Source organism: Paenibacillus sp. FSL H8-0537 (assembly GCF_038051995.1).
Classification (GTDB): Bacteria; Bacillota; Bacilli; order Paenibacillales; family Paenibacillaceae; genus Pristimantibacillus.
In genome coordinates this window covers 125,001-240,343 of sequence record NZ_CP150290.1, presented here as the reverse complement: position 1 = coordinate 240,343, position 115,343 = coordinate 125,001, and the positions used below count along the sequence as shown (strand labels likewise).

Below are 115,343 nucleotides of genomic sequence, written 5' to 3'. Positions count from 1 at the left end.
GACGGTTGGTGCGGACAAAGTAATTGAGACGGCGCGCAAGCTGGGCATTACGAGCCCTATGAGCCCGCTGCCTTCACTCGCTCTGGGCACTTTCCCGGTCAGCCCTTACCAGATGGCTTCCGCTTTCGCCGTGCTGGCGAACGGAGGCAAGCGGGTAGAGCCGATCGCCATCATGCGAATCGAGGATCGAAGCGGACATGTTTTATATGAAGCGAAGCAGCAGGCCCAGCAGATTGTTGATCCTGCAAATGCGTTCGTATTGACCAGCCTGATGGAAAGCGTCTTCGAGAGCGGAGGCACCGGAAATCGCGTGGCAGCCATGATCAAACGGCCCGTTGCCGGCAAAACGGGCACGACTGCTAATGATGCTTGGCTGGTTGGCTATACGCCAGAGCTTGCTACAGCGGTGTGGACAGGCTTTGATAAAGGCCGCAAGCTGACCGTGGCCGAAGCTCACCACGCAGCGCCGATTTTCGCAGCCTATACGGAGCAGGCGCTATCAGCGGTTCCGCCAAAAATTTTCCCAATACCCGCAGATGTCGTCAGCGTCTACGTCGATCCAGCTAGCGGCAAAGTCGCAGAAGCCACCTGTTCGGGGAAACAGCTCGAATATTTCGTCAAAGGCACTGAGCCTGTTGAAGTATGTGGTGAAGCTTCAGAAGATCCCAGCAACTCCTCCGTCCAAGGAACAGATGAGAGCAAAACAGCCAAAGAACGAAAACCATGGTGGAATGATTTGAAGCGCTGGTGGCAGCACGACTAAGACAAAAACCTAAAAGTAAAGCTACTTCACCTAATTTTGTCGAAAATTTGATCAAATCGTGAATTTTCTTTGAACAAATTGCATAAAGTGTGTTATAATGAGTGCAAGAAAGCACTTACAAGTAAACGGGGTGTTTATAATGACAACGAAAACAGCAACAATCAGCGACGTTAAATCAGCAACTACAGCTAGTGTGAAACGTTTGGTAACCGCAATGACCATCATCGCTTGGACCGTTCTCTCTATAGGCGTAGTCCTTTGCTTAATAAATCTCAGCCACTTCAGCGACAAGAACGTATGGCTTATGGTCGGGCTCGGATTTATGGTCGGCAGTGTATTTATTTACACAATCGGCACTGCAATTGGCCTTGTTCATGCAAGACGGGCGCAGGCTGAAGAGCACAAGTAACCGTATTGAAGCAGCACCACAATGGAGAAGACACAATTTAAAGTCTCACCGTCGAATTGACAGTGGGGCTTTTTATTTTTTTCAACCTATTTAATGTAGCTACAATTATGACGATAGGATTCATGTGAAAGGACAAGCCTTAGCCCGCACAAACCACCAAAGGACGGTGACAGCCGCTTCATCTTAGATAAAGTCACGTTTTTTTGAGAGCCAGTGAATGACAATTGTCGAACTAGTGAACTTTCTATTACGAAAAAAAGACGAATTGTTGACGTAATTGTTAAGTCAGCAGTTATTCTCCGTAACTTCTGCTAATGTTAAGGCTAAGAGTATATCCAAGGAGTTGAACCATTTGAGACGTTATATTCGTGTATTGACACCCCTGCTCATCATGCTGATGGCCGTTCTTCTCTCTGGCTGCGGCGAGCAGTATCTGGTGCTCGATCCAAAAGGACCGATCGGCGAAAGCCAGAAGGATTTGATTTATTTTTCGACGATCCTCTGTCTAGTTATTGTCGTGCCTGTTCTGATTTTGACCGGCTTCATCGTATGGCGCTATCGCGACAAAAAGGGCAACAACGCTCCTTACCAGCCTAACTGGAATCACAGCACGAAGCTGGAGATTATTTGGTGGAGCATTCCAATCGTAATTATTGCTATTCTGGCGATCGTGACGGTGAAGTATACGTACGAGCTGGAGCCATCCAAACCAATTGTTTCTGCTAAAGCACCGGTAACGATTGAAGTAACCTCATTGGATTGGAAATGGCTGTTCACTTACCCCGAAGAGGGCATATCTACAGTCAACTATCTTCAAATACCAGAGGGCACTCCGATTCAATTCAGACTGACTTCTGATACGGCGATGAATTCGTTCTGGATTCCACAGCTGGGCGGCCAAATTTATACGATGTCCGGCATGGCCATGACCCTTTATCTGCAGGCAGATGAAATCGGCAATTATTATGGCTCGGGCGCCAACTTCACTGGGGAGCATTTTGCGCAAATGACCTTTAATGTGAAGGCAACTTCCGAGGATGATTATAAGGCATGGGTTCAAGAGGTGAAAACAACTGCTCCCGCTCTGACGCAAGAAGGCTTCGAGAAGCTTACTGAGCCAAGCGTCGAGACTGTACAATCGTTCTCCTCCTTCCCTGAGGGACTGTTCCAGAAAGTCGTGATGCAATATATTGGCGAAGGCGGCTCTGCCCATCATCATGGCGGCTCCGCAGCTACAGAAGAAGACTCAAGCAAGGGTCACGAGGATATGGATATGAGTGATATGGACATGAAAGATATGGACGGTATGGATATGAATCATGACCAAGAATCTTCAACGAACGAGCATTCACATTAAACACAAGACGAAAGGAGACGCCGCATGTTTCAGAATCTAATCGATTTCTTGCTCAATGATTTTTTCATCACTGGCGACCCGCTCATTCTTGGAGCACAGGTATCCATCGGCTTGTCCATGGTTGCTGTCGTATTCGCCTTGTCGTATTTCAAAAAATGGCGCTGGCTATGGACGGAATGGCTGACCACCGTCGATCATAAACGGATCGGGATTATGTATATTATCGCGTCGATTCTCATGCTTTTCCGTGGTGGTGTCGATGCCCTGCTGATGCGGGTGCAGCTCGCAGTACCGCAGGTAGAGTTCCTCCACGCCGATCACTATAATGCGATCTTTACAACGCACGGCGTCATTATGATTTTATTTATGGCGATGCCGCTTATGTTCGGCTTATTCAATATCGTTGTGCCGCTGCAAATCGGCGCGCGCGACGTCGCCTATCCATTCCTGAACTCGCTCAGCTTTTGGATGTTTTTCTTTGGCGCCATGCTGTTTAACGTTTCCTTCGTTATCGGCGGTTCGCCGGATGCAGGCTGGCTGGCCTATCCACCGCTCTCTGAGCTGTCAGGAAGCCCAGGTCTAGGACAGGATTTCTATATTTGGGGCATTCAGATTTCCGGTATCGGCTCCTTGGCCACCGGCATTAACTTTGTCGTAACGATTTTGAAAATGCGCGCACCAGGCATGAAGCTGATGAAAATGCCGATGTTTGTCTGGTCCGTCCTTTCATCATGTATTACGATTATGTTCGCTTTCCCAATCTTGACCGTTACACTGTTCCTGCTGTTCATTGACCGTTACTTCGGCGCTCACTTCTTTACGCTCGATGGCGGCGGTAATCCGATGATGTACATCAACCTCATCTGGATGTGGGGACATCCCGAAGTTTATATCGTTATTTTGCCAGCATTCGGTATTTTCTCTGAAATCGTTTCGGCTTTCTCGAAGAAAAAGCTGTTTGGCTACAAATCCATGGTATTCGCCCTCATGTCGATCAGCTTCTTCTCGTTCTTTACATGGGCGCATCACTTCTTCACCATGGGCTCCGGCGCGAACGTCAATGCCTTTTTTGCCATAACGACGATGCTTATTGCGATTCCTACAGGCGTTAAAGTATTTAACTGGCTGTTTACGATGTTCCGAGGCAAGCTGACGTTCCCAACGCCAATGCTTTGGACGATCGCGTTTATTCCTTGCTTTGTCGTCGGCGGTATGACTGGGGTTATGCTTTCCGTCGCCCCTGCTGACTTCCAGTTCCACAACAGTTACTTCCTGATTGCCCACTTCCACCAAGTGCTGATCGGGGGCGTCGTATTCGGTTACTTCGCCGGACTTTACTACTGGTGGCCGAAGATGTTCGGATTCAAGCTGCATGAAGGCCTTGGAAAATGGGCATTCTGGCTGTGGAACATCGGTTTCTACGTTTGTTTCATGCCGCAGTACGCGCTTGGCCTGATGGGCATGACCCGTCGTTTCAACGAATACAACTTTGATATGGGCTGGCAGCCGCTTAACGTCGTTTCCACTGTCGGCGCGTTTATTATGGGTCTGGCGTTCCTGTTCCAAGTATGGCAAATCGCGCACAGCATCAAGTTTTACAAAAAAGAGCCAAACGGCGATTCATGGGATGGCCGTACGCTGGAATGGTCGATTCCATCTCCTGCACCGCTTTATAACTTTGCAAGAGTTCCGGTTGTAGAGAGCGAGGATGCTTGGTGGGAAGAGAAGCAGCGTCTGGCAAATGGCGGAAAGCCTAAGCCGCTTGCTCCACTTGAACCGATTCATATGCCGAAAAACTCTGCCATTCCATTTTTGATATCCGTTTCCTTCTTCGTTATGGGCTTCGGGTTCGTCTGGGATTGGAAATGGATGATTATACCTGGCGCAATCGGCATTGCCATTTGCATGCTGGCACGTTCCTTCAGCTACGATACCGACTACTACATTCCTGTAGATGAGATCGAGCGGACGGAAGCCGCATTAGGAGGGACAAAATAATGGCACAAGCAGTAACCGGTCATGACAAGCACGGCCATGGCGGCCACGGTCATCATGACGAGCACCATGAGCATGAACATGAATCACTCAAAACATTCGGCTTCTGGATGTTTCTGATTACCGACGTTATTTTATTCGGTACGCTATTTGCAACATTTGTCGTTCTTCGATTCAGCACGGATGGCGGTCCTACGGCCGCCGAGATGTTCAAGATGCCTGGCGTTATCGCCGAGACATTCATCTTGCTCACAAGTAGCTTCACAAGCGGTATCGCTGTGCTTCAAATGCACAAAGGCAATAAGAAGGGCCTCATTGGTTGGCTCGCTGTTACTGCGGTTCTCGGTCTTGCCTTCATCTATTTGGAGGTTAGCGAGTTTATCGAGCTGGTACACGAAGGCGTAACAATTGGCACTAGCGCTTACTGGTCAGCCTTCTTCACACTCGTCGGTACACACGGACTTCACGTATCGGTCGGTATTGTATGGATGACGGCGCTGATGATTCAGCTGTACCGTCGCGGCATTACGCCAGTTACACAGCGCAAGGTTAATATTATTAGCTTGTACTGGCACTTTTTGGACGTCGTATGGATTTTCGTCCTTACGGTCGTCTATCTGATGGGGGTGATGTAGCATGGATAACCACAACTCGCATTCCCCGTCTCATGAAACACATGGTTCCATGAAATCCTATGTCATCGGGTTTGTATTGTCGATTATTTTGACCATTATCCCGATTGTCATTGTCATGAACGGTATGCTAAGCAAGCAGCTGACGGTAATCGTCATTCTGATTATGGCCGCTTTGCAGTTCGTCGTTCAATTGTTATTCTTCATGCATTTAAGAGACGAGGAAAAGCCGCGTTACAATACGATGGCACTCATATTCGGGCTCGTCATCCTGCTCACCATCGTTGCAGGCTCCATCTGGATCATGGCCTACAACGTAGTAGGTTAACTTACGCATAACAGCAAGAACCTCCGCTGGCGCTCCTTGGACGCTGGCGGAGGTTCTTGCTGTTATGCTTTATTTTCCAATTCAGCTATAGTACACTTGGAATAGCTTTTAACCCGATCAGACTGCAGCTAATGCTGCGTCTCCACATTATTTTTAGGAGGAACCATTTACATGTTGAAAAAGAAAAGCACTAAAAAAGCTTTTTCGCTGCTACTGCTTATGGCAGCTATGATGCTTGTTATATCCGCTTGTGGTGCAGGAAGCAATGCAGGCAGCAATTCCAGCTCAGGAGCCGCTGGAACGGCAGCAAGCGCGTCCAGCGCGTCTTCCACGCCCGCTGCATCGGCCGAGCCATCACCAGACCAGGCGGCCAATCTTCTTGATTCGGACAAGCATCCGCTCGTAACGATTCAAATGAGCAATGACACCACTATTAAAGTTGAGCTGTACCCGGAGATTGCACCGAATACAGTTAACAATTTTATATCACTTGTCCAAAAGGGCTATTATGACGGGTTGATTTTTCACCGTGTCATGCAAGGGTTCATGATTCAAGGCGGCGACCCGGACGGAACAGGAGCTGGCGGTCCTGGCTACTCCATTCCTGGGGAATTCACATCAAACGGCTTTCAAAATGATTTAAAGCACACGCGCGGCGTAATCTCCATGGCGAGAACGGGTGAACCAAATTCCGCCGGCTCACAGTTTTTCATTATGGTAGCAGATGCGCCAACGCTTGATAACCAATACGCTTCCTTCGGAGCCGTCATTGAAGGCATGGATGCCGTTGATGAAATCGTCAACCAACCAACGAACAGCCAAGATCGCCCGAATGAGCCGCTTTCGATGACGAAAGTGACCGTCGACTTGAAGGGCATGACGTTCGAGGAGCCGGAGCAAACAAAGTAGGATATGATAGTTGCATTTGATCTGCATGGCAACAAGGAAAGAGGCTAGCGCCCAGCGCTAGCCTCTTTATTTATCCCAACAGAGTCGCCTTCAACCAGCGTCACATAAATTCGCTCGTTCTCGACCGGCTCTCCAGCTATGATTTTCAGCAGCTGCTCAGATGCAAGCGCTCCCCATTTATGTTTGGAATAATCAATCGTAGCCAGCTTTGGCTGCATATACGACGCCAGCTCCACATTGTCAAAACCGATAATATGAATATGCTCCCCCACGACATAGTCTGTCTGGGATACATAGTTGTGTACGCCAATCGCCATCTCATCGTTCATACAAAAAACAGCAGCTGGCTCCGTATACTCAGCTAATATTTTTTTTGCCGCTTCCTCGCCGGATTCCTTGCGGAAGCTGCCTTCAATCGCTTTAAACGTTAAGTCATCGCAGCGCTCCACCGCCTGCTTGACCGCCTGCAGCCGCTGACCTGCATCATAGGACTCATCCGGACCCATAATGGCATAGATTTTGCGAAAGCCCCGATCCAGCAAATGCTCCATCGCAAGAGTAGCTCCTGCCTTGTTATCAAGCAGCACCTGATTGATGTTCGGGTGGTTCAGCTCGCGGTCGAGCACGACTACTTTATGTCCCAGCGCCGCATAGCGCAGCAGCTCATCGCTATCGAACGTGGCATCGAGCACAATTGCCCCATCAATCATCCGCTCAGGAAGCATGCGATGCGAACGTTTGCCGCTGCATACGATCGTATCATAGCCTTTGCGGTGCAGCATTTCATTCACCCCTTGCAGCAAATCCCCGTAAAAGGCCCCACTGAAGTCGGTCAAATATACGCCAATAATTTTAGTCTCACGCGTCTTAAGCGTTCGGGCAGCTGCGTTCGGCACGTAGTTCAACTCTTTGGCTATAGCTAAAATTTTGGCGCATGTCTCCGATGTCACCTTTGGGCTGCCATTCAGCGCGTAGGAAACCGTCGATATCGAGACACCAGCCCTCTTAGCGATATCTTTAATACTGACCACTGCACTCTCTCCAATCTGTTACTTCAAGCGTAAACGGCTGTAGCTACCTATAGTAGCAAAGCTCGTTTCGCGTAGAAATGTAAGCCTGATAATAAGAGTTACCCCTTATTATTCTTAGATTTCAAGCGTAAACGGCTGTAGCTACCTATGGTAGCAAAGCTCGTTTCGCGTAGAAATGTAAGCCTGATAATAAGAGTTACACCTTATTATTCTTAGATTTCAAGCGTAAACGGCTGTAGCTACCTATGGTAGCAAAGCTCGTTTCGCGTAGAAATGTAAGCCTGATAATAAGAGTTATCCCTTATTATTCTTAGATTTCAAGCGTAAACGGATGCAGCTACCTATGGTAGCAAAGCTCGTTTCGCGGAGAAATGTAAGCCTAAAACATATAAAAGCCTATTAAAGGCATATAAACTTATAAACACTTATATTTTAAATTATTCCTGATTAATTAACTATATCATAACAGACTAAAGTTGGATCGCCTTATGTGCATACGGCGATCCAAAACGAATCGCCGTACACCATTCCTTACATGAAAATGTCGATAATCGTTTTTTCGCCAGACTGATCCTGCTTCAACAGCTGCGGAGAAATTTCGATTCCGCCTGTACGATAACGATTGGAGCCGAATTCAGCTTCCATTTCATTTCCATTTATTTTCACGCTTTTCACGGTCGCATTGCCATCGCCCTGCAAATGGTAGACGAAGGTAACTGGAATGCCCTGATATTCGAAATCGAATCGCAGGCCATTGAGCGACTGCGGCAGCACCGGATCAACAATCAGCTTGCCTTGCACTTGGCGAATACCAAGCACATTGGCTACGAGCTGGTTCATATAAATTCCCGGCCCGCTGGAATAAATTCTCCAGCCGCCTTTAACCGGAGCAGAGCCGTCACGCAGCTGGGCAAAACGCTCCTGCGCCTCGTAACGCGTATTAAACTTGCCGTCCGAGCTGCTGAAATAGGAATTGCTTTGGCGAAGCTCCGCATTAGGGACAGCGTCCTTCAAGCCGACCGGGTTAATGATCGCAAGTCCATTCCATGCTTCATCTACCTTACCGAGCTTAGCCATCGCTTCTACATAGCGGATATGGGCATGTACATATTGCAGCCCTACCTCGCGCCCAAAGTTCGCCGCCTGCTCAGCACGCTTGAAATGCGTGCTTACACCGCCGGTATATTTCGCTGGACGGTTCATCAGCCGCACGCCATCCGGACAATATAACTCTCGCTTAATGAGGTCATAATGCGCCTCGGCCTGCTCAGCCGTAAGCAGCTCGGCAATCATGCTGCGGGTCATTGGAAGCAGGCGGTATTGTATGCCTGTCACCGCATCCGATGGATGCAGCATCAGCTCCGCTTGCTCTGGCTGCTCCATATACAAGAAGCCAGGAATGACATCGGTTTGCAGCATGTAACGATTGAAGTCTGCTTTAATGCCCTCGCTCAGTGTGCCAAGCTCTGCCGCCCAATCGCTATTGTGCGCTTGCATCGCCGCTGACAAATGCGTAAACACCTGGTACGTAAGCGCTACTGTCCAGCTGCTCACCATATACTGCTTAAGCTGGGCGTTGGCAGGCTGAAGTGTGTCATCCCAATCGCCATCGCCATAGGAGGACAAATGGGTGTCATGCAGGAAATGCCCCTTAATATAGGCGATTTCCTTCTGCGCATGCTCAAGCAGCGATGCCGTATGCGACGTGAAAGCAAAGCCTTTTTTCGTCGTATAAGGAATCTGCTCCTCCAGCACAGAATAATCCTGCGTCGCTGTCAAATAGTCGCTGAGCACCTTGAGCGGCCATACGATAATATCGCCATGGCTTTCTTCCTGCTGCACGTTCACGTAGTTGTCGAACATAAACCATTGCGGCCAATTGCCGTCTTCCTCATACTGATGGGAAAAGACCGTCAGCAATATTTCACGAACCGCACCGTAATTTTGCATCGCCATAAAATATTCAGTCGGCCCTTGGCAAACATCCCGCGTTCCCCAAGCAGCGCCGCCATATTGCTCCAAGCCGTGCGGTACCGAATAATGGACGAGCATATTGTGCGTGTACCACCATGCCAGCGTATTAAACTTGTCCACTTCAGCGGTATTGCCGCCTTTTTGCGTTAGCTGGAACCCATTCATAACCTGCTTGTAAAAAGCACGATAGGCCCGCGCCTGCGCTTCCGCATCCTCTACGCTAGCGGATTTCGCTGGAAGCTCTTCACCTTGCAGCAATCCTTGCACGGTTAATGACCACTCGCTGCTAGCCCCGAGCTCCAGAACGACCAGCGATGCGCCGCCTGACTCCATTCCCGTTACGAGCTTTTGCTCATCCGCAACGGTCATTTCCGCTCCATCCACACGCAGCCGATAGCGAAGCTTCGAATATACAGCTGAGCTTAGTGCCGCCGAATCGGCCGTAAATTCTAGACCATCCTGATGCTCGCTCATATGATACGGCAAAATATATTCATTATCATTCATGGACACTTGGTTCGTGACCAGATAACGGTGCTTCCTTCCGCTTGTCGAACGGACATGCATCCGAACTTCTGGCGTATCTACAGTTGTATAATTCGTAATGATGATGAGATCATCTGACGTTTTGTAATACCATTTTGCAAAGTTAAAGCCCATTTCAAACATCGACGGCATCGTAAGCAGACGATATACGCCATCCAGCTCTACATAAATGCGTTGTCCCGACGTTTTCGGCACATTCAGCGCATTGCGGGCATTCGTCACCCATTTGTGGAACGTTGTGTTGCCTACAACCAGCTGCGAGTTGAACAGACCGTACATATAAGAGGTTGTTGTCAGAACATGCGTGTTCAAGCGGTCATTGCCGCCCGTCATCAGAATATGGCCATGCGGACGCTCGACCAGCAGCTCTTTTTCCTTTAATACAACATGCTCATGGGCCGCAGTGAAAAAAGAAAGCAGAGACTCTCCCGCATACTCCTCCTGCGAGCGCTCAGGGAACAAGCCGTTAATCTCTTCCGCCGTCATCGATACGGTTTGCAAAGGAGAGCCAATAGCCGCCGCTTTGCGCACCGGATTCGCCTCTTGCGATTGTAAAGCAGGCGCAGCAGATACCTGCTCCCACGCTCGCTGTACTTCAGCCGTAAAGGCTAGCGAGGTTACCGCCTCCGCATGATTTTCCTTAAATAAGCCGTAAAAAACAACATTCAGCTCGCCGTCCAGCTTGGCAAGTGGCGCTTGCAGAGCCGTGTAGGCAAATTCATATTGGTAAACCTCATTGGCCAGCGATGGCTTCATTAATGCTTCAGCTATATCCGTTTCCTTATAGCTTAGGCCATAGAATTGGAAGCCGTCTGTCGAATAGCCAGCTGCGCCTGTCCATGCTCCTTGCTGCAAATAAGGGAAGCTTCCGCGCTGCGGCATATTTTGGCGGGAACAAACGACATAACCGCGCCGCTCATCCTCAAATACGGAATGGTCAATATATTGCGATTGATAAGCTTCATTGCTGCGAACGGCGGCTTGGTCAGCAAGACCGATGTCTTGACCATAGATGACATCGACCATCTCGCCATTGCCGGCTACCAACACATCCCAAAACCATACGCCTGCTTCCGATAGTAGAAAACGCACCTGGTAACGAACACCTTCTGCTTCTCCCGCCCACACAACTTGACTTGCACTATAGGAGACACGGCTATTCGAGCGCACGCCAAGCAAAGGAACGGCTACAATGCCAGATTCACGGTGCAAACGCAAATATATATTATTTAGTGAACCGTCTACCGCATTGGATAGAAGTTGATTAATCATGGTGTCGTTATGGGTAATTTGATAAAGATCGCCGCTGCTGAGAAAGGTGAACGATAGTTGTCCGGCCTCTACTTGAAAGCTGCTTCTGCTTGCTGCTGTCATGGTCATCACTCACTTTCCTGACTTTTTTAAAATATAAGAATTTATAAGTTTCACCCTTATAATCAGCTTATATTTCACCGCGAAACGGTAGCATTGCCGCCAGAGGACGGCTTCAGTCGTTTACGCTTGCTTATTTGTATACATAGGCTTTCATCAATAAACGCATAATAAACAGCTAATACCCGCGAAGTTGATGCAGATTGGCGGCATTTGCCGAAATCAATCGAAACGTTTCTATTTTACAACTAAAAGGATTATAGAACGTTTTCATCTTTCCGTCAATTGCCTCCATTACCCGAATTCCAAGTAGGTGAAACGTTTCTATTATCATTTTAACGCTTCAGAAGCAAATTTCAATAGCTGAAAAAAATGTGTTGAATACGATTACATTCTGTTTTATAATGACATCGAAACGTTTCTACGGTTACTAGCATCTCCTGATGCATTCGCGTATAATCTAAAATCGAAACGTTTCTATGTTTCATCAGGCTTATATACTAAGGGGAGCTTTTCAGGAATATGGGAGAGGAGGCATGTCGCTTAAGGCATATGTTCAGAGGGAAGCCAGCTGCTTAACTGCCAGCGCCATTGCATAAATCGGCAACAATAGAGTCATCATTTACTTAAGCTAATGCACCTTAAAATCACAGCTTCTTAAAGAGAGGAAGATTGACATGTTTAATAAATCCGTTAAAACTGCACTTATTAGTACAATGCTGCTTTCAGGTATTTTGACAGCGTGCTCTACATCCAATAATACAAATACAACAGGCGAGGCTGCTACTGGCGATCAGCCCGTTACCATTAAAGTTTGGGGCATGGGTGACCAAGAACAGACGCTCAAAACTATTTCCGAGCAATTCGAATCAGACAATCCGAACATTAAAGTCGATGTACAGGTTATCCCTTGGGGCTCGGCGCATGACAAGCTGCTGACAGCTGTTGCTTCCAAATCCGGTCCTGACGTGCTGCAAATGGGTACTTCCTGGATGCCGGAATTCGCAAATGCTGGCGCTTTGCTTGATTTGACGCCTTACATCGACCAATATCCTGAATTTAAACCTGAGAACTTTTTCGAGGGTATCGTAAAAACAACGCAATTTGACGGCAAAACGTACGGTATTCCTTGGTATGCTGAAACTCGCGTCCTGTTCTATCGCACCGACCTGCTGAAAGAAGTAGGCTATGACAAAGCGCCTGCTACTTGGGATGAGCTGAAGGATGCGGCAACGAAATTGACTGCGCGCGGCGAAGGCAAATACGGCATTGACCTCGTTCCAGGAGAGCCGACTCTGGGCATTATGTTTGCCCGCCAGAACGGTTCCAAGATTTTTGATGAGCAAAATAAACCTTTGTTCAATCAGCCGGAATTTGTTGACGCTGTAAAATATGTAGGCAGCTTCTATCAAGAGAAGCTTTCTCCTGTAGATCTCGGCATTGATGCTGTTCAAGGCTTTGCTGGCGACGGTGTTATCCCGATGTTCATCAGCGGACCTTGGATGATCAAGCCGATTAAAGAGCAAGCGCCGGATATCGAGGGTAAATGGGCAACCGCTGTTCTTCCATCCGGTTCGGTGAACAACAACTCGATTCTCGGCGGCTCAGATCTGACTGTATTCAAATACAGCAAAAATCAAGAAGCGGCAGTGAAGTTTATTGCCTACATGAGCAAGCCAGAAGTTCAGTTGAAATGGAAAGAGCTGTCCGATGCGCTTCCAGCTGTACAAAGCGTATGGCAAGATGCTTCTATGACTGCTGATCCTAACCTTCAAGTCATTGGGGAGCAGCTTAAGCATGCTGAAGCAACACCAGCTCTTACTGCTTATGATCAAATTTCACAAAAATATGTAGCCAGCTTTGAGCAAATTTATCGCGCTAACGCTGACGTGCAGACGCAAATGGATGCTTTGAACGTTGAAGCTGAGAAATTAATTAAATAATCTTTTAGCCGGCAGCTGCTTTTGTATAGGGCTGTCGGTTATCCCTATTATTGTCCATTTGCGCAAAAGCGTAAATTTAAAGGATGTGACTTAGCCGATGAAAGGCATATTGAATAATAAAACACCTTATTTCTTTATAGCGCCAACGTTGATTTTGCTCGCTATGTTCTCCCTGCTGCCTATCGTTATTGCACTCGTCATCAGCTTCACCGATATGGATCTCGCCGGCCTTGCCGATTTTTCCAACATTTCATTTGTAGGCATGCAAAACTACTTGGACGTATTGACTGATCCGTTATTTGTACAAGCGATTACCAATACGCTTTATTATGTCATTATTGGCGTTCCTTCGGTTATCGCCTTGTCGCTTGCGATTGCACTGCTGATTAACTTCGGCAGATCAAAAATATTTACGACTTTCCGCGTCATTTATTATTTGCCGTCCGTGACCAACGTCGTTGCCGTTGCGGTCGTATGGACTTATTTGTACAACCCATCGCTTGGCTTGTTCAACTATTTGCTGAACCTTGTGCATCTTCCCGATGTCCAGTGGCTCCAGCACCCGATTATAGCTAAAATCTCGCTGATCATTCTTGCCTTATGGCGGGCGATCGGACTGAATATGCTTATTTTTATTGCCGCTATCAAGGGCATACCACGCTCTTATTACGAGGCTGCACAAATTGACGGAGCCAGCAGCTGGCAGCAAATGCGGACGATTACGCTTCCGCTGTTGCGTTATGCTATTTTCTTCGTATCCATTACCACGATGATTGGCTGGATTCAATTTTTCGAAGAGCCGCTCATTATGACTAAAGGCGGACCGCTTAACGGCACGATGTCCGTAGCCTTGTTCATTTACAACAACGGCTTCCAATACAGCAAATTCGGATATGCTGCGGCAGGATCCTTTATACTATTTATTTCGATCATTATCATTACGCTTATTCAATTCAAGTTCCAGAACAAGGAAACAGACGTTTAAAGAAAGGAGAGGGGAATACAGATGGCACTGAAAACAAAAAAAGGCACAGCCCTTCAATGGCTGCTCGGCATTTTGCTGACTGGCGGCGGGATAGTAATGATGCTTCCGTTCGCATGGATGATTATGTCGGCATTCAAGACAGAGAGCGAGGTCAAGCAGCTGCCTCCAACCCTATGGCCGAAAAATATTACGTTCGAAAACTTCAGCAATTTGTTCGTCAATATGCATTTTGGCACGTATTTGAGCAACACGCTGCTGATTGTCTTTTTCTCCTTTATCGGCTTGTTCCTAAATGCGATGGCTGGTTATGCTTTCGCCAAGTTCAAGTTCAAAGGCAAAGATAAGCTGTTCTATCTCGTACTCGCAACGATGATGATTCCCGGCCAGGTAACGATGATTCCTGTCTACCTGCTGCTTAATGAAATGCATCTAACGAATACGATGGTAGGTATCGTGCTTCCAGGCTTTGTTGGCGCATTCGGCATTTTTCTATTCCGCCAATTTATGTCCACGATTCCCGACGAGCTGCTGGAAGCAACTCGCTTGGACGGAGCAAGCGAAATTCGCACCTTCTTCCAAATCGTGCTTCCGATCTCTAAAGCTATTCTGGCCATTCAAGGCATTCTGACGTTTATCGGCGGCTGGAACAGCTTCCTGTGGCCGCTTATTATTGCCAATGACGAGAAGCTGTACACGCTGTCCGTCGGACTCGCTTTGCTCAAGGGCGAGCATGGCAGCAACTATGCTTTGCAAATGGCAGGCTCCACGTTCATGGTGCTGCCGGTTGTCATCGTCTTTATTTTCTTCCAGAAGCAAATTATTGAGAATTATTCGATTTCCGGCATTAAATAAACGCTGGGTCAAGGAGGTTCCATCGCAATGGCCTTGTTTCAATGTGATTTTTTCTCGGAAAAGCTTGGCTTCTCGACCGGCATGTCGGTTATTTTGCCACAGCCGTCCTTAGCTGACCTTTCTACCCGCCAGGCAGAAACGGATTACAAATATCCGGTGCTGTATTTGCTGCATGGGCTATCCGATGACCATACCGCTTGGACGCGCTATACCTGTATTGAACGTTATGCTTCCAGCAAAGGAATCGCTGTCGTCATGCCTGGCGTGCATCGCAGCTTCTATGCCGATATGGAGCAGGGCGGACGCTACTGGAGCTTTGTAAGCGAGGAGCTGCCGCTGGTGGCCCGCTCCTTCTTCCCGCTGTCAGCCCGCAGGGAAGACAACTTTGTCGCCGGCCTCTCGATGGGCGGCTACGGCGCGTTCAAGCTGGGACTGCATCATCCTGAGCGCTTTGCCGCTGCGGCAAGCCTTTCTGGCGCGCTTGATGTTGCGAGCCGTCTCCAGCACCCGGACTTCTCTTATACGGATGAAGGCGAGTTTGGACGATTGTACGGCAGTATGGAGAAGCTCGAAGCCGGGCCTAGCAATCTATTTAACCTTTTAGCCTCTGCAGCTGCGCTTGCCCCTGAACAACAGCCGAAGTTTTATCAATGCTGCGGGACAGAAGATTTTCTGTATGAGGATAATCTTCGCTTCAAGGCAGCGATGGAGGACTACGGGCTGACTCTCACCTATGACGAGGAGCCGGGCATGCATGAGTGGGGCTACTGGGATCGCAATATCCAGCGCGTCCTTGACTGGCTGCCGCTTTCCCGCTAGAACCTTAAAAGCGCCTGCTCCCGACAACAATCGGGGCAGGCGCTTTTAAGGTTCTTTTATATAGTCAGATGAGTTCTTAAAACCCGCGTTGCTCTATTTTAATCGACTTTGGCAATACCAGCGTCATTTGAGCGTTATACATATTCGACTGAAGCGGACCATTATGCCGCTCAAATTCGCCGACCATGACATACATGACCGTTCCTATTACGCTTGTGCTAACCAGCTGCTCCGAAGTGTCAATCGGCTCAGCAGCCCAGTACTGCACCTGCCCCAGCAATTGCACCTTTCCTCCATCCACCTGATCCACACTTACTGGACGGAGCGCTTGTACGACGATTTTATCGATCTTCTCCGGCACCGAGATCGGCGCCGACTCAATAAGTGCCGTCCGCTCCATTTGGCGCATCGTCCCTCTAAGCTCGTCCAATATCCCCGTAGAGATCAGCCCCGCCATCGCAAGGCTGAAGCTCCCGATCATTCCAACGATAAATAGGCTGATCCAATCGTAACGCAGCGTCGTCCGCTCGCTTCCCGCAAACCAAATGTACAATAAAACTTCCGCACCGAGCAAAATAAAAACAAGCGGCGCCACCCATAGCAGCATATTGTATGCCCCTGTCCCGCTCCAGATGGAGACCGCTACAGCGACCCCCATCAATAATAAGGTAACGCCCATCGAAAGCGTGCCTACACGCCACTGCTTCATTCGCTCTTCCCCTTCCGCAGCGATTCCGCCTGTTTCCAATCCTTAGGGGGAAGCCCTTTGTTTCGTTGAAACCCTCTGCCAAATGCCATGCGCAGGCCAGCAGCAATCATGACAAAGGCTACCAGCGCGGTCGGCAAATTATATTTTATATTTTGATACTGGGCATACCATCTTGGAATATAATTCGCAGCGTATTCGGCCAGAACACGATCACCCATAAAATACAGCCCGATCAGCAGCAGAGCGATGCCGATCCAGCGCTGATAAGGAGCAAACTGCGTAATAATCGCTTGATCCTTTAAGCCTTCCTGTGGTTCACTCGACAGCTGCCGCATGACATCGAAGAAAGCGAAAAACCAGAATAACGGCATCAAGAATAGAAACATCGACAGCCGCAGCGCATCCATTAAGTAGACGGAGGCGAGAAAGCCAGCCATAATTTGCAGGCCGCGTGTTTGAAGCCCGAGATATAGATGCCCTGCGCCAGGAAAGAGCGACAGCGTTGCAGCGAGCGCTTTATTTTTGCGCCCCTTGTTCATGTACTCCTCCAGCTCTTCGAAAAACGGTCGATCTTCCAAGGGCTCGCCCCGTTTTTTGCGCTGCAGCTGCTGTGAAGCATCAAAAATACTGTAAATCCAGATGACTGGCACGCCTAGCAGGAAAATAAGAAACTCTTCCGTCCCCGTCACCATCGATATAAAAATAACAACTGCGAACAAGCCGATAGATGCAATGAGGAACGCAATGCCCCGCTGCATCAGCCCTAGCGCCATATGGCCCAAGCCAGGAATGATGGACAGGAGCAGCGTATTCGTGCGCTCTTTCTGCTCGCTGTAGGTTAAGAGGTCTGCTTGTGCGTGCATCGCTCCCGGCGGCATGCTGTTGTACATCTGATCTGGACTTGGAGGCGCTCCTGCACCATAAGCAGCTTCATTCGGATACGGCTGCCGCCTGCCAATGAGCGTTACAATCATATCAAGCATATTGATGCCCCAGAATAGAAACGAAATCAAGCACAGAATAAAGCCCGTGTCATCTTCAATATAGTTTACGATTGAAATCATAATCAAAATCGCGAGCGGACCAAACCCTCCTGCTGCATAAAGTACAAATCTTATCGGACGCCCCATATAAGCATGGCCGAAGCCCGGCAGCATGGACAGCAGCAGCGCAACGATGGGCTTTTTCTCCCTATTCATTCCTTAATCTCTCCTTCATCATTCGTTATTTAAACCGTTTGGAGGCGATGCCGTCCAGCCAGTGGGAAGTGCGATTCATCATTTGCTGCGACCAGGAGGGCTCGCGCTGCTCCTTGTCTCGGATGAGCTGCTCCTCTTTATGCTGCAGTCTGCTATGGTCTATTTTTTCAAGCTCCTGTGAAATGTTGTTCAGTACGCCTGTACCGAGCAGCAGCAGGGTAATGACCGCCGCAGCGGTATAATGGGTTGCCGGATGCTGGAGCCAGGATTTGCGGCGGTATGATTTCTCCTGAAGGAACGGACCCGGCATGGACAGCTGCTGTTTTTCTGATTCAGATGGTCCGAACAGTTGCCTGCTGAGCCTACTGCCCATCTGTTCAAAATCCGGGAGCTCAATCGCCTGCTTTAACGGACTGGCTCCAGCTATATGTGGCTCAGACATACGGGCGCTCCCCGCCATGTCCGCCTCCAATACGAGCATAAATCGCTCTAAGCATTCGTCACAGCCAGCAAGCTGCCGCTCGATCTGCTCGCGTTCCGGCTCGGATAGCAAATTCGCCACATATTGCTCCAGAAGGGAGGCCTCCACATGATTCACATGCTTGCCCTGCTGTTTCGTCCTCGAACTCTCGCCATGCTTGTGCTCCTCATGTTGACTCATTCAAAGTCCTCCCTTCTCCAGTGCCGCTTGATCCAGTTTCTTGCCCGGTACAGGCGCGATTCTACGCTTTTGCGCTCCAGTCCGGTTGAGGACGAAATTTCCTCATATGATTTCTGTTCTATATAATAGGCGTTTACGACTTCGCGATAATTGTCCGGGAGCTGCTCGACCTGTTCTCGTATGTAGCGTTTTTCCTCGCGCTCGATCGCAGCGCGCTCCGCGGGCATCGCAGTTCCTTGCCCATCGGTGTCCGGTCCCAGATTGTCCACATATTCGCTCAGTTCTTCCGGCTTGCGTGCCTTGCTCCGCTTCCAATCAATCGCACGGTTTACAGCAATGCGGGTCACCCAGGTTTTAAAGCCTTCCAGCCTGCACTCGGGGAGAGAGCGGTGAATTTGCAGCAGCACTTCCTGGGTAACATCCTCCGCATCATGCGGCGAATGAAGCACAGCATAAACCGTTTTATATATATGAGCGCCATATTCCTGCACGAATGACTGGAATTCCGCAGGCCCGCCGTCGCGGAGCGCTATTAACCATGCTTCATCTTGAATCTTGCTCTCCCCCTTCCCGTTATAATAGACGCCGGAACCTCGGCTATCCCCTGCACCTTATTAAAAAAAGATTGTTGTGCTACTAGTGTAATTAACAATGTAATTTTCATTAGAAGAAACCGCTAGAAGAGTCTTCACAAAGTGCTATTATATGTGAGAAAATGTAGATATATGTCTAATATCAGGAAGTTGAGGGATTTGCTAGTGGCCTTATCTTTGGAAGAATTACGACGTTTTAGAACTTTGACTATTATCGCTCTTTTCTCAGATGATGATCTCCTTGATACTCTAGTCTTAAAGGGTGGAAATGCCTTAGATATTGGATATGGCATGAACTCCCGCGCTTCAATTGATTTAGATTTTTCTATGTCTCAGGATTTTGAAAGCATTGGCCTTACCAACCTAGAAGAAGTACGCCAACGCCTTGAATTTGTACTTTCCAGAACCTTTTTTGATAATGGTTATAAAGTATTCGACGTTAAAATGATATCCAAGCCTAAAACGAGAACTCCAAAAACCCCCTATTTCTGGGCAGGATATGAAGCCAATTTCAAGGTCATTGAAAATGATAAATTTGAAGCGCATAAGAATGAGCCTATTTGGTTGACAAATAAATCAATTTCAGTGAGTGATACAAAGAAAAATATAACAATAGATTTTGGAATGCATGAATATCTAGGGGATATTACAATGGCAGAGCTTGACGGATATATCGTCCCTATTTATACGCCAACCCTTATTGTTTTAGAAAAATAAGAGCAGTGTGCCAACAGATGGCCGAATATAATGTTAGTATTGGAAAAGAAGAGAATTTCGGAAAAGCACGACCTAGAGATTTTTTTGATATCTACACGGTATTAGAAAGTTCATTAGTACATATCGATTTTAACCATCCAGATACTATACGCCATTTAAAAGCATGCTTCCAAGCTAAAAACGTCCCCATTGCACTAATAGCCAAAATTCCAGATACACTTGAGTTTCATAAGCAAGATGAAAACAAACTAAGAGATAGTGTTGTAGGCTCAGAATTCAAAGGGTTTGATTTTTACTTCAACTATGTAGTAGATCTGTTGTATAAAAACAAATTGCATATACTTGCTGCATAAATTAAGAACCGCTTGAACAATTCAAGCGGTTCTTAAAAATGATCAAGATAAATTTCGAGGGTAGTATAGCTTCCAACGATTAGAATATGCTTTTTCAATAATATTGTAGGTTAAATAAAAATCATGTTCCACTGGTATATTTGACATTAATTTAAGCGCAGTATCATTGTATCCTGCTAACTCTAGATAAAATCCAATTGCCTGATGATATGGGTAAATATATTTTAATTTCTGAATGTACATCCGCATTTTGTTTACAGAAATTAAGCCCTTAGCACTCCTATAAATGTTCAATACTTCATTAACGCCACCGGAATAATCCGGTCGTACTGCAATGTCAATCAAAGTTCTCTCTAAATCTGTCACTCGCAGCCCATTTTTCTCTATAATTCCTAACTGATTTGTATAGCGTCCATTCAAGACATATATACGGCGACTCTCAAAATCAAAAAAATTATTTGTTTGTCGCATAGGCTTTAAAAATGCCTGATCTATATTCTGCTGTAGCAACACCGCGGAAGGTGCCCCTTTTTTTTCCGACTGTTCTCGGTTTACATAAATAGATTTTACAATTTCATTAGTCAAATCATGTAAAGTAACTGCGGAATAATGGCTTAAATACAGATTGGAAAATAAAGAAACAGCAAACTCGGTGTGATCCAGTTGGCTGTTAGTAAATACATATCTAATTATTTCTCTACCACCTAAAATAATTACGACTTGGCGCAAGATTTTTCTTCGCTCAACAAGAAACTCTAAAAATTCTTCAGTTGTTGTTGATGCAGGTAATTTCCATTTATATTGATTGGAAAAAAGAACAGAATTCATATCAGAAACGCTAAGAATATTTTTTTTCAATTCTTGAAGTACAAATTCAATTTCTGACTTGTAGAGATCCATAATCTGATACCGATTAGGGCGTGCCATTTTAGACCTCATTCCATTACATATTAAATATCATCTAGTGTATACACTAGATGATACCACAAGTATAGGGATAAGTCAACATCCGCAAGCTAATTAAATGTGCATGGCATTTATATAATCAGGTGTATACACCTGATTATAGACATAAAAATCAGATTAGTCAAGATAATTTCCTTAGTTATATCTCCTTGATAACTTGGTACACAGCTCCAATAACAATCAGAAAGAAGCTTTTTAGAACACTCCCTTAACTTGCGCAATAATTGGTTAAAAGACGTGCTATAAGAACCTTGATAAGCATCTATAATAAGAACACACAAGTCAGCGTCCTTATTAGAATATACGATAATAATATTTTGTATTTACTCACAACCATGACAAAGAAGGCGTTCAAGTTAAGAACGCCTCTGCCCTAATGACTTATAACATTACTTCAGTAACTGTTCAGCTAATTAAGCAGACGCAAGCCTACGCCTCCAAAGCCTGCTTCAGCTCATCGGAAGAATTGGTCCACCATTCTTCATTATGCTCAATTAACAGCTTGCGGAACGCAGCCTTTTCTTCCGCGCCCAGCTCGCCCAAGTTGTAGCGGCGCTTAATCGCATGATCGAGCTTGTTGACATGGTCGGCGAGAATTTTCCAGCCGCGGCGCGCTTCCGTGTCGATCCACATTTCGCAAGCCGTTGCGCCAGCGTAGTTCGTGCCATTCTCTCCACGTTCTACCGCAACCCATACAATCCAGCATTGGCGGCCATTCGGTGTATCCTCTTTATTAGGCGAAAACTTGATGCCGCGCTCCACTTTGCTTTTCGCATGCATTGCGCCGTCGTCGATATAAGCGACGCCCGCATCAATAATAACGCAGGATACTTGGCTCAGATCAATGGTGCCTGCACCAAAGCCTTTATGCTGTTTATTGCTCACGACGTTAAGCGCGAGTGATTTCTTTTCTTTTTTCTCCGGTTGTCCTTGCTGTTCCATCCGTTCGTACACGTCCTCTCTTCACATTTCATCTATTGTAATGCCGCAGCAGCTTGCAGCCAATCTCTCCTTTCCATTTTGACCGTTTTTCCGCAATAACACAAGCGCACACGGCACAATTTCCTGCTGTATCCGCAAGCGGCTTCCGCTTTACACGCCTTCAGCAGCGCCGCTGCAAAAATCCACAAGACTATTCCTGTACAAGCCGACATATACATGCTGTAGATGCTTGTCAACGGGAGGGAAACGTTCAATGACTCCAGGACCTTTCAAACGAATCGCGCTCATTATGCTCTCGGCTGTCCTGCTCGGACTGTCGCTGCATCATGGCTTCGGCAACGCTTGGCTATCCCAGTATACGTACGCCTCCGGCACCTCAGATCCGTCACTTGCTGGTTCGGCAAATAGCGCTGCAGCCCACACCACCACTGCTCCACCAAGCCGTGCGGCCGGTATACCAGCTGACACACAGGCTGAACCGCAAACGGCCAAGCCGCCTGCCCCGGCAGCACCGGTGCAGCCCGACTCTGTCCAGCCTGATGCCGTGCAGACGCTCAGCAAAAGAGTCGTCCAATACAACATGCACGTTGCGCTTCGAGAGGACATCCGATATTTGGACGGCTCCCAGACCGTGACTTGGACGAACCCAGGCAAAAAAACGGTGTCCGAGCTGTATTTTCATCTGTATCCCAATGCCTTTCAATCCGAAAAATCGACGTTCATGCGCGAGTCTGGCGGCCAACTGCGCGGCGACAAGGCTACGGTCGACAGCCAAGGTTATTTGAAGCTGCTCACCTTGCAAACGCTGGAGGGCGAGAGCCTGCTTCCCCGCCTGCATTATGTCCAGCCCGATGACGGAAATACAGACGATTATACGCTGACCAAGCTTAACCTTCCCGTTCCAGTCGCACCGGGCAAATCAATAACGCTTGCCATGACCTACGAGGTTAAACTGCCCGAGGTATTCGCACGCATGGGCTATTCCGGCAGCTTCGTCATGGCGGGCCAGTGGTTTCCGAAGCTTGCCGTTTATGAAACAGATGGCACACGCGGCCGTACTAATGAAGGCTGGAACGTCCATCAGTATCATGGCGATTCAGAATTTTACAGCGACTTCGGCTTGTACAGCGCCCAGATTACTGTGCCAGAAAATTTTACGGTAGCCGCAACCGGCATTCAGACGAAGGAAGCTGTGACGCAAAATGGCACAAGCGTCTATCATTTTTATGCCGAGGATGTGCATGACTTTGCTTGGTCCGCCTCGCCAGACTTCATATACGCGGAGGACACCTTGTCAGGAACGGGCATTCCGGGCGTGCGCATTAAGCTTTATTTGGACCCTACCCACGAGGGGCTGAAGGACCGGTATATGCATGCAGCGAAATCGTCGCTGTCCAAATACGCGGAGTGGTACGGTGAATATCCGTATTCAACGCTGTCCATCATCGTTCCGCCAAAGGGGGCGAATGGCGCAGGCGGCATGGAATATCCAACTCTCGTAACCGCTTTAGCTGCTGAATCCGATAACCCTGGCTACAGCTTGGAGCGAACCGTTGTACATGAGATCGGTCATCAGTATTGGTACGGGATGGTCGCATCGAACGAGTTCGAAGAAGCTTGGCTCGACGAAGGCTTTACATCGTATGCCGAGGATAAAGTGATGGAGAACGCCTATGGCGTCGAACCCAATTTAGCTATGGAAGCCAGCTATATTACAGCTCCTGCCCCGCTTAAGCAGCCTTCATGGGCCTATCACAATAGCGATGAGTATGCGGAAAATGTTTACATGCGCGCCAAGCTTGTGCTGGTCGGCATTGAGAAACAGGTCGGAGCAAAGACGATGCAAAAAATTATGCGCACCTATTTTCAAAAATACAAATTCAAGCATCCAACTACTTCCGATTTCCAGCGTGTCGTCGAGCAGGTTACGAAGGAAAAATGGCAGGATTATTTTCACCAGTATGTATATGGCAGCCTGATGGCGGATTTTTCAGTAGAGGATATTCGAGTGAATAAAGTGGAGCAGGATGGCCAGACCCAATATGAGTCTACCGTGCTGATCAAGCGTAATGGCGGGCATAACGGGTCCATACCGCTCGTCTTCTCCTTTACCGACGGCGAAACAACTACTAAACTATGGGATGCCTCCGAGTTGCATATAGAGTACAAGGTAATGCACGCTGCTCCGCTCGCATGGGTAGCGGTTGATCCGAAAAACAGCAATGTTCTGGACAATAGGCATATTAACAATTTTATGCGCGCAGAAGTGCCAGAGCAGTCTCGCATTCGATGGAGCCTCGGTCTGACGAAGCTTATTGAAGGCTTGCTCGCATCCGTAGGCTGGTAGAGAGGAGGTAAAAAATGAAGCAGCATATGAAGCAAGGCTGGCGGCTCGCCATCCGCCATTTCTACATCGTCATTCTTTTGTTCCTGTATCAGCTATTATGGGGACTTTTCCTTTACCGCTTTATTGATATGACTGTACTGCCGCTGCTGCGGCGCTTTCCCCTCCAGCATCCGTCGGACTCGGCCGTTTCGCTGTTCCTCAGCGAAGCCCAGTTTCAATTGACAAAAACAGATCTGATTAGCCCCTATCTATGGCTGCTGGGCGGCTTGTTCGCCGCCCGCATGCTGCTGAGCCCGCTGTTCCATGCAGGGCTGCTCTACTCGCTGCATCATATGGACGAAAAAGGTGGAACGCAGTTCCTTCAAGGCATTCGCAAAGCTTGGAAGCCTGTGACGCTGCTCTATTGGCTGCGCACTCTGCTTATTTTCGCGCCTGGCTGGTTCCTTCTTCCTCGCGCCTTCAAGCTGCTAATGGAGGGCCATTCGCTGAGCGAGCTGCTGCAAAGCACGCTGCCAGGCTTTGGCGGTTGGCTGCTGTGGAGCTTCCTCGTTCACCTGCTGCTGCTCGCCATGCAGTTTGGCGCCGCCTCCAGCACGGGCTCGATGCGCTCGCTCAGCATTGCGCTCCGAAATCTTTTTCCTTATGCCGGCCTCTCTCTACTGATGTGGCTGCTGGCTGTCGCCGCTTCGCTCTTGGTATCCGGCCTTTCCTATGCTTGGGCGGGAATACTGGCGCTCATCATGCATCAAGCCTATCATCTGCTCCGTACCTTGTTAAAGGTATGGACGCTCGCTGCACAATACGATTGCCTGCAATCGAAGCAAAGCTGAGACCGTTTTAAGACCGTTTCAGGCTCCTTTTAGGACCCTTTTATACGACTTTTGACTTCCATAAATAGGAAATTAGGTTTAGAAAAATGAGGGCGTCCCTCCCTAATTCTCATTTAGTATTCTCATTTTTCTAAAGTCCTTCTCATAAAAACCCCGATTGCGGACAAGAGGCCGCAATCGGGGTTTTTATGTTATAAAGCTTCTGCAGGCAACGCTTCTATTCATTTACCAACCCTTAGACTGATGCTGACTAAACTCTCTAATTCTTCATTTTACGCTATAATTCTAGCCTATATGTACGATTCTTAGCATATTGGCTGCCTATTTCTCATATAAACTGACAAAATGTTTTTTTGCTTGCGAACGGTGATGGAACGAACATTTATTAGGCAAGAAACTTGTTTTAACGCAAAATTGAGCCAAAAGGTTACATGAGAATTATTAGAAATTCTTTCATATAGGAGGAAATCACATGAAAAAACCGAATTATTAGCGCAGAGCAAAATTAAACCAGCCTAATTTTTTATACCGCAAAGGTATAGAAATACGGGGGAACCACTTTGGGTGAATTGATTTCGATGCTTGGACGGCTTGATTCAAGTGTCTTGGAAATCATAGGGAACCTTCACAACCGAACCCCACAGCTAACCTCGTCGGCACCGGAAGGAGTTTCAAATTTTGAAGAAGGTAACTGCACTACTCGTTGGTCTTGTATTAATGCTTGCTTTCCAAGCAGGCAGCGTGTTCGCAGGTTCGAAGATGGACGGTGTTATCGCTGATCTGATCGGCACACCATACCAAAGCGGCGGAACAACTACGAAAGGCTTCGACTGCTCCGGTTTTACGAAATATGTTTTCGATAAAATGGGCATCGATCTTTCCCGTACTTCCCAAGCGCAATCGAACGATGGCAGTGAAGTGAAGAAGAGTGACCTGATCGCTGGCGATCTTGTATTCTTCAACACGAGCGGCAAAGGCATCTCCCACGTTGGTATTTATGTTGGAGATGGAAAGTTTGCACATGCTTCCTCGAGCAGAGGCGTTATTATTAGCAAACTTAGCGAGTCTTATTATGCTGATCGTTACGTGTCAGCTACACGCATTATGAGTCAAGACGCTTACGACAAGTACGCAAGCGAGCAATAGAGCCAGGCCATGCTTTTTTCGCTTACATAACGAAAAGCTGCTGTCTCAATCAGCAAAGCCGCAGTTGTTTGTCTTCGGACAAATAGCTTGCGGCTTTGCTGTTTTCTAGCACGGACACAAGGGGGCTCGTTTCCATGTATGTATATATTCACCGCAAAGACCTGCGTTCAAACGATTTGCGCAGTTTTGATTATGTGCGCCGCTCTGGGCAGCGCGGCTTTCATCTGCTTATAATAGACCCGTCACTGGCGGACGGTGACCGGCTCTCTTGCCACAGCGGCAGAACCTTCCTGTCCCAGGCCACCTCCCTATTGGAACAGTACAAGGCGGCGGGCGAGCAGCTGCATGTGCTTTACGGCGATCCCGCTGCCATTACCGAAGCGCTGCTGCTGGCCCATCCCATTGAAGAGGTGCTCGTCCACATGGACTATACGCCTTATGCCCGTATTCGCGACAAAGCGACTGCGCAGGTTGTGCGCGCAACGGGACGTCGCTGGCTGCCGCTCGACGATGCGCCACTCGCCGATTTGGAGGAGCTTCATACGTTTTCCAGGCGCAGTGAGCCTTACAAGGTATTTACGCCCTTTTACCGCATGTGGCAGTCCTTTATGCAAAGCCATTATTCCCCTGCGGGCGAAACAACGCTGAAACAGCTGGATACGCTGAAAAATATAGATGCCAGCATAGCAGAGCGCTTCAGTCTTCCTCGGGAGCATCCCGCTGCGGCAGCCTTTATGCGGGTAGCGGGAGCATCTGGCACGGCGGACGCGGGAACGCTGAGTGCAGCCGATGCGCTGGAGCAATTTCTAAACCGCCGCCTAGCTGGCTATGAAGGCAGCCGCGACCAGTTTGCGGAAAACCAGACAAGCCATTTGGCGCGTTATTTGAATACAGGAGCGCTGTCAGCAAGGCAAGCCTATGAAGCAGCGCAGCAGCAGTATGGAGCCGAATCTTGGATTAGGCAGCTGGCATGGCGGGATTTTTTTCTGTACCAAGGGAAATACAATGAGGACTTCTATCGCTATGAGCAGAAGTTTGATTTATCTGGGCTGAACGATCAGCATTTCGAGGCATGGAGCCAAGGAAAAACGGGCATTCCTGTTATTGATGCCGCTATGAAGCAGCTTAATGAAACCGGCGAAATGCCGAATCGGCTGCGGATGGTTACCGCCATGTTTTTGACGAAAAACCTGCTGTGCCCGTTTACGCTGGGCGAGCAGCATTTCCGCCGCCAGCTGGCCGATTATGATAATACGCTGAACCGGGGCGGCTGGCTGTGGAGCTCGTCGCTCGGCTACGACGCCGCGCCGTATTTTCGCATTATGAATCCGGCTACGCAGTCCGCAACTCATGATCCGAGCGGTACTTACATTAGACGCTGGCTGCCTGAGCTTGCCCATCTGTCCGATAAGCAAATCCACCTGCCGCAGCCGCATGCCATTGTAGATTTGAAGGCTTCACGTGCCCGCGCGATTGAGGTCTATAAGGAGATTGTGTAATCATGACAAATGCGAGTGCTGCTCCTGACGGCGCCCAGCCGCCATTCGGGTGGAAGATTGCCGCAATGGACGCCTCCCATGCCCGCCAGCTGTGCGATTGGCGGTACGAACCGCCTTACGGCATCTACCAATGGCCCGCATGGGAGGCTATGGAGAAAGCAGAAATGGAGTTCGGTGATCCCGAGCTTCGCCAGAAGCAATACGCCGCTATTTTAGATGACCATGGGGAGCTCGTTGGTTTTGCACAGTTTTTCCCGCTGGGGGATGAAGTGCTGCGGCTTGGCCTCGGCCTGCATCCACAGCTTTGCAGCAGGGGCTCGGGCACCGACTTTGTTGAACTGCTGATAGAGGAAGCTCGCCGACGTGCTCCACACAGCGAGCTGGATTTAGAGGTGCTGACCTGGAATGCACGCGCTATTCGCGTGTACAAGAAGGCAGGCTTCCGCATTACCGATACGTATATCCGCCCAACACCGCAAGGCGCGGCGGAATTCCATTGCATGGTCTACGGAGGAGGGGAAGAAGCTTAGCGCCTCTTTTACCCCTCTTCTTTCTTTCCTAACCCCTTCCTCACCGCTCCCTTCAACCGCCAATCCGCTCCAACTGCTGCATCTGCTGCAAGGATTCATCCTGCCCCACCTGGCTCATATAACAGCCTATTCGCTCCAAAGCTTCAGACAGCTTCGCTGGCGATACCGAATAGGAGCAGCGAATGCGTCCTTCACCGCCCGGGCCAAATACATGCCCTGGCACGACAGCAACGCCTGCTTCCTGCATGAGCCGAAAGGCAAACTGCTCCGAGCTCAATCCCGTATGGGCAATGGATGGAAAAGCATAAAATGCCCCTTGCGGCATATGGCAGGAAAGCCCCAGCTTCTGCAAGCCGCCCACGAACATCGCCCTGCGCTGCTTATAGGCCTCCTTCATTAGGTCCTTGTCGGCCAATCCGCTGCGCAGCGATTCCAGAGCAGCAATCTGTCCCATTATAGGTGCGCACATTGCCGTATATTGATGGATTTTCAGCATTTGCGAAATAATTTCTACAGGGCCGCAGGCATAGCCAATGCGCCAGCCTGTCATGGCAAAAGCTTTAGAGAAGCCGCTGATGACGATCGTCCGCTCCTGCATGCCAGGCAGCGATGCGATGCTTACATGCTGGCTCTCATAAGTCAGCTCCGCATAAACCTCATCGGAAACGACGATCAGATTATACGCCTTCACAAGCTCAGCAATGGGGAGCCAATCCTCGTAGGACATGACCGCCCCCGTCGGGTTGTTCGGATAGTTAATCAGCAGCACTTTGGAGCGCGGGGTAATTTTTGCCCGCAGCGATTGTGCCGTTAGCTTAAATTGCTCATGCTCATGCGTCTCAACGTTTACGATACTGCCACCTTGCAGCGCTACAATGGGCGAATAAGCAATATAGCTGGGAACCGGAATCAGCACCTCGTCGCCCGGACAAATCAGTGTGCGCATGGCCAGATCAAGCGCCTCGCTGCTGCCCACCGTCACCAAAATCTCGTCCTTCGGCTCGTAATTCAATCGAAAGCTGCTCTCCAAATATGCGGTGATTTCCTCGCGCAGCTCCATTAGACCGGCATTTGGCGTGTACATCGTCTGACCGCTTTCCAGCGCTCGTATGCACGCGGCGCGCACACGCTCCGGTGTTGCAAAATCCGGTTCGCCTACGCCCAGCGAAATCATATTTTCATCCTGCCCGGCCATATCGAAAAACTTGCGAATGCCCGAAGCGGGCAAGCTCTTTACAAGCGGTGAAACGTTATACTGCACCATAATGCCTGCATCCCCTTTTCAAAATAATAAAATGTATCAGCTTCGCTCTAACTCTTCCTTCTTATGCAAGGCCCCACAGCTGCTTTGCCGTATCGCCAATAATCCGAATACCGCGCACAATATCCTCATCCGCCACGCGGGAAAACCCTAGTCGCAGCGTATTGCTGCCCCGTCCATCCGTAAAGAAAGGATGGCCTAAGGTAAAAATAACGCCTTGCTGCGCGCACGCCTCCAGAAGCTCACGCACGCTGCAGGCTTCCGGAAATGTCACAAACAAATGCAGCCCGCCATCCCCCGACAGCGTCTGATAGGGAACAAAAGCTTTGCAAGTTTGCAGCGTCAGCTCGTATTTCCGCTTGTATTCCGACCGCGCACGCTTCAAATATTTATGCAGATTGCCATTATGCAAATATTGATAGAGCAGCGATTGGTCAAGTGTCGACGTATGAATGCTGCGGGCCCGCTTCATGCTCTCCAAATAATCAATCAGCTCGCGGTCCGCAAGCACCCACCCGACCCGCAGGCCGGGAAACAGCACCTTCGAGAAGCTTCCAATATAAATAACGCTGTTGCCGCTGCCCGCCGAAGCGATGAGCGGCGGCACATGCGCTCCGGAGTAGCGCAGCTCCTCATTAAATCCGTCTTCAATGACGGGAATTTTATAACGGCTCATGAGCTGCATCAGCGCCAGCCGTTTCTCCATCGACATCACAATGCCTGTCGGATTATGGTAGGAGGGTACGAAATAAGCACAGTCGAACGCCCGCTCCTCCAAAGCCCGTTCAAGCTCTCCCAAATGAATGCCATCTGGCTCCATCGTAACGCCTTTAATGTCAAAGCCGTGCAGCTTGAGATTTTTAATCGCGGTATGATGGGTCGGATTTTCGCAGATAACTGCGCCGTGCTTGGGCCGGAGCGCTGCCAGCACAAGGTCAAATCCTTCCGTAAAGCCGGCCGTAATGAGCATATCCTTGCCTTGCACATCCACGCCCTTGTTCTCCATATATGTCATCAGATACTCTATCAGCGGCTTATAGCCTTTGGCATAGCCGTAGTTCAGCAGCACATGGCCCTCCACTGACATACGGCCCAGAAACGCCTGCTTCACATGATCCAGATCAAACAGCTTCTGATCCGGGGCAATGCTCGTAAAAGAAATCGTACTCTTGCCTGCGCGAATGCCGCGCTTCATGAGATCCAGCTCCTCTGCAAGCAAAGCCTGCTTGCTTAGCCGCTCCTTCCACGGCAATTTCCAGGACAAGGATGGCGGGGCGACGCTTCCCGCCGAATCCTCTGACACATAATTACCTTTGCCTTGCAGGGCATATACACGGCCCTCATCGGCCAGCTCCGCATAAGCGGCGATGACCGTATTGCGGCTTACACCGAGCAATATGCCCAGCTCACGTGTCGACGGCAGCTTCTGATGCGGCTGCAGCGCGCCTTTTATCATTAAACGCTTCATATAATCTTTCACTTGAATCGATACTGGACGTCCTTCTATGAGCTTGAAATCATGATACATTTCTCATCGCCCCACCTTTATCATGGCATATGCTCCCAGTCAAGCGTAAACGGCTGAAGCCGTCCTTTGGCGGCAAAGCTATCGTTTCGCGAAGAAATATAGAGAAGGGATGAAGCCATCATATCCTTTCCTATATATTAACAAAAGAACCACGACTCCGGATTTTTCATCCTGTCGTGGTTCTGCAAGCAGCGTCCTCTCGTTGCCGGTCCGTCTGCTGTTCATAATCCTTCATATCTGCAAATAAAATAAGTCCGGGACCAGCAAGAATGGATACAGTCCGAATCCATTCGCATGTATCCAGATCGACGTAGGCACGCGACACAAGGGTACGCTGAGTCTCGCTCAGCTGCGCAATGGTAGGAATGAAGTAAGGACGCCAGCTCCAGTTCGCCCCGTAATATTCATCCTGCCGCTCCCACTCGCCAGCCCCCACCCTGCAATAGTTCGCAGATAGCTGAATGCCATCCTCCCGGCACAAATAAATACGAACGCAGCCCGGCGGCAGCTGCTCCAGCAAACCGGTGATCCATCCATTGACTTCCCCTGGTTTGCCTAAATCGCTCTCTTGCCCGAAAATACAATCCTTATCGATGAGGGCCGCAAGCTGTGCCGCTTCCTTCTGCCAAGTCGTCTCGGAGCGCAAGCGCTGCTGGACATATTCCGCAAGCTCGGCTTCAAGCGCTCCGGCGAAACGATCCGCCCGCTGAAATTCCGGCTCCGCCTTGGAGAAGAAGAAGCCCTGCACATAGCGGGCTCCCGCTTCAATCGCACGCACCAAATCCTGACGCGTCTCTACACCTTCAGCCAGCAGTGACGCTCCGATCTGCTCGGCTAGCGCGGAGAAGGAGCGAAGGGCGCCTAGATAACCATTGTGCGTCGCGCTCTTTTTGATCATATGAATGTCGATCTTCAGTATATTAGGCTGGATATGGGCAATACGATCTGTACTGCTGAATCCGCTCCCCACATCATCAATCGCAATGAGGCAGCCTCTCGAACGGTACAGATCTACAATGGAGCGCAGCTCATCCATCGGGCCATTAAAGCTTTCCTCGGTAATCTCGATGACGATGCGGCGTGGATCAATCCCGTATTTATCAATCAACTGCAGCGTAAACAGCTCGCCAGATTGCCGATAGCGATGAATCCAGTTCGGCTTTAAATTAATAAACAGCAGCGACTCTTTATTTTCTGCACCCAGCTTGCGCATCGCCTGCTCTCGCAAAATCCGATCGACCACAATATGATCCTCTACCGAAATGGCGGCGTCTCCAAAAAACGGACCCAAGCTGCGTACGCGCTCGCCTGCACAAGCCCTGCCCAGCACCTCATATCCCATTATGGTTCTGGTGTCCATCGCCAAGATAGGCTGATAGAAGGCAGCCAGCCGCTCACCCTTAAGGCCCAGCGATTCCGGTATCTTTCGCATCGGTTGTCGGTCCTTCATCGCGTGCTCCTCTACATAAAAACGATGTCATATATTCTTCCATTGTTAAAGTTAGACCCTATTGTAGCGGAATCGACATTCGTTGTAAAGAAGCGACAGCGTTCGCAAAGTCCGATTTTTCCCCATAAGACCTGGCCCCAAATGTCTTGCTGGCCTTATGCTCTAAATCAACCGTACCATATGCGTGACATTATCGCCCTGCGCGACCTCAATGACATGATGCTTCGCGTGGTAGGAAACTTTGCCTGCGCCCACCTCGATCATCTCTTGCTCGCCCAGCCCGAAAAACACATCGTCGGCCAACGCCTCCATCACCTCGTGCTTTTCGTCTTCCCCTAGCACCTCCCACTCCTCCTTCTCCATTTCAAAAAAGGAGTAGCTGTCCTCAATCGCGCTGACTGCCGTTGTAAGTTCCTTCAATATATCCGCATATTCCCTTGCATGCTTTACGCCCATAATAAGGTTCCACCTTTTCACTGATTTATATGATTCATTTTACCTCATTTTCACAATTTTTAATGCCTTTCTGTTTAAATCCTTTTCAGGTCTAATCTCCTTGCCCCCTTCTGTCGATAATAAAGATAGAGAACTTTCGAAATTGTATTGGACGGGGTGCATAATGAAAAATTCAACTATTATCGGTATTATTCTAGCTATTATAGGTATCTTTGGCGGGATGGTGGTTAAGGGAGCTCCGATTTCCAGTCTCTTGAATCCTGCTGCCTACATGATTATCATCTTGGGTACTGTCGCAGCCGTCATGATCGCTTTCCCCATGTCAGAGCTGCAAAAAACCGGCAAGCTGTTTAAAATGGTATTTGGCACACAGAACTTGACCTCACGTGAAAAACTTATTACTCAATTTATGGAATGGGCCGGCATTACACGCCGCGAAGGCCTGCTCGCTCTTGAAGCTAAAGTAGATGAAATCGAAGATAACTTCCTGCGTAACGGCATGCGGATGATTATTGACGGCAACGATCAGGAATTCGTTCGCGACGTTCTGCTTGAGGATATTGCCGCTACGGAAGACCGCCATAAAGTCGGCGCTCTTATTTTCACCCAAGCGGGTACATATGCGCCTACACTCGGCGTACTCGGTGCCGTTGTTGGTCTGATTGCCGCCTTGTCAGATATGAGTGACATTGAGAAGCTGTCCCACGCCATCGCTGGTGCTTTTATCGCAACGCTGCTTGGTATTTTCACAGGTTATGTATTATGGCATCCATTTGCCAACAAGCTGAAACGACTGTCGAAGGCTGAAGTTCAAATCCGTCTGATGATGGTAGAAGGCTTGCTCTCTATCCAATCCGGCGTATCCACCATTGCAATCAACCAAAAGCTGTCGGTATTCCTAACTCCGACCGAGCGTGAGAAGATGAGGGAGAAGGAGGAAGGGGCCGTTGAGCAAAAAGCATAGGCACGAAGAACATGAGGAGCATGTTGACGAATCCTGGCTCATTCCTTATGCCGACTTGCTCACTCTGCTGCTGGCACTGTTTATCGTATTGTATTCAATGAACTCGGTCGACGTAAAAAAATTCCAGGAAATGAGCAATGCCTTCAATATCGCCTTTACTGGCGGTACCGGCTTGCTTACTGATCCGGCAGCGATCACTACGGGAGATCAAAGAGAGACGCAGAAACCGTCGCCTAGCGATTCAACGCAAAAGCCGGCTGCCGGTGATGAAGAGAAGGACGATGCGCAAAAACGCCGTGAAGAGCTGATCAAGCAGGAGCAAGAGGATCTGGAGAAGCTTAAGAAGCAAATTGATGACTATATTAAGAAAAATGGTCTCACCTCCGACCTGGAGACGAAGCTCAATCAGTCTCAGCTCATGATTACCATTAGCGATGAGGCGCTGTTCGCATCCGGCAGCTCCGAAGTGAAGGAAGACTCACGCGAGCTGGCCACATCCATCGCCACGATGCTCCAGCAGTATCCGGACTACGAAATTATCGTATCGGGACACACGGACAACAAACCGATTAACACCTATCTCTTCAGATCGAACTGGGATTTAAGCACCTCCCGTGCTGTACGTTTTATGGACATTTTGCTTGAAAATAAACAGCTCTCACCGACCAGATTTACCGCAAGCGGCTACGGAGAAAATCGCCCGCTTGCCAGCAACGACACCGAGGAAGGCCGAGCGAAAAATCGCCGCGTTGAAGTATCCATTATCCGCAACTATGTAGATTTGGAGAAAGCGCAGGAGCTCAAGGTCAAACCGAAAGAATAACCGAGTTGGCAAGGTGAAACGGCTGTCGCTGTCCTTTGGCGGCGCAGCGCGTTTCATTCAGAGAAATATAGAGAAAGGATGGAAAAATCATATCCTTTCCTATATTTCAAGCGTAAACGGCGATAGCCGTCCTCTGGCAGCAAAGCTGCCGTTTCGCGATGAAATATAGGCTGATTATGAGGGTAAAACTTATAATCAGCCTATATTTTAACAGAAAAGCCGTCACTTCCATGCGAATGCATCGGAAGTGACGGCTTTTCTTGCTGCTATACGATTAGAAGCCTGTTGTATATTGCGTTGGTACGGTTGTTTCTTTTTTCAGCATAGCTGCAGCTTCCAGAGCCCAATAAGGATTTCTGAGCATTCCCCTGCCTACAGCTACTAGATCTGCATCTTCATTCCCGATCACAGCATTAGCTAGAACAGGATCCTCCAGTCTGCCTACTGCAATAACTGGAACATCCAGCGCCTGTCTGATTTCTCTTGCCAATGGCACTTGATAAGCAGCATGAGTACCCGGTCTGCCCCAAGCAGTAATAGGTCCTTCTCCACCCGAGGAGATGTCAAACATATCTACTCCCGCCGCTTGATATTCCTTGGCAAATGCAATGCTTTCAGCCATTCCGTATCCGCCTTCTACATACTCTTTAGCAGATATGCGCATAATTAACGGCATGTCCTCCGGCATCTCGGCCTTAGCAGCCTGAATAATTTCTCGGCCAAACTGGGTTAGGTCCTTCCCATATTCATCTTCTCTTCTATTTGTAAGCGGCGAATGAAACTGGTGGATTAAATAGCCGTGGGCCCCATGAAGCTCAATGGCATCCATGCCAGCTTTTACAGCACGTTGTACTGCACCTCGAAATTTTTCTACCATTTCTTTGACTTCCTGTGTTGAAAGAGCTCTCGGTTTTTTTGAATTCTCATCAAATGGAATAGCGGATGGAGCAACTGGCACTTCAGCATCTTCCGCTTTCCGTCCGGCATGAGCGATCTGAATACCCACTTTTGCACCATAGCTATGGCAGGCATCTACAATTCTTTTCAAAGCCGGTATTTGCTCATCCGACCACAAGCCCAAATCAAAGTCTGAAATGCGTCCGTCCGGTTCTACATCGGTCATTTCAATCATAATAAAGCCTGCTCCGCCAACAGCTCGACTTACATAGTGCAGATAATGCCAATCGGTAGCTGCCCCATCCTTTTTATCAACCGAATACTGACACATTGGAGGCATCACAATACGATTTTTCAAGGACATTCCTTTAAACTCATACGTGCTAAATAGATCCTTCATCAAAAAGACTCCTTTTGGATATTTAATCAGTTAGACTGTGTTTTTCTAATAACAAATTAATGCATGCGCGTGCATTTATATTAGCATGATTATTTTTTCTTTGTCAACTCAGAGGGCTATATGAAAATACCCAGAATAACCTTTCTGGGCAAGGCGATCACCATTTTTTGTTTAAAGACTGCAGTTCTTGCTGGAGGGCATCCCTTAGAGAAGTAGATTGAGCAAAAAATTCATTAAAAGTAGCCAGCGCTCTTTTAAATTTGTCTTCACCAAGCTCAGTTAAACAGGTGTAAACCCCTCTGCGATCATCTTCGCAAACATGTCGTTGCAGGGCACCACAATTTTTGGCTTCCATTCGACCAACCAGCCTTGATATCGCACTTTGACTTAAGCCGACCATTTCTTGCAATTGCAGTAATCTTAATTTTTTCTCGCTGGTTTGAGATAAGAAATAGAGAACATAAAACTCCTTTAAGGTTAAGCTGTATTTCTCCTGTAAAACATTTTCTAATTCATTATTTATGTTCGCCTGTAAGCTGGTAAGAGCGAGCCAATTATCTAGAAGTTCGTTATTGGTGTTGTCATTCATACAAGTTTCACCTGTTCTATTCCATAGAATATAGTCATTCGCATATTCATAATCTATTAAGCATGAGAGATGCGAGCTTAAGCTTTCAATCTGATATATCAAGTATTATAACGTTTTTTCTATAGCTAAACCAGTAGCAGTGAAATCCTTGCCAATCTGCATTTGGCTTAGGATATCTATTTCAAATTAGAAACTCGAGCAAATTCCATTCAAAATATTCTGCCCGTTTCTTCAAATAAAAGGGGCAGTCGCTTTATCGACTGCCCCTCCCCTTATTTCAGCTCCTGCTTAGCTTGTCGGTGCTGATGGCGTATAATCCAGCAGATCAAACAGCTGCGCTTTCTCCAGCTCCGTCAAGTCTCTCCACTTGCCAATAGGCAGCTCGCCTAATTGAATGTTCATAATGCGGACACGCTGAAGCTTCCGCACATGGTAGCCAAAGGCTTCGCACATTCTGCGAATTTGGCGATTGCGCCCCTCAGTTAATACGATGCGGAACACGCGCTCCGAACTGCGCGTCACTTTACAGGGCAGCGTCATGCTGCCCAAAATTTTGACGCCCTCGGACATGCCAATGACAAACGATTCGCTGATCGGACGATCTACCGTCACAATATATTCCTTCTCATGCTTGCCCTCCGAACGCAAAATCGGATTCACAACATCTCCGTCATTCGTCATGAGAATAAGCCCTTCAGAATCTTTATCGAGTCTGCCAATCGGAAAAATCCGCTCCTGATGGCGCACATAATCAACAATGTTGCCCTCAATATGCAGCTCGGTCGTACAAGTGATGCCTGCGGGCTTGTTTAGAGCAATATACACATGGCCCTTATGCTCTCCAATTCGGTTGCCATCAATACGCACATCATCGCCGTGCTCTGCTTGACTGCCCAGAAGCGCTGGGCTGCCATTAATCGTTACCCGTCCGCCTTCTACCAGCTTGTCTGCTTCCCGACGCGAGCAATAACCAGTTTCACTAATAAATTTATTAATCCTCAACTGCACTCACCTCATCCAAGTATGCCGCTCAATCTGCTATCCATATAAACCTGCAGCGCCTGCTTTTTCTACTAGTATACCTCCGTCGCCCCCTTCTTTCAAAGTGGGAAGCGTAATGGTCACCGTTGTTCCGGCATTCACTTGGCTTTGAATATCAATCATGCCTTGATGGCTCTGGATAATGCGTTGGCTGACCATCATGCCAAGTCCAGTGCCGCTCTCTTTGCCCGTGAGGAATGGACTTCCGATTTGTGGGATCATTTCCTCCGGAATGCCGATACCTTCATCAGCTATTTCTATGGTAATGTGGCTTACATTGCGTTTCAAGCGTATGTATATCGGACCGCCGCTCGGCATCGCTTCGATTGCATTTTTCAACACATTAATGAATACTTGCTTGAGCTGATTTTCCTCACAGGAAATCTCGCAGGACTCTTCGGTGAAAACGGTTAGAAACTCCGCATTATGCAGATGTGCCTCGCTGTCCAGAAACAGCAGCACATCGCGCAGCACCTGCTTAACATCCTTTACGGTAAACTGTGTTGCCTGAGGCTTTGCCAAAATCAAAAATTCGCTGACGATCAGGTTAATACGATCCAGCTCCGACAGCATCAAGCTTGTATGCTGAGCATTGCCCGTTTGATTTTTCAGTTGAAGCTGGAGAAATCCCCGCAGCGTCGTCAGCGGATTGCGAATTTCATGGGCAACGCCAGCCGCAAGCTGCCCTACCGTCGTCAGCTTCTCGGAGCGGCGCAGCAGCTCCTCCATCTTGTTGCGGCTCCTCATGTCGCGGGTAATGCTCGCGAAGGCCTTCACCTCGCCTGCACTGTCTCGAATCGGGGATATCGTAACGCTGACAGGGATGACTTCACCCAGTTTCGTTAAACGCTTCGTCTCCTGCGCAGGAAGCACCTTGCCCGCAAGGAGCGAGGCAATGATCAGCTTCATTTCTCCCCGGTGGCTTTCCGGCGTGAGCACGAGCGAACAACCAAGCGCCTCTTCCGCTGTATACCCATACAGCTGCTCGAAGGCTTGATTTACTTGAATAATGATTCCCTGCAAATCGACCACATGGATCGCATCACTCGTATGATTAATGAAGGATTGCAAATAATTTTTCATCCGGCGGTTTTCTTCAAAAGCCTTGCGCAGCTTGTCCATATAAATGCTGAGATTTTGCGACATCGCGTTTATTTTCACTGCAAGCAGACCAAATTCATCCCTGCTTCTCACTTTAATGAATGAATCAAAACGGCCGTGAGATACTTCATTGACCTTCCACAAAATCGATTTAAGCGGACGAAGCAGCATGCCCGACAGCAAATAACTGCCCAAAAGGATAAATAACATAAAAATGCCGGCATACTTCAGCCAATCCCTCACCTTGTATGCAGCCCGATCATGAAAGTATTCGTAGCTATAGACGATACGAATAACGGCAGGCTGCATATTTTCATTGGTGTAGTAGCTCTTTAAATAAGCTACCCCGTCCATTTCAAATTCATTGACCCGAAAAAGGTGATCCCTGGCTGTCTGATTAATCAGCTCTTGTTCAAGCTCGGCCTCATAATGGCCCTGCTCGCCATAAATAAGATCATAGCTAGCTACGCTCGTAACCTGCTCCTCATGATCCCGCGGCCTTAATATCGTGATATCCAAAATGCAGGCGTCCCACCGCTTCCAGTTTTCAATCATACTGTGAAATTGCTCCTCCGTCCCTGCGTCAAGAGGTGTGCCCTCGGCCACCTGGCTATTTGATAAAAATAGCGTTTCGGAGAGCTGTATAGATGCTTTGCTCAGCATGCTGCCAAGATTTTTGTGCATATTGCGAAACATTGAATATTGGTCCACAATGAGTAGGGTGACAAACATGGAGAAGAATGCTATCGCAATAAGTAAGCAGAGCTTGAGTTTGAATGGCACTACGAAGACCACCTTTATCGTCGTAAATTCGAACGACTTATCCACATTCTATAAACAATAAGCCCTACTTATGCACATATAGGTCGAATATTTTGTGCATAAAAAGGTGTATAACTAAAAAGTTATCCCCAAAGTTATCCACCACATGTTAACAACAGAATATTTGTTCGCTGAATAAATGCTATTGATTTTACAGATATAGGAGGGATTTCATCATGCTGAGAGAAAAGGAAGATGAATTTTGGATGCAACAGGCTATTGAGGAAGCCAGAAAAGCCGAGCGAATTGGTGAGGTTCCCATAGGAGCTATTGTTGTTAAGGATCGTGAAATTATTGGAAGAGGCTACAATTTGCGGGAAACGCAGCACGACCCTACTGCCCACGCTGAAATGGTCGCCATTCGCGATGCCTGCAAGGAGCTCGACGCTTGGCGGCTGCTCGACTGTACCTTGTATGTAACATTGGAGCCTTGTCCAATGTGTGCTGGGGCTATCGTGCAATCAAGAGTAAAGCGTGTCGTATATGGAACCGGCGATCCCAAAGCAGGATGCGCAGGCACGCTAATGAATTTGCTGCAGGAGCCGCGTTTCAACCACGAAACGGAACTGACTAGCGGCGTATTGCAACAAGAATGCGCCACAATGCTTACCCAGTTCTTCAGGAAGCTGCGACGTAAAAATATATAATTGACTAGTCGTTTTTACGGCGCATGGAAGAACCAATCATCTCATCACGCTGCATCTGTTGAAGGGCAACGATTAATTGATCTGCCTCCTCGCTAATCGCAAGAACGTCAGGGTCTGTCAGACTACCTCGTGCTTCGGCTATCTCATGGAGCTTTAGCCTTAGCGATTGCAATTGATCGAGTAGAATTATTTTGTCCATAGCTCGCTTCGTGGCCCACTCCTTAAATATAGCGCTCGTGTGGCAATTTTATTTTATTATACGCTTATTCCGGTGGGCTGTTTGTAAAAACGTGTCGACAATCACCTATAATTTTCAGGCAACTTTCGACAAAATCAGGATTAGCTTCCAATATAGTAGTCCATATTACCCATTTTTTGATTTTTGATGATTAACCAAAACAGCAACATATTGGCAAAGTTGACATTCATGAATGGTTGCTGCTGTTCATTTCTTCATTTGGGAAAGTCCTTTTTATTTCCCCGACAAGCAATGTCGATTTATCAACCGCGATTTTGTCGTATTACATCTTTTTTTGTAAATGAAAGCTGACATTAGTAGGAGGACCGCGGCTATCGGTACGGCTTCCTTATGCGATTCGCATAGCATAAAGGCAACCTATAGGTAACACCTATATACAGCGCCTATATTCTTTTAAAAAAAGCCTTACCGCCTGACGATTATCGTCATGGGGCAAGGCTTCTCACGCTTTTAAGATGCTGCACGCATTTATCTCAAACCTAATGTCTGGTGTTGAACTCAGGATTCCGTCAGATTGTAGGAAATCATCTGATCCGCAATGTCTTTCATCGATTGGCTTGAGCTCTGCAGGCGCTCGATTACACTCGTAAAAGCGCTAACCATGGAAGCCTGCTCCTCGGATGAAGCCACAATTTGCGAAATTTCGCGCTCCATGCCTTTAATCGACGTTTGGATGTCGCCAAGCGCCTTTTCAATTTCAACTGTCGCTTTTTTGGAGTCAACAGACAGCTTCCGCACCTCGGTGGCCACGACACCAAAGCCTGCTCCCGCTTCGCCTGCGCGCGCTGCTTCAATTGCCGCATTAAGCCCTAGCATATTTGTCTGCTCGGATACCTCTTTAATAAAGCCTGCTACCTTGGTGATTTGCTTCGAGTTTTCCGCTGTTGTTTTTGAATTTTTCGAAATCTGCTCGCTCGCCGTATGCAACTCCTCGGAATGGGCTGCCATTTGCTGCACCATCTGCACCAGATGCTCCGTAATGGAGTGGCTTTCCCGTACAAGATGCTCCAGTTCATTCTGACTCGTTAAATTATAAGCTACGCAAAATACAGCTTCTACCTCGCCATTTTCATTTTTAATTGGTATGTTTACAACATCCATCGCAATTCCAAACGCTTCCTCGGGTATATGGGTGATGCTTTCCTCCCTGCCGTTCTTAAGCGCGGCAAAGTTCATAAAGCCCGCATTAAGCGTATCGCCTGTCTTGAAGCCCATATCGACTCCCGGCATAGGCAAATAATAAAGCATATGAGTGCGGTCATATAGAGTCAGACTTGCACTCTCCCTCATCATTTTCTGAATGTAAGGCATCACGTGGAGCATAGCTTGAACTGTATTCATTTTATTATCCCTCACTGTCTATTCAAGTTGTTTAATTATATTTCGGTAAAAAACAGGCAAATTTGTAGGTCTTTCGAATTATTTTTTTATTCATTTTTTAGTGAACTTCTTTATAGAAGTTCGACAATATGTTCCACATGGAACATTATCCTCCTCGAATGCTGTTGAATCCACGATCCGAAGGAAAACCAAAAGCCGCTTGTTTCGGAAAATTGCTGCTTACAGCAAGCTCCCGAAACAAGCGGCTTTAATCGACTTCATACAGCTTTAAGCCGGAATATAATGTTCTTTTGGCAAGCGAATGAACAGCCTTATAAATGCTTATATTTTAAAATAAAATAATGCCAGCCGCTCCTGCTCCAGCAATGATGATAAACGGATGCAGCTTGTAGCGCATCAGTAAATACAAGCTGCCTGCAACGATGAGCAGCATTCCCGCGAACGGCCAGCTCAGCATCGCACCATCATTCGGATATCCGAAATGAATGGCCGCATAGACCATTAGGCCGGTAATCATCGGCTTTAATCCGTAAAAAGAGGCTGACAGCCATTTATTATTTTGGAGGCGAAGGATGAACGCTGACACCACAATCATGAGCACCAGCGACGGCAGTACCATGCCAGCAGTCGATATGATCGCGCCCGTGATGCCGGCGGACTGATAACCGAGCAGCGTCGCGGCATTTGTTGCAATCGACCCCGGCGCCATCCCGGCAAGGGAGACGGCCTGCTGAAATTCCCCTTGCGTCATCCAGCCTCGGGATAGAGCCTCGTATTGAATAATCGGAATAACCGCGTAGCCCCCCCCAAACGAGACACAACCTATTTTCAAAAAAACAATGAACAGCTCTCCGAGCATGCTCCGTCCCCCCTCTCCATTTCCCATCTAAATGTAATATTCAATTTCGCTGCTGCTTCTGCGGACGGTGGCTTTCTCGGTCAGCACCTTCATCCCCAGCAGCTCCTTACCTTTCGTGAATACGATGCCTCCAAGCAGCCCCGCCATGACAACGTATATCGGATTAATCGCAGTAAACAGCAGAACGGTCAGCGTCACAACCGCTACGAATGTCGTAGCAATATCAAACAGCGCCGCACGCGCCATGCGGTAAGCTGCCATCACCATTAAGGCAATGACCGCTCCATTTATCCCCTTAAGCGCCGCAACCAGCTTCGGATGATCGCCAAAGACGCGCATAAACAAACCAAGCAGCAAAACGAGCAGCAGCGTAGGAAGCGTGATGCCGACAATGGCAATAACCGCCCCTGCTGCGCCCGCCTGCCGATAGCCGACCATCGCTGCCGCATTGACGCCTACTCCGCCGGGTGCGGACCCTGCGAGCGAAATGAGCTGCGTCCATTCCCTTTCATCCATCCACTGCCGCTTCTGTACCGTCTCCCGCTCGATCATCGGCATCATTGCGTAGCCGCCGCCAAACGTTGTAGGCCCAATTCGAAAAAATATCCAAAACAGCTGCAGCAGCATGCCCAGCCTTTTATTTTGTCCATTTGCCATGAGGTTCCCTCCATTGATGGGGTGATGCTTTCTCACTATTATATCATCTTTATTCCATTTTGGTATTAACTTATTAAAAAATGACTCATTATTTCATCTTATCGATACTATTCGCTTAATTTATGAGTGATTTCAATTGAATTAATTTCTTTTTGGAATAATGTTTGAGACACCCTTGAACATAGCGACTGTCCATGAATTACGATATAATGAGGAGTGGTACTATCATTTTTTCATCCTATCTACAGTAAGCAGGGATTAGTTATGTACAAAGCGGATCGGGACGTTCCCTCTCATAAAGAGCTTATTTATACACAAATCGCCGAGCAGGGCACCGTGTCGAAAGCGGAGCTGCTGGACAGGCACAAGCTGACGAGCAGTACGCTCACGCGTGTACTGGAGGAGCTGGTGGCGGAGGGGTTGATTGAGGAGACGGGTCTTGGTCCCTCCAGCGGCGGCCGACGGCCGATTTTATACCAGATTCATGCGGGTTACCGGTACATTTTCGGACTGGAAATTTCTCGTTTCTCCTCGACGCTAGGCTTATTCGATATGCAGCTGAATCAGAAATCACTTGTGCGCTGGCGGATGGATGAGGCAATGACGCCGCAGGCGCTGGTCGACTACGCGTCGCAGCTGATGCGCACGCTGCTTCGGGATCACCGGATCGAACGGGAGCAAATTCTGGGCATTGGCATTGGGGCGGTTGGACCGCTTGACCGGAGCAGCGGGATGATTTTGGACCCGCTGTATTTTGCCGCTAGGGGCTGGACGCAGGTGCCGATTTGCCAAATGTTTGAGGAAGCAACCGGATTTACAGCTTTTCTTGAAAATGGCGCCAACACCGCGCTGCTCGGCGAGCGCTGGGCGCTGCGCCATGAAGACATCGAGCATGCGCTGTACGTGCATGCCGGCGTCAGCCTGCGCTCCGCGATAATGTCCTACGGCCGTATCGTCCATGGCACGATGGATATGGAAGGCTCGATCGGACAGATGATTATTCACACTGATGGGCCACGTCTGTCTCCGGCAGGGAATTACGGCGCGCTGGAGGCGTACGCTTCGATTCAGGCACTGGAGCATCAGGCACGCTCCCATGCGAAGATGGGGCAGGACTCGCTGCTCAAAGCCTATTCCGTCACACCCGAGCAGCTGAATTATGAAGTGCTGCTGCAAGCCCTGTCGGCGGATGATCCGTATGTGCAGGAGCTATTTCAGCAGTCCGCCGTCTATTTCGGCGTCGGCCTGGCGAATTTGATTAATATTTTTCACCCGGAGCTTGTTATCTTGGGCGGCGCTTTAATTAATTCTAAGCCGATGTATTTTCAGACCGCTACAGAGACTGCGAAGAAAAACACCTACTATTCTCCCGCCTATGAGCCGAGGTTTTCCAAAGGCCAGCTCAAAGAGGATGCCGTCGTGACCGGGGCAGCGCTGACTGTACGCAATAAGATGCGGATTTAATAAACGTGATGCTATTGGCGCAGCTGTATGTTGAATCCTGAGCTGGATAGGCTGAGCAAGGGGGTCGGCAGATAGGAAATGTTGCTTGATCACGCCTTCCATGGTAAAATAATCAATGCTGCGCGCCCGTAGCTCAGCAGGATAGAGCGACAGTTTCCTAAACTGCAGGTCGTACGTTCGAATCGTATCGGGCGCGCCATAAAAAAGCCTTTAAACCCTTATTCCATAAGGGTTTTTCTTTTTCCTATTTTTATACAATTGCGCCGAAAAGGAAACTTGGGAACAAGTTGGGAACATTTTTTTGTTTCTTTTTTTGGCCTTTATTTGCTTCGAAAAGCATCCCCGTCAACCTGATGATTGACGGGGATTTATATTCCAAATCGTTTGGGATTTTAAATTACACCCTTACGTTTGAGCAAAGTGACGAAACGATAAAAGTCAGAACTGCTGCTGCGATCTGCGCCTCGTTCGGATCGTAAGCTTAGATCAGGAAAGCCAGCAGGACAGATTGAAGGATCGACGGAACCATGGTAAAATTGCTCCAAGAATCGACACCATCCGAGTTTACTGGGGAGTCTGTTTATGAGATCGGAATCTACTACATTTTCAATGAAAATCATGACCATTTTTTTAGCGATATCGCTTTGTACCGCATTCGTTTTCGTCATTTACTTTCAGGATGCGAACAAATCCAAAGATGATATCAGTATGGAGATTCTACAAGACAGTTCAGGAAACATGACCTTGTCCGATGTTAAAGTCAGCGATCAATTCGTAGCTTTGCCTGGAAATTATTCCAAGGTCGGCTATTCTCCGGTCCGATTATGGTTCAAAATAAAATTAAACCGGTATAACGCAGATGAAATCAATTACCTTACAATAAACAACCCTCTTTTTGAAGATGTAACGATTTACCTCCCGACAAATAACGATTACATAATAAAGCATTTCGGGTACGCGTATAAGTGCAATTCCGATGAGACCGGCTATGTCTACCCCGCATTTAAAATCCCGCCTCCTTTTGATCATAATCAGTACATATACATGACAAGCAAATCGTTATACGGACAGAACTTTATTGTCGGGCTCGTAAATGACGATCTCTTTAGGAAGACAAGCATGATAAATGTCTGGGCAGGAGGTATATTATTCGGCGTTTTGGTGGCTTTGTTTTTTTATAATTTGGTCACGGGCTTAGCCATAAAAAACAAAACTTTTATAAAATACTGCTTTTTTGTTTTTACCACCTTATTATGGAATGCAGCAACGACGGGCCTTTTAAACATCACGGGCTTCAAGTACGCCTATTGGCTTGCGGAATATTCCACAGGCATCGGCATTCTCATGTCGCTTGCTATCGCCATTTTTATGAGAGCGATTTTTCAGACCCAAACCAGGTTCCCCAAGATCGATTTTTGTTTAAAGCTGCTCATCGGTTACTTCCCGATCACTTTATTGCTGTTTTTTTTCATCAATAAAGAGCTGGGAGCATTTGGTGCGGGCGCATCTTCTATTGTGTTTGTATTGTATTTTATAATTATGTTTAAAGGAATAAGGAACAAAATCATCCGTTCACCGCAGCTCATAACGGCATGGCTCTTGTGTTTTGTGTCGGTAATCCTGTTTTATTTGATGGTTTTCGGAGTGCTGCCTCAAAGTTACATTATTATTTATTACTTATTTTTTCTTTCTTGTGTGTCCGCTACCGCCTTTGCCTTGTCTCTCGCAGAAATTATTAATGATTTAAATAAAGAGAAGCAACGCAATCAGATTCTTTTTGAAAATTCCGAAATTCAATCCAAGCAGTTTGAGCTTGCTTTTATAAGGGCACAAATGGATCCGCACTTTATTCACAACACCTTGAACGTGATAGAAGGGGTCATTGCTGAAAATAAAGAACAAGCAGGAAGCTTGGTCAACGATTTATCCCATTATCTCAGAAATATATTCGATTACAGCAATTCGGAAAGATATATTTCTATCCATGAGGAGCTGGGTGCAGTCATGTTTTATGTTCGCATTGAGCAAGCTCGGTTCCCAGGGAAAATATTTATCAACTATGAAATTGATCCAGGCATTCAGTTAAAGGTGCCGCGCCTCGTTATTCAACCCTTGGTAGAAAATGCGATTAAACACGGGATACGTAAAAGGAAAATTGCAGGAACAGTCACAATCAGGGTTAAAGAGCTTGAACAGGGCTACTTCATAGCAGTAGAAGACGACGGCGTCGGCATTGATGACGCGGACAAATATAAACTGCTTGAATACTCGCCGGGCAAGGGCATTGGACTTGCCAACATAAACGCGCGGCTTACGGCCGAGTATGGAACGCAGCTTCAAATCGTCAGTGAGAAGGGTAAAGGAACTGAGGTTCGTTTTGACTTACCCAAAAAGGAGCAGCCATGAAAGTTATTATTGTAGACGATGAATATTATGCGCTGCGGAACTTGAAGAGCAAGTTGGAGAAAATTGCGGATGTCGAAGTCGTTGCGGTGTATGAAGATCCTGCAACAGCCTTGGAAGAAATAAGCAGCATACAGCCCGACCTTGCTTTTCTGGATATCGAAATGCCGGAAATCGATGGCATAACCTTACTCGGGATGATGTTCAAAAAAAAACCGGAAATGGATTTTGTTTTCACAAGTGCTTACCATGCCTATGTGACAGACACGCTTGAAACAAAAGCGTTGGATTTTCTCGTTAAGCCGGTGAAGTTCGAACAGCTTTATGTCACCTTGGAAAAAATTAAAAAGATTAGAAGCAAAAGCAGCGTGGGACACAAAATTGAGATACAGTGCTTTGGCGATTTTGCCGTATTCATAGACGGGAATTTGATCGACGACAATTGGCGAACCAAAAAAACGGAAGAGCTTCTCGCCTATTTGCTATGCATGAACGGCAAGTACGTGTCCAGAGAACGGATCATTAATGAGTTGTGGCCCGATTTGGAGATGAATAAAGGTTATGCAAACTTATATACGACGCAATATAACTTAAAGAAGCGATTCAACGCTTTTGGAATCCATCATTTGATCAAGAGTAAACTCGGTAACATCTGGCTCAACATCGAAGACATTAAAGTGGATTTGTTGGAGTTCGATTACTTCAGTAAAAATTATAATGAAGATAAGAGTAATATGGAAATCCTCGAGCAAATGGTGGAGCTGTACAAAGGCATGTTATTTGAAAATAAGCTTTATTCATGGACGTTAAGTATACAGCAATCTTACGATGTAAGTTTCGACCATGCATTGAATATTCTGATCCAGTTTCATAGGGAACGCGGCGATGAGACAAAAGCCCAGTACTATGAGATGAAAAAAATGCTCTGAACAAATAGCATTCTGACAAGCAAAAACGGCTTTCGCCGTCCTTTGGCGGCTATGCTCACGTTTCGCGTAGACGTATAGAGAAAGTATGAGCAAACTTATATACTTTCCTATACGTAAAATAAAATCGCCTGCATGCTGTCACCAGATGCGGGCGATTTTATTGTTAAGTGCAATGATTTTCTATGAACTTACTGTATGACAAAGGTATACGTCTTTTCCGTACCGTCCTCTGCGGTTACGACTAACCGATCGGTGCTTTGCAGATTTCTTCCGTGCCCAAGCTCCGCATCGTTCTGATCATAAACTTTGTAGCTTCCATTTAGAGGCCCGATGATATCATTAGTAAAGGTCATATAGTAAGTATACAGAGGCACAGTAATCGTCCCTGCTACCGGATCAATTTGAAAGCTGGGCGACAGCGATGTCAAGGTTACGTCGTTGTACAAAATAAGATAATCCGCACTGGACGAGTCTTGAGCGGTAACGCGTACGATCATACCAGAAGTGATATCGAACGTCTGATCGTTTACAGGTGTCAAGTCTTGATCCAAAACGTTGGCAGTAGCGTGCGGCGATACCGTTAACCCGCTCAACAACTGACCTACGGTCAGGGTGCTCGGAACCGAAAGGCTGCCCCCTCTCACATTCCCGTTCACATTGGACAGAACCGACTTGGCGCCGCTAAGCACTGGCGACGGTGTCGATGTTGGCGTTGGCGTCGGTGTTGGCGTCGCCGTCGGTGTTGGCGTCGCCGCCGGTGTTGGTGTCGGCGTCAGTGTCGGTGCTGGTGCCGATGTCGAACAACTCCACAGTGCTGAATAAGCTACGTCTTGGGCAGGCATTGTGCTTGCCAGCGCAGGCGACCAAGCTGTAAAAGTACAGCCTGATTTCGTTACGGTTGGTGCCTGTATGGCAGCGCCGTACTGAACTTTAGATGTGGAACCGCCTGTGCCCCCGTTTGCATTAAACGTCAAATTGTAGCTGTTGCGCTGATAGTAACGCATGATTGTGAGGCTTCCATCGGCTGCAATCGTACTCGATGTCAATGCTTTACCGCTGCTGTCATAGGCTATGCTATGGTCGTAGGTAAAACCGGTAAACTGCTGGATCGCTGGCGCCGCAAGCGCGCCGGTTGTTCCTTGAAAGCTTCCCGTACCGGCTTCAACATAAAGCGAAGTGCTTCCGAGACCTTGCAGCCTGTCCGAAACACGGTAAGGCGTATCGGTACGTACCTTCCAGGTCGCTGTGTAAGTGGTGTCGCTTGATGGCATTGTGCCTGGAATTGCCTGTGACCAGCCAGCAAAGGTATAGCCGGGTTTTGTGAAATTCGGCACCGCACTGCCCGGTACCTTCGAAAAGCTTCTGGCCGAATACACGACCGAGGTTCCGCCCGGATCGGCATAGAAAGTCATTTTGCGCGTGGCAGGCAGGTAATCGTAGCTCAGTTTCGATAAACCGGTTCCGGCTATTGTAATGGTTCGTGTTGGCGGTGTATCATAGCCTTCGATTTTTATCGGTACTGGCGAGACAGAAGCGCCTGCCGTACCGGAGAAGGTATCCACTTTCCAGGTGTTGCGGTCACCAGTGTTGGGATCAACCGTAATGTAATCGACCAAGTAAGGTATATTGGTATGTGGTGTCCATTGCGCATAAAGCGTTATATTTCCTGTTGGCATAGTGTCAGGAATAATGTAAGGCTTCGTTCCTGCAGAATCCAAAGCCCAACCCTTGAATGTAAACCCAGTCACTTTGGGAACGTTTGTTAATCTGTTTTCTTTTTTGACTGACGCGTTGACCGGCAGTACAACCCGCCCGAAATTGTACAATTGAATTTCGTCTGATACTAGAACATTAGGATTCAAATGGATAGAGCCGTAACCGCTCTTGTACCAGGTCAAATTAATATTGCGCGAGTAGGGAAGGGAATTTAAACCCGTCGTTGAGCCCTTCCACGTTACGGTCATCCTGCTGGTGAGAATTTCATCCGCAGCATTTGGCGATACGGTTACACGTAATGTATTAGGATTGTACTTAAATTTATCGTTATTAAAAGTAATTGTGTAATTCTGTGGACGATCCTTACCTGTAATGATTTCGCCCGTTACCAAATTCAAATCTCTCAGCTTAAAGGCGTCATCAATTGACGGGAAAGTAGTTTGCTCCATGGCGACGAAGGAAGGTGCATCTTCTTGTTCATAGGTGAAATCGATGAAATGACCATTCGGCGTGCCAGCTCTATAAAGCGGCCAGGACTCGCTATAAAAGAGGTCGGAATACGAGTATGACCCGCCGAAGATCTGCGCCCCCCACTCTGCCTCCGCATACATACCGATCTCCAGCAACAGTGCTCCTAATGTTTTTGTCTGTGCGGAAGATGACTTTTCGTAATAGAAATACCCGTAGAGCTGGAGGTAGGCGCCTCCCTCTGCTGTTATTCCGACACTGTCCAATTCGACATGGAACAAGCCTGCCGCCAGTTCGAGACGAATTCCTGCCTTCAGCCCCAGTGTTCCCATCACATAGAAATAGAAATTATAGGTGCCGTCGCCCGGCAAATCCACCGTGCTGAAAGAAGGCGAGCCTTCGCTGAGTTTAAAGCTGGCTGTATATCTCTTCGCGGATTCATAGCTGAAGCCGATGCCCAAGGCAATATTCGGATTCATGCTGATGACAAAGCTTCCTTTAAAGTTGATATGAAGGAGACCCATTAATAGGTGTTTATCGTATTCGAAAATTTCTTCTTCTACCAGGTCAACCCAATCCGTCTCGTTCTCCAGCATGGCTTGGTAGCTTTCCACCAACGTATCAGCGTTTACCTTGGCTGGAGCGGAAGGAGACTGCTTCAGAACCGCTTCCAGTTGCGCCTTGATGTCTACTTTATTTTTGGCAGTAGCCCAAATATTCGCGTAAGCGTCAAGCGGAGTATTCGCTGGCACGGTGCCGATCTGCGCAGACGCGTCAATGCTCGTGAACGTGAAGGCGTCCAGATTAGCGCTTGCTTGATAGTCTTTGGGATACGGAAGATCAAAAAGTCCCAAATCAATATATCCCCAAACCGTATTGCCGTTTACACCCACGCTCAAAGAGATTTCTTCCGTAAATGCAGAGCTCATATGGATAAGGATATCGTTGTCCGCACCTGTCGAAACTTGAATATCGCTTGAAACGATAAGATTCAGACGCAAGCCGCTCTTTCCCTGGAAATGGGATAATTTCGATCCGATGTCTGCTGAAACCTGCAAGTTATGCAGGGTAACGTCCGCGTTCTCTTCTCCCGGTGCCCCGGATAGTGTACGGACTTGCGGCTTTTTGTTTTTTGGCAAGGTCGATGAGGCGCTGGCTGCGAGCAATGTTTTGACGCTCTCGGTTTGCAAAGCCGCGGTTGACAAATAGTTTGCAGCTTGATCAACAAATCCGCTTGTCAGCGCTTGCTGCTTGATTTGACCCTCCAAAGAAGCGATATCGGCTTGCGACAGCAGGTCGGCTACGTCAATCGTTTCCTCCTTATAAAAATCCAGAGCGTGAGTGATGTCATCTTGCGAAGCATCGGTATAAGCAATGACATAATGATTCCCTGAGCTCGAGACGGACGTCACTTTTCCGTAGCCTGAAGAGGCTCCCGTACGCATATTGACGAGCGCGAGGAAGTCCCCGACTCTGGCAACGGTAGCGCCGTTAAGACCCATAGGCGCATATTTGGCGTCGGAATAATCCATCGACGCCGGAGCGACTGTGATCGAGCGGTTCGTACTGTCTCCGTCGGTGTCCGACGCAGGGTCGACCGGCAGCACGTTCGGTTTAAGCAGAACGTTCATTGGGTTTGCGCTAGTGTAGGAATAGATATTCCCCTTGATTGCAGTGATCGCTACATAGGCGATATCGCCATCATCGGAAGTATCCAAAGTGCGCAGATCGGTACGAGTCCCTTCATAAACGGAGACGGTATCGCCCACTTTCAAGCTCGTATTTCCGTCATATTGAAAGGTACCGCTCGCAATAGGGGACGAATTCGAACCCGATCCACCTCCAACGTTCGCGCTCATTACAGCGATCGAAGGGGAAGCAACGGGTACGCCATTCAGGCTCATCTGCGAGATATCGGAAAACTTCAAATAAATCATGTAAGGATTTAGAGGCAGCTGCATAACCTCTTGTTTGGCAATACTAAAAATATAATTTTTAGTCGTTGCGTCTTTGCCTGTAAATGCGAGTCTTGTATCCTTCAAAGTGATTTGATAGGTGCTGCCCTCTTCAAATGCACCGCTTTTTGCAGCTACAGTATAGTTGCCATTCGAGCCGGTTACCGCAATTCCTGCAAAATCAGGATTGGACGGAGATTTGAATGTCATGCCGGCTTGAACAGCCGCCGCCGTCATTTTACCTGTAGAATCTTTCACGGCTACCCTAAAGTTTGGTGCCTGATCCATTGCGTATGCATTCGGAGTAATTATTACAGCATCATCGGACGATGCAATATAATTGGCATACAAGGTCATGTCGCTCTTAACGGTATCGTCATTCATGACCGGTTGCGTAAAAGCACGATCCTTATACCAGCCATTGAAAATGGAGCCTTGCTTGAATGCGAGCGGAAGCTGATTCAGCGATTCGCCCCGCTTCAGACTCAGGCTGTCGATCGGCGAGCCGCCGTTCGGATTAAAAGCAACCGTATAGGTTATGCCGTCGCTGGCACTCGCAACTTTGTCCGTACGCATAAAAAGCGCGGCCGCTTCAGCGCGAGTCGCCTTTGAATGCGGCTCAAAATTGCCGTTTGCATCCCCGGTAAACAAACCGGCCTGCCAAAGCTTTACCGCTGCATCAACCGCCCATGGAGAAATGTCGGATATGTCGTTAGGCGTAGATGTGCTGTCGTTTGTTTGATAAGGGACACCATCGCTTTCAAAATACTTCAATGTCAGCTTTGCCATCTGCTCTCTTGAAATAGCGGCGTCCGGCGAAAATCTATTGCTGCTGGTTCCGCTTGTAATGCCGCGTTCAATTGCCCATTGCACATAAGGCGCATACCAATCGCCCGGCTGCACATCTGTAAATGCGGAAGTTTTGTATTTACTTGCATCCACTTTGGCGATTCGCCCAAGTACAGTAACAAACATGGCACGGCTCATGGTTGCGTCAGGTGAAAAGCGATCTTTGCTTGTGCCGCTGAATAGGCCATTGTGCTTGACATACATGACCGCATCGTAGAACCAGGCCGAGGGTGTCACGTCTTCAAACAAGCTTTGAGGCGCGGGCTGTGCAGCCGTTTGGTTTGCTGCCGCATATTTGATAGTAATCGGTGAAGCGGCAGAAATCCCCGGAGGCACTAAGGTTACGAGTATACAAAACAATAGCAAAATACTTATTAGGCGTTTATACAAGTTCAATTCCCCTCCTCATAATCTTTCAACTTGCAGTCAATTACTGATCTTACCAGAAGGATCTAAATGGGATCTGAACACAGTTCCGGCGATTGCGACGAAATGCAATCGACCGCCCAGACTGCGAAGCGGAAAAACGAGGGGAGGAGGACAATGTGAAACTACAAAGGATAAAAAAAGAAGCCCTCCTCACCTAATCGTTGAGGGGGCTTCCAAAAATCTATGCCTATCGGATCAGCAGCGGACTAGCCCCGCATTTCACCTTACTTCCTATCTAACAGCTCATTCAGGCATACCGCCCCATGCTCACGCACATTTACGACCAGCACCGGCGTCTCCAGCATTCCACCAATCCATGACATGTAGGCTTCTGCGTGCTCGTTAGGAATAATGGTCAAAAACACTCCTGCGAATCCTCCGCCATGAATGCGGCATGCGCCAGCGCCGATTTTTTTTAAATAGTTTTCGGTAAGGGACAGCGCGATTGCAATCTCCTGGTTTTGAATAGCTCCGCTTTGATACACGTTCTGAAGCCATTTCCAAGATGAATTCCCCGAGGCCGTAATGAGCGTCAAGAAATCATTGAACCGATTCTCTTCAAGAGCCAGCACCTGCTCATCGACGCGCCCATTTTCCTCAAAGAAATGCAAGGCGCGCAGCACAGCCCGATCTCCAGCCGCTGCTCTAACCGCCTTCAAATTAGCGTAAATATCCTCTGGCGACAAATCGCGGCATACCGATGCTCCTAGCGATTTGGCTACCGCATACATCTCATTAGGTACAGCCGCGTAGTCTTCCGTTAAATCAGCATGATTCCCGCCTGTATTTACAATGACCAGCGAGTAGCCATTTTTCTGAAAATCCCATCGAACGGGCTTGATTACAGGCTCCTTAGGCGTCTCAAAATCAATCGCGATTAAACCGCCATAGGCGCAGGCCATTTGGTCCAGCAGACCGGACGGCTTATTCCAATAACGATTTTCAGCAAATTGGCCAATTTTAGACATAGAGACAGCATCAAGTGTCCCATCATTATAAAAATGGTTTAAAATCGTACCGATCAGCATTTCGAAAGACGCAGATGAGCTTAACCCCGATGCAGAAAACACATTGCTCGATATGTAAGCATGGAAGCCGCCTACCTGAAAGCCTGCCTCAATAAATCCGGCCGCAATGCCGCGAACCAACGATGTCGTGCCATCATCTCCAGATCGAGGCTGTATATCCTGAAGATCAATCACATATTTCGTTGCATAGCCTTCCGAGAAAAAGGTAATAACAGGCTCATCTACCTTCACCGCCGCTCCAATCGTATCCAGCGTAATGCTTCCCGCTAGAACCTTGCCGTGATTATGATCCGTGTGGTTGCCTCCAACCTCACATCTTCCAGGGGAGCTAAACAATCCTACCTCCTGCTCTCCAAAATACGCCTGAAATTGTTCAACAAGCGACTGATACCGGCCAGTTTGCTCTACGAGCTGCTGCTTGCCATACATTTGGACAAGCAGCTCCTGTCCCTCGGACGTTTGCAGCCTGTTTAGCATTTGATTACTCATCTTAATTCCTCCTATATGTCACCTTTAATTGACTTAATATACTTAATAGACTTGATTAACTAGCTAAACTTGAGCCATAAATCGCTTAACTCTTATCTACAGCGGCTTCATTACAATTATCTCAAATAATACCCCTATAGAGTAGGGCAAGAATGCAAGATATATACGATCTTCTTAAACGCCTAGTCCATCCTCCCTAATTCACGTCCTATATAGGAATATTTCACTATTTTTTACAAATTCATATCACTATAGCAGATGTTCACATGCTAGAATATGGACGAACGCTAAGATTAATGATTCATGGGAGGAATGGAATGGATGAAGCTTACACAACGGAAGTCATCATTGTCACACAAATGGATCAAGTCGCTTATCGCTCTATCTGTCGCTATTCCGCTGCAAGCTGGATTATGGGGCGCCGCGACAGCGGTTCACGCTGAAGGCCCTACTGATCCGGCACCTTTTATCCAGCCTAAAGTCGTGAACGAAAACGCTGGCAAAAAGATTTTGTTCGACAATACCCACGCCCAGACAGCTGGAGCGGCGGATTGGGTCATTGACGGCGGCTTCTCTGACTTCGGCGATGCACTCGCTAATGATGGCTATTATGTTCAAGAGCTTCGCAAAACAACCCCGTTTACCTACAATGATTTAAAAGATTACAGCGTGTTCGTCATCGCAGAACCCAACATCCCATTTAAAGCAACGGAACAAGCTGCTATGACGCAGTATGTAGAGGGCGGCGGCAGCATTTTCTTCGTTGGCGACCACTATAATGCGGATCGCAACAAAAACCGCTGGGATGGCTCCGAAGCGATAAACGGCTACCGCCGGGGAGCCTGGACAGATCCTACCCAAGGCATGAGTGCAGACGAGCGCAGCTCAGAGGCTATGCAGGGCGTAACCAGCTCAGACTGGCTGTCCGACCATTTCGGCGTTCGCTTCCGCTACAATGCGCTTGGCGATATAACCGCTAATCAAATTGTACCGCAGGAGCAAGCCTTTGGCATCACCGCTGGCGTATCGGCTGTTGCGATGCATGCGGGCTCCACGCTTGCAATTACCGATCCGACCAAAGCTAAAGGCATCGTATACTTGCCGCAAACGAATCAGGCTTGGGGCAGCGCCGTAGATCAGGGCGTATATAACGGAGGCGGCGTCGCCGAAGGGCCTTATGTCGCCGTTTCCAAGCTGGGAGCAGGAAAGGCTGCTTTTATCGGGGACTCTTCTCCGGTGGAGGATGCTTCTCCCAAATATTTGCGCGAGGAAACCGGAGCGCGCAAAACGACCTACGACGGCTTTAAAGAGCAGGATGATGGCGTATTGCTCGTGAATTTGGTCAATTGGCTCGCTGAGCAAGAAAGCTACACGAGTCTAGCCGAGGTTAACGGACTGCAATTGGACAGCGTTACGGCATTGCTGCCTTTTGAAAATCCCGCTGCTTCCACAGAACCGCAGCCAGAACCGTGGTCCGCGCCAAGCGCGGGCTACAAATGGTATGACCGTTCTACGTTCAAGCCTGGCTCATACGGCGGACCGACATCAAGTGCCAACGCCGCTTACAGCTTCGTCAAGCAGGCAACGCTTCCGAATGCACAGGATTTTCAAATTCGCGTTGTCGCCGACAATTTGCCTGCCAATACGACTGTATCGGGCTTTAGCGCAGGCATTTATTTGAGCGGAGGCACACAGGTCGCCATGGTTCAAAATGAAAATGGCACATGGCCGACTGCCTACGGCTACAGCTCAGCTTTTAGTGTCACATCGGATAGCAAAGGACATGCCTTTAAAGATTTGACCGTCCGTATTAAATCCGGCACGTCAGGGGCAGCCAATTTGCGCCTGCGCTTGAACGGAAGCAATCTGCTTACAAATGCGGTGACTGTAGGCAATGTACCAGCAGAGCCACTTCCCGAAGAGGAAGGTCCGATTCCAGCTCTAATCCCTATTGCAGAGGCTCGCATGCAGCCCGTCGGTTCGACCGTGACGGTTGAAGGCATCGTGACGACTGAGCCGGGCGCATTTGGCGGACAAGCTTTTTATTTACAGGATAATTCGGGCGGCCTTTATGTGTTTCAAAGCACAAGCGGCTTCCATCAAGGCGACCGCATTAAAGTGACCGCCGCTACTGCTCTATACAATACGGAGCTTGAACTGACCGATATAATCGCCATCGAAAAAACCGGCACAGCGCCGCTGCCGGCTCCCGTTGCAGCAGACCGCATTTCGGCTAATAACCAAGGGCAGCTTGTTCAGCTTTCCAATGTAACGATTCAAAACTTGGCAAGCGCCACGCCTGCCGGTTCATTCGAGTTTGATGCAATCGATGCTGCCGGAATCAGCAATCATATCCGCGTAGACACGCGCACAGGCCTATCGCTGGCTTCATTCCCTTATGCCGAGGGCCAGCAGATTAGCATTACGGGCGTTGCCGCTATTTTCAAAGATGTCTTTCAATTAAAGCCACGCGGGCTTAGCGATTTCACCCTGCAAGGCGATACAGCCGCTCCAGAGACCACGGCTTCCCTTTCCTCTTCGCCGAATGGGGCGGGATGGCTGAACCAAGACGTCACAGTCACCTTGACAGCAACCGATGATGCAGACAGCTCCTCTCCTGTGCGTACAGAGTACGCTATTAACGGGAGCGACATACAAGTCTATGAAGCCCCAATCCTTATTAGTGAGGAAGGAAGCTCTGTCATTTCCTTCTACTCAACAGATGCAGCTGGCAATATAGAAGCCGTTCAAACGTTGACGGTCAAGCTCGATAAATCTGCACCAAACGTTATTTTGACACAGTCTGGGGGCGCGATAGCTGATGCTTCCGAGACGGATACGCTTATTTTTGCGCTGAGCAGCTCGGATGCCTGGTCTGGTATTGCTAGTGAACAATTGCTGCTCGACGGCAAGCCTGTTAACAGCCCTTATTCTACAACAGGCGCTGAGCTTGGCTTGGGCGCTCATACGATTGCCTACTCTGTAAAAGATTTTGCTGGTAATGAAGCATCCCATCAAGCTTCTTTCAGCATTACCGGCCAGCCTCTGGCGGTTGGTGCTCCTGGGAAACCGGTGCTGTCAAGCAACAACGGTTATGATACCGGCTTGCATGATGGCGATTATACGATATCCCTGAATATGTGGTGGGGCGACAATGGAACGAGCTTCAAGCTGTATGAAAATGGCGAGCTTGTCGATAGCCAGACGCTGCCTGATGTCTCACCCTCTGCCCAGTTTGCACAAACCCATGTAAGCGGCAAGGCCAATGGAACGTACACGTACACCGCTGAGCTTACCAATGCCAAGGGGACCACTCGCAGCGAGGTCTTAACGGTACGTGTCACTGATGCGTCTCCGGGCAAACCTGTCTTGTCTCAAAACAACTGGGACGGTGATGGCCAATTCAGCATTACAATGAACATGTGGTGGGGAACGAACGCGACGGAATACCGTTTGTATGAAAATAACGAGCTCATCGACACTCAGTCTCTGAAGGCAGCTGCTCCTGCTGCTCAAAGTGCCGTAACAGCGCTGACTAACCGACTGCCTGGTGCTTACGAATATCGGGCCGAGCTTGTGAATGCAGCCGGAGTAACGACGAGCGAGATGATCACCGTTCACGTTGAAAAATAGTTCTGCCTAAGCTGGCGGCAAGCTCATAGCACCGGGCAGCGGCACTTGCTTTTAAGTTCTTGCTCACACATTAAGCTCTCGCGCTTCCTATATGGAAACACGAGAGCTTTTTGATTTAGCAACTTACCTTCCAATTCCCCGCGCGAGGCGCGTCCAGCGGCTGATGCTTGCGAATATAATTTTCAGCGAGCATCGCCATATCCGTATCACCTGCAAAGAGGACCGGCTTGCCTGCATACATCGCATAATTGCCGCCGCCAGCCGCACGATAGCTGTTCATCACAACCGAATACTGAGCATCCATCTGCAACGGCGCACCGTCGCGATCAAGCTTGACGACCCTACTTCCCTCTGGCCGCGAAATATCCAGCTCATAGTCGATGCCCGCCCACATGTCATAGTTATAATGCTGCACCTTCGGCTCCATGTATAACGGATTAACCATAATCTCCCCTTGATCGTCCAGTGAAAAATAACACGCGGCCTGCTCCAACGCAGCCCGAATGTCCTGCCCGCTTAGCTCCAGTACCGTAAGCGTGTTCGGATAGATAAAATTCGCTAATACATCCCGCATCGTCACCTTGCTCCCAAAGCCGTGCGCCTCCTCGCTTAGCAAAGCAGCGTTAGAAAGCTGCGCCCCCGTTGCCTCCATCTGAACCTGATGGACAAAAGCAAGAAACGGATGGGCAGCCAGCCTCAGCTTAGAGGCATTTTGAATAGACAGATCGCCAATGATTTCGCCAATCGGCTGATCCAGCCAAGCTTGCGTGCGTTGCTCCAGCTCATCCGTAAGCGCTAGGACCGCGGCGTCAGGCATGGCAGACTCCTCTGGATAAAGCAGCTCAGCCCGCTTGCTCGTCATTTCCCAGCGTCCTTCGGCCTGCCGCTCCAACTGTACCGCAACATGGGCAGCAGATGACCCATTATAGCCCGTCTGCACAATCGTGACGCCATGCAGCTCCTCCACAAACGAACGGTGCTGATGCCCGGTCAGCAATACATCTATGCCTTCCACGTCACGGCAAATGGCATAGGCTTGATTTTCACCCGTCAGCGGTTCGGCTGGTTGACCTGTTGCAAGATCATTTTCGAAGCCACCGTGATAGCTGACTATAACGATATCCGGCTGCTCCTTGTCGCGTATGTGCTGGACCCATGTCCGAATCGTCTCTAACGCATCTAGAAAACGCAGCCCTTTCATATTCTGAGGCTGCTCCCAGTTGGGAATGTAGTGGGTGGTTGCCCCCAGCAGGGCGACTTTTACGCCAGAAGCCATTTGCTTGATGATGTACGGTGGTCCAAAAGCGGGCTCTCCACTTTGTGCATCCACGATATTGGCCGACAGCCATGGAAACTTTGAAGCCTCCACAGCACGATTCAGCATATCCAGACCGTAATTAAACTCATGATTGCCCATCACGGCAGCATCATAGCCAAGCTCATTCAGCATCTCTATAAAAGGATGCGTCTCATAGCTGTTTTGAAAGGCAGCAGCGTAGGCAGCCAGCGGCGAGCCCTGCAGCAAATCCCCATTGTCCACCAGCAGCAGCTCAGGTGCCCGAACGCGTTCCTGCTTGATTCGCGCTGCCAATAAAGCCAGTCCGTTATGGCTGTAGGCATTGGTCGGGTAATGAATCGGACGAATTGCTCCGTGCAGATCACTAGTCAATATAATATCGCAAGTGTACTTGTTCGTTTGCGTCATAATAAGCCTCTCCCTCGTTGCAGCATCGATTGTGCCGATGTAACTATTTTAGCAAAATCATTTTCAACTGGGCAGTACGGAAGGTTATTTTACAAATAATTCATTTATCGTTGATACTCCGCAAATATAGATTGAATATAGTAAGCAAGTGCCAAAAAATACAATCTCTTGGAGGGTTTTTGATTGAAAAAGATGTATGCCTTTATGTTGCCTCTGTTACTGACTTCGCTCTTGCTTGGAGCTTGTGGAACGAACAATACAACTGGTTCGGCTGGCAGCGAATCCGCTAGTCCAAGCTCAAGCCCATCCGCAGCTGCCTCAACTGAGCCAGCACCAACAACAAGCACAGACACAGGCTATGTGCCTACAACATTGACTGTCCAATTCGTCCCTTCACAAAATGCAGACACGCTTGAAGCAAAAGCAAAGCCGCTTGAGAAGCTTCTGGGAGACAAGCTTGGCATTCCGGTAAAGGTTAGCGTATCGACCGACTACAACACGATTATTGAAGCCATGGCATCCAAAAAGGTAGACGTAGGCTTCCTGCCTCCAACTGCTTATGTGCTGGCTAAAGAAAAAGGCGCAGCTGAAGTCATTTTGCAGGCACAGCGCTTTGGCGTAAATGATGAGACTGGCGCTCCTACCGATCAGCTCGTCGACTTCTACAAATCCTTGATTGTTGTAAAAAAAGACTCGCCGATTCAATCGGTTGAAGAGCTTAAAGGCAAAAAAATCGCCTACCAGAACGTAACGTCCTCCGCTGGTTTCGTATGGCCGGCTGCGCTCCTGATGGACAAGGGCCTGAACCCGCTTAGCGATGTACAGCCTGTAACGGTTAAAGGCCATGACCAAGGCGTTATCGCAGTGCTCAACGGCGATGTCGATGCTGCGGCAATTTTCCAGGATGCCCGCAATACCGTCATGAAGGATTATCCTACCGTGTTCGAAGATACGCGTGTGCTTTCGTTTACAGAAGCGATTCCTAACGATACGATTTCTGTCCGTTCCGACATTAACGCAGACTGGGCGGCTAAAATTACACAGGCTTTTATTGATATCGGCAAAGATACAGAAGGACACGCCATCATTAAAGAAATTTATTCCCATGAAGGCTATGTGAAATCCGATGACAGTAAGTTCGATATCGTTCGCCAATACAATGAAAAAGTAAAAACCGAGTAGTACGATTTTTCGTCCTGCACATTGCGGCACAGGACAGGACAAGCCAGTTCAGCGCAAGCGTGCGCTGTGCTGGCTTGTTGTATTACTGCCCGCTATGCTCGAACCAAACTTGAGTCGAACTTGAATCGAACTTGAATCGAAAGGAATGACGTCATGATTGAGCTTCGTCAAGTATCCAAAGTGTATCCCAATCAGACCAAGGGTCTGAACAATATTAATCTTACCTTCGAGCAAGGCGAGTTTGTTGCGGTTGTCGGATTATCCGGTGCAGGCAAATCTACGCTGCTGCGCTCGATTAATCGGCTGCATGACATTAGCGAGGGCGATATCCTCATTAACGGCAACTCGATTACGAGTGCCGAAGGCCATGGGCTGCGGATGATTCGCCGCGACATTGGCATGATTTTTCAAAGCTTTAATCTCGTCAAGCGTTCCACCGTGCTGCGCAATGTGCTGGCGGGACGCGTCGGCTACCACTCCACTCTCCGCACCATATTCGGCCGTTTCCCCAAGGAGGATGTGAATTTGGCGTTTGAAGCGCTGGAGCGGGTAAATATTTTGGAAAAGGCTTACTCCCGCGCCGACCAGCTTTCTGGCGGACAGCAGCAGCGTGTCGCAATTGCCCGCGTGCTAGCACAGGAAGCCAAAATCATTTTGGCGGACGAGCCTGTCGCTTCCCTAGATCCGCTGACTACGAAGCAAGTTATGGATGACTTGAAACGAATTAATCAGGAGCTGGGTATTACGACGATTGTTAATCTTCATTTTGTAGATTTAGCTAGGCAATATGCAACGCGAATTGTCGGTCTGCGTGCAGGCGAGGTCGTATTTGACGGTCCTGTAGCTGAAGCCACGGATGAGCGATTTGCCGAAATTTATGGCAGGCCGCTGCTTGAAGGCGAGCTGCTGGGAGAGGTATCGGCATGAAAAACCCGCTAGAGCCTGGCACGAGGCAGACTGTCCGTCCCCTGCCGCCAACACGCACGAAGCATGTGCTGACTGCGCTGCTTATTTTGCTGCTGCTTTGGGGCAGTGCCGTGCAGACAGAAGTGAGCTTTAAGGAGCTGATTGAGGGCTTTCCGAATATGCTCGATCTGCTGCGCGAAATGTTTCCTCCCCGCTGGACCTACTTTGATAATATTGTGGACGGTATGCTGGAGACGATTCGCATGGCACTAGTCGGCACAACGATTGGCGCTATTATTGCCATACCCGTGGCGCTGCTGTGCGCGGGCAATTTAATGCCGCATCGCTGGGTGTATTATCCGGCAAGGTTTCTGCTGAATTTGGTGCGGACGCTGCCCGATCTGCTGCTCGCTGCCCTGTTCGTCGCGGTTTTCGGACTGGGGCCTGTGCCGGGCATTCTCGCACTCGCTGTGTTTTCGGTCGGTTTAATCGCCAAGCTGACTTATGAAACGCTGGAAACGATAGACCAAGGACCGCTTGAGGCGATGACGGCTGTTGGCGCAAACGCTATTCAACGCATCGTATTTGGCGTAGTTCCGCAAATTTCGGCTGCCTTTATGTCGTATGTACTGTACACCTTTGAAATTAATGTACGGGCAGCAGCCATTCTCGGACTTGTTGGGGCTGGCGGCATCGGCTTGTTCTACGAAGCGACCCTTGGCTTTCTCGAATATGACAAAACCGCTGTCATTATTTTATTCACGCTGGCCATTGTTCTATTTATTGATTTTGCAAGCACGAAGCTGCGGGAGAAACTATTATGACGACGAAAAATGGGGATTATCTCATCCAAAAACCGCGGAAAAATCCGCTTCGGTGGCCGATTATTATTGCACTAGCGCTCGTTTACATTTGGGCGTTCTCTGGCGTTCCGTTTACCGGCTTTAAAGAAACGGCAGGCCAGATTATGAAGTCGATTATGGCGGGCATTTTTTCTCCCGATTGGGATTATGTATACTTGCCTGAAGGCGAGGACTTGCTGCGGGGGCTGCTGGATACGCTGGCTATTTCGATCCTCGGTACGGTGATCTCGGCTGTGCTGTGCATTCCGTTCGCCTTCTGGTCCGCTCGCAATATGAGCAAATATCGGCCGATTTCCGGCTCGGGCAAAATCATGCTCAGCTTTATTCGGACGTTTCCGGAAATTATTATGGCTATTTTGTTCATTAAAGCCGTTGGACCAGGCTCGTTCGCCGGCGTTCTTGCCCTTGGGCTGCATTCGATTGGCATGCTCGGTAAGCTGTTTGCGGACGATATCGAAAATATTGATTTCGGCCCTTCCGAGGCGCTGCTCGCTTCCGGGGCGACGCGCATGCAGCAGCTTTGGTTCGCTGTGCTGCCTCAGGTGCTGCCAGGCTTTCTGAACTATACGCTGTATCGCTTTGAAATCAACGTCCGCTCGGCTACGATACTGGGCGTTATTGGCGCTGGCGGTATCGGAACGCCGCTGATCTTTGCGCTGAGTACCCGCAGTTGGCCGCGGGTCGGCATTATTTTGCTCGGCATCGTTGTGATGATTACCGCTATTGATCTCATCTCCGGCTATGTGCGCAAGAAGCTGGTGTGAGGGGATATAGGCGGAGCGGGGAAATGGAAGGCAGCGAGCTACCTAATTGAAATGCACCTCTTGGGGCGGCTCATATCTGTGCCATCATTCCTATTGCAACCGCTATAGAGTCGCTGCGCGAACTGGTGTCCACTACTCAATGAAATCAGGTATAATAGGATGAATCCTGCAGGATTCAAGTGCGGATACTTTGTCGAAAAACGCCCTGAGCGAGGAGTAGTGGACTACGATGGCGACTATTTATGATTTTAATGTAACAAAAACGAATGGTGAGCGCTTTCCGCTGTACCAATATGAGGGCAGACCTGTGCTTATTGTGAATACGGCGAGTAAGTGTAAATATACACCACAATTTGACGATATGCAGAAGCTTTTCGATGAATACCGGGATCGTGGCTTACAGGTCATGGGCTTTCCATGCAATCAGTTTGCCGAGCAGGAGCCTGGCAGCAGCCAAGATGCAGAAGCTTTTTGCCAGATTAACTATGGCGTTAAATTCCCGATGTTCTCCAAGATTGATGTGAATGGGGAGGACGCCCATCCGTTGTACGATTATTTGCGCAAAGCCATTGCCTTTGAGGGCTTCGATGAAGATGACATCAATGCAAAGCTGCTTAAGCTGATGGTGGCCGACAAGGCTCCAGAGTGGCTGCATGGCAATGCGATCAAATGGAATTTTACTAAATTCCTGATTGATGCTGAAGGTCGTGTCGTCAAGCGCTTCGAGCCCGTGTCTTCCATGGAGAGCATGCGTGCAGGTATCGAAGAGGTGCTGTAGCCATTAGGGGAAGCGTACCTGTTCCTATCTGATATCTATTCTTTTAATCTTAAAGCTTCATTCTCGCATGACCTGCTCAATGCGGGCAGGCTGCTGCTCTTCGCGCTGAGTACACGAAGTTGGCCGCGAGTCGGTATTAGAAGCTGGTGTTAGGAGACATAGGCTGAGCGGGGAAATGGGAAGTAGCCATAGGCCTAACTTAAGAGATGATCCGTATACTATGTAGTAAAGTGCACCTCGTAGAATTTCATCGAATAAATTTCTGGTCTATTCGATGAAATTCTACGGGGTGCATTTTTATGCCATCACAAAAGGACAGAAGTTTAAACACTATCCGAAGTCATTGAAAGAAGAAGCTATCGGTCTGTATACCGAAGAAGGACGGATCGGATTGAGGTGTGGATGAGGAAATATCACAAAGGCAGTCACGAAGCGTTTGAGGAAAGGAGACCCTTATCACAAATAGGGAGAAATCTTGTTCTGGTTCCCCTTAGTTTCGGTCACTTAAAGGCTACTTCTATTTTCTAATTTACATAAATATTTGATATATTGGTATATATATGATATTTTAGTTTATAAAAAATTAGGAGGTTCTTATTTGTTTAAACTGGCTTTACGAACCATATTAATTGCTGTGTTATCACTCTCTGTCACTGCCTCAGCTTTTGCCACAGACATAGATACACCGCTGGTCCCAGCACCCACCCAAAATTTAGAGGATGTAGCAACGGTCATTGAAAATGTGGATGGTAGTTTAGAAATTATACCTTTTGACCCGGAATCTTACATTCAACAAGCAGGTCTTGAAAAACCTAGCCCAAATGCGCAATTGGTAAGCATTAAACGTGTTTCCGTAACCGGTGATAAGAACAACCCAGATAATAATATGCCTAGTGATACATCAAGCAAAGCTTTTGGTCTTGGACTCTTCGTAAAGAAGACCACGGTCAGCACTGGCACTTCCCCAAACCGTATCGCGAGAGGTAGAATATTATGCAGTATTGATGGCGGATGCTCTAATTTGAAAGTTGAAATTAATACAACTGACTCCATATATTCCGAGTTTAGCGCGGACGTTTCAGTCGGTAATGATATTGTAGGTGCCGGTGTAGGTTACACCATCGGTGCTGCAAAATCAGTGAGCATCAGCGGATCAGAGTACAGAGCAGTAGCAAAAGGTAAATTCTTAATTTTAGATGCTTACCCAAGAATTGAGATTACAGGATTCGAAGTTTGGGATAGAGGTCTGTTTTCGACTACAAAAGTTGGTTCAGGATCTTCGTGGAGATCGACTAGTAACGACATGGATTTCGTAGTATGGATTCAGTAGTCCTAATTCTAGAATAAACACCAGGCTAAACAGGTAAAAATGCCTATATCACATGATCATGTGATATAGGCATTTTTAGAAAAGATTTCACCAACTCTACTAATAGCTGTTACCAACCGTACAAAACTTGTCTATTCTCATTTACAACTAAAATTCAATGTATGGTTACTAGGTATGTAGCTGCTGGCTTTGACTTGTAATAAAAGATATACTTAAAAAGTAAATAGATCACACTTTTGTTTGATAATACCACAATTAAAGAACAGGAGGATAACAGTGAATAAAAGGAAAACCGCCGTCACCTTAATGTCCATCTCAGCATTCCTATATGGGACGCGCTATATTAGCGCTGCAATATTTGGATCCAATATAGCTTCTTGGAACGAGGAGCTCTTTCACAATATGCTCAGCTATATTGGTCCTGAGCCTTTAAGGTGGAGTAAATATGCACTAATCTTAGGTATTATTTATTTGGTTTGGGCTGAGGTTGAAGAGCAGTTAGGAAAGAAACGAACAAAAATACAACACAAGGACTAGAAGACTAATCTGGTACCCATACACTGGACACTTTAAAAAAAGTGTTTAGTGCATGGGTACCTTTTTGTATACGGAAAACAACAGTGGAGACGAGCGAAATGAGCAAAAAGCTTTTCAATCAAACCAAACGTGAACGACTTGCGTCAAATCCGTATGTTTTGCGAGTGAGTGAAAAATCGATTACCTATGCCGATGAATTTAAACGTCTGTTCATTGATCAATATTTGTCTGTTCAGTCCCCCAGAGAGATATTCGAGGCGAACGGATTCGATGTGGAGATGCTCGGAATGAAACGAGTCGAGCAAGGTGCGGATCGATGGAAGAAAGCCTATGAGAAAGATGGAATTACGGGACTGGCGGACTCGCGTAAAGTAGCTGCTCTACGTCCTTCAAAACGCTCCTTATCCCTAGGGGAAGATGATTGCCAAGCAAGAAGCGAAGATTAAACTCCTGGAGGCTGGTGCTTTAATCAAAAAGGCACTTCATCGTAGAGGCTTCAAGAAGGGTATTCCAGGTCTCGTCTTGCTAACCGATATTACGTACCTGCCGTATGGCTACTCCCAGATGGCTTATTTGTCAACCATTCTGGATGCCTCCACAGGTGAACTCTTAGCTCATAACTTATCCACTACCCTCCACCTCCCTCTTGCAACGGACACAATCGAATTGTTGATACGACAGAGACGCTTAAAATTACATCCAGATGCCTTTCTTCATTCTGATCAGGGCAGCCATCTGCTTGAGTGAAATGCACCTCTTGGAGTAGACATTGGGAAACCCCGATGGGTTACCGATGATGCTTTAAGAGGTGTTGTCAAATGAACGGCTCTAAATTCCATTAAAAACAAAACGCCATTTTAGTTGAAGATTATCTCCGGTGAACCGTATCATAATTGATGGTAACGGAGAAAACAGTGTAAAAAAATAAAGATTGTTAAGCGGCCTTCGTCCTAAATACATTGGGACTGAGGCCGTTTGGTTTTGTATGTAATCATTCACAAAAGCGGATCACTCATCTATTCTCGTAGGCAAACGTTTTTTCTTAGTAGAGTCTACCATGTACACCCAGCCAATCAGTCCACATAAAACAAAACCAAACGCATGCAGAGCTCCGTAAATGGGAATGAAATCGAGTATGGTTAAGGAAAACATGTTTTTCAGCAACGGATAGAAAATGGAAAGGACGACAACCGTGTAAAAGGCTAGGCAAGAAAGGCGTAGAAAAAAGGCTGCCTTATTGTGTAAAGAGTTTCTCCTCAAGTAAGCAAGGAGATAAGTGGTGTAAACCACAATATTACAGGCGAACAAAGTGACACCAATGTACTCCATTGGCTTGGAGAAAATCATGCCAATAGCGATCAATAGGGGTCCGATGATATCGATGGCAACGACCCAGGGATACCAGCTTTTCTTCGTCATGATCCGTCCCAGAGCACCAATAAAAATCGGAACGATAGCAGATGAAAAATGAAAGTGGACGGAGCTTAACGCGTGCGTTGCAGGATTAGCTTGGAAGAGGTTAAATTGATATTGATATAGGGTAAACCAAATGCCCCCGATAAAAAAATAGACAAGCCCCGCGCCAATCGCTATTTCCGCTGTTTTCCCCTTATGAATCACAATAGTGGTCAAGCCATAGATGCCAAGCAGCAGTGTGAACAGCAGCCATCCAAGGGAGAGAATCCCTGGTATTGCTGTGCTTCCTAACCCCCACATCTTATTGCTCATTACGGAGGCTAGGGTAAGTAACGCCGCGGGAAATTGAAGCCATTTAATAGCAGCATAAATCATTCGTTGATGTTTATTCTTTTCGTCATAGTTCAAAAGTAAAATCACAAGAGGTACAATGACGAAAGCCGCAAACAGTAGAAATTTTTCAACAAGTTCGAATTGGAAGTAATCAAGATAAAATATAAGAATGGTAATGATTCCACCGGGAATCGCTCGTACTAATAATGATTTCATCATTTGCTTCAGGGAACTATTCATGGTGGTTCCTTTCTAATCTATGTTTGGCGTAATGCCTGCCTACATCCCGTTGTGTAGCATTCTATAGTATAGATAGGCAATTCTCTTAGTTAGTAGTTTAACACATTTATTTGTCGATATATTGCCTATGCCGAGACGCAACCTTTATCAGGAATAGTTCTCCAGCATTTGATATAAATAATTTCGAAAGTCTTCAACATAGGTTTTGGGTTCTACAACTTTTAGCTGCGTACCGAAGCTTGCTATAAATTGAAATCCCATATGATTTTGAGGGACATAAATGGTTGCTAATAAAAATCCAGAACTATGGTCTTCAATACTTCTTCGACCATACCTTTCGATGATTTGATCTTTTATGCTAGGCGATATCCATGCCTTAATCGTTACGAATTGCGGTAGATAACTTGCTTCGTGTCCTTGCTCTGACCAATCGTCTCTAGGATGAAACACGCGTTCATCCATCGTAATATGATCGATCCGGAATAACTTGAATGTTCGATATCCCTGTCGATGTAAACAGAATCCTTTCAAGTACCAACTCGATTCGCTAAAATGCAGCTCATAGGGCTCGACCATTCTATTCGTTACAGCCCCATCTTTATCTGTATAATCAAACGAAACCAGCCTTTTCTTTAAAATGGAATCTTGACATGTCTTTAACGTTTCAAGAATCTCGGACCGACCTTTCCAATTATAAAACGACAGTTGAATGGAACGATTCAGAGACAATGGACTAACCATTGCCTCTATTTTTTTTATCGTTCTTTCAACTTCTTCAGTAAGGAGGATTTGTTCCAATCCGCCGAGCGCAGTTAATATATTCTGTAAATCGGAGCTGCTTAAAAGGCGTTTATCAACCTTGTATTCACCCATAATGCCGTAGCCGCCTTTGACCCCATTGACAGAGTAGATCGGGATGTTCGATAAGCTCAATGTTTCCATATCACGAAGGATCGTTCTTTTGGAAACATTGAATAGTTGTGTGAATTCCCTTGTAGAAACAACCTCTTTTTTCAGCAATATCATGATAATTGAAATGAGTCTCTCCACTTTGTCCATAATTGCCCTCTTTTTTTCTACATGATTTCAGAACGGTGACACTAACGTGTCACCGTTTGTCCATTATACTACATGTATCACAAGAAGGAGGAATTGCAATGTTTAATCCAACCGATTTTCCCAAGCCCACTCTTATTTCAGTCAACGGTGTGGAACTCGAAGTCTTTGAAGCAGGCCGACAAAATGCCGGACAACCCATTGTCCTCTGTCACGGCTGGCCAGAGCATGCCTTTTCTTGGCGCCATCAGATGGCCGCCCTTGCCGCAGCGGGCTACCATGTCATCGTCCCAAACCAGCGGGGTTACGGCAATTCATCCCGTCCGACAGAAGTAACAGACTATGACATTGAACACTTGTCGGGTGATCTCATCGCACTTCTCGATCACTACGGATACGAAGATGCCACCTTTGTCGGTCATGATTGGGGTGCAATGGTCGTTTGGGGACTGACCTTGTTGCATCCAAACCGCGTGAACAAGGTGATAAATCTGAGCTTGCCCTACCAGGAACGCGGAGAAAAACCCTGGATCGAGTTCTTGGAGGAAATACTCGGCGGCGACTACTATTTTGTCCACTTCAATCGACAACCAGGTGTCGCGGACGCCGTATTGGATAAGAATACGTTTCGGTTTCTTCGCAACCTGTACCGCAAGAACGAGCCTCTCAGAGCACCTGAGCCAGGCATGGTGATGATCAATCTTGCCAACGCAGAAACACCACTGAGTGAGCCCTTGATGAGCGACAGCGAACTGGCTGTTTTCGTCTCCGCCTTTGAAACATCAGGGTTCACGGGCAGCATAAATTGGTACAGGAACCTTGACCGCAACTGGCGCTTATTGGCGGAGGTGAACCCAATCATCCAACAGCCGACCCTCATGATCTATGGTGACCGGGATGCGGTTTCGAAGTCTGAAATATTAACAAATTTCGTACCCAATGTGGAAGTGGTCAATCTGGATTGCGGTCATTGGATCCAGCAAGAAAAGCCGGAAGAAACAAACCAAGTGATTTTGAGATGGCTGGAACAGCAGGATGCCACCTAGTCCCAAGAGCGTTTCAAGGTTGAGCCTGCCCTCCGGCTTGACCAGAGGGTGGAACAACACAATTAGCCAGAATAGCTTGATGTAAATGAAGAAAACAACACTAAGTGTGAAATGCACTTGTGTTGTTTTCTTGTTTTAATATCATCCTAACTTCTATTTCATACATGCTGTTGTTAGATTGAGTTTATGTGCAGCAAAATTCTTCCGCGTCCATGTCTTGCTTCGCTTTTCTCCAGTGCTTTATTCGCTTGATTTAGCGGGAAAATGGAATCGATTGCTGCTTTAATCGTACCGGCCGCAATTAATTCGGTTAAGTTCTGCAGATTCGCGTGTGTTGGGAATTTGGTGTTAAATTTAGCTGCAACGCCATGCTTTTGAGCGTTCTCTTGCGATGGGGCCTGAGTCAAAGAGACGAGAATCCCCCCCTTCTTCAGAAGGGCCCATGATCGGTTTTCGGTCTCTCCTCCAATGGAATCGACGACCAGATCCACTTCTTGGACGACGTCTTCGAAAGCCGTCATCGTATAATCGATGACCTGATCCGCCCCTAAAGACTTGACGAAGTCCACGTTAGAGGTTGAAGCCGTAGCGATCACGGTCGCTCCCTTCCATTTGGCCAACTGAACGGCAAACTGTCCAACGCCGCCTGCTGCTGCATGAATAAGAACGGTTTGGCCAGACTGGAGTTCACCTTCAGTGAACAACGCTTTCCAAGCTGTTTCCGCTCCTGCTTTAATCGTTGCTGCATCTTCAAAGGTGAGTATATCGGGCATCTTGACCAGCTCCTGGGCTTTTGCAATGCCATATTCTGAGTAGGCTCCTCTAATACTGCCAAAAATACGATCACCGGGCTTATAATCCGTTACACCTTGCCCTACCTCTTCGACTACTCCGGAAGCGTAAAATCCAGGAATGTAGGGGAAGGTTACAGGAAAAACCTCTTGGAGCCAACCATTACGGATTTTATAGTCTAGCGGAATAATCGTAGCATATACGTTGCGAACGAGCACTTCATCCGTTTGCGGTTGGGGGCGTTCAACCGTTTCTACCTTCAAAACATTTGGACCACCATATTCATTGACCAGAATGGCTTGCATTGACTTATTTGACATGCTTATCTCTCCCTTATCACTCATTATTTATTAAAATTTACAGTTAAGCTTCTAAAGATGCGGCTGCCCTGCATTTCTATAATGTGAACGAGCCTTGCTGAATATAGAGAAGCTTGCGGGAAAATAAGTTACCGAACTGATTGCTTTTTCAATTACGTGGTCGTCAACATATTCGATTAAAAACAAGATAACACTTAAATATGTTGCCGTCAACATAAATAAAAAAGCTGCCATATAGGCAGCCCGGTGATAATATACTGGTGGCTTCGATAAGGGCAAGCGCACCCACACCATCGTCTAATAGCCACAGGTCATTCTGCTAAACGTTCTTATTCGAACAAGCTTTCAATCAACTCCCATGTCTTCGATTGTGTAGATACATTAAAATCCGCCGCCGCCAATAACGTCAGTACGAACAAAAATCCACCAATAACAAGCAGACTTAGCTTCTGCCACCGCTTGTACATTGCCATAAATCTCGGATAACTCAGGGAAAAGACCTTCCTATGAAAAATGAAGCACTCCTGCCGTTTTAATCTCCGTCATACTTAAAAAGCCCACTTTCTGGTCTGGCTATCCTATCGTATGCCTTGTTCAATGCCAATAGCCTGCCTCAGGCGCGGATTAATCCGCCCAAGGCAGGCTGCTGCTGCTCTTCCTATTTGGTTACGTTAACCTCCATCTGGCTGCTTTCCGTGATGCCGCTATCGTTGGATAGCTCGACGCGGTAAGCATAGGTGCCTACAGCGCGGTCCGTTATTGTCGTGGATGCGCTTTGCGCGCCAGGCGTATTCGCCGCCAGTGTCTGCGTATCCAGCAGCGTACCATTTTCATACAAACGGTATTCCGTGGCGTTCGTTCCCCACCACATGTTCATTGATACCTTGTAGCTGCCGTCCCCATCCCAGTTGTCATTGGACAGCACCGGCTGGCCTGGATAAGCGTCCTTAACCGTTACAGTATGAGGGGTGCAGCTTGTCGTACCGAAGGAATTGATTAGCTCGCAGGTGTACGTATACGTACCGTTTGCTTTGCCTGTTATGTCGAATGAAGAGGACTGTGCAGACGGCGAGTTGTCGCTCAATATTTTCGTCTCAATTAGCTCGCCGTTCTCGTACAGCTTATATGCCGTTCCATTTTGCCCATACCACAGGTTCATCGTCACTTTATAGCTGCCATCCAGCAGACCACTGTCATGCCCGTTATTGTCGGAAAGCACAGGCGTACCCGGGATGCCGGTCGCCTTCTCTGCTCCCGTCACGGTTATGACCACGGTTTGTGTGGCTTGCAGCCCTGCCTCATTGACCGCTGTTGCTGTAAAGGTATGCGTCCCGGCAAGTCCAGCCATTGACAGCACCTCGCCGTTTGCAACTGGATTGCCGTCAAAAGAAAGCGCCATGCTCCGAACACCCGATTCCGGGTCCTCTGCTGTTACCGCCACCGTCCAACTGTCCGACTCGGTCATCTGCTGCGGCGGCAAGCCTGCCATAACAGGCGGAGTTGTATCCTCCTCCTCCTGCGGCGCACCCACATACTGAATGCGCGGCATTGGCGGCTCCTCCATGCCTGCTCCCAAATAGAAGCTAGTGTGCGGCGGCTGGTTATAGGCTACATTCTGCCAAGCAATACCGAGTCGGTATACCGGATCATGCATTAGCGTTCTAATGCGGTGCTCCGTTACATCGGTCGTCGTATAAATGCGCAGCTCTGAGCTGTCCGTAGAACGCCACATCACTTCCTCGCGCCAATCGCCGAACAGATCGGCCTGCAAGCTCGGATTGGCCTTCGTCGAGTTGTTTGAGGAAGCGCCCGTCGCCGTAAGCAGGTTGACCGTTGTTTCATTCGTGTAATCCCACTTGTCGATCCGATTGTCATCCTGCAGCTCGCGCAGCAAATCGCCATCCCACCATACGCCGAAGTTGGTCGAGGAAGGGATTTTGGTCGTAATCAGCTCACCGCGTGCATTGTATAGTCCCGTAATCGGAATATGCTGTGCATTCGTAATTGTAGCAGACCACATTTCCTCCCCAATATGGTTTGGATCAATATCCGCTGACAGTCCACGTCCGGTATCTATGCCGGTGAAGACGCCCCAAAGGATTTCTCCCGTCGCTGCATCACGCATCTCCATACCGTATTTGGAATCCGTATGCTCGTGTACACCAAACACTTCAAGCCCCGGACGCGTAGGGTCCAGATCGCCAAAATGCAAAGCATCGCCATGACCAAGCCCTGTGTTGTAAAGCGGCTTGCCGTCATCGTCAATTGCCATTGCGCCAAACGTAATTTCATCCTTGCCATCGTTGTCCACGTCGCCAATTGACAAGTTGTGGTTGCCCTGACCGGCAAACGATCCATAACCCTCTGTATTCGAATCAAATTTCCATTGCTGCGTCAGCTTTCCGTCACGGAAATTATAGGCAGCCAGAACGGTTCTTGTATAATAACCACGGCTGAAAATAACGCTCGGATGCTCACCGTCCAAATAAGCGACGCCCGCAAGGAAACGGTCTACCCGATTTCCGTATGCATCGCCCCAGGCGCTGACATCGCCGCGCGGCGGATCATAGGCAACGGTATCCAGCGCGCCGCCGTTCAACCCATTGAATACGGTCAAAAATTCTTGCCCCAGCAGCACGTAGCCGCTGCTATTGCGGTGGTCGGCACTAGCATCCCCAATAACACGACCGAGGCCGTCAATCGTTCCATCCGCTGTTTTCATCGTTACCTCAGCGCGTCCATCTCCGTCGAGATCATAAACCATAAACTGCGTATAATGTGCGCCGGAGCGGATGTTCGGCCCCATATTGATGCGCCACAGCCGTGTGCCGTCCATTTTGTAGGCATCCAAGTAGACGATGCCTGTGTAACCCGCCTGGGAGTTATCCTTGCTGTTGGACGGTGTCCACATCAATACAATTTCCAGCTCGCCGTCACCGTCAAGATCGCCGGCACTGGCATCACCCGCATTGTACGTATATGGCTGTCCGTCCTTCGTATAATCATCGGCAGGCTTTTGCAGCGGAATGGACAAATAAGATTGCGTCCAAACACCGAAATCTGCGGTCGCCTGCTTTTCTGCGCCATTCAGCAGAGTCGTTACCCGATAGACGGAGTTGTCCGTTCCCGCTGGGTCAAGCAGATTCGTACTGCCTGTAATTGGCTCGGCATTTACCTGCACCCCGTCCCGATATACATTGAATGCGATCGACGAAGGATCAAGGCCCAGCATTCGCCAGCCGATGTAATTGCCCTCGCCTTGCTTCACTGCGACCGGAGCACGATCCAAGTTTTCCATATCGCGGTACAATACGGTCACCGCAGGCGTCTCCAGACTCTGAGACAGCTCGGAAATACCGCCCGCATTCACAGATGCAACCTTGTAGTAGTAAGGAATCGTCGTCAGCACCGTGGTGTCGGTATAGACAGCTTCCGCCGATTTTCCAATCAGCGTATAGTCGCCATCCGCTTTCACTGCGCGATAAACATAGAACACTTTTGCATTACCAACGGCATCCCAGTTAAAAGTCAGATCGTTTTTGTTCGTTTCCACAAGCGTCAAGCCTGTCGGAATGGCCGCCTTCGGCACATTCGGATCAACCATCGACACGGCAAGCGCATTGGAGCCTACAGACTCAAATCCAGTGTCTTCAACCGCTGTCACCGTATACATATAATCCAGACCGACATCGGCTGTGGTATCAGCAAAGCTAAGTGCAGAGGTCTCTGTCAAAAGCTCGGCGCTTGCAGCTACAGCAGCCTGTCGGTATACACGGTACGCCGCGGCACCGTCCACTGCATTCCATGCAAGAGTTGCCGTTACAGGCTCGTTCTCCAGCTCAAGGTCCGTTAAGACAAGGCTTGTCGGCGCCAGCAGCAGCGGCGTAATTTCCAAGCCATTCAAATGGGCCGTTTGGCCGCTGAATACGAGGTTCATTTGGCCGTCTTTCACTGCAATTTGATTGAATACCCGCTCTGCAATAGAAGCTCGCCCGGAAGTAATCGTGCCGTAGTCCGCACCTTCGATATTCACATTGGTGCGTGTGGAGCCAATCCAGTCTCCCGTATACGTTTTTACCGAATAGGAACCGTTCGGCAAATCGACCTTAAACTCATAGCTGGCATTGAAATAAGCAACGAAATCGCGCCGCAGGTCATCGGTGCCCGTACCTCTGTCGCGGTCGATCATGCCTGTGCTGTTCGTCAGCCCATAGCCGAGCTCGGGCGTATACAGCACATCGCGCGTAATTTCAGTATAGCCTGCTGCAACCGGTGCTCCTACCGGCCCAAAATCGAAACGGTATTGTGCCGATTTAGTCGTTATGGACACTTCACTGGAAGGCAGCGATTCGCCGCGGCCATTAACTGCCGTTACCCGCACCGTATAAGATTGGCCCTCCAGCATTCCGCCAATTGTTAGAGTTGGCACCGTTGCTGTGCCAATCATCGCGTAGGCCGATTCCGGCTCGGAAGCCAGCTTGCGGTAGATTTTATAAATATCGGTGTTGTCCGAAGCGCTCCACTTCAGCACCGCACCGGCATTGCTGACGCTGCCCGCAGCCAAATTAGCTGGTGCGTCAGGCACAGCATCAGGCTGCTCAATTTCGCGGACAAAGTCTGCCAGCGGTACCGGAAGCTGTTCAATGCCGCCAGCCAGCAGGCGAGCGATTTGAATCGCCCCATATTCCTGGAAATGTGTATTGTCCGTAGAACCATTCGGGAAAGCGCCATAAATGCCTGGCTCCGCATGGAGGAACACGGACAAGGAAGCTTGCGGCCCAATCGAGTTGTAATAGGCAATGCTGAGCGCACTCAGATCGACCAGCTCTACATTCAGCTCTGTCGCCACATCCTTCATGGCCTGTACATATTCCGGGAAGCTTACATTAAAAATACCTGTTTCCGCATTGAAATCGCGGCGACCCATCGGTGTTACGAGAATCGGCGTCGCACCGCGCTGTCTCGCGCCGTTAATGTAGGTTTTCAAATAGTTTTTGTAGTCAGCGGGCGAAGCATAGCGCTCGGGGATGCTGATAGTCGCATCATTATGCCCGAATTGTACCAAGAAATAGTCACCCGGACGAATCGTCCGCAGCACTTCATCAAGACGGCCCTCAACAATAAAGGATTTGGAGCTGCGTCCGCCAATGGCATGATTTTTGAAAATAACATCATTGCTGAAGAAGCGCGGCAGCATTTGACCCCAACCAGCCTGTGGTTCCCAGTAGGGATCATAGGTTTGAACGGTAGAATCCCCCGCAAGATATACTGCCGGCCACTCTCCGGCCTTACGCTCCTGCTGCTTCTTGATGACAAGAGCATTCAGCTTGGGCGCGGATCCGGTAAATGCAAGATTGAGCTGCCCATCCACAAGCGCCAGTTGGAAGTCCATCTCTAAATATTGGCCAGTTGCTTTGCTGGTCAACTGTACCTTCTGCATGGTCTCGGCCTTGATCGCGATTTCGGATGCTTCGGCCGCATCGCCTGCAATGAGCGAAACGGTGTAATCGCCATTAGGAAGATCAACGTTAAAGGTTCCACTTGCAGGCATGACAAAATCTGAACGCAGCGGATCAGCTGTTCCACGTTTGCCTGAACCGATATTCGAAATGTCGGTAAAGCCGTATTTCAGCATAGATGTATAGGCAGTCTCGGCGGTTACACGGACATAGCCATCAGCGAGCTCGCCCGAACCGAAATCGAAGCGAATGGTATCGCCTTCCGGCAGCGTAGTAGGCGGCAAATAGGCAGCGCTCTCTGCAACAGCAGAGGCCTCCGACTCCCCGCGCACGTTAAAAGCTTTCACTGCGTAAAATTGCGGTACAGACGTGTCCACGCCTGCATCTGTATAGGCAAGCACCGCCGATTGGCCAATTTCTACAAAGGGACCTGCTGCCGTATCAGCACGCAGCACCTTGTAGCCTTCCGCTCCCTCGACAACCGTCCAGCCCAGCACGACTGCCGATGATTGTACGGCGCTGATGCTGAGATGGCTCGGTGCGGCTGGTACCGCAAGCGCTGGTATTGTAACCGCAGCGGTAGGGGCACTTAAGGCCGACTCCAGCCCGGCAGCATTGACGGAGGCAACGAAGTAGCTATAGCTGCTCCCTTCGACAACCGTTGTATCCACATAGGAGGTCGCTGCCGTTTCGCCTGCGAGGACGGGAGCGGCTGTGCCCTCTGTGCGATAGAGCTTATATTTAACCGCATCTGCGGCCTGGCTCCACGCAAGCGTCACATCCTGCGGTGTCACACGGCTCACCGCAAGCCCGCTCGGCGCCTCGGGCGCAGCAGCTACTACCTGCTCAATGACGATGCCGTTCAAATAAGCGTAGCCTGTAGTTGCCGAAATATCGACAGTAAGCTGCCCGTCATTTACCGTTGTCCGGTACGTGCCATGAACGACCGCCTGACGCGTAGACAGCGTGCCAGCGGCGACTCCTTCCAAGGCAATATTCGTTTTAGTCGTGCTTGTCCCGGTCAGCAAATCGCCCGAATAAACCGTGACATCATATTCGCCATTAGGCAAATCCGCATAAAACGAAAAGGAGGTGCCGAGGACAAAATCATTCGTCAGCTCATCGCCGCCAGAGCGGTTACGGGATGCCAGCGCGATGCTCAGCCCATAGCCAGCCTCAGCCGTATAAAGCTGCGATTCGCTTACGCCGATAAAGCCTTCCTTAACAGGACTTGAAGCTGTGCCAAAGTCGAACTTCTTCACCAGCTGCTCCGCTTCGTTTGCGTATGCCGTCTGAACGCCAAGCGGCAGACCCTGCAAAACAGTGGTCCACAAAACCGCTGCGGCAAGCAGCAGAAATATCAGCCTTTTTTTACTACTTAACATATAAAAAAATCCCCCCATTTTCGCCAATGATTTGCTTGTCCGTTTCGCAACAAGATTCGACTTTCGGTTAAACTGCGTATCCATTTTTAACCTCATTTTAAGTAAGCGTTTACAAAATACCGCATCCTGCTGTACGATCCCAAGCTGTCTGTTCGTTATGAGGCCTTCATCCCTCCTTGCTTCTAGGTTTAATGGCTATTGCGCATTTACTGAATGCGCTTTCAACTTGATACTAACGTTCTTTTTTGTGAAATAATAGCAAAAAAACCGTCTTTTTTGATTAAAAATCCGGTTTTCATTGCAAAGCTGTCGCCAAAGCAGCAACCCCTGAAAATAAAACGCAGCTAGTCCCCCTTTTCTCTCGACATGCTCCAAAATAATACCTTGACCTTGCAGTATACTTCAACCTTTATACTCTGTTTATACAAGATTTCCGGCCTGCTGGACGGAGAATACAGAAATAAATGGAGGTATTGTATAATGAAAATAGTAGAGGTCATTGTCATTCTGGTTATTTTAGCGGCGGCGGGAGGCCTATTATTCGCAAGAAAAACGAAGCGGCTCGATGCCGGGATGCTGGGCGCGGTTGTACTGGCAGTGCTGCTGCATGGTTTAATCGATCATTTCCGTATCCAAATGGTTGCCGCCTACGCTGTAGCTTTCGTTTTAATTATTGTCCTAGTCCGCCGACTGTTGAAGCCTTACGATAATCATATCCGTTCCAGGTCTCTGATCAAAAAGAGCCTGCTCTCCCTTATCGTCATCGCACTTAGCGGATTTTCCGGATATGCAAGCACACTGCTGCCGGTTTTCACAATGCCTGAGCCTAGCAGCAGCTATGGCATTGGTACCATCGCACGCCATCTAACGGATGAATCCCGCGACGAAACGCATAGTGAAGATCAAAGCGACAAGCGCGAGCTGATGATCAATGTATGGTATCCGGTAGATAAAAATAATACCGAAGGTGCTACAACTGAGCATTACCCTTCGGAAATTGGGCAAGCGATCAGCCTCGTATTCGGCATACCGAAGCAACTTTTCAGCCATGTGACGAACATTCCGACGCATGTTGTTGAAGGGGCCGAGCTATCCGCTGCTGAAGCGAGCTATCCGGTTGTCCTATTCTCACCCGGTATTCGCTCGACCCGCTTTCAGAGCATGACGGCAATTGAGGAGCTGGTCAGCAATGGCTACATCGTCGTAGGCATGGATCATCCTTTTACATCAGCGAAGGTTGATTTCCCAGATGGCCGTTCAATTTTATACGATGCTGAACCCGTTTTTCCAACTGTAGCGGAGCTTTACGACAACAATATTAAAGAAGTCGCCATTCGTGCAGCCGATGCGAGCTTTGTGCTCGATACGCTTACGGCATGGAATCAGGAAGACCCCGATCACAAGCTTGAAGGCAAGCTGGATCTGAGCCGCGTCGGCATTTTCGGCCACTCCTATGGGGGAGCGACAACAGCGGAAACACTGGCACAGGATAGCCGTTTCAAGGCGGGGATCAGCTTGGAGGGCGGGTTCTGGGGCGATGTAGCCCGTAATGGCTTGAAGCAGCCATTTATGTATTTGATGACAGGCGACACAGCCAAAAGCCTTGACCCGGCGATCAAGGAGAAATCCTATGTCTATTTCGAGGAGTTCCCTTCCGATTTGGACTCGGTCATGACGAAAAGCACCAATGACACCTATTATATGACCGTGGAGCCATTTATCCATCAGAGCTTTACCGACATCGCGCTGCTGTCGCCTAAGCTGTTCGCCAAGGGCGTCGACCCCGTCCATACGGTAGATATTACCCGCTCTTATGTCACCGCCTTTTTCAATCAATATTTGAAAAATGAATCACAGCCGCTGCTGGCGGGGCCATCGCCGGACTATCCCGAGGTTATTTTTGACCCTAACTATACGAAAAAAGCGGCTGCCCAATAAATCTATGGACAGGATCAAGGAGGGAAACACGCATGGAAGGCATGACACGCGGCGAGCTTGCCAAAAAAACCGGGCTTAGCATGGCAACGATTCGCTACTACGAGGAAAGCGGCATCCTTCCGGCTCCCCGCCGCAGCCAAGGTGGCTACCGTCTGTACTCGGACGATTATTTGGTCAAAATCAAATTCATCAAGGACACCAAGTCGCTCGGCTACTCCCTCAAGGAAATTCAGGAGGTGCTGAACCTGCTAGGCCGCGATATGGACGCAGAAACCTTAAAGGAGTATGTGCGGGGCAAAATAGTTGAGATTGATGAAAAGGTCGAATCGCTGCGCTCCATTCAAACGATGCTGGCGACCTTGCTTGAGACGCCTCAAGCAGACATTCACAGCTATTTGGATTCGTTTCGTGAAAAATAAGTCTGTACAAATGAATTAATTTTAAAGGTCTTGGAGCAATACCCAGACTATTAGAAAAGCTGAGACACTAATTTCGCTGAGCAAGCGGCCTAGTGTCTTTTTCATACCAAATATTAGAAATCCTTCATTACGTCTAATAGCCGACACACTTGCTGTGTCAGTTACTGTTTATAATCTTTATATTTTTATCATAATTTGTATGTAATATTATATTTGGAGTTGAAAAAAGACAAAAATGCTTAACCATTAATTGTAATTCATATTTATTTTTCTAAATAGTCTGTTTGTTTGCCGATATTTATGATATTATTTCATTGTAATTACTAGCTGAAGAGGAGACAACACAATGAGTATGATTGGAAAGATTTCTAAACACGCCTTTATCGCATTAAGCTTGCTTGTAGCGTTTTTGGTATTTCAAACGAGTGGATTTGCTGCAAACGACTACAGCACGGGCCTATTAAATGGGAAGCCTCTGCTTGTAGTGGATAGGGCAGATAGATTTACAAGTACTGAAACTACGAATTTAGCTACAGACAACGACGAAGCAACATTCTATGCGTTGGGTAAAGCCTCCCCTACAGAAAATGTAAAAGATATCCTACTCTATAAATTCGATACTCCTAGAACGATTTCTGCTTATCAGGTAAGCGCAAATGCTGGCGTTAAATTGTTTTTTGTCAATGCAAGTGGAGTCGTTAATGAACTGCCAGCTATAACACGTACAGGAGAAAAAATTGCATACTCCATATCAAATGTTGTTGCAGTCAGTATACAAAGCACTTCCACAACCACAGGGGTAAACATTGCTCAATTCGAAGTTTATGGGGTACCTTTGGCCCCACAATTAACTGCATCAGCATCAAGCATTGGCATCACGCTCAATTGGAGCTCCAATAGCGAGGATCTTTCATATATCGTCAGCAAGTCCACTAGCCCTTCAGGCCCATTCACTATTATTTCTAATAGTGTAACAGGAAGTACCTATGAAGATCCTCAGGTTGAACAGGGTATAACCTATTATTATACCGTTAAGGCTGTTAACAATGAGGGACAAAGTCCTAACTCCAATATTGCTTCTGCGACTCCGGCAATCGTTGGAGATGCTGTTTTAACGATTATTATGATTAACGGCATGGAGAAAGAATATGCGCTGACCAAGGTAGAAGCTTATGCTTTTATAGACTGGTATGATGCCCGGGCTAATGGCATAGGTAAAGAACGTTACACCTTCAAAAAAAATTGGAATACAGCTCCATTCAAAGCCCGCACAGATTATGTTATTTTTGATAAAATCTTATTTTTCGAATTAAAGGAATACTAATCCGAAAATGAAAAGGGAGCCCTCTCGGGCCCCTTTTTTGCTGTTCCCTCGATTTACTGCGCCTTAATCTCATCCAAATAAAGCGTTGCTGTGCCTGTCGAGCCGCCTGGTGTGAACACCTGAATGCCCAGCGCCTGGACATTATTTTTGTCCGCCACGCCTGACAAATCGTAGCTTACCGTTACGAATCCATCGCCGCTGTAGGAAACCGTCTCATTCGGTGCAAACCAGCTCCAGCCGCCGCCCGTTTGCAGGAACAGCTTCACGGAAACAGCGCCCGCAGGCGCTCCATTCCCATCCACCGCCACTTTGAACTTGGCAGACAGCGTGCCCGCTGTGCCCAAGTTCAGCGCACCGACCCGTCTGAGCTGGAATTCGCCGCCGTTCAGGTCAAAAGCCGCCTTCAGCGAGCTGTTTCCTGATGACGCCGCATCGGTCGACACGACCATATCACGGGCGTTTGCCGTATTATAGGCATTGCTAGCATCAGCATTAATAGCCCAGCCTTCTGCTCCGCTTTCAAAATCATACGTGAGCCCACTCGTTCCTGGCTCCCCGCTACCTTCCACATAAACATCATCTACATAGACAGCTGCTGTACCGATCTGTCCGGCTGTCGGCTCGATTTTCACGCCAATCGCTTGGACGCTGTCGAGTCCCGTCAGGCCGGAGAGCGGAAGCGTCAGCGTTTTAAATCCGCTGGAATCGACGACCACGCCCGTTCCGCTGTCATGCCACTCCCATGTACTGCCTGTTTTAATATATAGACGGGCATCGGCGGTACCCTGCGACAGCTTCACTTTGACGCTGAGTGCTGTAGCTGCCGATAAATCGGCTGCCGCAACCTTCGTCAGCTCAAAGCCTGCTGGACTTGCCAGCGAGAAGGTGGACGTTAACGAATGGTCGCCCTCCGTCTTCTCATCAGCTGTAATTGCTGCATCTGTGGCCTGCGCCTCATTCGAGCTTACGGCCCAGCCTGCTGTGTCCGCCTCAAATCCATACAGCGTTCCCGATTCTGCCGGGGAGCTTCCCGGGCCGGAGCCTCCATTCGGCACACCGCCCGTTCCATCGTTGATCGCTTCAATGTCGTCAAAATAAAGCGTGCTGTTGAGTGTTGCTCCGTTGATGGCATTCACGTACACGGAAAACTCCTCTACATTTTTCAAGCTGACCTTGTTGATTTTTTTGCCCGCATTTCCTGTATCCCACGGAGCAACGGTAAACTCATTAAAGTGCAGGCTGACCCATTGTCCCGCTGTGCCCGCGAGCGATGGGTACGCTTCATAGGAGACGCCATCCACACGCAGCTGAATAACGAGCTTCTGATTGCTGCCATCCGGCACCATCCAAAATTTCAGGTTGTTGAACGTGGACCAGTCTACTCCTCCCAGCACCTTCGTAATGCCTGCATAGCCGGCAGTGCCCAGCGTGTAGTCCAGCTTCATCGCATAGTGGCCAGAGCTTTTATGCACGCCGTCCAGCACTACCGCTGTCGCATCACCGCCCGCATGAATGAACTTTGCTGCCAGAGCGGCATCGCTGCCTTGGTACGTCTCGAAGTTGTCCACTACAGCCGGGTCTTTCTCCGCTTCTGCGAATGTGCTGTAAAGGCTCAGATTATCGACGTAGATCGGAAAATCACCTGCTAATCCGCTGCCGACAAAAGAAAGAGCAAGCCCCGTCGCCGCTGCGGATTTCTCTACATCATTCAAATCGATGACCGGCGAATATTTCGCATACACCGTGCCGCCCACCGTTACTTGCGGGAGCTCGGACAGCTTAATTTTGGTCATCGTCATCCCATATTTCGTGTCCCAGTCCGGGGCAAGCATCGCAATGCTGCTAATTGTCGCATTCGCATCTCCCGCGCTTAGCGGAATCCACGCATCCAGCTTGATGCGCTTCACATCCGCCAGTGCATTTCCCCCGTCAAGCGCCGGAAGCGCCAGCTTGAATTCCTGCCATGTATCGGCTGCCGCCGCCTGCTGGGCACCCAGCTTCAATACGCCGTTGCCGTCAAAAGCATCATGCTGAATGGTCAGCGCCATCGTTTCCGGGTACGTGCCCGGATCGCCATTTTTGACTACGCCTTCTGTATCTTGGTCAAAGCTGTAGGTTTTCATTAAAATCTCGCTTGCCTGCACCGATACCGTCGCCGTTTGCGTCAGCACGACCTGATTGCCAACATAGACTTTGACGTTCAGCGCCGCCGTCTTGCCATTTAAGCCTGCTGCTGGAGACCAATCCGCCGTATAAAAAAATCCGTCGCTATCGAGCGCCATTGGATATTCCGTATCCGACCCCTGCACCGTATAGACGACCTTCGTCGGTGAGATTTCCAGCCCCCGCGCGCGAATCGTGACGGAGCTGCCCACAATGCTGTTATCCGTTGGCGTCGCAATATGCAGGAACGGCTGCTCCGGTGCTGTCAAAACCGTATGGCCGTATACGCCCTGCACCTCATTGCGGAATGTCGTAAAGGAATCATTATAAAAGTTTATAAAATCGGGCAAAAGCTCATGATCGCCGAGCCCGTTTGGCGCATTTTTATAAGGAACATACAAATTGTTGCCGAGGCCGAAATTCGCCCATGTCTGCATATAGGCAATGCGCGAAGCGTCCTCATCGGACTTAATCGCATTCAGCAATTCGGTGAACCAGGTCGTATTATTGTTCCCGGTTGTCTTCATCCCCTCCGGGCTGTAGCCAAATTCGGAGAATGTCGCAATTTTCCCCTTGCTGTCTGCCATCCTTGAAATCATGCCAAGATCGTTTACCAGTCCGTCAAAAAAGCCTTGCGAACCCGCATTTTCCTTGTTATCGTATTGGTCCATTCCCAATATATCGACATAATCGTCGCCCGGGTACGTCGTCAAATACGTGCTTTCTGCACCGCCGAACGAGCCATTTGGCGAGAAAACATACAGGAAGTTGCGAACGTCCTTCTTATCGCGCAGATATTCAACCGTATAGCGGAAAATCTCCTTGTATTCGCTTGTGGTCGTCGTTTTCGCGCCCCACCAGAACCAGCCGCCGTTTTGCTCATGGAAAGGACGGAACAGGATTGGGATGAGCTTGCCTTCATCATCCTTCACATTGCTCGCGAAGTTCGCTATCGTATCCAAAAAGGCATTAAATTCCGCATGCTTGTCGCCGCCCGGCAAAATATGAGCAACTACATTGCCTGACGTATCATTAAAGCTGCCGCCGGTCACAAAGTTTGGAAAATGGGTGCTGAGCGCCACAATACCGCCGAGCTCGTGGGCGTTTTTGACCGCAGCAGTGAGATTAATTCGGCTCTGCTCGACATTGTTCGGCACGCCCGGCTTCTCTTTGCCTTCCAGGCTAAGCGTATCCCAGCCGAACACGGCAGGATAATCGCCGACTGAATTTTTCACCTCGGATTGCGAGCCATCCGCACTGGTCAACGTCACGCCTTCGTCCGTTGCATGCTGGTGGCCGAACAAAATTTCATGGCCGCGCACGCCATTCAAATAGGCGAACAATGATTTGGTCTCAGCCGTTGCATGCTGATCGACAAAATTGACCGTCTGCTCCGTATTTCCGCTGTTTCCACCGCCATTGTTGCTGCCTCCGCTGCTGCCCTTGCCGCCTGAGGATATGCCCGTTCCCGGCGTTGTGATTGTGCCAACTGGCGTCAGCGTACCATTTTTCAATGTATAGCTGCCTTTAGCTACCGGTTTTCCATTAAAAGTGACAGAATCGGCTTGCACCGTTAGCTGCCCAATCGTTGTGCCCGGGCCGGTGATCAGCTCCGTAGGCTGATTCAGCACGATGCTGTCTGCCTCCGCGTCGTCGCCCAGCTCCAGTATGGCCTTGCTGTTAGCCACGATGCTGTCGATCTTGGTTTCACCGTCTGCCTCAACATGGACCTTGCCATCCTTGCGGTTAATTTCCAAGCCTGCCAGCGTAGAATCGTGAAAGCTAACCGTATGCTCGCCGCCGCCCGCAATAAACGTCGTCCCTTTCACAATGGCATGCTCGACCGCTGCCTCGCCGTCTTTAATACCAGCGGTCAAATAAAGGTTGCCGGCAATTTGGGCATCTTTGAGTGTAATGCCAGCATGATTAATGATCGCATGGCCCGAAATCGCTTGCGCCGCTGTATAATCGCCGGCCTTGGCATACAGCTCGGCCACTAGCTTGTCTACCAAGGTTATGACCTCGGCACGAGAGATTTTACCCGAGGGCTGGAAAGCGCCATTTTCGTAGCCGCTGACAGCACCTTGCAGCGCGTCGATTGCATTTTTCGCATAGCTGGAAATTTGGCTGCTATCCTTGAAGGAGCCCGCGTAAGCCGCATTCTCCGCCGCTTTCAGCTCGAAAACACGCGCCAGCAGCGTCACCGCATCCTGCCTCGTTATAGGCTGCTCCGCTCTTGCCTCGTTACCCGGAAACCCGTCATAATATCCCGCAGCCCTCGCTTTGCTAAGCTCGCCCGCATACCATGCCGTCTCCGGCACATCGCTGAAGGCTGAAGCAGACAAAGACGATAAACCAAATACTCGATTAATAACCGCGACAAATTCCGCCCGGGTCATGCTGCCATCGGGATGGAAAGCTCCGTCTGAGTAACCGCTCACAATTCCGTGTGCACGCCATTTCTCTATCGCAGCTTTCGCCCAATGCCCCTGAATATCGGAAGCAAACGCCTTAGTTTCCGCCCCTGATTGAGCGAAAGCAGCAGAAGAAAACATTGAAACAACGATAGCTGGGGCCATAGCGGCCGCGATCCATTTGCGTTTTTTATTCATACGGTCCTCCTATATGATATATAGATTTGAAAGCGCTTCACATCATTATAGAGGAATTACTTGAAAAAAATAGGAGATTCAATTTGTTTTTATAGTTCTCTTTTGTCATCTATTTTGTTATGTTTCTTTGCTCTAAGCGTAAACGGCTTCCGCCGTCCTCTGGCGGCACAGCGCGTTTCATTCCGAGAAATATAGAGGGAGGATGGAAAAATCATATCCTTTCCTATATTTCAAAAAATGCAACCAAGCTACCGCTTCGCCGTATCTAATCAGACATCCCTGCTGCAGCAGGGACTGTAAAACCATTAACAACTACAATGACAATCTGCTATACTACAAATAGTTTCATATCCTTACACAAAATCGACAAATTTCACCATTCTGGCCTGTTAAGCGCTTCAAGGTGATCAACTGTCGAGGCAGATGGTTCTCTTATTTTATATTTGAGGAGGCAATACAAATGGGTATTGGATCGAATTCAAACGGTGGAAACATTTTTGGTGGACAAGGCGGCATTCAGGGCGGTATCCAAGGTGGTATACAGCAGGGTGGCATTCAACAGGGCGGTATTCAGCAAGGCGGCATCCAGCAAGGCGGCATCCAGCAGGGCGGCATTCAACAAGGTGGCATCCAGGGCGGCGCTCAACAGGGTGGATTCCAGAACGCTGGAAATGCAGGCTCGTTTGGCGCAGCCCCTGCTCCTCAAGCTGGCGGCTTCGGCGGCGGACTCGTATTGTCCAAAGGACAAAAGCTCGATTTAACGAAAAATAACCCCGGACTCGATCACTTAAAGGTTGGACTCGGTTGGGATACAAATCGCTTGCAAGGTCAGAGCTACGACCTAGATGTTGAAATCTTCCTTTTGAACCAAATGGACAAGCTTCCATCCAACGGTCATATTATCTTTTATAACAATTTAAACAGCCCGGATGGCTCGGTTCGCTATAACGGCGACAACCGGACTGGACAAGGAAACGGCGACGATGAATCCGCAGAAATCCAGCTTTCCCGCGTGTCTCCTGACATTCAGAAAATTGTATTTACCGTGACGATTGATGACGCTGTTCGCAAAAATCAAAACTTCGGCCAAATCGGCAACGCCTACATTCGGATCGTCAACCAGGCGAACGGAGCTGAAATTTGCCGCTTTGACCTGTCCGAGGATTACTCCACTTCCATTTCCTTGCTAGCGGGAGAAGTATACCGCCACAACAACGAATGGAAATTCAATGCGGTAGGCACAGGCCTTACGCTTGATCTGGCTGGCATTTGCGCGCATTACGGCGCTATGTAATTCACTACACATCTAACTGGAGGTCAACTCATATGCCATTTCAATTTCAAGTGGAACGCGAGCTGTTTCTGAAAGCAGAAGGCCAAGGCAAGTTTTTTGCTAAAAAGGGCTCTATGGTCGCTGATCAGGCTTACAACGGCAAATTTAAATATTCCAAGCGCTTGCTTGGCACAAACTCCGGCAACATTGTTGGACAAGTATTGAACCACGGTATGCGCCGTATTACAGGCGAAAACCTTGAAATTATGGAGGTCGAAGGGCAAGGCTCCGTATATCTTGCCGACCAGAACACGCATGTGACAATTATTAATCTGGAGCAAGGCGGCCCTTGGCAGCACGTCAGCGTCGAAAGTGAAGACCTGCTGGCATTTACAGAAACTTGCCACTACGGTGTTACGGTCATCGGCTCTGGAGTCATTTCCCAGCGTGGACTTTTCACCTCCAAGCTCTCCTACAACGGCCAAGGCGCCCAAGTCGCAGTGAAGACGAACGGCAACCCGCTCGTTCTGCAAGCTCCATGCCGCGTCGATCCCGATGCAATCGTTGCATGGACAGGCCCTTCACCTAAAGTGAAGCTCGACGTGAACTGGAAAACTTTTATCGGACAAACCTCCGGTGAATCGTATATGTATGAGTTCAATGAGCCTGGGCAAGTCGTTATTATTCAGCCTTTCGAGCGTCAAAGCGGCGTGAAATTCGGCATTGATGACAACCGCTACCAGCCGCAAGAGCAAGGCAGCGCCTTCCAGAACACCTTTGGCGGCAACGGCGGCAATGGCGGCAATGCTGGAAACGCTGGCAATATGGGCGGAAATCCAGGCAATAACAACAATAATGAAGGCGGGCTCGGCGGCATTATTGGCCGAATTTTGCGTTAAGCCCTTTGTAATCGTACATCCGCTAAAAAGATTAAGAGCATCCCCACTCATCATTCGTGATGAGTGGGGATGCTTTTTTTACATGCTTATGCCAGCTATTCCTGCCACTCCACGAGCTGTGGATTGACATCTAATATGGACAGGTATTGCTCCTTCCAGCCATACTTGGCGTCGGGGTCAAGCATCTGGTAGCGATGCAGCTTCTCCCGGCGGTGCTCGTCTTTCGCCCAGCCATAATGCTTAAGGCGAATATCCGACAGCTGATGAGGCAGCTCCAAAATATTAACGGGAAAACGCCCGCAATGCTGCGGTGTATTTTTCCACTTATAATCAAATGTTGGATCATAGCGGAGCAAAAAAGGGCGATAGCTTTCATGTGCCCGCCAAATCGCATCCGATCTATAGGAATGAATGCTCCAGAAATCGTATAACCGGAAGCAAAATACATTCGTAGCACGGTTTTGCAGCAGGGTGTCGAGCTCCTGAACGAAGCTTTGTTCAAACCATTCATCCGCATCGAGATTCAGAATCCACTCCGGATTTACAGCCAACGTCTCCTCCCACTGCTGCTGCCGAAGCATAACCTCATTGCTGAAGCGCGAAAACGCGTTGCGGATCAGCTTAACCGGAATGCCTTCCAGCGCCTGTAGGCACACATCGGCTGTGTCATCCGTACTGCCATCGTCAATAATGACCGCGTCATCAATATACTGGCGATGCTGCTCCAGCGCCTGGCGCAAATAGCGGCTGCTCTCATTCCTTACGACCATCGACAGCGTAAGCCGTCCTCTAACCTTAGGCTGGACTTCCACTTCTTTCTGTAGAAACCGCTCCGCCCCAGCCAAATCCGCACTGCGGTAAATATGATAGGCGGGATAGTGGGTATCCACAAACAACCGCAAGCCAAGCGCAGCCGCCCTGATGCAGAAATGCCGGTCTTCCCCCCAGAAGGTTAAATTGCTGATGGGGCCAAAATGCACACCTGCTTCCAGCGCACGTCGGCTCAGCAGCGTACATGCGCCAAGACCGCCTACCTCATACACGCCTGGCTCGCTTATTTTGGCGTAAAACTGCTCCAAGCGCACCGCAATTTCTTCATCGCTCAGCTTCTCGCCTCGGCCTCGCTCCCACTGTCCGTATTCGTCATGCAGCCATACTTGCGGCTGAGGGCGCGCATCCGGCTGCCAGCGGGTCCAAAAAATTTCCGAAACAATATCCTTATCGTCCGATACTAGCTGCTCCAGCGTTCTGGCATGCAGCAGCAGGTCGGAGTCAAGTAGAAATACGTAGTCAAACTGACGTTCTAGTGCATGCTCAATGATTCGATTCTTAAAATAGGCAACCTTCCAAATGAGCTGTTCACTCCAGCAATGCGTCGTATCGGTGCGTACATACACGTCAGGGCTATCGGAGGAATCTGAACGGATAATGGTTACACCCTCGCGAGCGACAGCAAACTGCTCCAGCAGCAGGCTGCTCGTAACATCCGTATTATCGTCAATGAAGAAGTAGCTTAGCTCCAACTGGTCTGCATGGAGACGTTTCAGCGAAGCGAGAAACAAAGCCAGAATCGTCGGCTGCTGCTGAACGGGACTGGCAATGAGCACACGCTTTTTTTTCTCAGACAAGCACGACCCCTCCCTCATCCCTCTTGCTTAACCGCTGGCTTAAATATTCCCGGTTCGCTATCATTCGCTCATCCTCGGGCCGATAGCTGGCCGCCTGCTCATTATGCAAATGGGCTGCTTCATAGTCACCCAGACGGTCGTAGCAGACACATAGCTGAAGCTGCGGCAGCCAGGTAGAGCAGGCTATATTCGCAAAGCCCCAGCCTGTTGTGTCCGTGTTCTCCGCGTGGAGCGCCTGCTTATACCAATAAACGGCCATCTGAAGCTCATCTCGCTGCAAAAAATAATACCCAAGGCGGCAGCAAAATTCTGCTCGAGGCTTGTCGTAATAGAAGGATCGCAGCACGGAATCCATCATGTTGCGAGGCTCGTTCAGCTCGTGGTAGCAGTCCGCAAGCCGTCCGCAAGCGAGAATATTATCCTCGATCCAGCCTTTTCCGGTAGCCAGAAACTTGTCATAATAACGAATGGCCGAATCGTACCGGCCATTGTCTTTCAGCTCGTTGGCGTAATAAAACAAGTCGCGCGGGGTGAAAATCTCTCCTCTGCGGAGCCGATTTTCATACATGGTCAAATTGCGGTCGCTGTCATGCCCGAGGCTTTTATGTGTAACGGCCACATCACAATGAACGATGTTTCCGTAAACCTCCAAGTATTCATGTACCGCGCCAATCCACTGAAAGCCCCGCTCACGCTTAACGATGCGATTGCGCCGCAGCTTGTTAACTACGTTGCCGAACTCGTCAAATGACAGGTGATAATCCATAGAGACAGAGTCCACCGTATCGCCGAGCTGGTGTTTGAGCGCCTTCAGCTTGTGCAGCTCCGATACCTCCAGTACATCGTCCGCATCCAGCCACATTATATAAGGCTTCGATGCAAGCGAGAATGCAAAATTACGGGCGGCGGCGAAGTCGTCCACCCAGGCAAAAGAATCGACGCGAGCGTTGAAATCGGCGGCGATTTCCCTTGTAGCATCGGTCGAGCCTGTGTCGACAATAATAATTTCATCTACAGCGGGGGCGATAGAGGAGAGACAGCGCGCCAATGTTTTTTCTTCATTTTTGACTATCATGCAAAGACTGATCGCGATCAATGAAACCACACTCCTGCGAGTTGATTCTATTGACCCATCCTATTCATTCACACTTGCCTTGGTGCCCAACTGGCGCATTAGCTTAATTGGATAATGGTCAGTGCCGCCCCAGCGCTGCCTCCAAGCAATGTTGCCGCACCCAAAAGTCCAAATAATTGAAGGGTTACGGTCGAACCTTCGGTCAACCCAATAATGATATCGTTATTGAAAGCAGATAAGCTCAATACCGGCTCCAACGTTGAGGGCGTACTTGCTGCGCCGTTAATTAATAAACGCGAGCCGACCAGTAACGCCTCTGTCAAATTGATTTGGTACGTAATATAATATCTGCCGGCTGCAGCGACTGTGAACGTATCGTTAGCCCCATTGACCGTTATGCCTGCGGCGATATTTTGAGAGCTTGGGAGCGGTACATTCGTACCTCCAAGCACAACCGCAATAATGCCTCCCGTCGTATTAGCTGCAAAAGAAGAAACAGCTGTCGTACTAACACCCGTAGTGCCGGTAATGCCAGTCGCTCCTGTTGCTCCTGTTGCTCCAGTAGCTCCGGTTACACCTGTTACGCCAGTAATGCCTGTGGCTCCTGTTATTCCCGTTATTCCCGTTATTCCCGTTGCTCCGGTTGCACCTGTCGATCCGGTCGTTCCGGTCACTCCTGTTGCGCCAGTGACTCCAGTCGCCCCGGTTATACCTGATACTCCCGTCTCTCCGGTGACTCCGGTCGCTCCTGTCGAACCGGTCGTTCCAGTCACTCCTGTTGCTCCTGTGACTCCAGTCGCCCCGGTTATACCTGTTACTCCTGTTACTCCTGTTACTCCTGTTACTCCGGTTGCACCTGTCAATCCGGTCGTTCCAGTCACTCCTGTGGCGCCAGTGACTCCAGTCGCTCCGGTTATACCTGTTACTCCCGTCTCTCCGGTCACTCCTGTTGATCCGGTCGTTCCAGTCACTCCTGTGGCGCCAGTGACTCCGGTCGCCCCGGTTATACCTGTTATTCCCGTCTCTCCGGTTGCTCCTGTCGATCCAGTCACACCTGTTGCACCTGTGACTCCAGTTGCCCCAGTTATACCTGTTACTCCCGTCTCTCCGGTCACACCTGTTACACCTGTGACTCCAGTCGTTCCAGTCACACCTGTTACTCCAGTGACTCCAGTGACTCCAGTCGCCCCGGTTATACCTGTTACTCCCGTCTCTCCGGTGACTCCTGTGACACCGGTTGCACCTGTCGATCCGGTCGATCCAGTCACACCTGTTACTCCAGTGACTCCAGTGACTCCAGTCGCTCCGGTGACTCCGGTGACTCCGGTCTCCCCGGTTATACCTGTTACTCCCGTCTCTCCGGTGACTCCTGTCGCACCTGTTGCTCCAGTGACTCCGGTCAAGCCCGTTACACCTGTAAGCCCGGTTACACCAGTCGCCCCAGTCGAGCCTGAGGCTCCTGTCTCTCCGGTAATGCCCGTTGCCCCGGTTACTCCGGTCGAGCCTGTAACCCCTGCCCCTGTAACCCCAGTTGCCCCTGTAGAACCAGGCGCTCCGGTCACTCCTGCCCCCGTAGCCCCCGTAGCACCTGTCGTACCAGTAGCACCTGCACCGGCAAGCATCCAATAATCTGCCGAGTTTCCTGGTACTCCGCTTGGAGGTGCCGTATTAACGACATACATGCTCCCATTGAATGTAACTGTCTGATTTACTGGATATGTTGGAGCGACCAGCGGATCAAAAGCCACCATCCCATCCAGTCCCACCCCCGTTGCGCCAGTCGCTCCCGTCGCTCCGACGGAACCAGCAGCCCCGTTTGCTCCAGCTGCACCAACGGCTCCTGCACCGGCAAGCAGTGTATAGTCTGCAGAGCTCCCTGGTACCCCGCTAGGCGGCGCCGTATTCACAATATATGTGCTCCCATTGAATGTAACGACCTGATTTACTGGATATGCTGCAGCAACTAGCGGATTAAAGGCCACTATTCCTCCCAATCCGGCCCCTGTTCCTCCAGTTACACCAGTCGCTCCTGTAGCTCCCGCAGCGCCATTTGCCCCGGCTGGCCCAATGGCTCCCGCAGCTCCTTGCACGCCAGGCGATCCCGCTGGTCCCATCGCTCCAGGCTGCCCTACTGCACCAGGAGTTCCTGCTGCTCCCGGTGCTCCTGCCGGACCCGTTGCTCCAGTTGACTCATCCGTTCCAGCTGAACCGCTAAAACCTCTAACTCCCCTTGGCCCCCTAGCGCCCCTCGGGCCGCGTTTCCCCCGTCTTGCATGTGTTGACCAGTGAATATGGCTATGCCGAGGTTTCCTATTATGGTGCTCATCGAGACATTTCAGTGCCTCTGTCAGCAGCAAAATCGAATCGATCACTTCGCGTTCCGCCCGGACAATATTATTTCTACCCGCCAGCTTCCGCGCTAATTTCAATTCAAGAATGGCGAGATTTAATTTACGCAAACAACTTGCTCTTCTTTTCGCCAACCTGCTCATCTCCCATTATTTTTTAACATTAACGCTTTTTACTCACTGTGCGCCTGCATGCCGAAATGACATGTCGAATATGTGCACTCGCTCGTTTAACACGATTTTGACGTATTAAACCTTTTACGTGTTGGAGCTGCTTGATCCATTTGTTCAGCTCTTGCGATTTCCGTCCCCTGTTCATCTTCATCCCTCTTTACCTGGTAATTTGCTTGCTTCCTATTCAAAAATATAAAAAAATAGACATTTATCATCATTACACCAGTCTATGTTTGAACCCAATATGCAACACGGTATTCACCCAGCCCCTGAATATAAAAAAAGCCCAATCCTCTGCAGCAACGCAGACAATTAGACTTTAACCTACAATAAAGTGCTTTCTTATTTGATGACAAAAGCAATTCTCGATCCATTCGGATGTTTCTCCAGCTGGTTGCTAACCCATGACCCTGCCCCGCGATTATCCGATGGGTCAATATAAGCAATATGCGCTCCGCTCCCGCCTTCTGCGCACATAGCCATTGGCCATTCATCGCGATCAAAGCCTTTTTTCACTTTGACTCCCTGCAAAGATTTCTTCCGATTCTGATCCGCGCCTTCCCGATCAATCGTACAAATGGGGGATTTCCCCGCTGCAATCGCATCTTTGATATGCTTGCCTGTCTCCGGGTATCGATCCGTCGGAAAATATAACGTGTAATCTGTTCCTTCTGCCGTGTTCCAATCTTTCGCCAGCTCATCGAGCCAGCCCATATACGACGCTCCGGCCAAGGCCAGCATAATAAGCAAGGAAATAAGGGCATTTTTCACTTTAAACTTCTTTTTACGGGACTTTCTTTTCAACGCGCACAGCCTCCTGATGCTCTTTTTCCTCATTTTCTCATCATAAAGGCCAGAGGACAACCCTCGGACAAATTATATTTTTCATCCCTGCAAGGTGATACCTACCGTTTTTTATATTTCAAAAAAAGCTGAAACAGCGTCAATTGCCCGCCACCCCAGCCTTCACTGAAATCCGCTTCTATTTATAAACTCCGCTATATATAAAATTACGCCTTGTCTGGATTTGCATCCTGAGCCGCCGAGGGCGCACAAGTGCCATCCGAGCAAGCTGCGCCATCCGCATCATTCGGCAAATCATTGATGACGGTCAGAGCCGGATACGCTTCATCCCAAGCCTGCTTAATTGCATTCAGGAACACTTCATTCGGCTGAGCACCCGATATCGCGTATTTGCGATTAATGACGAAGAATGGCACGCCACGCACGCCTATTCGCGAAGCCTCCTCCTCATCGCCACGAACGTCCTGCGCATGAGCATCGCTTTCCAGCACAGCAAGTGCCTCTTGACGATCCAGTCCAACCTCGTCAGCCAGATCAGCAAGTGTATCGCGCTCTCCCAAATGCTTGGAATCGGTAAAATATGCACGGAAAAGTCTTTCCGACATCTCGTCTTGCTTGCCGTATTTTGCTGCAAAATGGGTTAAGCGGTGCGCATCAAACGTATTCGTCAGCACCAGCGTATCGAAGTTAAAGGTCAAACCAACAGATGCCGCCTGCTTCGCCAAATCGCTGTTCATCTCGATTGCTTTCTCGCGTGGCATACCGTATTTGCGGGACAGCATTTCATGCACATCATGCTCGTAGCTGATCGCGGCGTTAGGGTCCAGCTCAAAGCTGCGGAACACGACCTTCACTTGCTTGCCATGCTCAAACTTTGCTAATGCGCCCTCCAGTCTCTTTTTACCAATATAACAAAACGGACATGCGAAATCTGACCATACATCTATTTGCATTACAATTCCTCCTTTAAACTCATATACGTATAGTAATATACTTTACTTTTTAAAGCAATAGTATCATTAAGGCTACCGCCACAGCGTTATAAAAAAACCGCTCATTCGCTTAGAATGGGCGGCTCCTTTTGTATCATTTTAAGCTATAAAGTTACAGACCTAGTCCCATGCCAGACATCAGCTCATCCATTTTAACTGCGTCGGTCGGAATTTCATACAGGAATTTAGGCGCTTTATTAATGTTGTGATATTCAGCTGTTAACGAACCGCCAATTTTCACGATACCGCCGCTTTCATCCGTAAAGTCTACGTTGATTTTAGCAGTCTGCTGCGATAAATAGCCATCTTTAATGGCTCCTACAATAGAGAAATCATTGATTTTCAAGTTTGCTTTCAGTTGATCCAATGTTTCTTGCTTGTTGGCCTCAAAATCTGCCTTCAGCTTCGTTACATCCTCATTCGTGCTATCTATCATTTTCATGAAATCTTCGTTTTTCGTCAACGTGTCGATTAGCTCTGGAAGCACTTGATTAACGATGGTTTCTACAGCCTGCTGATAGTTTCCTTCATTAATTTGGAAGCGAACCACTTGATCAGCCTCTACCCCTTCAGGGAGCGCCGCATCTTCTTTTTTCAGCTTAGAAAAATACGTTTTCTCATCAAAATGTTTTAAAATAATGCCGCTCACTTCTTGACCAAGCTTCTGCTGGGCAGCCGTGTCCATCATGGCCCCTGTTTCCGCTTGCTTTGACAGCTCCTCCAGATCAATCTCCACAAATTTGTCCGTGTATTGCTCTGGCAGCATAAGCATCGGAAGCGCTGGAATTTTCACATACATCTTTTTGTCAGTCAAAATCATCGGAATTTTAACAGAAAGGCCGGCAGCCGTAATATCCATTTCCATATCTGTGCGCAGCGGCTCTTTTTGATATATCGCTTTAACATTTACTTTAGCGCCTTTAAGCAGGTTGATGGCGTATTGCGCTCCAGCTCCCTCCCCCTGCAGCAATTCGTCTGGCACCGTAAGCTCATCTATCCCAAAGGCCATTGTGGACTCATATGAGGTGACTTCCGTCATTTTTTGAGTAGCTTTCTCCAAAGATTCCTTAGGCGACGCACTCGCGCTGCAGCCTGCGACAATAATTAAAGCAGCAGCGATAAATAGCATAGCCACTTTATGTAGTCTGTTTTTCATTCTAGTTGATCCTCCCTATTTGTATCTCTGAATGACATCCCCCCTATTTTATAACAAAACGACCGCACATAGAAGCAATATCCAAAAAATCCCGAATCTTCGAGAAGAAACGGGACTTTTGTATGATTACCTCGATTTTAAGATCCTTCCGGATTTAGGTGCGGAGTATGGTTTTTCTTCTTTGTTTTTTTCGATCCGGACAAAGGCTCCTGCTGGGCTGAGTCATCATTACGGCTTCTTTTATCCTGAGATTGACGCTGCGCCTCAGGTACAGGCACGCTGTCTGGCTTGCTCATATCATCGTCCTCCTTTAAGCGTGTGTAAGCTGCCCAAGCGCTTGGGCGCATTCATGGATATGACGCTTATAATCATGAATCAGTTGTTGAAGAATATCCGTGCGTTCATCCACAGCCTGATGGTCCTTTTCCACATCGACAAGCTCTACTTTAATTTCACGGCTATCCACATAGGTTACCTTAAAATCAATTTCATACGACTGGTGTCCCGCTGACTGAATCGTAATTCGCAGCGATTTTGGATCTGCCTCATCGGCTGCTACCTGGCATTTATCCGGCTTGTTCATCAGTTCCGGCAGCGTTCGATTCCATGCCTCCACCAGCTCTGGCTGGCTGTAGGTCAGCTCATCTTTTTTAGCCATCTTTATCAACACCTCCACATCCTTTAAGATGCGGCGCGAGCCCGCCAATTATTCAGGCAAAATCCAGCATAATCACACGCTTAAGCATAGCGTTATCCACAGTTTTATCCACATTCCATGCTAGTTATCCACATTATATACATTTTATCCACATGACTGCAGTGGATATTGGGGATAACTCTTGCTCAGACGTTATCCCCAATCCCAGACAACAAAAAAACGCCCTAACCGTAAGGTTGGACGTTATCATTTATTAAATTGGCGGAGAGGGTGGGATTCGAACCCACGTGGAGTTGCCCCCTAACGGTTTTCAAGACCGCCCCGTTATGACCGCTTCGGTACCTCTCCGTATACAAAATCATCACAAAAATTATTATACCACAGGTTAAAAATGAAAATCAAGCCCATTTTTAACCTGTGGATACTTCAGGTTACAATTCAGCCCTGTAAGAAGAATAAAAATGAAAATCATTCACGCTATCGTCTAGGGCATGTCCGAGAACACTGAGCACAGCAAATTTTGCCGAATTATCGTTCTATGCAAAGCGCTGTGAAGGCGTGCCAGAGTACGTCAAACAAAGGAACGAAGCAGTGGCGAAAAAAGGATTCTCAGAAACGACTTAATCTTAGGTAAAGAATGTTTTCATAAGAAGTGCATCAAATTGCAAGATGAAATGAAATTGCGGAAAGTCCACTTTATGTGGATAGACCTATTACAGCTTTTGCAGTTTGTTTTCAGCACTCGAACATGCATATAGGTTCTCTAGTTAGCACATTAAGCGTTACACCAGCATTAGTTCAAATACTATATTCGGCGAAGGCTTACCGTAGGCTGAACTGTAATCTGCTATAATCAATTTTCCCAAGTTACTTATTTACTTCTAACTGATATTGCTATATCATAATCAGGAAAGTAAAAAAATAGAAATGGTGGTTTGATATGAGAAAATACCTAAATTTAGCTATGTCATTAGCAATTTTTCTATTATTCATAGTTCCATCTGTCGCGAGTGCCAATCAAATTACTCTAAAGGCTGTGTTACCAGAGTATTACCCAGGATCTAATGTTATTATTAAAACAGGTGATGTACTTTATTCTTCAAAAACATTCGGAACATCTACACAAATAGTTGGACACATAGCAATCGTTGCTTCAGATTTGAGGGTGTACCATGTAAATCCTGCAGATGATGGAGCAGGATCGGGAGGGAAGGCCGATGCTCTGTATAACTACTTTGGTAGACATGGCAAAGGAGAAACAATTAAAGTGTACAGAGCTGCGCATGGTAGTAAGGCAGCAGCATGGGCAAAGGATAACTATAATAAAGTAACGAATTATAGTATTCCAATATTCAGCTGGAATGACTTCAAGCTGGGAACAATTAATCCTAACTACTGCTCAAAATTTATTTGGCAAGCATTTTATTATGGAAATAGCAATACAGATTATATTATTGGTTATTATACACCTAGTAAAGAAGCTTATGTAACACCTGCTCAAATTATTGACAGTTCTGATTTGACATACGCTGGATCATTCATAACTCCATAAATATTTGTTTCTATGTGTAGGAAAAATTGTGGTCTTTAAATGAGAGCAGATTAAACAAAAGAAATAATAAAAGAGGTTCTCGGATTTCAATCTGAAAACCTCTTTTATTATTTCTCTTAGAAAACCTTCGCTTTATTATTTAAATTATATTTTATATTTAAAAAACTTCTTCAAAATAAAATTCTTGAGTATAATAATTAAAACTTCAGGTATTAAAACAAATAGTATAAATAAAGGTATGATGAATGGCAATGATGAGGTGAAAATAGCGTATCCTTGATCTTCTCTTAAACGCTCTATCAGTAACAACCACATAGGTACTGATATGCTCCACATTAGAAGGGTAGAGTAGATTAAATACCTGATATTACTCCATAACAAGCAAAATAAAAGGGTAACAAACGCAGGAATAACCCATGACTCAAGTGTTCGATTTATACTTAGTACATAAAAAACTATAATGGGATATATAATAGTTATTAAAATTTGAATTTTTTTACTATATAAAACTCCCAAATATTTCACTCCTATTTTATAATTTTTCCTTTTATCAATTATAACATACAATATCCCTTCATACTAGCATGGAAGCAATTCAATCCAGCATATGAAAATTTAGAATTCATGTGGTATATGGTTAAAACTAAAGGTCATGATCGAAAAGTTGTATGCAGCTATTGAATGATTACGCGGCTCCCTTGACAACAACTTTAGCGAATGAGCCTTGAAAAAATGCAAAAACCGCCAGAAGATGTCTGGCGGTTTAAAAAAACACAGTGGTAGGTGAGAAGCATTTACAATACACTGGGCGGCACACAAGTCACATATTAACTGTTATGCTCGCGGCGCAGGCTTCCGTAAGTGCGCACCATCTATTACCTTAGAAACGACTAAGACCGTTCTATATCGACAAATCTGCCGTTCAATATTGAAAGTTAAGCACATTATAAGCGCGAATCTTAGACATTCATAAATTAAAAGAATTTTAAGCTTTAGGTCCAATTACGCTGATTCCGCCCATGTAGGCACGCAATACTTCAGGAACGACAATGGATCCGTCCGCCTGTTGGTAATTTTCAAGAATAGCCGCAACGGTACGTCCTACCGCAAGACCTGAGCCGTTAAGCGTATGCACGAATTCCGGCTTGCTCTTCACGTCTCTGCGGAAGCGAATGCCTGCACGGCGCGCCTGAAAGTCCTCTACGTTTGAGCACGAGGAGATTTCACGGTATGTGCCTGCACTAGGCAGCCATACTTCAAGGTCATAGGTTTTCGCAGCGGTGAAGCCCATATCGCCTGTGCACAAAGCGAGGACGCGATACGACAAGCCCAGCAGCTCCAGCACCTTCTCCGCATTCGCCGTCATCTTCTCCAGCTCATCGTAGGACTCTTCCGGCTTCGCAAGCTTGATCAGCTCGACTTTGTTGAATTGATGCTGACGAATCAAGCCGCGTGTATCTCGGCCTGCTGCACCCGCCTCTGAGCGGAAGCAAGAGCTATAGGCTACAAAATGCTTCGGCAGCTCTTCAATCGACAAAATCTCTTCACGATGAAGATTAGTAACCGGAACCTCGGCCGTTGGAATCAGGTAATAATCCGAGTCGGAAATTTTGAACAAATCCTCTTCGAATTTCGGAAGCTGTCCTGTTCCAATCAAGCTGTTGCGGTTGACCAAATAAGGCGGCAGTACTTCCTCATAACCGTGCTTATCACTATGTAGATCCATCATAAAGTTAATCAGCGCACGCTCTAGACGCGCACCTAAACCACGATAAAACGTAAAGCGAGAGCCCGTCACCTTAGCTGCACGCTCGAAATCAAGAATGCCAAGCTCTTGTGCAAGATCCCAATGGGCTCTCGGCTCGAAATCAAATGTTGGCTGCTCGCCAATCCGGCGAAGCTCTACATTATCATCCTCGGAAGCCCCAATTGGCACGCTTTCATGCGGCACATTGGGAATCGAAAGCATAAGCTCGTCGACTTGCACCTCTACAGCGCGAACTTCCTCGTCCAATTGCTTAATCCGATCGCCCACTTCACGCATTTCGATAATCAGCGCATCGGCATCGCCGCCTGTCTTCTTCAGCTTCGCCACTTCCTGCGATACGGTGTTGCGGCGATTTTTCAGCTGATCCGTTTCCTGCAACAGGTCACGGCGCTTTGTATCTAGAACAGGGAAATCTGCGATTAAATCAAGCGATTTACCGCGATTTGTCAGCCCTTGCTCTACTTTTGCGTATTCATTACGCAGCCATTTTATATCTATCACGCTTGGGTGGACTCCTCTCTGCTACCGGCTCACTGCCAATTGTTTAATCATATCGACAAAATAGGCATGCAAACGGTAATCATCAGTCAACTCAGGATGAAAGGATGCTGCTAGCAAATGTCCCTGCCGAGCCGCCACAATTTCGCCTTTGTATTCCGAAAGCACATCAACCTGCGATCCAACTTCTTTGATCAAAGGAGCACGAATGAATACCGCGCGAACCTGTTCAGCAATGCCTTTAATGTCGAGATCGGTTTCGAAGCTCTCCCGCTGTCTTCCAAAAGCATTGCGCTCCACCGTCATATCCATAAGCTTCAGATGCGCATCCTCTTGTCCTTCAATACGTTCAGCAAGTAAAATCATTCCCGCGCAAGTGCCAAAAATCGGCTTGGATTGCTCAGAAAAAGCTTGAATCGCTTCTAAGAAGCCGTATTGGCGGATCAGCTTGCCTATTGTCGTGCTTTCGCCGCCTGGAATAACAAGACCCTGCAGCTCATCAAGCTGCGAGGTCTGTTTAACGGCGACCGCTTCCGCGCCCGCCGCCTCCAAACTGCGTATATGCTCTGCAACTGCGCCTTGAAGCGCAAGTACACCAATTTTCATCGCCTACACGCCTTTCTTAAAATATAAGAATTTATAAGTTTCCCCTTATAAATGGGCTTATATTTCTCGGACTGAAACGCGCCGCGCCGCCAAAAGACGGCTTTCGGCCGTTTCACCTTATCCAAGCTTGTTGCTTAAATTCCGCGATCCTGCATACGCTGCGAAGCGTCCAACTTGGAAATTTCGATGCCCTTCATTGGCGCTCCCAAGTTTTTCGATACTTCTGCGATCAATTTGTAGTCTTGGTAATGAGTTGTAGCTTCTACGATAGCACGAGCAAATTTCTCCGGGCTGTCGGATTTAAAAATACCCGATCCTACGAACACGCCGTCAGCGCCCAGGTGCATCATCAGTGCTGCGTCAGAAGGTGTTGCTACGCCGCCTGCTGCAAAGTTAACGACTGGCAGCTTGCCGCTCTCGTGCACGCCCAGAAGCAGGTCATAAGCAACGCCCAGAACCTTCGCTTCATTATACAGCTCGTCCTTCGACAAACCTTGAATTTTACGGATTTGACCATTGATCAGACGAAGGTGGCGAACAGCCTCAACAATGTTACCTGTTCCCGGCTCACCTTTTGTACGAAGCATTGCTGCTCCTTCTTGAATACGGCGAAGTGCTTCGCCAAGGTCTTTAGCGCCACATACGAAAGGAATCGTAAATTCATTTTTGCTAATGTGGAACACTTCGTCTGCCGGAGTCAAAACTTCGCTCTCGTCAATATAGTCAACGCCCATCGATTCAAGCACTTTCGCCTCTACATAGTGGCCAATACGCGCTTTCGCCATAACTGGAATCGATACGACTTTCATAACCTCTTCTACGATGGTTGGGTCAGCCATACGGGCAACGCCGCCTGCTGCACGGATATCGGAAGGAACGCGCTCCAGCGCCATAACTGCTGTTGCACCTGCCGCCTCTGCTACTTTTGCTTGCTCAGCGTTCATAACGTCCATGATGACGCCGCCTTTTTGCATTTCAGCCATACCACGTTTTACACGCGAAGTTCCTGTTTCCATTCTAAAAAATCCTCCTCAAGGTTTTACACAGCGACCTTCATTCTGAAAGGTTTACGCTTAGCTCCCAATATAATATCGATACTTGCTCTAGGCACTAATTTTACAGGAACGCTCCTTAATCGACAACTATTGTTTTCCCTGTATTTATGTCATTAAAACAGATTCACAATATCATTGAACAGTCCGACGAAAAATTGGCCGATAGCGCGGAACATCAGACGCAGCCAGCCGCCTTTTTCCACATCCTCCGAGGCAATCAAATTAACCGTTCTGTCCACTTTGTTTCCTTCGGCATCCGTGTACTCGTAAGTGACCGTTCCTAGCTTCTGACCAGCTGTAATGGGAGCAACCAGATCTTCCTCTTTCAAAATGTTGCTTTCCTTCAGCTCAATCTTAGGTTCAGCACCCTTTTTGACCGTAAAAGTGATGTCGGACTCGGTAACAGCTGGGACGGTCTTTTCGACACCCTTCTTAATTTTAACCGATTCCAGCGTTTCTACTACAGATTTTGCAGGAAGCACGGATTTCTTCTCAAAGTTGTTGAATGCATAGTCGTACATCTTCGCGGTTTCAAAGAAACGGGCTTCTTTTGACTTTGTATTCATTACGACGCTTATATAACGCGTATCGCCTCGCTTAACTGTACCCGTAAACGTATAACCAGCTGCCGAAATATAGCCGGTTTTCATGCCGTCCACGCCCTGATAGGCATACGCACGCAAATAGGTGTTGCCTTTGTTCGTTTCAAGCATCCAGTTATAGTTCTTCATGGTCGCTGTATCGCGCTCACGGAACTTGTACTCCTGAATTTTCGAATAGTCCAGGAAATCCGGATGTTTTTTCAATATCGTCTGTGCCAGCTTCGCCATATCGCGAGCCGAAATAATCGTTGTATCAAGCAGCCCCGTCGCACTTGTAAAATGAGCCGTCGTCAGTCCCAGCTCTTTCGCCGTTTCATTCATCTTGGCAACAAAGCCCTGCTCACTCCCGCTAATTTGCGAAGCAAGAGCAATCGTTGCATCATTCGCCGAGCCTACTGCCATAGCAATATATAAGTCCTTAACCGAGTGCTGGTCGCCTTGTGCCAAATAAATTTGCGAGCCATCCGCAGGGGTATTCGCCGCTTCTTCACTAACGGTAACGACCTGATCCCAGGTTAATCTTTTATTCGTAATTTCCTCAAGCACGATATATTCCGTCATGAGCTTCGTCATGCTGGCAGGAGGACGCGGCGTATCCGCATTGACTTCATAGATGACTTGTCCCGAATCTGCATCTATTAGAATGGCTGAAGATAATTCCATGCCTAAAGAGTTCTCGACCCAATCTTCCTTACCCGCAGCCGCTGCTGCACCAGACCCTAATGACAGAATGACCAACCACATCGCCATAAAAGCGGCGACAACCGATGTCAGTCTAATCGGCTTTACCTTTGCCTTCAACGTCTTCTCCCCTTTTCATCCAAAAGTTTGTCGTTGTTAATTGTATCACATGCAAGCAGGGGAATTAAACCTCTACTGCGCTTAGCCCCTTTCTCAAGCTGAGCCCTTGCAGGAAGCCCTTTTGAGCCGCTTAGCCCCCTTGAAACTACAATAGAGCAATAATTACCATTAATAATAGGGAAAATATTAACGCCTGTTATTCAAGCGCTAACGACTGTTGCCGTCCTCTGGCGGCAAGGCTGCCGTTTTGAAGGCGAAGGATACTTATGAAACCTACACATGCCTATATTTGAAAAAAAGACAGACCCCGATAAAAGCGAATTTCGCTTTCTTGTGGTCTGTCTCTGTCCCGTTAGTCGGGTTATTAAAGCGAGTAGTTTGGAGCTTCCTTCGTAATTTGCACATCATGTGGATGGCTTTCACGAAGTCCTGCACCCGAAATGCGGATAAAGTGAGTATCGTTTTTCAGCTGCTCCAGGTTTGAAGTTCCGCAATAGCCCATACCGGAACGCAAGCCGCCAAGCAGTTGATGAACCGTATCGGACAAAGGACCTTTGAATGGCACGCGGCCTTCAATGCCTTCTGGAACCAGCTTGTTCTCATTCTCTTGGAAGTAACGGTCCTTGCTGCCTTCTTTCATTGCGCCAAGGGAACCCATACCGCGATAAACTTTAAAGCTTCTGCCTTGGAAAATCTCTGTTTCGCCAGGGCTTTCAGTTGTGCCTGCAAACAAGCTGCCGATCATAATTGCGCTTGCGCCTGCTGCAATTGCTTTCGTAATATCGCCGGAATATTTGATACCGCCATCAGCGATAACCGGAACATTGTATTCACGAGCAACGGAAGCACAGTCATAAATGGCTGTAATCTGTGGTACGCCGATACCAGCGATTACACGGGTTGTACAGATCGAGCCTGGACCAATACCGACTTTAACGACAGATGCGCCTGCTTCAATCAAATCACGTGTTGCTTCGCCTGTAGCCACATTCCCTGCAATAATCGTCAATTCCGGGTATTGCTTGCGGATTTTGCGAACTGCCTCAATGATATTGATATGATGGCCGTGGGCAGAGTCTACAACGAGAATATCGATGCCTGCTTGTACAAGTGCTTCCGTACGATCCATTGTATCTTTGGAAATACCAACAGCTGCTCCGCAAAGCAAGCGGCCATGGGTATCTTTTGCAGCATTAGGGAATTGAATCGCCTTCTCAATGTCCTTGATTGTAATCAAGCCTTTGAGCGTATTCGAATCGTCCACCAATGGCAATTTCTCAATTTTGTGCTTTTGCAGCAATACTTCAGCCTCAGTAAGCGTCGTGCCGACTGGAGCCGTTACTACATTGTCACGTGTCATGACTTCATGGATTTTAATGGAATAATCATGTATAAAACGTAGGTCACGATTCGTCAGTATACCAACAAGCTTCTTGTCAGCATCTACAATCGGTACGCCCGAAATGCGATATTTACCCATTAACTCTTCCGCATCATACACATGGTGATCTGCTGTAAGCGAGAATGGATTCGTAATAACGCCGCTTTCCGAGCGTTTCACGCGATCTACTTCTTCCGCTTGTTGTGCAATGGACATATTCTTGTGAATAATGCCGATTCCGCCCTCACGCGCTATTGCTATAGCAAGAGCTGCTTCCGTAACCGTGTCCATCCCTGCGCTGATCAAAGGAATATTCAGCTTGATGTTAGCAGAAAGTTTTGTCGAAATATCCGATTCTCTTGGCAGTACTTCTGATTTCCTTGGAACGAGCAGCACATCATCAAATGTTAGGCCTTCCTTGGCAAATTTTGATTCCCACACGAATATGTTCCTCCCTTAAATTGAGCCGTCTTCACGTATATTATTGCAATATTAGCAGAGGGGTCATGGGCTGTCAAGGCTGTCACAGGGCGGGCAATTCACGTTTTGCAATAAGCCTTTTGTCTGAATTTTCTCACTAAATAGAAGCATTACGCTTACATGCAGTGACTTCGTATTTTGAAGGAACTAATTATTTGTAATGATAATGGTTACAAACCTGATCCCTTTGGACATTTTAGTACTAGCGTTTGCAGGCAACCATTTCGATTTCCACTTTAGCGCCCAGCAGCAGCGCTGCAACGCCAATCGTCGTTCTCGCTGGATATGGCTTTAATATAATAGTAAAGTTTTTCGGTTAAATCGAAATCAAGCTATATTTCGGTTTTACGTTCTTCCTTTTTAAAGGAAGCAAACACGGCAAATTCATGATTTTTGTAGACGCAATCCGCAACTGCAAAGCCGCTGTTTTTCAACCAAGCGAACTTTATGAAACAATCCTTGCTTAGCCTCATGCGTCAAATGGTGAATAGATAATGAAGAAATAACGATGTCATACTTATGCTCAAAATTATAATTGGTATAGTCCGCCGAAATGTATTCCACTTGCTCGCTGCCTTCAAACCTCAAACGCGCAACCTTCATCATCTCTTCGCTCAGATCAATTAAGGTGAACTCTGCTTGTGGATATTTCTGCCGAACGAAAGCCGCAAACAGCCCCGTTCCAGCACCCAGATCCAAAATACGCGAATTGACTGATCCATTGTGTAGCCTCCTTATGTAATCTCCTGCACGCTTAAGCATATTTTTCAGGTTAGTTGCCTGAGCTGTCATATCTTTTAAGACTCCAGTGAAAAGCAAAAATAGGGCTGACTAAAAGAATAGGACCTATCAACATCGTTAAAGCAAACATGATGGGACTAATGCTATGCTTAGTTATGATGACGACTGGATAATTAAGAAACGAAAATATAAGGAAAAAAATGTTCGAATTATAAGTAAACTTCAATGCGAGCGTTTTGCGAAATACCGTTATATATTTCTTCATCCGCCTTCTCCTTTGAGGGAGACACATACGCCTTGCTTAGCATTTATTCACAATAACGATTCGCTCACACACGTTCAATGTCCGTTATATCATGCGTTGTCCCAAGCTTAATTTCCGAACGGGTCTTTCCCAAAATTCATACAGCGAGAGGATAGAATTAAACATATCAATATTTTCCTTGTACTGCTGGAGAGAGACCTTGTAAATATCACGGTATAATTCTAAAGAGTCCTTAGCCGGTAGATCCTACCACAATTGACTTTTCTGTCCGAAAACAACTCCTATAAGCGACCCATATTTCTTCTGGTTCAAATAGGGTCTCATGCCATCGACCAATATCTCTCCGCTCGAAGGATGCAAAATGCTGGTTAGCATCTTTAAAGTAGTTGATTTCCCTGCCCCATCCGGACCCAAGTAACCAATGATTTCGCCTTCATCAACGTTCAACGATATTTGGTTAACAGCACATAACGTTTTGTATTCAGGCTTCAAATATTTTTTGATTAGGCCTGCAAAGCCTTCCCCTTTAATGGGAACACGATAGTTTTTTTGTTAGTTAGTTGGAATACCACCCACACCGTTTTCCTTTAATTCTATAAAATAATAATCTTTTACAAAATCACATAAACTTTTATCAGACATAAATCCGGAAATGGTCTTGTTATCAAAACTGCAGCTGAAATTGAAATTATGGCTGTAAATCGCATCAATACTAATGTTATGCATGAGTAAGTATAATCCAACTGCATTCATTGTACAATGATAAGGATCATAAAAATAGCCGTTTTCTGGAATTTAGTTAGCTGTTTTATTCACTGTAAACCTCCTGAACTTATTATTTTTAGACAATTAAATCCTTTTTAATTACTAATTTACGGGGTGTCTCTATGCCCCACAATCGCGATCTGCACCATTCCAAAATCAATGGCAGCTCGTTACCGGGATATAGCTTTTCACCGAAAGACCCAATAATCGATGCACCTGAAAAATCACCACGTGCAATGTAGTTGCTAGCCACTATGAGGCAATCTGCCCAATTGCTTTGCTTCCCCGCTATGACTAGTGATGGACCATTTATTTTAGCCGAATATGCAGCAAGCCCGGCACAGATGCTGAAGCCAGAGGTCGAAAAAAGAACCGGTGAGCTAGCTTGGCGGCGAATTCGATAACCATATTGCCGGGCCAGAAGATGATTGCCAACCCTTGCGCCTAATATAATGTCTACGCGCTCATTGTCTATTTGCGGAAGCCTTTCTCTCATTGCCACAGATGCAGATAATGCTGTGGCAGGGTCTATTTTTGATACATGTCCTCTCAAAGCTTCAGGACGAAGGATATGTGGTTCGGCGGGCATTTCGCTTTCAAAGTTTTTTTGCAGCCCCTCCAGCTTAATTTCCATTTCATCAATGTCCGTTTTATCTAGATAATGCATGCTTATCACCGCCACTTGAAATATGTTGTTCAAACACTTCTTCGACCCAACGATCGTCATATATGGTTGTCACATAACGATCGACTCGATCACAAAATATGTCCACTACAGCAGGAGGTATAGAAAATGTTTGGTCAGCAAAGCAAGATGTAATCGCTACCATAACCGATCCGGAAGAACCACCAGCAAAGATGTACTGATTATTAAGTAACTCGCGGCAATGCATAACGGTATCATATTCATTCACAACCACCACTTCATCAAGGCGTTAATTGGACCAAAAGCGTATCGCCAACCAGACTTAATACATGGTTATTGAACATAGCACCCTTCCTTATAATTATATTATTTCAATTAAAATACTATAAATTAAAATAAATAATCATATTTTTATTTAATTTAAAATCCATTTCGTTTGGAAACCATTTTAGTTTGTAAACCAACATACACCATTAAAAATATATATTATATATTAATCCAAATCTATTTTCCCGAAATATTAATTATAAACAAAAATTATTACCTCTAAAATTTTAAAGACAAAAAAATTAATTCAAATTTTACGATAAATAAAAATAAAATAAGAGTATATAATAATAACCTCCCAAATAATTTCAACACTCAAGAATGGATTTCACCTATAATACACATTGATGTAAACACAAAAATACCATACCGTTTTCAACTTTTTAGAAATATGAAACAACCAAGGAATTAAATATTTGTATAATCATTGAATTTTGTGTATAATCAAGTTGTTTTCAAATACACTCTGGAGAGTGAAATTATGAATGAGAAAAGGCTTCCCATAATAAAACCTGTAGTACACGGGTATTTATGTAACGCGTACCCTCTTTCAGTAGTATTGCAAGATAATAAGTCGGATGATTGGTTCTATAGTAACTACATACAGTTGGTATGCGCCGGAAACTTCCCTCAAGGTAAATTTTTCTCTTTCTATAATTCTCATTTGCCCTGGTATGAGTTCTTTACAGGATGTCCACTAATTAACTATCAAAAGATACATTATAGTTATACTGAAAAGTACAATGACGGGACGATAGGCTTTATTTTAGATGCAATTGATAAAAACGAGTATGTTTATCTGCATGTAGATGAATATTATGTATCTCATAAAAAAGCATATCAATTTGAAACACTGCCTCATGAAATGATGATTTCAGGATATGATAAGGACTCAGAAAAACTGTATGTATCAGGATATGACAAAGATATGAATTATGGGGAATACGAGGTGGATTTCAGTGAATTTCAAACTGCATTCACTATGCTTGATAAAACTATCAATAACAGAGGATATATCTATTTGCTGCAGCATAATAAAGAATATAAATATAGTTTTGATATTAAGTTAGTTATTCAATCTTTAAAAGAACTTAGAAATAGTGATAATACTTCATTACATTATCGTTCAATCACTCCACCTGCAAGTTGGATATTTGGAATCTGTATTTACGATGAATTGGTTAAATATTTAGAAGCAGACATAGACGGATCTAATGGAAAAATTGATGCTAGGCTATTTCATACCTTGTGGGAACATAAGAGTGTCATGGCAAAGAGAATTAAATATATGGAGGAGCATAATTACTTAGAGGATGGATCGGCATTTATTGAAAAATTCTCCTACTTGGAGTCTCTCATTTTAAATATGAGAAACCTGGTGTTAAAATATAATGTAAGAGAAAATCCTTCTCTTATTAAATCGATAATTGAAAAAATTTGTGAAATGAAAGAAGTTGAAGCTGCTACTTTAGATGATTTAATTATAGTTTTGGAGAATAGGTGGAAAGCGGCGCCTGAGAATCTGATCCCCGACAACTATTTGTAATACATTAGCATATCTCGAATGGCCAGCCAGCAGCTTACGTATATGAAGCAGATGCTAAAAAGATGGCTCAAAGCACATCTTTCAGTATTCATACGGCATTATTGTTTCCTCTTCAGCTGTGGCTGGATACATGCTGTTCTTCGGTAATTAGTCGGCTGGGTGCTTATCTTCACATGGAGAGCGTGAGTTATCTTTCATCTGAGGTGCATGCCTCATCTATGACTAGAAGCATTGATAATCGAGCTCGGATTTGAAAAGTTACTCATTACTGAGCTCAACAGGCGCTAGAATGTCTTATACTCGATTTACAGGCTACCAGCTCCTTACTCCAAATACATTTTCATTAATTATGACAAAGAAGCTGTCCTCCATCGATGACCGAGGATCAGCTTCTTTTTATGTATATTAAACCTCAAATTCATAAGGTTTTGTTAAAAAACGAAACAAAAAACCTGCCGCAAACTGCGACAGGCTTCTCGTGCTTGGCGACGTCCTACTCTCCCAGGACCCTGCGGTCCAAGTACCATCGGCGCTGGAGGGCTTAACGGTCGTGTTCGGGATGGGAACGCGTGGTTCCCCTCCGCCATCGCCACCAAACGGATTGCGTACGGGTATTGCTACCCTCAAAACTGGATGCGAAAGACAAAGTCTGAAACTTTAGCGTGTTGTTAGGATAAGCCCTCGACCGATTAGTATTCGTCAGCTGCACGCATTGCTGCGCTTCCACCCCGAACCTATCAACCTCGTCGTCTTCAAGGGGTCTTACTAAATTGGGAAATCTCATCTTGAGGGGGGCTTCGCGCTTAGATGCTTTCAGCGCTTATCCCGTCCGTACTTGGCTACCCAGCGGTGCTCCTGGCGGAACAACTGGTACACCAGCGGTACGTCCATCCCGGTCCTCTCGTACTAAGGACAGCTCCTCTCAAATTTCCTGCGCCCGCGACAGATAGGGACCGAACTGTCTCACGACGTTCTGAACCCAGCTCGCGTACCGCTTTAATGGGCGAACAGCCCAACCCTTGGGACCTACTTCAGCCCCAGGATGCGATGAGCCGACATCGAGGTGCCAAACCTCCCCGTCGATGTGGACTCTTGGGGGAGATAAGCCTGTTATCCCCAGGGTAGCTTTTATCCGTTGAGCGATGGCCCTTCCATTCGGTACCACCGGATCACTAAGCCCGACTTTCGTCCCTGCTCGACTTGTAGGTCTCGCAGTCAAGCTCCCTTATGCCTTTGCACTCTCCGAATGATTTCCAACCATTCTGAGGGAACCTTTGGGCGCCTCCGTTACATTTTAGGAGGCGACCGCCCCAGTCAAACTGTCCACCTGACACGGTCCCCGAACCAGTTTCATGGTCCTAGGTTAGAACTCCGATACGATCAGGGTGGTATCCCAACGTCGCCTTCACACAAGCTGGCGCTCATGCTTCAATGGCTCCCACCTATCCTGTACAGATCGTACCAAAGTTCAATATCAAGTTACAGTAAAGCTCCATGGGGTCTTTCCGTCTTGTCGCGGGTAACCTGCATCTTCACAGGTATTAAAATTTCACCGGATCTCTCGTTGAGACAGCGCCCAAGTCGTTACGCCATTCGTGCGGGTCAGAATTTACCTGACAAGGAATTTCGCTACCTTAGGACCGTTATAGTTACGGCCGCCGTTTACTGGGGCTTCGGTTCACAGCTTCGGATTGCTCCTAACCGCTCCCCTTAACCTTCCAGCACCGGGCAGGCGTCAGCCCGTATACTTCGCCTTACGGCTTCGCACAGACCTGTGTTTTTGCTAAACAGTCGCTTGGGCCTTTTCACTGCGACCCCCTCGGGCTATTCACCCTACCGAGGTACCCCTTCTCCCGAAGTTACGGGGTCATTTTGCCGAGTTCCTTAACGAGAGTTCTTCCGCGCGCCTTAGCATGCTCTGCTCGCCTACCTGTGTCGGTTTGCGGTACGGGCACCTTCACCTGGCTAGAGACTTTTCTCGGCAGCCGGAGTGCATGACCTTCGCTACTATAATTTTCGCTCCCCATCACAGCCCAGCCTTCACGATGAGCGGATTTGCCTACTCATCAGCCTCACTGCTTGGACGGACTATTCCATCAGTCCGCGTCACTGCCCTTCTGCGTCATCCCATTGCTCATAACGGTTTACGGTGGTACAGGAATTTGAACCTGTTGTCCTTCCACTACGCCTTTCGGCCTCGCGTTAGGTCCCGACTTACCCTGAGTGGACGAGCCTTCCTCAGGAACCCTTAGGCTTTCGGCGGACAAGATTCTCACTTGTCTTTTCGTTACTCATACCGGCATTCTCACTTGAATACAGTCCAGCACTCCTTACGGTATACCTTCAACCTATATTCAACGCTCCCCTACCCAAGTACCATACGGTACATGTCATAGCTTCGGTGGTGTGTTTAGCCCCGTTACATTTTCGGCGCAGAGTCACTCGACCAGTGAGCTATTACGCACTCTTTAAATGGTGGCTGCTTCTAAGCCAACATCCTGGTTGTCTTTGCAACTCCACATCCTTTCCCACTTAACACACACTTGGGGACCTTAGCTGATGATCTGGGCTGTTTCCCTCTTGACAATGGATCTTAGCACTCACTGTCTGACTCCCGAGAAGCACGTCTATGGCATTCGGAGTTTGACTAGACTTGGTAACCCTTGGCGGGCCCCGCACCCAATCAGTGCTCTACCTCCACGACGTTCATACCTCGAGGCTAGCCCTAAAGCTATTTCGGGGAGAACCAGCTATCTCCGAGTTCGATTGGAATTTCTCCGCTACCCCCACCTCATCCCCGCACTTTTCAACGTGCGTGGGTTCGGGCCTCCAGTGCGTGTTACCGCACCTTCACCCTGGACAGGGGTAGATCACACGGTTTCGGGTCTACGACCACGTACTTATTCGCCCTATTCAGACTCGCTTTCGCTGCGGCTCCGTCTTCCCGACTTAACCTTGCACGTGAACGTAACTCGCCGGTTCATTCTACAAAAGGCACGCCATCACCCATGAATAGGGCTCTGACTTTTTGTAAGCGCACGGTTTCAGGTTCTTTTTCACTCCGCTTCCGCGGTGCTTTTCACCTTTCCCTCACGGTACTGCTTCACTATCGGTCACTAGGGAGTATTTAGCCTTGGCAGATGGTCCTGCCGGATTCCGACGGGGTTTCTCGTGTCCCGCCGTACTCAGGATCCGTCTCGGAGAGTGTGCGCTTTTGGCTACAGGGCTTTTACCTCTTATAGCGGGCCTTTCCAGACCTCTTCGCCTAACACACACCTTTGTAACTCCATGTGAGACGTCCTACAACCCCAAGGAGCAAGCTCCTTGGTTTGGGCTAATCCGCGTTCGCTCGCCGCTACTGACGGAATCACTTTTGTTTTCTCTTCCTCAGGGTACTTAGATGTTTCAGTTCCCCTGGTATGCCTCACTCTGACCTATGTATTCAGTCAGAAGTAACTGTCCATTACGACAGCTGGGTTTCCCCATTCGGAAATCCCCGGATCAAAGCCTGCTTACGGCTCCCCGAGGCAGTATCGTTGTTCGCCACGTCCTTCTTCGGCTCCTAGTGCCTAGGCATCCTCCGTGCGCTCTTATTAGCTTAACCATTTGCTACAGCATGCTCGATTAGCCGGCCGTTGTCCGTTCCTACTCTCCTCAAACAGTTGCCTGTCTGATTTCGAGAAGAACTTCCAAAAGTCCATCTAATTCGACCATACTTTCGCTTGCAGTTAGAACAAAGGGCAAGAGCAAACCGAAGTTCGTTCCTTACTTTGCCTTCCTGCGATATTTCTCGCTAAAGGATGTTTCGTTCTTTGCTTTCGCTATCCAGTTTTCAAGGTGCAAGTGTTGTTGAACCCCTTCTAAAGACAAG

General features: G+C 47.9%; 87 protein-coding genes, 2 tRNA genes, 2 rRNA genes and 1 riboswitch (1 of these 92 only partly in view). Of the genes, 43 read left to right on the top strand and 48 right to left on the bottom strand.

The window, feature by feature from the left end; all coding sequences use genetic code 11:
• The 7 genes from MHB80_RS01045 to MHB80_RS01015 form a co-directional block, all read left to right on the top strand.
• On the top strand, positions 1-763 hold the 3' end of the coding sequence (locus MHB80_RS01045) for a PBP1A family penicillin-binding protein (RefSeq protein ID WP_341280443.1). 1,466 nt of this gene lie to the left of the window's left edge; the window shows 763 of its 2,229 coding nt (coding positions 1,467-2,229); its start codon lies beyond the left edge, outside the window; its stop codon occupies positions 761-763.
• Between the two features lie 139 nt (positions 764-902).
• Positions 903-1,172, top strand: a complete 270-nt coding sequence (locus MHB80_RS01040; RefSeq protein WP_341280442.1) for a hypothetical protein — start codon at positions 903-905, stop codon at positions 1,170-1,172.
• Positions 1,173-1,563: 391 nt separating this feature from the next.
• Entirely contained in the window at positions 1,564-2,529 is a 966-nt protein-coding gene (gene cyoA, locus MHB80_RS01035; protein ID WP_341282821.1) for a ubiquinol oxidase subunit II, read from the top strand.
• A gap of 24 nt (positions 2,530-2,553) precedes the next feature.
• Entirely contained in the window at positions 2,554-4,527 is a 1,974-nt protein-coding gene (locus MHB80_RS01030) for a cbb3-type cytochrome c oxidase subunit I (RefSeq protein ID WP_341280441.1), read from the top strand.
• Positions 4,527-5,159, top strand: coding sequence for a cytochrome o ubiquinol oxidase subunit III (gene cyoC, locus MHB80_RS01025; protein WP_338553968.1), 633 nt, complete (start codon positions 4,527-4,529; stop codon positions 5,157-5,159). Before MHB80_RS01030 ends, cyoC begins: the two co-directional genes overlap by 1 nt.
• A gap of 1 nt (position 5,160) precedes the next feature.
• Positions 5,161-5,484: a cytochrome o ubiquinol oxidase subunit IV gene (gene cyoD, locus MHB80_RS01020; RefSeq protein WP_341280440.1), complete on the top strand. Its 324-nt coding sequence runs from the start codon at positions 5,161-5,163 to the stop codon at positions 5,482-5,484.
• Between the two features lie 171 nt (positions 5,485-5,655).
• Positions 5,656-6,393, top strand: a complete 738-nt coding sequence (locus MHB80_RS01015; protein ID WP_341280439.1) for a peptidylprolyl isomerase — start codon at positions 5,656-5,658, stop codon at positions 6,391-6,393.
• A gap of 44 nt (positions 6,394-6,437) precedes the next feature.
• On the opposite strand, the gene MHB80_RS01010 is transcribed toward MHB80_RS01015, so the two are convergent.
• The gene (locus MHB80_RS01010; RefSeq protein ID WP_341280438.1) at positions 6,438-7,424 is read right to left on the bottom strand and encodes a LacI family DNA-binding transcriptional regulator; all 987 of its coding nucleotides are present in this window, start codon (positions 7,422-7,424) and stop codon (positions 6,438-6,440) included.
• A 531-nt stretch (positions 7,425-7,955) separates the two neighbouring features.
• Entirely contained in the window at positions 7,956-11,318 is a 3,363-nt protein-coding gene (locus MHB80_RS01005; RefSeq protein ID WP_341282820.1) for a cellobiose phosphorylase, read from the bottom strand.
• A 674-nt stretch (positions 11,319-11,992) separates the two neighbouring features.
• On the opposite strand from MHB80_RS01005, the gene MHB80_RS01000 reads away from it, so the two are divergent.
• From MHB80_RS01000 to MHB80_RS00985, 4 genes are all read left to right on the top strand, one after another.
• A complete protein-coding gene (locus MHB80_RS01000) occupies positions 11,993-13,258 on the top strand; it encodes a sugar ABC transporter substrate-binding protein (RefSeq protein ID WP_341280437.1) in 1,266 nt (421 codons plus the stop codon).
• A 97-nt stretch (positions 13,259-13,355) separates the two neighbouring features.
• Positions 13,356-14,243, top strand: a complete 888-nt coding sequence (locus MHB80_RS00995) for a sugar ABC transporter permease (protein ID WP_341280436.1) — start codon at positions 13,356-13,358, stop codon at positions 14,241-14,243.
• A gap of 21 nt (positions 14,244-14,264) precedes the next feature.
• Positions 14,265-15,095 carry a carbohydrate ABC transporter permease gene (locus tag MHB80_RS00990; protein WP_341280435.1) on the top strand — a complete coding sequence of 277 codons (831 nt, stop codon included), beginning with the start codon at positions 14,265-14,267 and terminating at the stop codon, positions 15,093-15,095.
• 27 nt (positions 15,096-15,122) lie between these two features.
• Positions 15,123-15,914 carry an alpha/beta hydrolase family protein gene (locus MHB80_RS00985; RefSeq protein ID WP_341280434.1) on the top strand — a complete coding sequence of 264 codons (792 nt, stop codon included), beginning with the start codon at positions 15,123-15,125 and terminating at the stop codon, positions 15,912-15,914.
• Between the two features lie 76 nt (positions 15,915-15,990).
• Here MHB80_RS00985 and MHB80_RS00980 read toward each other — a convergent pair whose 3' ends face one another.
• From MHB80_RS00980 to MHB80_RS00965, 4 genes are read right to left on the bottom strand one after another with little or no spacing between them, the layout of a single operon-like run.
• Positions 15,991-16,623: a hypothetical protein gene (locus tag MHB80_RS00980; RefSeq protein ID WP_341280433.1), complete on the bottom strand. Its 633-nt coding sequence runs from the start codon at positions 16,621-16,623 to the stop codon at positions 15,991-15,993.
• Positions 16,620-17,822 carry a hypothetical protein gene (locus tag MHB80_RS00975; RefSeq protein ID WP_341280432.1) on the bottom strand — a complete coding sequence of 401 codons (1,203 nt, stop codon included), beginning with the start codon at positions 17,820-17,822 and terminating at the stop codon, positions 16,620-16,622. The genes MHB80_RS00980 and MHB80_RS00975 overlap by 4 nt, the downstream gene beginning before the upstream one ends.
• 25 nt (positions 17,823-17,847) lie before the next feature.
• Positions 17,848-18,483 (bottom strand): zf-HC2 domain-containing protein, encoded by a 636-nt coding sequence (locus tag MHB80_RS00970; protein WP_341280431.1) that lies wholly within the window; start codon positions 18,481-18,483, stop codon positions 17,848-17,850.
• Entirely contained in the window at positions 18,480-18,974 is a 495-nt protein-coding gene (locus MHB80_RS00965) for a sigma-70 family RNA polymerase sigma factor (protein ID WP_341280430.1), read from the bottom strand. Before MHB80_RS00965 ends, MHB80_RS00970 begins: the two co-directional genes overlap by 4 nt.
• A gap of 267 nt (positions 18,975-19,241) precedes the next feature.
• On the opposite strand from MHB80_RS00965, the gene MHB80_RS00960 reads away from it, so the two are divergent.
• Both MHB80_RS00960 and MHB80_RS00955 read left to right on the top strand, forming a co-directional pair.
• A complete protein-coding gene (locus MHB80_RS00960; RefSeq protein ID WP_341280429.1) occupies positions 19,242-19,793 on the top strand; it encodes a nucleotidyl transferase AbiEii/AbiGii toxin family protein in 552 nt (183 codons plus the stop codon).
• A gap of 17 nt (positions 19,794-19,810) precedes the next feature.
• Positions 19,811-20,146, top strand: a complete 336-nt coding sequence (locus tag MHB80_RS00955; RefSeq protein ID WP_341280428.1) for a hypothetical protein — start codon at positions 19,811-19,813, stop codon at positions 20,144-20,146.
• Positions 20,147-20,188: 42 nt separating this feature from the next.
• Here MHB80_RS00955 and MHB80_RS00950 read toward each other — a convergent pair whose 3' ends face one another.
• Positions 20,189-21,073: a hypothetical protein gene (locus MHB80_RS00950; protein WP_341280427.1), complete on the bottom strand. Its 885-nt coding sequence runs from the start codon at positions 21,071-21,073 to the stop codon at positions 20,189-20,191.
• A gap of 468 nt (positions 21,074-21,541) precedes the next feature.
• Entirely contained in the window at positions 21,542-22,054 is a 513-nt protein-coding gene (locus MHB80_RS00945) for a YwhD family protein (RefSeq protein WP_056035079.1), read from the bottom strand.
• Between the two features lie 253 nt (positions 22,055-22,307).
• Between MHB80_RS00945 and MHB80_RS00940 the strand changes: the two genes are divergently transcribed.
• From MHB80_RS00940 to MHB80_RS00920, 5 genes are all read left to right on the top strand, one after another.
• On the top strand, positions 22,308-24,401 hold the full coding sequence (locus MHB80_RS00940) for a M1 family metallopeptidase (RefSeq protein ID WP_341280426.1): 2,094 nt from the start codon (positions 22,308-22,310) through the stop codon (positions 24,399-24,401).
• 14 nt (positions 24,402-24,415) lie between these two features.
• The gene (locus tag MHB80_RS00935) at positions 24,416-25,231 is read left to right on the top strand and encodes a hypothetical protein (RefSeq protein ID WP_341280425.1); all 816 of its coding nucleotides are present in this window, start codon (positions 24,416-24,418) and stop codon (positions 25,229-25,231) included.
• Between the two features lie 502 nt (positions 25,232-25,733).
• Positions 25,734-25,905: riboswitch (cyclic di-AMP (ydaO/yuaA leader) on the top strand.
• A 1-nt stretch (position 25,906) separates the two neighbouring features.
• On the top strand, positions 25,907-26,377 hold the full coding sequence (locus tag MHB80_RS00930) for a C40 family peptidase (RefSeq protein ID WP_341282819.1): 471 nt from the start codon (positions 25,907-25,909) through the stop codon (positions 26,375-26,377).
• Between the two features lie 134 nt (positions 26,378-26,511).
• Positions 26,512-27,876 (top strand): deoxyribodipyrimidine photo-lyase, encoded by a 1,365-nt coding sequence (locus MHB80_RS00925; protein ID WP_341280424.1) that lies wholly within the window; start codon positions 26,512-26,514, stop codon positions 27,874-27,876.
• 65 nt (positions 27,877-27,941) lie between these two features.
• Positions 27,942-28,406, top strand: a complete 465-nt coding sequence (locus tag MHB80_RS00920) for a GNAT family protein (protein ID WP_341282818.1) — start codon at positions 27,942-27,944, stop codon at positions 28,404-28,406.
• Between the two features lie 52 nt (positions 28,407-28,458).
• On the opposite strand, the gene MHB80_RS00915 is transcribed toward MHB80_RS00920, so the two are convergent.
• The 4 genes from MHB80_RS00915 to MHB80_RS00900 all read right to left on the bottom strand — a co-directional run bounded on the left by MHB80_RS00915 (position 28,459) and on the right by MHB80_RS00900 (position 33,101).
• Entirely contained in the window at positions 28,459-29,670 is a 1,212-nt protein-coding gene (locus MHB80_RS00915) for an aminotransferase class I/II-fold pyridoxal phosphate-dependent enzyme (protein ID WP_341280423.1), read from the bottom strand.
• A gap of 61 nt (positions 29,671-29,731) precedes the next feature.
• Positions 29,732-31,195, bottom strand: coding sequence for a PLP-dependent aminotransferase family protein (locus tag MHB80_RS00910; RefSeq protein ID WP_341280422.1), 1,464 nt, complete (start codon positions 31,193-31,195; stop codon positions 29,732-29,734).
• A gap of 166 nt (positions 31,196-31,361) precedes the next feature.
• Positions 31,362-32,645 (bottom strand): EAL domain-containing protein, encoded by a 1,284-nt coding sequence (locus MHB80_RS00905; protein ID WP_341280421.1) that lies wholly within the window; start codon positions 32,643-32,645, stop codon positions 31,362-31,364.
• Between the two features lie 162 nt (positions 32,646-32,807).
• Entirely contained in the window at positions 32,808-33,101 is a 294-nt protein-coding gene (locus MHB80_RS00900; RefSeq protein ID WP_341280420.1) for a hypothetical protein, read from the bottom strand.
• A gap of 163 nt (positions 33,102-33,264) precedes the next feature.
• Here MHB80_RS00900 and motA point away from each other — a divergent pair, with 163 nt between their 5' ends.
• Both motA and motB read left to right on the top strand, forming a co-directional pair.
• A complete protein-coding gene (motA, locus tag MHB80_RS00895; RefSeq protein WP_341280419.1) occupies positions 33,265-34,065 on the top strand; it encodes a flagellar motor stator protein MotA in 801 nt (266 codons plus the stop codon).
• Positions 34,049-34,888: a flagellar motor protein MotB gene (gene motB, locus MHB80_RS00890; protein WP_341280418.1), complete on the top strand. Its 840-nt coding sequence runs from the start codon at positions 34,049-34,051 to the stop codon at positions 34,886-34,888. The genes motA and motB overlap by 17 nt, the downstream gene beginning before the upstream one ends.
• A 274-nt stretch (positions 34,889-35,162) precedes the next feature.
• Here motB and MHB80_RS00885 read toward each other — a convergent pair whose 3' ends face one another.
• From MHB80_RS00885 to MHB80_RS00870, 4 genes are all read right to left on the bottom strand, one after another.
• Positions 35,163-36,185 (bottom strand): NADH:flavin oxidoreductase/NADH oxidase, encoded by a 1,023-nt coding sequence (locus tag MHB80_RS00885; protein WP_341280417.1) that lies wholly within the window; start codon positions 36,183-36,185, stop codon positions 35,163-35,165.
• Positions 36,186-36,342: 157 nt separating this feature from the next.
• Positions 36,343-36,774, bottom strand: coding sequence for a MarR family transcriptional regulator (locus MHB80_RS00880; RefSeq protein ID WP_341280416.1), 432 nt, complete (start codon positions 36,772-36,774; stop codon positions 36,343-36,345).
• 288 nt (positions 36,775-37,062) lie between these two features.
• Positions 37,063-37,776 (bottom strand): 23S rRNA pseudouridine(2604) synthase RluF, encoded by a 714-nt coding sequence (gene rluF / locus MHB80_RS00875; RefSeq protein ID WP_341280415.1) that lies wholly within the window; start codon positions 37,774-37,776, stop codon positions 37,063-37,065.
• 36 nt (positions 37,777-37,812) lie between these two features.
• Positions 37,813-39,699: an ATP-binding protein gene (locus MHB80_RS00870; protein ID WP_341280414.1), complete on the bottom strand. Its 1,887-nt coding sequence runs from the start codon at positions 39,697-39,699 to the stop codon at positions 37,813-37,815.
• 215 nt (positions 39,700-39,914) lie between these two features.
• On the opposite strand from MHB80_RS00870, the gene tadA reads away from it, so the two are divergent.
• Entirely contained in the window at positions 39,915-40,385 is a 471-nt protein-coding gene (tadA, locus tag MHB80_RS00865; protein WP_341280413.1) for a tRNA adenosine(34) deaminase TadA, read from the top strand.
• Positions 40,386-40,389: 4 nt separating this feature from the next.
• Here tadA and MHB80_RS00860 read toward each other — a convergent pair whose 3' ends face one another.
• The 4 genes from MHB80_RS00860 to MHB80_RS00845 form a co-directional block, all read right to left on the bottom strand.
• Positions 40,390-40,584, bottom strand: a complete 195-nt coding sequence (locus tag MHB80_RS00860) for an aspartyl-phosphate phosphatase Spo0E family protein (protein ID WP_046229618.1) — start codon at positions 40,582-40,584, stop codon at positions 40,390-40,392.
• A 558-nt stretch (positions 40,585-41,142) separates the two neighbouring features.
• Entirely contained in the window at positions 41,143-41,985 is an 843-nt protein-coding gene (locus MHB80_RS00855; protein ID WP_341280412.1) for a methyl-accepting chemotaxis protein, read from the bottom strand.
• Positions 41,986-42,313: 328 nt separating this feature from the next.
• The gene (locus MHB80_RS00850; RefSeq protein ID WP_341280411.1) at positions 42,314-42,844 is read right to left on the bottom strand and encodes a chromate transporter; all 531 of its coding nucleotides are present in this window, start codon (positions 42,842-42,844) and stop codon (positions 42,314-42,316) included.
• A gap of 27 nt (positions 42,845-42,871) precedes the next feature.
• Positions 42,872-43,501 carry a chromate transporter gene (locus tag MHB80_RS00845; protein ID WP_341280410.1) on the bottom strand — a complete coding sequence of 210 codons (630 nt, stop codon included), beginning with the start codon at positions 43,499-43,501 and terminating at the stop codon, positions 42,872-42,874.
• 264 nt (positions 43,502-43,765) lie between these two features.
• Here MHB80_RS00845 and MHB80_RS00840 point away from each other — a divergent pair, with 264 nt between their 5' ends.
• The 4 genes from MHB80_RS00840 to MHB80_RS00825 all read left to right on the top strand — a co-directional run bounded on the left by MHB80_RS00840 (position 43,766) and on the right by MHB80_RS00825 (position 48,297).
• Positions 43,766-44,965: an ROK family transcriptional regulator gene (locus tag MHB80_RS00840; protein WP_341280409.1), complete on the top strand. Its 1,200-nt coding sequence runs from the start codon at positions 43,766-43,768 to the stop codon at positions 44,963-44,965.
• Between the two features lie 122 nt (positions 44,966-45,087).
• Positions 45,088-45,164: transfer RNA gene (locus MHB80_RS00835), tRNA-Arg, on the top strand.
• A 920-nt stretch (positions 45,165-46,084) separates the two neighbouring features.
• On the top strand, positions 46,085-47,371 hold the full coding sequence (locus MHB80_RS00830; protein WP_341280408.1) for a histidine kinase: 1,287 nt from the start codon (positions 46,085-46,087) through the stop codon (positions 47,369-47,371).
• Entirely contained in the window at positions 47,368-48,297 is a 930-nt protein-coding gene (locus MHB80_RS00825; protein WP_341280407.1) for a response regulator, read from the top strand. Before MHB80_RS00830 ends, MHB80_RS00825 begins: the two co-directional genes overlap by 4 nt.
• A 188-nt stretch (positions 48,298-48,485) precedes the next feature.
• Here MHB80_RS00825 and MHB80_RS00820 read toward each other — a convergent pair whose 3' ends face one another.
• Both MHB80_RS00820 and MHB80_RS00815 read right to left on the bottom strand, forming a co-directional pair.
• On the bottom strand, positions 48,486-53,675 hold the full coding sequence (locus MHB80_RS00820; RefSeq protein WP_341280406.1) for an InlB B-repeat-containing protein: 5,190 nt from the start codon (positions 53,673-53,675) through the stop codon (positions 48,486-48,488).
• A gap of 263 nt (positions 53,676-53,938) precedes the next feature.
• On the bottom strand, positions 53,939-55,231 hold the full coding sequence (locus MHB80_RS00815; protein ID WP_341280405.1) for a galactokinase family protein: 1,293 nt from the start codon (positions 55,229-55,231) through the stop codon (positions 53,939-53,941).
• A gap of 321 nt (positions 55,232-55,552) precedes the next feature.
• Here MHB80_RS00815 and MHB80_RS00810 point away from each other — a divergent pair, with 321 nt between their 5' ends.
• Positions 55,553-58,864, top strand: coding sequence for a chitinase N-terminal domain-containing protein (locus MHB80_RS00810; RefSeq protein WP_341280404.1), 3,312 nt, complete (start codon positions 55,553-55,555; stop codon positions 58,862-58,864).
• 115 nt (positions 58,865-58,979) lie between these two features.
• Here the strand turns inward: MHB80_RS00810 and MHB80_RS00805 are convergent, their stop codons facing one another.
• Complete coding sequence (locus MHB80_RS00805) at positions 58,980-60,569, bottom strand: bifunctional UDP-sugar hydrolase/5'-nucleotidase (protein ID WP_341280403.1); 1,590 nt, start codon at positions 60,567-60,569, stop codon at positions 58,980-58,982.
• 183 nt (positions 60,570-60,752) lie between these two features.
• Here MHB80_RS00805 and MHB80_RS00800 point away from each other — a divergent pair, with 183 nt between their 5' ends.
• From MHB80_RS00800 to MHB80_RS00760, 9 genes are all read left to right on the top strand, one after another.
• The gene (locus MHB80_RS00800; RefSeq protein ID WP_341280402.1) at positions 60,753-61,751 is read left to right on the top strand and encodes a phosphate/phosphite/phosphonate ABC transporter substrate-binding protein; all 999 of its coding nucleotides are present in this window, start codon (positions 60,753-60,755) and stop codon (positions 61,749-61,751) included.
• A gap of 153 nt (positions 61,752-61,904) precedes the next feature.
• The gene (phnC, locus tag MHB80_RS00795; protein ID WP_341280401.1) at positions 61,905-62,678 is read left to right on the top strand and encodes a phosphonate ABC transporter ATP-binding protein; all 774 of its coding nucleotides are present in this window, start codon (positions 61,905-61,907) and stop codon (positions 62,676-62,678) included.
• Positions 62,675-63,481 carry a phosphonate ABC transporter, permease protein PhnE gene (gene phnE, locus MHB80_RS00790; RefSeq protein WP_341280400.1) on the top strand — a complete coding sequence of 269 codons (807 nt, stop codon included), beginning with the start codon at positions 62,675-62,677 and terminating at the stop codon, positions 63,479-63,481. Before phnC ends, phnE (MHB80_RS00790) begins: the two co-directional genes overlap by 4 nt.
• On the top strand, positions 63,478-64,284 hold the full coding sequence (gene phnE / locus MHB80_RS00785) for a phosphonate ABC transporter, permease protein PhnE (protein ID WP_341280399.1): 807 nt from the start codon (positions 63,478-63,480) through the stop codon (positions 64,282-64,284). Before phnE (MHB80_RS00790) ends, phnE (MHB80_RS00785) begins: the two co-directional genes overlap by 4 nt.
• A gap of 229 nt (positions 64,285-64,513) precedes the next feature.
• The gene (locus tag MHB80_RS00780) at positions 64,514-65,062 is read left to right on the top strand and encodes a glutathione peroxidase (RefSeq protein ID WP_341280398.1); all 549 of its coding nucleotides are present in this window, start codon (positions 64,514-64,516) and stop codon (positions 65,060-65,062) included.
• 598 nt (positions 65,063-65,660) lie between these two features.
• Positions 65,661-66,392, top strand: a complete 732-nt coding sequence (locus tag MHB80_RS00775; protein WP_341280397.1) for a hypothetical protein — start codon at positions 65,661-65,663, stop codon at positions 66,390-66,392.
• Positions 66,393-66,668: 276 nt separating this feature from the next.
• On the top strand, positions 66,669-66,929 hold the full coding sequence (locus MHB80_RS00770; protein WP_341280396.1) for a hypothetical protein: 261 nt from the start codon (positions 66,669-66,671) through the stop codon (positions 66,927-66,929).
• Positions 66,930-67,027: 98 nt separating this feature from the next.
• Positions 67,028-67,375 carry an HTH domain-containing protein gene (locus MHB80_RS00765; protein ID WP_341280395.1) on the top strand — a complete coding sequence of 116 codons (348 nt, stop codon included), beginning with the start codon at positions 67,028-67,030 and terminating at the stop codon, positions 67,373-67,375.
• Positions 67,347-67,676, top strand: a complete 330-nt coding sequence (locus MHB80_RS00760) for a hypothetical protein (protein WP_341283122.1) — start codon at positions 67,347-67,349, stop codon at positions 67,674-67,676. The genes MHB80_RS00765 and MHB80_RS00760 overlap by 29 nt, the downstream gene beginning before the upstream one ends.
• Positions 67,677-67,937: 261 nt before the next feature.
• Here the strand turns inward: MHB80_RS00760 and MHB80_RS00755 are convergent, their stop codons facing one another.
• Together MHB80_RS00755 and MHB80_RS00750 are read right to left on the bottom strand one after the other, a co-directional pair.
• Positions 67,938-68,918, bottom strand: coding sequence for a YndJ family transporter (locus MHB80_RS00755; protein WP_341280394.1), 981 nt, complete (start codon positions 68,916-68,918; stop codon positions 67,938-67,940).
• Positions 68,919-69,065: 147 nt separating this feature from the next.
• Positions 69,066-69,977 (bottom strand): YafY family protein, encoded by a 912-nt coding sequence (locus tag MHB80_RS00750; RefSeq protein WP_341280393.1) that lies wholly within the window; start codon positions 69,975-69,977, stop codon positions 69,066-69,068.
• A gap of 98 nt (positions 69,978-70,075) precedes the next feature.
• Here MHB80_RS00750 and MHB80_RS00745 point away from each other — a divergent pair, with 98 nt between their 5' ends.
• Complete coding sequence (locus tag MHB80_RS00745; protein ID WP_341280392.1) at positions 70,076-71,020, top strand: alpha/beta hydrolase; 945 nt, start codon at positions 70,076-70,078, stop codon at positions 71,018-71,020.
• A gap of 173 nt (positions 71,021-71,193) precedes the next feature.
• Here MHB80_RS00745 and MHB80_RS00740 read toward each other — a convergent pair whose 3' ends face one another.
• The 3 genes from MHB80_RS00740 to MHB80_RS00730 all read right to left on the bottom strand — a co-directional run bounded on the left by MHB80_RS00740 (position 71,194) and on the right by MHB80_RS00730 (position 78,976).
• Positions 71,194-72,132, bottom strand: coding sequence for an NADP-dependent oxidoreductase (locus MHB80_RS00740; RefSeq protein WP_341280391.1), 939 nt, complete (start codon positions 72,130-72,132; stop codon positions 71,194-71,196).
• Between the two features lie 329 nt (positions 72,133-72,461).
• Positions 72,462-72,599 carry a hypothetical protein gene (locus MHB80_RS00735; protein ID WP_341280390.1) on the bottom strand — a complete coding sequence of 46 codons (138 nt, stop codon included), beginning with the start codon at positions 72,597-72,599 and terminating at the stop codon, positions 72,462-72,464.
• A gap of 191 nt (positions 72,600-72,790) precedes the next feature.
• Entirely contained in the window at positions 72,791-78,976 is a 6,186-nt protein-coding gene (locus MHB80_RS00730) for an SGNH/GDSL hydrolase family protein (RefSeq protein WP_341280389.1), read from the bottom strand.
• A 480-nt stretch (positions 78,977-79,456) separates the two neighbouring features.
• Between MHB80_RS00730 and MHB80_RS00725 the strand changes: the two genes are divergently transcribed.
• From MHB80_RS00725 to MHB80_RS00715, 3 genes are all read left to right on the top strand, one after another.
• On the top strand, positions 79,457-80,914 hold the full coding sequence (locus tag MHB80_RS00725; protein WP_341280388.1) for a prolyl oligopeptidase family serine peptidase: 1,458 nt from the start codon (positions 79,457-79,459) through the stop codon (positions 80,912-80,914).
• 32 nt (positions 80,915-80,946) lie between these two features.
• Positions 80,947-81,333 (top strand): MerR family transcriptional regulator, encoded by a 387-nt coding sequence (locus tag MHB80_RS00720; RefSeq protein ID WP_341280387.1) that lies wholly within the window; start codon positions 80,947-80,949, stop codon positions 81,331-81,333.
• A gap of 346 nt (positions 81,334-81,679) precedes the next feature.
• Positions 81,680-82,657, top strand: coding sequence for a fibronectin type III domain-containing protein (locus MHB80_RS00715; RefSeq protein ID WP_341280386.1), 978 nt, complete (start codon positions 81,680-81,682; stop codon positions 82,655-82,657).
• 53 nt (positions 82,658-82,710) lie between these two features.
• Here MHB80_RS00715 and MHB80_RS00710 read toward each other — a convergent pair whose 3' ends face one another.
• Complete coding sequence (locus MHB80_RS00710; RefSeq protein WP_341280385.1) at positions 82,711-87,432, bottom strand: glycosyl hydrolase; 4,722 nt, start codon at positions 87,430-87,432, stop codon at positions 82,711-82,713.
• A 733-nt stretch (positions 87,433-88,165) separates the two neighbouring features.
• On the opposite strand from MHB80_RS00710, the gene MHB80_RS00705 reads away from it, so the two are divergent.
• Positions 88,166-88,726 (top strand): TerD family protein, encoded by a 561-nt coding sequence (locus tag MHB80_RS00705; protein WP_341282817.1) that lies wholly within the window; start codon positions 88,166-88,168, stop codon positions 88,724-88,726.
• A 32-nt stretch (positions 88,727-88,758) separates the two neighbouring features.
• Positions 88,759-89,604 carry an AIM24 family protein gene (locus tag MHB80_RS00700; protein WP_341280384.1) on the top strand — a complete coding sequence of 282 codons (846 nt, stop codon included), beginning with the start codon at positions 88,759-88,761 and terminating at the stop codon, positions 89,602-89,604.
• A gap of 95 nt (positions 89,605-89,699) precedes the next feature.
• On the opposite strand, the gene MHB80_RS00695 is transcribed toward MHB80_RS00700, so the two are convergent.
• The 9 genes from MHB80_RS00695 to MHB80_RS00655 form a co-directional block, all read right to left on the bottom strand.
• Positions 89,700-91,232, bottom strand: coding sequence for a glycosyltransferase (locus tag MHB80_RS00695; RefSeq protein WP_341280383.1), 1,533 nt, complete (start codon positions 91,230-91,232; stop codon positions 89,700-89,702).
• Positions 91,225-92,328, bottom strand: coding sequence for a glycosyltransferase family 2 protein (locus MHB80_RS00690; RefSeq protein ID WP_341280382.1), 1,104 nt, complete (start codon positions 92,326-92,328; stop codon positions 91,225-91,227). The genes MHB80_RS00695 and MHB80_RS00690 overlap by 8 nt, the downstream gene beginning before the upstream one ends.
• Before the next feature lie 77 nt (positions 92,329-92,405).
• On the bottom strand, positions 92,406-94,766 hold the full coding sequence (locus tag MHB80_RS00685; RefSeq protein WP_341280381.1) for a collagen-like protein: 2,361 nt from the start codon (positions 94,764-94,766) through the stop codon (positions 92,406-92,408).
• 405 nt (positions 94,767-95,171) lie between these two features.
• The gene (locus MHB80_RS00680; RefSeq protein WP_341282816.1) at positions 95,172-95,543 is read right to left on the bottom strand and encodes a NucA/NucB deoxyribonuclease domain-containing protein; all 372 of its coding nucleotides are present in this window, start codon (positions 95,541-95,543) and stop codon (positions 95,172-95,174) included.
• 296 nt (positions 95,544-95,839) lie between these two features.
• On the bottom strand, positions 95,840-96,586 hold the full coding sequence (locus MHB80_RS00675) for a DsbA family oxidoreductase (protein ID WP_341280380.1): 747 nt from the start codon (positions 96,584-96,586) through the stop codon (positions 95,840-95,842).
• Positions 96,587-96,737: 151 nt separating this feature from the next.
• On the bottom strand, positions 96,738-97,781 hold the full coding sequence (locus MHB80_RS00670) for a hypothetical protein (protein WP_341280379.1): 1,044 nt from the start codon (positions 97,779-97,781) through the stop codon (positions 96,738-96,740).
• A gap of 137 nt (positions 97,782-97,918) precedes the next feature.
• Positions 97,919-98,077 (bottom strand): small acid-soluble spore protein P, encoded by a 159-nt coding sequence (locus MHB80_RS00665; RefSeq protein ID WP_341280378.1) that lies wholly within the window; start codon positions 98,075-98,077, stop codon positions 97,919-97,921.
• A gap of 14 nt (positions 98,078-98,091) precedes the next feature.
• Positions 98,092-98,439 (bottom strand): hypothetical protein, encoded by a 348-nt coding sequence (locus MHB80_RS00660; RefSeq protein ID WP_341280377.1) that lies wholly within the window; start codon positions 98,437-98,439, stop codon positions 98,092-98,094.
• A 259-nt stretch (positions 98,440-98,698) separates the two neighbouring features.
• Positions 98,699-98,787 (bottom strand) — tRNA-Ser (locus MHB80_RS00655).
• A gap of 592 nt (positions 98,788-99,379) precedes the next feature.
• Between MHB80_RS00655 and MHB80_RS00650 the strand changes: the two genes are divergently transcribed.
• Positions 99,380-99,991, top strand: a complete 612-nt coding sequence (locus tag MHB80_RS00650) for a hypothetical protein (protein WP_341280376.1) — start codon at positions 99,380-99,382, stop codon at positions 99,989-99,991.
• A gap of 985 nt (positions 99,992-100,976) precedes the next feature.
• Here the strand turns inward: MHB80_RS00650 and serS are convergent.
• The 8 genes from serS to MHB80_RS00610 form a co-directional block, all read right to left on the bottom strand.
• Positions 100,977-102,260 (bottom strand): serine--tRNA ligase, encoded by a 1,284-nt coding sequence (gene serS / locus MHB80_RS00645; protein WP_341280375.1) that lies wholly within the window; start codon positions 102,258-102,260, stop codon positions 100,977-100,979.
• Between the two features lie 21 nt (positions 102,261-102,281).
• Positions 102,282-102,863: a pyridoxal 5'-phosphate synthase glutaminase subunit PdxT gene (gene pdxT, locus MHB80_RS00640; RefSeq protein WP_341280374.1), complete on the bottom strand. Its 582-nt coding sequence runs from the start codon at positions 102,861-102,863 to the stop codon at positions 102,282-102,284.
• A gap of 134 nt (positions 102,864-102,997) precedes the next feature.
• Positions 102,998-103,879, bottom strand: coding sequence for a pyridoxal 5'-phosphate synthase lyase subunit PdxS (gene pdxS / locus MHB80_RS00635; protein WP_046234144.1), 882 nt, complete (start codon positions 103,877-103,879; stop codon positions 102,998-103,000).
• A 152-nt stretch (positions 103,880-104,031) separates the two neighbouring features.
• On the bottom strand, positions 104,032-105,321 hold the full coding sequence (locus MHB80_RS00630; protein WP_341280373.1) for a D-alanyl-D-alanine carboxypeptidase family protein: 1,290 nt from the start codon (positions 105,319-105,321) through the stop codon (positions 104,032-104,034).
• Between the two features lie 364 nt (positions 105,322-105,685).
• The gene (guaB, locus tag MHB80_RS00625; protein ID WP_341280372.1) at positions 105,686-107,143 is read right to left on the bottom strand and encodes an IMP dehydrogenase; all 1,458 of its coding nucleotides are present in this window, start codon (positions 107,141-107,143) and stop codon (positions 105,686-105,688) included.
• Between the two features lie 423 nt (positions 107,144-107,566).
• A complete protein-coding gene (locus MHB80_RS00620) occupies positions 107,567-107,974 on the bottom strand; it encodes a class I SAM-dependent methyltransferase (protein ID WP_341280371.1) in 408 nt (135 codons plus the stop codon).
• A 1,055-nt stretch (positions 107,975-109,029) separates the two neighbouring features.
• Positions 109,030-109,620: a hypothetical protein gene (locus MHB80_RS00615; RefSeq protein WP_341280370.1), complete on the bottom strand. Its 591-nt coding sequence runs from the start codon at positions 109,618-109,620 to the stop codon at positions 109,030-109,032.
• A complete protein-coding gene (locus tag MHB80_RS00610) occupies positions 109,604-109,867 on the bottom strand; it encodes a hypothetical protein (protein ID WP_341280369.1) in 264 nt (87 codons plus the stop codon). The genes MHB80_RS00615 and MHB80_RS00610 overlap by 17 nt, the downstream gene beginning before the upstream one ends.
• A gap of 540 nt (positions 109,868-110,407) precedes the next feature.
• Between MHB80_RS00610 and MHB80_RS00605 the strand changes: the two genes are divergently transcribed.
• Positions 110,408-111,472, top strand: a complete 1,065-nt coding sequence (locus MHB80_RS00605; protein ID WP_341280368.1) for a hypothetical protein — start codon at positions 110,408-110,410, stop codon at positions 111,470-111,472.
• Positions 111,473-111,952: 480 nt separating this feature from the next.
• Here the strand turns inward: MHB80_RS00605 and rrf are convergent.
• Both rrf and MHB80_RS00595 read right to left on the bottom strand, forming a co-directional pair.
• A 5S ribosomal RNA gene (rrf, locus tag MHB80_RS00600) occupies positions 111,953-112,069 on the bottom strand.
• Positions 112,070-112,141: 72 nt separating this feature from the next.
• Positions 112,142-115,076: ribosomal RNA gene (locus MHB80_RS00595) — 23S ribosomal RNA — on the bottom strand.
• Positions 115,077-115,343 lie beyond the last annotated feature (267 nt).

Coding starts and splice junctions, on each gene's coding strand:
- MHB80_RS01040 (WP_341280442.1), top strand. CDS start 903: ATGACAACGAAAACAGCAACAATCAGCGACGTTAAATCAGCAACTACA.
- cyoA (WP_341282821.1), top strand. CDS start 1,564: ATGCTGATGGCCGTTCTTCTCTCTGGCTGCGGCGAGCAGTATCTGGTG.
- MHB80_RS01030 (WP_341280441.1), top strand. CDS start 2,554: ATGTTTCAGAATCTAATCGATTTCTTGCTCAATGATTTTTTCATCACT.
- cyoC (WP_338553968.1), top strand. CDS start 4,527: ATGGCACAAGCAGTAACCGGTCATGACAAGCACGGCCATGGCGGCCAC.
- cyoD (WP_341280440.1), top strand. CDS start 5,161: ATGGATAACCACAACTCGCATTCCCCGTCTCATGAAACACATGGTTCC.
- MHB80_RS01015 (WP_341280439.1), top strand. CDS start 5,656: ATGTTGAAAAAGAAAAGCACTAAAAAAGCTTTTTCGCTGCTACTGCTT.
- MHB80_RS01005 (WP_341282820.1), bottom strand. CDS start 11,318: ATGACAGCAGCAAGCAGAAGCAGCTTTCAAGTAGAGGCCGGACAACTA.
- MHB80_RS01000 (WP_341280437.1), top strand. CDS start 11,993: ATGTTTAATAAATCCGTTAAAACTGCACTTATTAGTACAATGCTGCTT.
- MHB80_RS00995 (WP_341280436.1), top strand. CDS start 13,356: ATGAAAGGCATATTGAATAATAAAACACCTTATTTCTTTATAGCGCCA.
- MHB80_RS00990 (WP_341280435.1), top strand. CDS start 14,265: ATGGCACTGAAAACAAAAAAAGGCACAGCCCTTCAATGGCTGCTCGGC.
- MHB80_RS00985 (WP_341280434.1), top strand. CDS start 15,123: ATGGCCTTGTTTCAATGTGATTTTTTCTCGGAAAAGCTTGGCTTCTCG.
- MHB80_RS00980 (WP_341280433.1), bottom strand. CDS start 16,623: ATGAAGCAGTGGCGTGTAGGCACGCTTTCGATGGGCGTTACCTTATTA.
- MHB80_RS00975 (WP_341280432.1), bottom strand. CDS start 17,822: ATGAATAGGGAGAAAAAGCCCATCGTTGCGCTGCTGCTGTCCATGCTG.
- MHB80_RS00970 (WP_341280431.1), bottom strand. CDS start 18,483: ATGAGTCAACATGAGGAGCACAAGCATGGCGAGAGTTCGAGGACGAAA.
- MHB80_RS00955 (WP_341280428.1), top strand. CDS start 19,811: ATGGCCGAATATAATGTTAGTATTGGAAAAGAAGAGAATTTCGGAAAA.
- MHB80_RS00950 (WP_341280427.1), bottom strand. CDS start 21,073: ATGGCACGCCCTAATCGGTATCAGATTATGGATCTCTACAAGTCAGAA.
- MHB80_RS00945 (WP_056035079.1), bottom strand. CDS start 22,054: ATGGAACAGCAAGGACAACCGGAGAAAAAAGAAAAGAAATCACTCGCG.
- MHB80_RS00940 (WP_341280426.1), top strand. CDS start 22,308: ATGACTCCAGGACCTTTCAAACGAATCGCGCTCATTATGCTCTCGGCT.
- MHB80_RS00935 (WP_341280425.1), top strand. CDS start 24,416: ATGAAGCAGCATATGAAGCAAGGCTGGCGGCTCGCCATCCGCCATTTC.
- MHB80_RS00925 (WP_341280424.1), top strand. CDS start 26,512: ATGTATGTATATATTCACCGCAAAGACCTGCGTTCAAACGATTTGCGC.
- MHB80_RS00920 (WP_341282818.1), top strand. CDS start 27,942: ATGGACGCCTCCCATGCCCGCCAGCTGTGCGATTGGCGGTACGAACCG.
- MHB80_RS00915 (WP_341280423.1), bottom strand. CDS start 29,670: ATGGTGCAGTATAACGTTTCACCGCTTGTAAAGAGCTTGCCCGCTTCG.
- MHB80_RS00910 (WP_341280422.1), bottom strand. CDS start 31,195: ATGTATCATGATTTCAAGCTCATAGAAGGACGTCCAGTATCGATTCAA.
- MHB80_RS00905 (WP_341280421.1), bottom strand. CDS start 32,645: ATGAAGGACCGACAACCGATGCGAAAGATACCGGAATCGCTGGGCCTT.
- MHB80_RS00900 (WP_341280420.1), bottom strand. CDS start 33,101: ATGGGCGTAAAGCATGCAAGGGAATATGCGGATATATTGAAGGAACTT.
- motA (WP_341280419.1), top strand. CDS start 33,265: ATGAAAAATTCAACTATTATCGGTATTATTCTAGCTATTATAGGTATC.
- MHB80_RS00885 (WP_341280417.1), bottom strand. CDS start 36,185: ATGAAGGATCTATTTAGCACGTATGAGTTTAAAGGAATGTCCTTGAAA.
- MHB80_RS00880 (WP_341280416.1), bottom strand. CDS start 36,774: ATGAATGACAACACCAATAACGAACTTCTAGATAATTGGCTCGCTCTT.
- tadA (WP_341280413.1), top strand. CDS start 39,915: ATGCTGAGAGAAAAGGAAGATGAATTTTGGATGCAACAGGCTATTGAG.
- MHB80_RS00860 (WP_046229618.1), bottom strand. CDS start 40,584: ATGGACAAAATAATTCTACTCGATCAATTGCAATCGCTAAGGCTAAAG.
- MHB80_RS00855 (WP_341280412.1), bottom strand. CDS start 41,985: ATGAATACAGTTCAAGCTATGCTCCACGTGATGCCTTACATTCAGAAA.
- MHB80_RS00850 (WP_341280411.1), bottom strand. CDS start 42,844: ATGCTCGGAGAGCTGTTCATTGTTTTTTTGAAAATAGGTTGTGTCTCG.
- MHB80_RS00845 (WP_341280410.1), bottom strand. CDS start 43,501: ATGGCAAATGGACAAAATAAAAGGCTGGGCATGCTGCTGCAGCTGTTT.
- MHB80_RS00840 (WP_341280409.1), top strand. CDS start 43,766: ATGTACAAAGCGGATCGGGACGTTCCCTCTCATAAAGAGCTTATTTAT.
- MHB80_RS00830 (WP_341280408.1), top strand. CDS start 46,085: ATGATAAATGTCTGGGCAGGAGGTATATTATTCGGCGTTTTGGTGGCT.
- MHB80_RS00825 (WP_341280407.1), top strand. CDS start 47,368: ATGAAAGTTATTATTGTAGACGATGAATATTATGCGCTGCGGAACTTG.
- MHB80_RS00815 (WP_341280405.1), bottom strand. CDS start 55,231: ATGAGTAATCAAATGCTAAACAGGCTGCAAACGTCCGAGGGACAGGAG.
- MHB80_RS00810 (WP_341280404.1), top strand. CDS start 55,553: ATGAAGCTTACACAACGGAAGTCATCATTGTCACACAAATGGATCAAG.
- MHB80_RS00805 (WP_341280403.1), bottom strand. CDS start 60,569: ATGACGCAAACGAACAAGTACACTTGCGATATTATATTGACTAGTGAT.
- phnC (WP_341280401.1), top strand. CDS start 61,905: ATGATTGAGCTTCGTCAAGTATCCAAAGTGTATCCCAATCAGACCAAG.
- phnE (WP_341280400.1), top strand. CDS start 62,675: ATGAAAAACCCGCTAGAGCCTGGCACGAGGCAGACTGTCCGTCCCCTG.
- phnE (WP_341280399.1), top strand. CDS start 63,478: ATGACGACGAAAAATGGGGATTATCTCATCCAAAAACCGCGGAAAAAT.
- MHB80_RS00780 (WP_341280398.1), top strand. CDS start 64,514: ATGGCGACTATTTATGATTTTAATGTAACAAAAACGAATGGTGAGCGC.
- MHB80_RS00765 (WP_341280395.1), top strand. CDS start 67,028: ATGAGCAAAAAGCTTTTCAATCAAACCAAACGTGAACGACTTGCGTCA.
- MHB80_RS00760 (WP_341283122.1), top strand. CDS start 67,347: ATGATTGCCAAGCAAGAAGCGAAGATTAAACTCCTGGAGGCTGGTGCT.
- MHB80_RS00755 (WP_341280394.1), bottom strand. CDS start 68,918: ATGAATAGTTCCCTGAAGCAAATGATGAAATCATTATTAGTACGAGCG.
- MHB80_RS00750 (WP_341280393.1), bottom strand. CDS start 69,977: ATGGACAAAGTGGAGAGACTCATTTCAATTATCATGATATTGCTGAAA.
- MHB80_RS00745 (WP_341280392.1), top strand. CDS start 70,076: ATGTTTAATCCAACCGATTTTCCCAAGCCCACTCTTATTTCAGTCAAC.
- MHB80_RS00740 (WP_341280391.1), bottom strand. CDS start 72,132: ATGTCAAATAAGTCAATGCAAGCCATTCTGGTCAATGAATATGGTGGT.
- MHB80_RS00735 (WP_341280390.1), bottom strand. CDS start 72,599: ATGTACAAGCGGTGGCAGAAGCTAAGTCTGCTTGTTATTGGTGGATTT.
- MHB80_RS00730 (WP_341280389.1), bottom strand. CDS start 78,976: ATGTTAAGTAGTAAAAAAAGGCTGATATTTCTGCTGCTTGCCGCAGCG.
- MHB80_RS00725 (WP_341280388.1), top strand. CDS start 79,457: ATGAAAATAGTAGAGGTCATTGTCATTCTGGTTATTTTAGCGGCGGCG.
- MHB80_RS00720 (WP_341280387.1), top strand. CDS start 80,947: ATGGAAGGCATGACACGCGGCGAGCTTGCCAAAAAAACCGGGCTTAGC.
- MHB80_RS00715 (WP_341280386.1), top strand. CDS start 81,680: ATGAGTATGATTGGAAAGATTTCTAAACACGCCTTTATCGCATTAAGC.
- MHB80_RS00710 (WP_341280385.1), bottom strand. CDS start 87,432: ATGAATAAAAAACGCAAATGGATCGCGGCCGCTATGGCCCCAGCTATC.
- MHB80_RS00700 (WP_341280384.1), top strand. CDS start 88,759: ATGCCATTTCAATTTCAAGTGGAACGCGAGCTGTTTCTGAAAGCAGAA.
- MHB80_RS00680 (WP_341282816.1), bottom strand. CDS start 95,543: ATGGGCTGGCTCGATGAGCTGGCGAAAGATTGGAACACGGCAGAAGGA.
- MHB80_RS00675 (WP_341280380.1), bottom strand. CDS start 96,586: ATGCAAATAGATGTATGGTCAGATTTCGCATGTCCGTTTTGTTATATT.
- MHB80_RS00670 (WP_341280379.1), bottom strand. CDS start 97,781: ATGAAAAACAGACTACATAAAGTGGCTATGCTATTTATCGCTGCTGCT.
- MHB80_RS00665 (WP_341280378.1), bottom strand. CDS start 98,077: ATGAGCAAGCCAGACAGCGTGCCTGTACCTGAGGCGCAGCGTCAATCT.
- MHB80_RS00660 (WP_341280377.1), bottom strand. CDS start 98,439: ATGGCTAAAAAAGATGAGCTGACCTACAGCCAGCCAGAGCTGGTGGAG.
- MHB80_RS00650 (WP_341280376.1), top strand. CDS start 99,380: ATGAGAAAATACCTAAATTTAGCTATGTCATTAGCAATTTTTCTATTA.
- pdxT (WP_341280374.1), bottom strand. CDS start 102,863: ATGAAAATTGGTGTACTTGCGCTTCAAGGCGCAGTTGCAGAGCATATA.
- pdxS (WP_046234144.1), bottom strand. CDS start 103,879: ATGGAAACAGGAACTTCGCGTGTAAAACGTGGTATGGCTGAAATGCAA.
- MHB80_RS00620 (WP_341280371.1), bottom strand. CDS start 107,974: ATGACAGCTCAGGCAACTAACCTGAAAAATATGCTTAAGCGTGCAGGA.
- MHB80_RS00615 (WP_341280370.1), bottom strand. CDS start 109,620: ATGCATTATCTAGATAAAACGGACATTGATGAAATGGAAATTAAGCTG.
- MHB80_RS00605 (WP_341280368.1), top strand. CDS start 110,408: ATGAATGAGAAAAGGCTTCCCATAATAAAACCTGTAGTACACGGGTAT.